The following is a 115,343-nucleotide window of genomic DNA, read 5'->3' as shown; positions in this document are numbered from 1 at the left end:
CTACACCGATGACGACCAGATCCGCCCGACCGAAACCGGCTACTACGTGATCGTGTCGAACTTCGGCGGAGACGACCGGGTTCAGCCGTATGCGTCGAGCCCGGCCGACATCCTCGAACGGTTCTACGTTCCCGAGCGTCCGACGCCCGGGTGGGACGTGCACGTGCGTACCCAGGCCCAGCCTGACGCGCTGGTCGGCGAAGAATTCGAGGACGTCGCCACCGTCACCGGTACGAACATTCCTGATGGCTCGTACCTGGTGTTCCGCGCGTACGGACCGTTCGAGACGCAGCCGGCGGACGGTGAGGAAGGAGACCCCTTCTTCACGTCGAAGCCGATCCCGGTGAACGGACCCGGCGAGTACCGCTCGGGTGCGACCAGCGTGGACGAGGCCGGACTGGTGTTCTGGGTCGAGACCCTGTATTCGGCCGAGGACGATGTTCTAGCTAGTGGCTACCTCGGCGCTCCCGGGGAGACGACCAGGATCACCGCGAAACCCGACCAGCCTGAAGAGCCCCTCGAGCCCACGACACCAGCGACACCGGAGACACCCGAGACACCCGAGGTCCCGTCACGCCCCGGAACGGATCAGCTGGCGTCCACCGGCATGGACGGCTGGGTCTGGACCGCAGGCATCATCGGTCTGGTGGGTGCTGCCACTGGTCTGACGCTGCTGTTCGGACGCGCCCTCGCTAAACGACGCGAAGAAGCCGGGTACGTGCGGGAGGAGGATCAGCTCCCGCCCGGCGAAGAACTGACCAACATGAGTGACTAACTGACCGATCCAACAGTCGTTGGGCGCAACTCAACGACGGGGCCAGGGTCCCGCCCGACAAGGCGGGGCCCAGGCTCATTGGCTGCAATCATCGGCCGGTCGCGAGACGGGATAGCAGTCGACTCCTGCTCCCAGCCATCAGCGGATTGCGACTGCGCATCCTCGTTCGGCGCGAGTGCCGCGACCCCCGGCGCGTGCGCCTGTGCACGGCACACCACCACACGCCCGCTCCCTAAACGGTCGCGGAGCGCACCTGGCGTGCTATCCGCCGCTCTCACGCAGACGGGCTCGGAGGAGCCACACCAGGCTCACCGGACCGAAAGCCAGGAACTTGACTGCATTCACTCCGCACAGCGCGAAGAGCAGGTAGAGGGCGGGACTCGCGCCGTTCTGCACCATCACGATGCAAACCACGGCGATGAATCCGTAGAGGACGCCGAGGCCCATCGCCGGTACGCCCCATTTCAGGCCCCGCCGGGTCCTCAGGACGGCGAACAGACGGTTGGTTGGCATCCACCGCTGCAGGAAGTTGTACGTGGACTCACTTCGCGCCCAGAGCCGCTGCATCAACATCTCGGACCTCACAATCAAGCACGACCTACTTGGACAGCGGCGTGGTCTCGTGCGAATGATGGTCCCCGATGGGGTCTGCTCTGCCGAACCCCTAACGAGGTTCGACTCGGCCAAAAATTGTCCTGCCGCACCTTCACGATACCCCCGACTCTCCGCACGGGGAAGAACTCTGGGGTGAAGGCTGGTCGGTTCTACGGTGAGCCCGGTCGGTCGGGTACGGTAGCGCTCCAGCTTCGGCCGCCGGAATTGTTCTCTAAATGGCGCGCCGTCTGCCGGCGGGCCAGTACGAATTCACCCGCCATGCTGGTCACAGGGTTCGCCCGGACTGCCGCCCGGTGCTCCGACGCTGCGTGGAGTCTTGTGCACCGTCATGGCTATCTGTGATGGCCGTCAGTGCTTGCTGTGCACGGGCGTACTGCAGACGCTGGACGTCGTTATCGGGCATCGGACCGAGCGCGTGAGTCGGCGTTGTTACATGGTTGAGGTCCCGGTATGCCGCGACGATCACGAGTGCGTGGCGGCGGCGGGCGGCGGCACGTATGTCATCGGCCGCTGCTGGCGCGAGGCGTCGTGCCCAAGGGTCCGTTCGCGCGTCGACAGACTCCGCTAGTGCGGCGGCACGCTCGACAATCAACCGTTCGCGTTCCTGCAGGGCCGCACGCATGGTCGGCTCCATCCTCCCTTGGGCACGCGGGAGAAGTCCCACGATCAGCTGCTGTCGACGTGGCGCCGGGGTGTAGCGCGCCGTGGCTCGGAGTAGTCGGGCACGAAGCAGCGAGCCGAGATCCTCAGTATCGGCGAGACCGCCCGCCTGGATGATGGCCGGGACGAGCGCGTCTATGTTGTGCCCATCGCCTTCGAGTCGTCGTAGCGTCGCCGCGAGCACTCCGTAGGAGTCGGCCGCCAGGAATTCATCGAGTCTGGGTTCGTCGAGCCCGCTGTCTCGGAGCAGGGTCACCCAGCGGTCGTGTTGGGCGGTTTGGGCGATCGTGTCGTATTCCGCGGCCAGCTGTCGGATCGATCCCCAATCCTCCTGCTCGACAATGATCGTCTCGTGCGCCGAGAGTTCCTCGCCGCTATGCTGAAGGACGCCGAACAGAATGGAGCGGGCGGTCATCTGCAAGTCTTCGCGGTGCTGGTGCTCCTCGAGATGGTCTTGGTCAGTGGCGACATAGACGGTGTTCGCTTCCCGGCCTCGAGTCATCGCGACGTACAGCGCTTCGCGGGTCGTTTCTGGAGACGCGACCACAGCGTGCGCGGTATCTACGGTGATGCCCTGGGCACGATGCGCGGTGATCGCATAGCCGAGTTCAACGTGCTCGGCAACGTAGGGCGCCGGCAGCGTGATCGCCGGCCGCAGACGAGAGTGTTCACGACGGACGGTCAATGAGCCGTCATCGGACGCGGCGGTGACGATCCACCTGTCGTTGTTCTTGACCCAGCCGCGGCCGACGGCGAGGCGACGGTTGTTGCGGCGGCTGATGACGACGTCGCCAACGGACGCTGCGGTGCCGTCGTGCAATCGCACACCGCCTTCGGCGACGTCGCCGGCGAGGATCCGATCTGCTCGAGCACGGTCGTTGAGCTCGATGACCGTCGCGGACGTCTCTGCGACGAGGATGCTTGTCTGTCCCGAGTCACGGTCAGCGCGCCACGCCCGGTATGCGGTTTCGAGCACGTCCTGGCGGGGTGCGCCGATCACCCGGTTGTGCTCGATATAGGTGTCCACTACCACCGGGTCACCGAGCCGCAACTGCAGGGACGCGTGCTTCTCCCAGTCGTGCCGGAATCGACGCACGTCCACGAGCTCTGGTGCGTCGTCTCGCTCACGGACAAGCATCCCGAACGCTCCACCGGCATCGACGGCTTGCAACTGTGCGTAGTCGCCGACGAGCAAGATCTTCGCACCGGCTTGCTCGGCGTGGGCGGCGAGTTCGTCGAGTGCGAAGGTACCCGCCAGGGAGGCCTCGTCGATGATCATCAACTGGCCATGGTGTAGCGCCAGGCCCCGGGTGCGGTGTTCGTGTAACCACTTCGCGGTGTTCTCGGTCGTCACACCGAGGTCGTCGCCGAGCACCGCTGCCGCTGCCGCGGAGGGTGCGAGGGCGACAACGGATCCGGCGCCGTGCTCGCGCTCCCATGCCTGACGGAGCGCACCCAGGGCGGTCGTCTTTCCGGCGCCGGCTGGGCCGACGAGCACGTCCAGGATGCGCCCGGACACGGCGACGCGAGCGATCGCGTCGCGCTGGTCAGCACCAAGTCGTCGAGCATCCCGTCTCGGGGTGGTGGCATGCTCAACGGTGTCGATCGAGACCGATGGGCCGTGTGTGCTGTTGCCGAGCGCAAGGAGACGGTCCTCCGCGGCGAGCACATCCTCGGAGCTGTAGACGATGGAAGCCTCGGGGCGGAATACGCTGCTTCCGTCGGCGCGCTGGAACAGTTGCGGGCTGCTTGCCAGTTCGGGTGGGGTGAGCTGCAACGATCCGTTTTCGGCGGCGTCCACGATCAGGCCGATCACCGCTTCCCGATCGTTCGTCGTCTGAAAGCGTGCGGGCATGGTCTGTCGGACTGCTTCTGCATGCAGGTTCCATCGCCGCCACGTGGAGCGGCGGTCCGCCACGTTGTGAACTACCTGTCGCGCGATCGCCTCGATCTCTTCCAGCGGCACATCATCGGCCCGCAGCAGAGCCTCGGCTGGCCGGTCCGAGTTCAGCAGCGCACGTACCCAGACCTCGGGCTGCTGCCCGAGGATTGTTCGCGCGCGTCGTCGCCATTGGGAGGTGAGATCCGCCAGCGAGAGGTGCTGTTTCGGTGGACGTGTCTCGAGGGTTGCCTGCTGACGGATCCGCCACAGTTGTGTGGGTGAAGGGGCGCGCCCGTGCGCGGCCACGTACTCGTTGACGAGCCGCTCCTTGGTGCGCTCGATATCGCGAGTGCGCGACGAGAACTCGTCCATGAGTCGTTGCGGTACTGCCGTGATCTCCCACGCTGTCATGCGACCCTCGCCGCGATCGCGAGCCTCCCATGCAACGTTCAACGCCCGTGCAAGGTGGTCGGACAAGAGGGCGTTGTAGTGCTCTGAAATCCCCGTAAGTGCGCCATGCAGCGCACGGGAATCGAGGGTGCGCCACTTCCCGTCGTGTGCCCCCTGGACACGATTCGCGAGGACAACATGCGTGTGCAGCTGCGGATCAGAGGCGCGCGAGTCGTAGTGATCGAACACCGTTCCGATCACCCCACGCACGGGGACCTGTGCGACGGCACCGCGCGGGCCCAGCGCTCCGACGCGCGTGCGCGCGACGTCACGTTCGATCAGATCGAGCACATCTTGCATTGCGGCGTGATGCGCCTGAACAATCAGTGCCTGCGTCCCCGCGTCGGAGACGCCCCACAAGGTAGATACGGACTTGGGTACCGAGAATGTCAGATCAAATCCGGCGACGGCACTGCCGGGGGGTCTTCTCCGCTCCTCGGTCTCGATGAGCGCCGACTGTAGGGCCCGATCCGCGTCGCTGAGGCCGTCGGGGAGATGTTCCATTCGCCGTGAGACTCGATCGCTGACGGTCGCGAATGTCCGGTACGGGCGGCCGAGTTGCTCACCGCTACCAGGATCCTGCCCCGCACCGATCAGCGCACGCAGCTGCGGTTCAGTGATCGGTGCTGACGGATCGACGTGGATACCAGTAATGCCGGTTCCTGCCCAGCGCCCCGGCGGGGTGCCCGCCTCCGCGTAGTAACGGGTCAGTGGGGTCGAGAATGCCCGGTCCCCGTCACCGGCCGCGACGCTGCGCAGCAGGTACTTGTAGCCCTGGCCTGCGCTCATCACTCGCATCGAAACTGTCACACCCCAGAGGTAGGGATAGTGAACACTCCGACACTCCGTAGTTTCGTACTTCCTGTCGCTCAGCGGTTAGTTCTATGGACCTTAGGTTTTTGTGGTACTCCAGTACCGCGAGGACGCGTTTGTTGCCGGAGTGCTCGCCGGGTTCGAGTTTGGTGAAGATGCTGCTTACGTTGCGCTCGACGGAGGGGGGCACTGAGGCGGGGTAGCCTGATGACCTGATCATTCCGACCTCCCTCGTCCAGGTGCGCGAGTACCTCTCGCCCTCGGTCGGTGAGAGTTGCGAGCGGGTCGTGGCTGGGACCGTTGTCCAGAAGCGCGGCGACTACCTCGGGTCGATGCTGACCCCGCCGTTACCTACGGTGTCGGCTGCGGTTAGGAAGCCGGCGAATCATCCGACGCGTTCTTTCAGGAGGTATCCGGTGCCTCCCGAGACATCACTCTGTCGGCACAGAGCCTGGCACCTTTGCACGGCGGCCCTACGCCTTTCGGGTCATGCTCTCCGACCTGGGTACCAACGGGGGTGATGACCGATGAGTTCGGACGCGCCTTGGACGATGGCGGCGTACCCGTCGAGGGGCTGTACGTCGTCGCATCCGCTACTGCAGGCGCTATGCGAGCCCGTGTGCACGTGCATAGCTCGACTGTCGGTCAGCGGTGTTGGGTCGAATCGTCACGGTCGATGTCGTCGCGGGCGGCGGGACCCTGCGCCGCAGGCCCTGTCGCGCGAGCATCCCGCTGGGCTTCCGCGCCGCGGGACGGGCCGACGATGTCCTCGCGCAGCTCCTCCAGCAAACCGCGAGGTGCGTGGCCGCGCGCGCGGCGCCGCGACTCCCAGAGATCGAGCCCGCCGAGGCCGATCAGCGCGACGCCGATGAGGCCCCCCTGGAACCAGAAGACGCGAAGCTCCCAGAAGAAGATCGCGAGGACGGCACCCGCTGCGATAGCCACGAGTCCGAGGATGGTCCTTGGCGACCAGGAGATGTTCTTCATGCGTTGACGCCTTTCGTATGTGTGGAGGCTAGGAAACGAGGTCGAGTCGTATCGCCGCGTCGGCAGCCACGAGCCCGCCGAGGACGATCAAGATGGTGGCGATGACGGCGTTGGACTGTCGTTCGAGCCACCGGCCAGCCGCAGCGAGTGGTTGTGCAGCCCGCTCTCCGATTCCGACACGAACTGCCAGAAGTGCGATCGCCGGCAGCATCATGATCGCGACATAGCCCGACACCGCCAGGGCGGACTCGATGGGCGAGAAGGTCGATCGCTCGATCATCCCCACCGCCGCAAGCAGTGGCAGCATGGTCGCTGCCTCCAGGACGCCGGCCGTCAGTGCGAGTCCGATGATGGCCCGGTTGCCATCGAGCCGCAGCGTCCGGCTTCGCCAGCGCCCCGCCCGAGAAGGCTGCGCCGTCGACGGCCCGGGCCTCCGATCGGTCCAGATCCCGAGACCCAGCACGATCACTCCGGCTGCGAGCTGGATCCATGACCACGAACGGTCCGGCTGCAAGGTGTGCGCGAACTCGGTCACCTGCGTGACGAACGCGAGTAGCGCGAGGCTCAGGACCCAGTAGAAGCCAGCGATGACGACGAGATAGAGCAAGATGCGGCCCACCTCGAGTCGCTCTCGCATCAGGAGCCAGATCGGAATGACGAGGGTGCCGATGCTGGTGCTGTCCGCCAGCGCCAAGCCCACGAGGACGCCCAGTTCCGAAGCAACCACCCGCCACCACCTTAAACAACACAACCGTACTGTAACAGATTGACGATACGGACGTGCTATAAAAGGCGGGTGCCGAAGATCGTGGACCACGAAGCGCGTCGCGCGGAGCTTGCGGCTGCCGTGTGGCGCGTCATCGGGCGTAGTGGGATGCAGGGCGCAACCGTCCGCGCCGTCGCGGCTGAGGCCGGTGTTTCCTCGGGAGCACTGCGCCACTACTTCGCGGATCAGGTCGGACTGATCCGCTTCGCAGCCGAGATGATGACCCAGCGCGTCGGCGAACGGCTGCAAGAGCACCTCGACATCGGGCGAACTGGTCGGGAGCTCAGCCGCAGTCTCCTCGAGGAGATGCTCCCGCTCGACGCGAACCGGCGGATCGAGGGCACGGTGTGGCTCGAAGCCCTGACGCATGCCCGCTGGGATCCTGCGCTCGCCGAGCTGAAGACGGCTGGATGGTTCGGCGAGCGGTACCTCTGCCGAGTCGCCGTTGCCAGCGCCAAGGGTTTACAGATCCCGCTGCAGATGCGCGACGAGCTCGACGATCCCAGCGACGAGGAGGCAGTGGGTCTCCTCCACACCTTCATCGACGGCCTCACCCTCCAAGCGATCACGTTCCCTGATCAACTGGACGCACGGCACGTCTCGACAGCTCTCGACCGGTTCCTTTCCACCTTGGCCCCTCGCGCATGACGTCGTGTCCTGCAGGGGAAGCTAGCCACTGCTGACGGGACCCTCATCGACCAGTGCGGCGCGTTCGGGTCGGTGCGTTGACCGGTTGAGACCGCCATCGTTTGCGGCGCTGTCCAGAACTAAGGCTTAGGAGGCCCGCCGCAAACTTTTGTCATAACCAGCGAACGGCAGGGGTTTCCGGCAGATGTCGCAGAGAGGTTCTCGGTTTGTCGATGGGGTTACTGCTCCACAACGATGTGCCCAGTGTTGCCATTGACGGTCAAACATCTCCTCGTATAGCCCCTCATTGAACTCGACGGCGACGACGCCGCGCTGACCAGCATGTTCGTCCGTGTCGATCTTCAGAGCTCGGAGTCGGTCGTGCCCCCCTTCGGGTGGCACCACGACCAGCTCGTGCGCTGTGACGACGGGCGGAGGCGATTCACCATCGCGCCCCATGCTGGAGACACTGCATCCGTCTGCCGGCGTCGCGCCTGTCTCGGATACGCCGACACCGTAGAGAGCCGAAATCGGGGACAGGGAAACGGTGGGGCCGGGAGCAGTTTCGGTGCTCCCGGCCCCACCGCACTGTCCGGTCTACTGCTCCGGCGTGAACACGCCGTCCACCAGAGGACCGGGCGAGACGATGCGCATCGCCACACTGGGATCCACGTCGAACTGGTGCGACGTGGGAGACCACTTGTACTGGGGCAGGTAGGCGTACGGGGAGTCGGCGTCAGCGGTCACGTCCAACGCCAGGTAGGAGGCGCTGATCGCTTCGGAGTCATCACCGTCGGCAGACTCCCAGGCCGCCTTGGCGAGCCAGGGGATGTCCCAGAACAGTGCGTACTGGTAGATGGTCTGGTCGATCTTCCCGCCGTCTGCGGTGAGCGCCGTCATCAGGTCGTCGAAGCCGACGGTGCGCGGCGACGTCGGATCCATCGGGAAGTACGTAAGGACCTTCACGTTGACCCAGTCGGCGGGCCCGCTCATCGAGGCCAGGTCGGTGGTGCCGTAGTCCGCGTGGCCGTACGTCGGGATATCCCAGCCGAGCTTCGTGCGGCTCTGCAGCGTGTAGCCGGCGACGGCCCCGTAGCCCTGCAGGATGAGAACGTCCGGGTTCTCGGCCTGCAGCGACTGCAGCTGCGCTGTCATGTCCACGTCGGTGGTCCCGAACTCCTGGTGCGCCACCTCGATGCCTTTGTCCTTGAATCCCTCTTCGTAGGCAGTGCCGACGGCTTGCCCGTTGGCATCGTTCGCGTTGAGGATCGCGACCTTCTTCGGATCGACGTCGGCAATCACCTGCTCGATCTGCGCGTCGACCTGCAGCGGGTTGGGGACAACCATGCCGAAGTGATATGGATACTTCTCACTGTCGGCGAGGGTGGCCTGCTGCCCGGTGGAGATGATCTTCTCGCGGGTCAGTGCGGCGATCATCGCGAGGCCCACGTTGCTGACCGATCCGGGGATCGCCAGATCGATCGGCCCCTTGTCCAACTGCTCCTGCAGCAGAGTGGTCGCCTTCGCAGGATCGAGGCCGTCGTCGGCCACGACGACCTCGATCTGGCGCCCGTCGATGCCGCCGGCGGCATTGACGGCATCCGCCCCCGCCTCCAGGCCGCGGACGTTCGCCGATGCGATGCCTGCGGCGGGACCGGAGACGCCCAAGCTGGCATAGATGATGAACGGATCTGCCGTCCCCGGCGACTCCCCATCCGCTCCAGGACCGGCACATCCCGCGAGAGCGAGAGCGAGAACCAGGACCCCGGCCCCGATTGTCTTGCGAGAAACCACGTTGTCTCCTCAGATGCTGTGCCCGCAACGCCGCGGGTCTGCGGAGGCCGCATCTCGCGGCCCATAAGCAGTCACACTACGAGGACTACCTTGCCGTGTCCAGCAAAGTATGCAACATTGTTATGTAAATAACGAGACAATTGGTCGAGCGGCAGTCTTTTGTGCGCGCTGTCCGACCGAGTTGGCAAGGGCGCTGGGAGGGGCTTGGATGACGATGGCCGATGTGAGTTGCCGGTTGCCGTTGCGAGCGACGCAGGTCTGACATGGCCGACAGGTACCCCAACGTATTCAGTCCGCTGCAGATCGCGGACGTCACCATCCCGAACCGGATCGTGCGCACAGCGCACGGCACAGGGCTGGCCGGGGAGGATCTGTTCGCCTATCACGAGGCACGCGCACGAGGTGGGGTGGCCCTGAGCATTCTTCAGATCGCGGGAGCCCACCCGAATTCGCCCACACCAACCGTGCCGATTCGCTCGGCGGAGATGCCGCGGATCTATGCGGAACTCATCTCCCGGACGCGCCCGTACGGGATGCGGCTGTTCCAGCAAATCTCACACGCGGGCAGCGAGGTGCCGTCCGCTCCAGGCCTTGCCCAGTGGTCCTCCAGCGCCGTACCGGGCATCCTGGTGGGCACTGTCCCAATCGCGATGACGCAGACGATGATCGACGATGCGGTCGCCGGCTACGCCGACGCTGCCCGCGTCGTCAAGGAGTCGGGCATCGACGGAGTGGAGATCCACGCCGCCCACGGGTACCTCGTGCACCAGTTCCTCTCACCCGCCCTCAACCACCGCGAGGACGACTACGGGGGGTCCGCCGAGAACCGGCTGCGCTTCCTGCGGCAGATCCTCGCCGCAGTGCGCAGCGCGGTCAGTTCCGACTTCCCCGTCGGGATCCGCCTCGCCGGGGACGACGGAATCCCGGACAGCCTGCTCCCGTCGGAGGTCTCCGCCATCGCGCACGCGGTGGAATCGGACGTCGACTTCATCGATCTGTCCCTGGGCAGCCATTGGCACTTCCACAAGATGCTCACCAGCATGGAAAGCCCGCTCGGATACGAGATCCCCGTGAACGAGCCCATCGCGCGTTCCCTACAGGTGCCCACGATCGTCACCGGCCGGATCATGACGCTCGACCATGCCGAGCACCTCCTGGAGACGGGTGTCGCCGACATGGTGTCGATGGTCCGCGCCACGATCGCCGACCCGCACCTCGTCAAGAAGGCGAGAGCCGGTCGCGACAGCGAAATCAGACCGTGCACAGGCACCAACCAGGGCTGCATCGGCCAGTTCATGACCGCTGGCCGGATCGCCTGCGCCGTGAATGCCTCCGCAGGGCGCGAGGCGATCATGCCCGAGCCCCTCGAACCGGCAACGGGGCGGCTGCTCGTGATCGGTGGGGGACTGGCCGGGATGGAAGTCGCCCGCCTGGGCGCCGAACGCGGGTACGACGTCGACCTGCACGAGATGCGCCGCGAACTGGGAGGACAATCCCGGGAGGCGTCGGGCGCGGCCGCCCGCGCTGACTTCGGTGTCATCGCCGACTGGCTCGAATCAGAACTCTTCCGACTCGGCGTGAGCGTCCATCGGGGCTCCGTGCTCGACCCGCAGGAGATCGTCGCGCTCGCGCCGGATGTGACCGTCGTGGCGACCGGCAGCGCGCCCGACCGTGAGATGGCGACGATGATGAACCCGCGCGGTCCCGTGCCCGGAGCGGATCGGGCGCACGTTCTGACCACGTGGGACGCCCTTCGGAGAAACCGCGGACCCCTCGGCCCCCGCATCATCGTGTATGACGACACCGGGGCCTTCGATGCTCTCACCGTCGCACTACGGCTGACCGAGGAGGGATGTGCCGTCACATTGGTCACGAGGAACGCCGGCATGGGGGCGGAGCTACCGGAGCCACGAGCAACGGTCGTTCCCGCCCTGGAAATCCTCGCCCGGACAGGTGTCGTCACGCATGCCTGGTACACGCTCGAGGAGGTGACCGCGGACGGGGCACGATTCCGAAGCGTGCTGGGCGCCACCAGCCTCGAGCTCGAAGCAGACCACGTGGTCCTCAGTACCTATCCCAGACCTGACCGGGATCTCCCCGAGGCCCTCGAGGATGCCGGTATCCCTTTCACGATGGTGGGGGATGTGACCGGCACCCACGACCTGTTGCGCACGTTCCTCGACGCGTCGTTGACGGTGCGCGGGTGGTGACTGCCTGTTCGTGGGCTTCGGAAACCGAGAAGGAACGTGCCCAGGCCCAGCAGCGTGACCAGAGCCCCGGCCGCGGGGATCAGCGCGAGTGAGCCGGCGGTCAGGGCCGCCGCTCCGAGCAGCGGCGCCACCGAGACGTCGAGGTAGAGGGCGGTGCTGTACCAGGAGATCGCGGTAGACGCTTGCCGTGGGTCGACGGCGATCAAGCGATGCTGCACGGGCACCCCGGAGCCGAACGCCGCGAAGCCCCAGAAAAGGAACGCGACCGTCAGACCGGCGAAGTTGCCGTGCACGAGTGCCACGCTTCCCAGGGCCGCGACCTGCAGGATCATGAACCCCACCCCCACGCGAAACGATCCGTACCGGTCCGTCAGCGGGCCGCTGATCACGTTGCCGACCACCGCGAGGACCCCGAAGGCGAGGAGCAGTCCAGCCAGCAGCGTGCCCTGGAAACCGGTGACGATGGCGCTGAAGATGTACACCACGTTGAGTCCGCACAGGATCAAAAGGTGCTCAACAGAGGAGCAATATGCGGGGATCGCGTAACACGGTGAGCCGCTGGGTGAGCCCGATCGGCGGGCTCACCGGAACGCGGCGCACGAGCAGGAGCAGCGAGATCAGCAACCCGAATCCCAGCCCGACCATGCCGAGCAGCGGGACGCGCCAGCTGGACGCGGCGGCAACCGCGGTGCCGAGAGGCGAGCCGACGGCAGTGGCGAGCGTGAACCCGCAACTCACGAACGCGATGGCCGCCCCACGACTTTCTGGTCCGACGATCGCGGCACCGGCTGCGGTCGCAGTCGGCACGAGCGCCGCTCCTCCGAGAACGGCGAGGACCCTCCCGACCGTGAAGGTCACAAGGTCGGGTGCGGGCGCCGCGACGATCATCCCGAGGAGGGCGACGACGAGCCCGGCGGCCATCAGCCCGGTGCGGGACCACGCAGGGACCACGATGGACACGACCGGCGAGGTCAGGGCGATGACAGGCGCATACAGAGTGATCGAGACGGCGACCTGACCGACCGATGCATGCAGATCCCGTGCGATCTCGGGCAAGACGCCGGACATGACGTTGCTGTTGGTGGCCATCAAGAACAGCGCAAAGGCGAGGATGGACCAGCGAAGCACCGCCCCACTGCCAGCTCGTGGTGTCTCGTCGGACAGGTGTCACTCTGCCGGAGGTGACGACGATCGTCTGCCGCGCACCGGGCAAGTATGTGCCAGCAGCGCGAGCACCAATGCGGCTCCGACCGCGCAGATCATGGTGACGCCCATGATGTCACCCCCGGATCCGGCCAGCAGTGCGACCAGCCCGGGGGTGGTTCCGCCGAGGAGGTACTGGGCACCTCCGAGGAGAGCGGCGGCGGTGCCGGCGCCGCGGCGAAACGGTTGCAGGGCGAGAGTCGTCGCCATCGGCAGGATCGCTCCGAGCTGCAGCGTGGTCACGAACAGTGTGAGCTGCAGCAGCCACAGCGGTCCGCCGGCGAGAATGGTGGCCAGTAGCGCCGCCGACCCTGCTGTGGCCAGGATCAGTCCGGTCAGCAGGATACGTGCCGGACCGATGCGGCGGGCGAGCAGACTCGCGGTCTGTCCGCCGAGGATGATGGCCACCGCGTTCGCGGCGAAGAGTGCGGCGAACGCGAGCGGATCCGCATCGTATTCGTTCTGGACCACAACGGAGATGAAGGTGAGGTAAGTGAACATCATCGCCGTTGCGCAGACGAACACGCCCGCATGCAGCAGGAACTGCCGATTCCTCAGTGGGTGGGCGGGGGAGGGGTGGCTGGAACCGCTTAACCCATGCACGGCCGATGGGGCGAGCGTCTCGGGGACGAAGAGGAACGCGAGCAGGAGGAGGGCGACGCCGATCGCGACCAAGGCGACGAAGGTGCCGCGCCAGTCGGTGAACTGGACGATCACTCCGCCCAGCAACGGGGCGATAATCGCCGCCGTGCCCGCGATCATCGTCAGGCGGGCGAACATGCGCGCCAGGGTCGCGCCGTCGAAGAGATCCCGGACGATGGCGCGACCGAGGACGATCCCGGCAGCGCCGCCCACCCCCTGGAACAGGCGAGCGACGAGGAGGACGTCGATGCTGCTCGCGAACGTCGCGATGCACGATGCCAGGGTGAACAGGATCAGCCCCGCCAACAGCGGTCGGCGCCGTCCGACGCGATCGCTCCACGGTCCCCAGATCAGCTGCCCCGCCCCCAGGCCGATCAGGCACATCGTGAGCGTCGCCTGACCGGCGGCGTCGACGGTGCCGAGGTCGTCGATCAACGCGGGCATCGCCGGAAGGTAGAGATCAGCTGCGAGGGGCCCGAACGCGGTGAGGCAGCTGACCACGATCAGCAGGAGCGCTCGGCGGGGAGGTCTCCCGATGCCGGCGGTCACGGTCGGCCCTTACGGTCTGACGGGCGCAGGATCTTCTGCCGCAGGGGTGGGCGTTGTCTCACGCGGTTTGCGTGGGAACGGTGCCCGTCGTCAACGCTTTCGCGGCCAGATACCCGTAGAGGAGTCCGCGTTGGTTGCCGATGCCGCTGTTGTAGCCAACGCCGATGTCCAGCTGGGCGGTGCAGTTGCCGGCCGCGTATAGCCCCGGGATGCTTTCCCCCGCCTCTGTGCGCACGTCGCCATCGGGGCCGATCACAATCCCCGCGGCGGGACAGTTCACGCCTACCCGGGTCAGCGGGAAGGCGTGAAAGGGCGGCTTCCGCAGCGCACCGAGGTTCGGGTTGGGCAGGCGCGGGTCGCCGTGCAGTGTGAGCGTGTAGGGGAGGGTGCCGCGGTGGAAGTCCGAGTCGTTTCCGCTCTGGCTGAACTGGTTGAACCGGTCGATCTCGTCACGCAGCCCCGAGGGGTCGATGCCGGCTCGCTGCGCGACCTCTGCGATCGTCGCGCCGGTTGCTGCCATTCCGTCAGGCAGAGGTCCGCCCGGAGGGACTGCGCCCATGGCGTAGGAGTCGAGGTAGGTCTGATCCACGACCACCCAGGCCGGCCAGTTGTGCCCGGTACCGTCGCGCCCGCCGACGACTCCTTCCACGAGCGACATGTGGAAGGAGTCGTCGGCAAACCGGCGTCCTGCGGCATTGACGACGATGCTGTGCGGCAACCCTGGGGTAAAGTATCGGAAGACCGGTTCTCCCTCACGGTCCTCGCCCGGCGTGTGAGTGCCGAACACCGCACCGCTCGTGTACGGCTGCCGGACGACTGCGACTGCTGCGCCGAGCGGGCCGGTGAGCTCGAAATGATCCCCGCGTGTGGTGGAAGGTGCCATGCTCCGAAGGTCGGCGATCTTGTCAAGATCCCGCTGACGCTCCGGGTTCCAGTCGTAGCCTCCCGTGGCGACGATCACGCCGGACCGGGCGTGGATCTCCCGCTCCCCCCTACTGTCGCGGACCACGGCACCGGTGACTCTGCTGCCGTCCGAGAGAAGACGGACGGCGCGGGTGGACGGCGCGAAATGGGCACCCTGATCAGCCGCCGACCGCGCCAGGGCAGCGGCCAGCCCGGGGCCTCCGCAGCGTTGGCCCGCCTCGAAGCGCTGCCTCTTTCGTGCCTCGAGCTCCGGAGTGGGCGCCTGACCGCCGGCGTCGACCCGATCCTGGGTGCTGAGCCAACCGGCACCGTAGGGTGAGGTCGCGACGATGTCCGACAGGTCGTTGAGTTGCCGTTCGTTCCACGGCTCGATCTCGTGGATGCGTCCTTCCGGCTTCGATCCCGGTGCGATCGGATAGTAGTAGTCGGGGGAGCGCCGGATGACCGTCAGCGGTACACCGAGGTCGCGGAGGAACCGGATGGCCTCCGGGCCGCGGGAGATGTACACGTCGCGCAGCGCCGGGTCCGCACCGCTCTCGGACAGCCATTCCAGGTATGCCGCGACATCTGCCCGGGAGTCGTTGATGCCCGCCTCGCGTGCGGGATCGGTGAGCCCCGCCCACACCTGCCCGCCGGAGTAGGCCGCCGCGCCGCCGACTTTGTCGGCGGCCTCCACCACGATCACCTCGGCGCCGTTGTGCCCGGCGGCGATCGCTGCGGACAGCCCGCCAGCTCCGGATCCAATCACCAGAACGTCACACGTGTCAACGTGCGCCATGACTACTCCTCTATATGCGGGTATGTGAACGCGATACGGATGCGTGAATGGATGTGCGGACGACGGTCACCGTGCGGTGAGTCCGCCGTCGACGACGATGGTCTGTCCGGTGATGAAGGACGCGTCCTCGGACGCGAGGAAGGCGACGACACGGCCGATCTCCTCCGCCCGACCCCACCGCCCCATCGGCACGCGCAGCTTTTCGCGGATGAGAACGTCGCTCTCCTGCGGTGTGGGTCGATAGCGACCGGTCATCGGTGTCTCGACATATCCGGGACAGACCGCGTTCACGCGGATACCGTCCTGCGCGTACTTCAGTGCAGCGTCCTTCGTGACCCCGACCACCCCGTGCTTCGCGGGGCCGTACCCACTGGGTCCGAGCGAGCCGGTGATACCGGCGATGGACGCGATGTTGATTACCACGCCACCTCCCGTGGTCTGCAGGTGCGGAATCCCCGTCTTCATCCCCCGCCAGGTGCCGAGCAGGAACATATCGATATTGCGCTCGAAGTCGTCGTCCCGGTCGATGCTGGTGCGGCCGGCAGAGTTGACCACCACGTCCAGTCGACCGAACCGCGAGACCGCGTCGGCGACACTAGCACGCACGGACTCGTCGCTGAGCACATCGGCGTGGCTGAAGATCGCTTCCCCGCCAGCTGCCACGATCTCGTCGACCACCGCGTTACCGGATGCCTCGCTGACGTCGGCGACGACGATGCAAGCTCCGCTGCCCGCCAGGGCGAGCGCGGAAGCACGGCCGATTCCGCTACCCCCGCCGGAGACCCAGCAAACCTTGCCCTCAAGGCCTGCGAACACGGTGGCGGTCATCCGATCACCTCGTATCCGAGCGTGCCGGCGTCGTTCTTCACGAGTCGGCCCCACGGCATTCCGGGGAAGTGCGCCGCCGCGAACGGCAGCCTGTTGTCGTAGAGATAGCCGCGGAACCTCTCGAGCGCGTCGAGCGCCTGGGGCAGGTCGCGGTTGAAGTAGAACTCCCACCCATCGACGAGTTCTCCGTGCGAGTGGGCGAGGTCACCGATCAGCAGCCCCCGCTCGCCGCGCGAGCTCAGTTCCAGCACACTGTGGCCGGGAGTGTGCCCGCTGGCCTCCATCGCGTTGATGCCCGGCAGGACCTCCTGATCGCCTTCGAACAGCTCGATGCGGTCCAGCACGGGCTTGAAGCGGTTTTCGACCTTGTCCTCGTCGGAGCGCAGGAGGTTCGGCTCCCAGGCCTCGAGCTCAGAGTCGGGGTTCGTGTAGTGCTCCCATTCGCGTCGGTCGATGTGGATGGTCGCGTTCGGGAAGTAGGGCTTGCCGTTGAGGGTGGTCCATCCGATGTGATCGGTATGCAGGTGGGAGAAGATGATGTCCGTGACATCCAGGGGGCTGACGCCGTGCGCCCACATCGACGAGCGCAGTGCTCCGCAGGCGAAGATGTCCCCGCCCGGCTGGGGGCCCATGCCCGTGTCCTGGAGGACGACGCGGTCGCCGTAGCGGAGGAGGAAGCTGCCGACGGTGTTGATCATCTGGCCTGTGCACGGGTCGAGGAACCGTTTGTACGGCTCCCAGTCTTCGTCGGTGGGCGGGTGCTCACCGACGAAGATCCCACCGTGCGGATCGAGGGCTGCCTCGCCGTCGATGAGACTGTCGATCCGGATGTCACCGATCTGCATTCTCCACACTCCTTCGTGTCGTTCGGTTCGATTCGATCATGACTGACCGATGCTCGCAGTCTCGTGGGGGTGTCGTGCCTGGGCGTTCTTCGGCGGACGTCGGAATCCAGCCGGGATGCTGCCATCAAGGTCGGCCTTGATTAGGAGCGCGAGCAGCTTGGAGCCGGGGCGGATCTGGTTGATGCCGCCGCCGTTGATCCACAGTCCGGGCTGCCCGGACTGCCCCCACATCGTGGACCATTCGCCTTCGGAGTCGAGCCGGGCGATCTCGCCGACACGGTCGGCGATCTCCTCGCCGAACTGATCGGCCACTTCGACCTTGCGGTTGAGGTACCCGGTGGCGAGGATGACGATGTCCGCTTCCAGCACGCTGCCGTCGTCGAGTTTCGCGCCGTCGCCGACGAACTCGACGATGCGGTCGTAGGGAAGCACCTTGATGCCGCCCGCCACGATCACCTCCGACGCCCCCTTGTTCAGGTAGTACCCGCCGCCGGTCCGCAGAAACAAGTCCAGCCACCCCTGCCCGTTCACCCCGTCACCGAGGCGGAGACCTGCGGCCTCGAGTCCCTTCAGGAGGTCTGCGTCGAGGTCTTTCGCGAACGCGTGGTACTGCTGCGACGCGGATTCTCGCAGGGGGTTGATCAGCCCGATCCCGTAGCGGATGTCCACCAGTTCGGTGGGGATCGTCGGGTCGATGTATCCCGCGTAGGCAAGGTTGGCGGTCGCGACATGGTTCACGACGACAGGGTTTCGCTGCACCATGGTGACTTCGGTGCCGTTCTCGTACAGGTCCAGGGCGATGTCATGCGCGCTGGTGGCCGTGCCGACGATGATCGCCTTTCTGGCGGCGTAATCCGACGCCTTCGTGTAGGACGCGGAGTGCAGCACCGGCCCGGAGAAGGCGGTCAGCCCGGGAAGGGCGGGGATCGATGGCTTTCCACCGATCCCGCCGGTGGCGAGAACGATGTGCCGGGGGTGCAGGACACGTTCGGAGCCATCCGCTGTGCGAAGAGTGACCGTCCAGGAGCCGGACGATTCGTCGCGTTCGGCTCCGACGAAGTCGGTGGAGGTCCAGACGTTCAGATCCAGGTAGCGGGCGTAGGTCTCAAGCCACCCGCCGATCACGTCCTTCGGCAGATACTCGGGGTAGTGAGGAGGGAAGTCGAGGAACGGGAAGCCGTTCATCTCCACCGGGTTGTGCAGGGAGAGCGAGTCGTACCGCTTGCGCCAGTTGTCTCCGACCCGCTCATTCTTGTCGACGATCAATGCGCTCACCCCGAGTTGGGCCAGATGTGCGGCTGCGACCAGCCCGGCCTGCCCGGCGCCCACGATCAGCACGTCGGGGTCGCCGTCGACCCACTCGCGGCGACGACGGACGTGCTCGGCGTAGGTCTGTCCGGCGTGGGCCGGGGTGAAGCCGCTGCCCCGCGGATGCCGTTCGGGTTCGCTGACGCTGTTCAGCGTCTCCAGCCGCGTGTACATGGCGTGCACTTCGAGTCCGTACGGCGAGGAGTCGTCCGGAGTGCCGTTGATCAGCGCGACGGCCGTTCCGGCGACCGTGTCGAAGTCGAAGAAGGCTTCGATCGTGGCGCCCTCCCCGTCACCGAGCAGGTGCGGCTGCGGCCACGAGTCGGACACCCGAAAGCCCGTCGGCCGGATCTCGTCGACCACGTCGAGCAGCGTCGAGACCACGGCGTCTCGGCCGTGGAACTGGCGGAAGTCCCACGTGAGCGCGCCGTTGTCGCGCAGATAGGAACGCTCTGCGAACAGGCTGCGCAGCCCGTCTGCATCGCGGGATGACAGTGCCCTTTCAAACTCGTCACACCACGCGCGCACGCCAGTAGAGATGTCGGTGGTACTCATCGGGGTTGTCCCTTCGATCGCGGAATGCGAACGGGCGCCCGGTCGCACAGGACGACCCGGCCCTCAGCGCGTGGGCAGTGAACGGTCCCGAGGAGGGCGCGGCGGGAACCTCGCCGGAGATCATTTCCAGAAACCACGTTGTCTCCTTCAGGGCGATTCGCGCAGCCTTGCGGATCGCTGTGCACGGGAGTGCACGTGCTGCCACCGTAGACATCCGCGTACGACATGTCAAGCACAGTGTGCGACTGCTCGATGCAAATAACGAGACCTCACAAGGATTGAGTTGATATCTCCCTGGACAGGGCCGTCGCGGCCGCGTACGCGAAGGCGATCGAGGGGCCGATGGTGGCGCCTGGGCCGGCATAGCTGTGCCCCATCACGCTCGCCGTGACGTTGCCAGCGGCGAACAGGCGTCGGATCGCCCCGCCGGAGGTGTGCAGGACCCTGCCGTCGGTGTCGGTGAGCAGGCCCCCGTTCGTTCCGAGGTCACCCGGCACGATTCGGAACGCGTAGAACGGTGCGCGCCGCACTTCTGCGAGGTTCGGGTTGGTCAGGCGGGTGTCGCCGTAGTAGTTGTCGTAGGCGCTCGCCCCGCGGCGGAAGTCGTCGTCGACTCCTCGGCGGGCCATCTTGTTGAATCGATCTGCCGTGCGTTGGAGCTCGGCAGGATCGACACCGATCTCCCGGGCGAGTCCGGCCAAGCTGTCCGCCGTGCGAACGGCGCCGCCCTCTCGCCACGTCCGAGGCAGCCTCTTGCCCGTCGGTACCGGCGCGAACGGGATCTTCGGCAGCGGCAGGTGACCGGCGACCACATAGTTGCGCCATGCGGTGGTGTCCATGATCAGCCAGGACGGGATGTGCGGGGCACCGGACTGCTGGCCGCGGATCATGGCCCGTCCGAACTCGGTGTACGGGGCCGACTCGTTGACGTAGCGCCGGCCGGCACCGTTGACGATGAACTGGCCCGGGATCATCCGCTCATTGAGCAGAAACTGTCGTCTGCCGTCGGGCCAGTCGATGACCGGGAACCACCAGGCGCTGTCCATCAGGTCCGTCGCGGCACCCAGCCGCTGTGCGATCGTCAGCGCGTCGCCTGTGAGGTGCGGGCTTCCGAGGCTCCAGTCGTCGGTGAGCTCCGGCTGGAACCGGCGTCGAAGCTCGCGATTGTGATCGAAGCCCCCGCTGGTGAGTAGGACGCCGCGCGCAGAGACGGTGACCTCCCGGCCGTGTCGTCGCACGCGCGCACCTGCAACCGTTCCGTCGTCCGTGCTGATCAGGTCGGTGAGTGGCGCATCCAGCCACAGCGGGATACCGGCGTCCCGGGCGGCCAGGAAGAGTCTCGCGGCGAGAGCGGCGCCGAGGGTGTTGATGCGCTCTCCGGTGAACCGTGCCCGCAGCATCCGCCACAGCACTTTCCCGAACATCGCCTTTCCCGCCCATGACTGGCGGAGGGTGTAGAGCGTGCGCAACTCGCGGGAGGTCAGCCAGAATCCTCGGATGCCCGGCCCCTGCAAGAGAAGAGGCTCGTCCACGCCGAGCTCGCGCAGGTCGATCGGAGCGGCGTTGATGGATCGGCCCTGCGCGGAGCCTCCGGGTAGTTCGGGGAAGTAGTCGGGGTAGTCGGGCTTCCAGGCGAACTGCAGGCGCGAGCCGAGAGACTCTAAGAAATCGATTGCCGCGGGGGCGTGCTGCATGTAGGCGATCAGACGCTCCCGCGACACCTCACCGGCGGTGATCTCCTCGAGGTAGGTGAGTGCTTCCTGCTCCGTGCCGGAGTACCCGTCTCGGAGCAGGGCGTCCGCACCAGGCACCCAGATGCCACCACCTGACAGGGCGGTCGAGCCGCCGAACTGCGGGGCCTTCTCAACGATCAGCACGCGGAGCCCTCGATCCGAGGCCGCAAGCGCTCCAGTGAAACCGCCGGCGCCGGCCCCCACGACGAGCAGGTCGACGTCGAGATGCCCGTCTGGCTTGGGTGGTGTGTGTGCCATCGTTCCTCTATTCCATCCCTGCTGTCCGAGCCGGTCGACTCAGGCGTGATTCGCGGTCGCCTCGTCTACCCGCGGGTCGGCGTAGCTACGACGGGCTGGCGCGCTTCTTCGCGCGGGCGTCGTTTCGGTCCACCGTAGGAATCAGGACTGCTCGCGTCAATTGGATTTGCAATATGTGCTACATCCGTGTGCACAATATGACGAGAGAGGAGCGACGGTGCTCATATTCGATAGTTTCCGGTGTGGTCCGGTGGGGTGGTCGCGGCGATGATCACCACCATTTGGGCGGGGCTGACGGTGGGGGCGATCTACGCGATCGTCGCCGTCGGATACAACATTGTGTTCATCGCGTCGCGAGTGTTCAACTTCGCACAGGCGCAGTTCGTGATGATCGGTGCGTTCACCGCGTTCGTGTTCGCGACGGGCTTGGGGTTGCCGTTGTGGATGGCGATCGTGGCGTCGGCAGTGATCGGGGCGATCATCGGTGCGCTCGAGGAGGTTCTCGCGATCCGGTGGCTGCGCGGCCGAGGGTCTCACAACGAGCTGGTCACGACGTTGGGTGTGTCGACACTACTCTCGGGTGTGGCGATCGCGATCTGGGGTTCCGAGCCGCGCCAACTGAGCTACTTCGCCGATAGTCGTGCACTTGACCTATTGGGTGGACGGGTTCTCGTGACGGAACTGTTCATCATCGCTGCCGCGATCGTGCTGGCGGTGGGGGTGGGTCTGATCACCAAACGCACGATGCTGGGTCTGGCCAGTCTGGCGACCTCCGAGGACCGTCAGGCGGGCGCCCTGCGCGGAATCAACGCCGGGGTGATGGCAGTGGGCGCGTTCGTGATCGCGGGTGCGCTGGTCGCGGCAATGGGACCGTTGATCGCATCGAAGACCTTCGTGGTCTACAACGTGGGCGACCTGCTCGCGGTGAAGTCGTTCGTGGCGTTGGCGGTGGGTGGATTCGGCAGTTACCGGGGCGCTCTGATTGGTGGTTTCGGGGTAGGACTGATCGAGATCTTCGCGGCCCGCTACCTCGGCACGGCATGGGAGAACATCACCGTGTTCATCCTGTTGCTGTTGATCTTGCTGTTCATCCCGAATGGGATCTTCGCTCGTCGAGTCGGGAGGACGGTCTGATCATGCGCATGTCGTTGAGCACGTATCGACGTTTCCCGTTCTGGGTGTTCCCGCTGGCGATCGGCGTCCTGGTGATGCTGATGCCGTTCCTGGGCGTGGCACGCGGCACGCTGCGCCTGACGATCTCGATCGCACTGCTGTCGTTGCTGGTGGTGGGCCTGAACATCGCGTTCGGGTTCGCGGGCGAACTGGCCCTGGGTCAGTCCGCGATCTATGCCGTCGGTGCGTACTTCGCCGGCTACTTCGCCGTGCAGGGTCTGGACCTGCCGGTCACCCTGGTCATCGCGATCGTGGCCGCGGCCGCGGTCGGGCTGATCACCGGCGGTCCCGGGCTCCGACTGGGATCGTGGTCGCTGGGAATGGTGACCTTTTTCATGGTGCTGCTGGTGCCAGACGTGGTCGAACTGTTCAGCGGCGTCACCGGCGGCACGATGGGTTTGTCCGGGATCCCGTTGCCGTCCGTGTTCGGGCACGAGCTGGACACCGAGAGCTTCTTCGTGCTGGTGATCGTGATCACGATCGTGTTCTTCGCGTTGATGCGCAACTACACAGTGTCCCGCCACGGGACCGCACTGAAAGTGATGCGGGAGAGCCCCGTGCTGGCTCGCTCGCTGGGCTACTCGGTGCCGCGCCTGAAACTGACCGCGTATGTGATCAGCGCGCTACCCGCGGGCGCCGCAGGCTGCCTGTTCGCCTATGACCAGACGGTCGTCACGGCGGAGTCGTTCGGTTTCTCGATGGCGGTCGCGATCCTCGCCGCGTCGATCATCGGAGGGTCGGCCAGCATCTACGGGGCCGCATTCGGTGCCGCGATCATGGTGATCGGCCCGCTCCGCGCGGGCGGACTGCAGCAGTTCGCCCTGGTGTTCTTCGGGCTGCTGTTGATCGTGGGCGGACTGTTCTTCACCGGGGGCGTCGCGGACATCCTCCGCAAGGGCTTCCACCGGTTCTTCATCAGGACCGATCTGATGCCGGACGTGCAACGTGCGCTGAACGAGCCGCCGGGGCTACCGACCCTCACCGGCGGCACCCTCGAGGTGACCGCGGTCACCAAACGTTTCGGGGGGAACAAGGCCCTCGACACTGTCGACTTCACCGCCCGCCCAGGACAGATCACCGCCCTGATCGGACCGAACGGGTCGGGCAAGACCACGCTGCTGAACGTGATCAGCGGGTTCATCCGACCCGATTCCGGGCAGGTGCTGTTGGGAGACCAGAAGATCACCGGCCTGGGGGCGCATCGCATCGCCAAGAGCGGCGTGGCACGCACGTTCCAGACCCCGATGGTCCCGAAAGACCTGACAGCAGCGGAGGTCGTCGCCAGCGCCCGCTACCGCACCGACCCCACCTCGGTGCTCGGCGGCATGCTCACTCTCCCCGGCACACGTCGTGCCATCCGCCGGGACCGTGAGGTCGCAATCGAGTTGCTGTCGGTGATGGGGATCGTCGAGCACGCCGACCGTCCCGCGGACGCGCTGCCGCTGGGAACCCGACGGATCCTGGAAGTCGCCCGCGCCCTGGCCACAGAACCCGAGCTGCTGCTCCTGGACGAGCCGGCGTCCGGGCTGGACGAGTCCGAGGTGGAGGCGTTGGCAGAGGTGATCCGCCGGCTGCGGGACGCGGGAGCGACGATCGTGATCGTCGAGCACAACTTCGAGATGGTCACCAGCATCGCTGACCGCATCGACGTGCTCCACCTGGGTCGGATGATCGCCGGCGGCACCCCCGACGAGGTCCGCAGCAACCCCGACGTCATCGAGAGCTATCTCGGCAAAGCCGCCCGAGAACGGGCCGAACAGGCAGGGGAAGGATCATGACCGACGCCGCGCTGGTCATCGACGACCTCACCACCGGATACGGGCAGCTCAAGATCGTCCGAGGACTGTCGTTGAGCTGTCACGCCGGGCAGCTCACCGTGCTGCTCGGACGCAACGGCGCCGGCAAGACCACCACGCTGTCTGCGGTCGCGGGACTGCTGCCCACCATGGGGGGCACCGTCTCCCTGCACGGCGTTCCGCAGACCGGTTCCACGGTGGCGCGGGTCAGAAGCGGTCTCGGGCTGGTGCAGGAAGGCAAACGGGTCTTCCGTGCCCGCACCGTCGAAGACAACCTCCGGTTGGGGGGGTTCAGTGTCCGCCGTCAGCGTGGCGCGATCGCGGAGGGCATCGACAGAGCCTACGAACGGTTCCCGATCCTCAAAGACAAGCGCCGCCAGTTGGCCGCCTCTCTCAGCGGTGGCCAGCAGCAGATGCTCGCGATCGCGCAGGCCCTGATGCCCCAACCCACCGTCCTCATGCTCGATGAGCCTTCCGCGGGCCTGGCCCCGTCGGTCGTGGAACAGGTCTTCGGCGAGATCGCCTCGTTGACCAAGGACGGCCTCTGCGTCCTCCTCGTCGAGCAGCTCATCGACCACTCCCTCGCCGTCGCTGACCGAGTCGCAGTCCTTGACCGTGGGCGGATCACCATCGATACCGACGTGGCCAGCCTCGACAATTGGGACGCGCTGCGCGAAAGCTACCTCGGCGCAACTATCAAGGAATAGAGCAGATGGCACACACCTGGGAACACCGCACCCTCACCCTCAACGGGCTGGAGACCAGCTTCCTCGAGGCCGGCTCCGGCGAACCGCTCGTCCTTCTGCACGGTGGCGAGTTCGGCGGCAGCGCGGAACTCGCGTGGGAACACGTCATCGATGCGCTCGCCCAGAGCCGCCGGGTGATTGCTCCAGACATCCTCGGGTTCGGGCAATCCGCCAAGGTCGTCGACTTCGTCGATGGGCGCGGGTGGCGGTTGAAGCACATCGCCGCGCTGTGCGCGGCGCTCGGGGTTCACAGCGCGGACTTCGTCGGCAACTCGATGGGCGGGGCAATGCTGCTGGCGGACGCGGCATCCGCCACGCCCGTGCTTCCCCTGCGCAGGCTGGTCTCGATCTGCGGCGGAGGAGAGATTCTGAGTAACGAGCACATGGCTGCGTTGATGGACTACGACGCCACGCTGGGCGGGATGCGCAGGATCGTCGCCGCGCTCTTCCACGACGAGCGCTACCCTGACGATGACGCATACGTTCAGCGACGATACGACTCCAGCGTCCGTCCTGGCGCCTGGGAGGCCGTCGCATCCGCGAGATTCCGAAGGCCCGGCCACCAGTCCGCGGGCGCAGGCGATCTGGACTATGCGGCCGTCACGGTGCCGGTGCTGGTCATCGAGGGAGACAAGGACAAGCTCAAACCCCCGGGTTGGGCGGGACGACTCGCTGCACGGCTGCCGGACGCGGAGTCGGTGATCGTCACCGACTCCGGACACTGCCCCCAGCTGGAGCAAACAGAACAGTTCCTTCAGATCCTCACCGCATACCTCGACGAAAGGCCCGCACGATGACCGGGAACGGATTTGACGCCGAGGTCGACGTCCTGATCATCGGGGCCGGCGCTGGGGGATTCACTGCGGCGCTCACAGCGCAGAGCAAAGGTCTGCGCACCCTCGTCGTGGAGAAGGCGCCGTGGTACGGAGGCTCGACATCGCTGTCGGGTGGAGGGATCTGGGTGCCGGGCGCCCCGGCGCAGGTCCGGAAAGGGCAGCGCCCCCAGCCGGAGGCGACCTTCCGCTACCTCAAGGCAGTGACGGACGGGATCGTGTCCGACGCGCGACTGCGGGCATACGTTAGGGAGGCGCCGCGGATGCTCGAGTTCCTCGAGAACCTCGACCCCGATCTGCAGTTCGTCTGGAAGGCGGGCTACCCCGACTACTACCCCAACCATCCCGACGGATCGGACCTGGGCAGCACCATCAACGTCCCGCCGGTGGACCTTCGGTCGCTGGGTGAGGACGCCAAGCGCCTCCACCCGCCGTTGGGGGTGACGCCGCGGGGAATGTGGATCGGACCCGACGAGCTGCCCGACTTCTACCGGCTCCGGCAGACCTGGGCGGGGAAGCGGCTGTTCGTGAAACTGATCTGGCGTATGGTCCGCGCTCGCCTCACGGGTGAGCGCATCACGACCATCGGCCAGGCGCTCATGGCACGCCTGATGCTCGCCGTCAAGAAGCGCGACATCGATCTGTGGTTGTCCTCTCCGATGACGTCCCTCCTCGTGGAGGACGGCCAGGTCGTCGGCGCGGAGGTCGAACGCGACGGTGTCCCCGTGCACGTCCGGGCCCGCGGAGGCGTGGTCATCGCGGCAGGCGGGTTCGATCACAACGCGCAGATGCGAAAGACCTGGCAGCCCTCCGCGCGTGCAGAGGTGAGCCTGGGTGCGAAATCGAACACCGGAGACGGCATCGCGGCCGCCGTCGAGGTCGGGGCTGCCACCGACACGATGGACAGCGCCTGGTGGTTTCCCGCGGTCGAGTGGGGGCCGGGGCGCATCCAGTTCAGCCTGAACGAGCGAATGCTCCCCGCACAGATCATCGTCAACGGCGCCGGCGAACGATGGATCAACGAAGCCGCACCGTACGAGGACTTCGGCTTCGAGATGATCGCCAAGCACGAGGCCGGCGTCCAGCACATCCCGTCCTGGTACATCACCGACGACTGGTCCTGGCGCCGGTACGTGATCTTCGGACACCTCCCATTGCCGAAGATCCCCTTCGCGCCAGCCCCGACCGGGCACCGGCCGCCCAAGGCCTGGCGACAGTCAGACTCGTTCCGCTCGGCGTCGACCATCGCGGAGCTGGCCCGGGAGATCGGCGTCCCCGCGGAGGCTCTGGAACGCACCGTGCAGGGATACAACAAGGACGCCGTGATGGGAACCGACAGGCTTTTCCATCGCGGCGAGAGCGCCTACGACCGCTACTACGGTGATGTCACGCTCCCGAACCCGAGCCTCGCACCGTTGCACGGTGGCCCCTACTATGCGTTCAGGATCATGCTGTCCGACCTGGGAACCAACGGCGGTGTGGTCACCGACGAGCTCGGCAGAGCCCTGCGGGAGGATGGCACCAACGTGGATGGCCTGTACGTCACCGGCAACGCCGCCTCATCGGTGATGGGGCGAAGCTACGCCGGCGCCGGCGCCACGATCGGACCATCGATGGCCTTCGGATACATCGCCGCCAACCACATCGCGCAACACTTGCCCGCCGCGACGGCCCCCCGACGAGCAGGGGAGCATGGCTGACGCGGATCCCGGGCACGCCGCGGATCTCGATGCCCGGGCGCAGCTCGATGCCATCTCCCGATACTGCCGGGCGATGACCGCATCGACGATGCCCTCGCACGGTCGGTGTGGCACCGCGATGGCACTGTAGCCTACGGGCCCGACATCGTCGCCGGCTCAGCGCACGATTTCGTGGCGTGGACGAACCGTCTGCATCTTCAGTTCCGTTTCACCTCTCAGCAGGCGATGAACGTCGTGGTCCGGATCGACACCGACGCGGCGGTCAGCGAGCCGCAGGATCATATCTTGCTCGTCGAGCCACTGATTGGCGAGGCGTCCACGATCCGCCACGCCTACGGCCGGTATCTCGACCGTTGGTCGCGCCGGGACGGTGTCTGGGCGATCGATCACCGACAGTACCGCCCGCGACTTCGGCTTCACCGAGCGGCGCGTGGTCACCACCAGTGATGCGCTCCGGGACCGCTCAGACTTCTCGTACGTCCTGCTCCCCGAGGGGTAAACCGTGTCAGGCAGTGGACGCGAGCAGGGCGGCGCCCATCTTGTCCGCAGCCTTGCGTACCTCCGGGCCAACCGACTCGGCGATGTCGGGACGGTGTGTGATGACGTTCAGACAGGCTCTGGGTAGGGGGGCTGCCAGCGGGATCCATGCCGCGACGCCGTACTCGCCGATCTCGACTTCTCCGTGACTGCGGGCATAGCCGTTCTCCCGGGCGATCCGAACCGCGTCGGGCTCACCGTCGACCGGGGGGCTGCCGGCCAGGATTGCGTAGGCCGCGGAGCCCCTGTCCATCGGTGTCCACATCCCGGACTGGAATGCGATGTGGTGGCGCGACGTCGTGGGCTCCACCATCGCCACCGCGAGGGCGTCGGTGCCCTGCTCGACGAACAGCGCCACCGTGGACTGCAGTTGATCGGCGAGTCGGCGCATGAACGGAATCGCGATCTCGCGCAGGGATGGGAGGTAACTGTCTGCGAGCGTAGCCAGCCGCGCACCTGGCAGATACACGCCTTTGCGGCCGCGGGACACCAGCCCGAAGTCGCTCAAGGTCTGCAGCAGCCGGTAGGCGATGGAGCGATGCACACCAAGCATCTCCTCCACCTGCGGGACCGTCATCCCGTTATCAGCGTCCGCGATGGCGAGGAAGACGCGCAGACCACGCGCGAGGGTTTGGTTTCCGTCCCGCGTCGCCGACTCCGGGTGTCTCGATAATTGCACGATTCCAGCATAGCCCCCGAGTCGGGACTGGCGCGACTTGACACCTCCCATCGTCACTCGTATTCTCAAGTATCAAATAACGAGAATCGTTGTTTCACTTATTGATCGATCTTGAAGGACAAAGATGTCGCTTCCTCCCGAATCCGCCGATCCCCGCTTCGATGCGGAGGTGATCGTGGTCGGTGCCGGCCCTGCCGGGCTGATGGCGGCGAACCTGCTCGGCGGATACGGCGTGCGGGTCGTGGTCATCGAATCCGGCGATGAGCTGATCGACTATCCCCGCGGCGTCGGGATGGACGACGAGACGCTCCGGACCTTTCAGAGCGTTGGGCTCGCCGACGCAGTGCTCCCGCACACGGTACCCAACCAGCTGTTGGTGTTCGTGGACAGCAAGGGGAAGGATCTGGCCCGCATCGCCCCGCCGATGGCGGACTTCGGCTGGCCGCGCCGCAACGGGTTCGTACAGCCGCTCGCGGACAGGGTGCTGCTGGAGGGGCTGCAGCGTTTCAACGATGTCCGGGTGCTGTGGTCGAGCACCGTCACCGGCATGATGCAGGACGGCTCCGGGGTGACGCTCACGGTCGAGGGACCCGATGGCGTCCGCGAGTTGCGTGCGCAGTACGTCGTCGGCGCCGACGGCGGGCGCAGTGCGACCAGAAAGGCGATGGGGATCGGCTTTCCAGGGACTACCGCCTCCACGGACTGGCTCGTGGTGGACATTCGTGACGACCCCCTCGGCCACCCCGGCGCGTATGTGGGGGCGGATCCCCGCCGGCCATATGCGTCGATCAGCATCCCGCACGGCATCCGCCGGTTCGAGTTCATGATCAAGAAGGGTGAGACGGCGGCAGATGCGGAGCGGGACGAGTTCATCGAGGAATTGCTCGCGCCTTTCATCCCCCGAGGCTCGCGAGTGGACATCATCCGCCGTCGCGTCTATGCGCACCAGTCACGAATCGCCGAGCGCTTTCGCGAGGGGCGGGTCTTCCTGGTCGGAGACGCGGCGCATCTGATGCCGGTCTGGCAGGGCCAGGGATACAACAGTGGTCTGCGGGACAGCTTCAACCTCGCTTGGAAACTCGCCATGGTCGTGCGGGGACAGGCGGACCAGCGACTTCTCGACACGTACGACCTCGAGCGCCGCGATCATGTGAAGGCGATGATCCAACTGTCCACCTGGGTGGGCCGGGTTATCTCGGTCACAAACCGCTTCACTGCGGCCGCGCGCAACGTGTTCCTCCGCACGGTGTCACTTGTGCCTCGTCTGAAGACCTATATCGTCCAGATGCGGTTCAAGCCCATGCCGACGATCCGTGAGGGCGCGATCAGCAAGCTCGGCGCCGCCACCGAGAACTCGCCTGTCGGCCGCCTGTTCCCACAGCCGATGGTGACCACCAGGGACGGCGGGCCGGTACGAATGGACGATGCCATCGGGAATTGGTTCGCGCTGATCGCGTGGAACAACAACCCCGCCGTGATCCTCGACGAAGGCACGCTGCGCGAAGCGCGTGCGGCGGGGATCCGGCTGATCGCCGCCCGCCCCGCCGTCCAGTTGGCCTGGGACGAGCCCGGCTCCCGTGCCGAGAGCGACGTGAAGGTCGTCGGGGATGCCGACGGAACCCTGAAGAAATGGTTCGACGTGCACCCAGAATCCGTGGTGCTGGTACGGCCGGATCGGATTGTCGGTGGTGCCGCACCGGTGCATGGGGCATCGCAGATGGTCAGCGACTTCCTGCGCCACGCCTCCGCCCCCGCCGAAGCAGCCGCGAGTACGAGAGCGAGCCGCCCATGACCGGCGCCGCCCTGAGCGTGCATGGTGCCACCGTCCGATTCGGCTCCCTGGTCGCGCTCAACGGCGTCGACCTCGAGGTCGCGCCGGGCAGTATCCACGCGGTCATCGGGCCCAACGGTGCGGGGAAGTCGACGCTGTTCAATGTCATCTCCGGTGTCTACCGGGCCGCTGAGGGCAGTGTGTCGCTCGACGGTCGGCGCCTGACCGGGATGCGGCCGCATCGCATCGCCGCTCTCGGAATTGGCCGATCGTTCCAGAACGTGGGGGCAGCGGGCCGGGAATCGGTGCGAGAGGCGCTCATGGTCGGCCGCCACCATCTCATGCGCACCGGCATCGGTGCCACGATGCTGCAGTTCCCCGCGGCGCGCAAGAATGAAGACCGCCAGCTCGACCGAGTGGTGGAGATCGCTGCCTATGTCGGCATATCCGACGATCTGGATCGCCCCGTTCGCACTCTCCCGTACGGACGCCAGAAACTCGTCGACGTCGCCCGGGCAGTCTGCATGGAACCGCGGCTTCTCATGCTCGACGAGCCGGCGGCGGGCCTGGACCCCGCAGAGACTGCGGAGATGACGGCGCTGATCCGTGACTTGCGTGACGCGCTCGATCTGACCGTGCTGCTGATCGAGCACGACATGGGGCTGGTGATGTCGATCTCCGACCACGTCACCGTGCTCGACTTCGGTCGCCGCATCAGCGATGGCTCTCCGGATCGGGTGCGGGCCGATCCCGCGGTCGCGCACGCCTACTTGGGAGTTGGCGATGAGGAGGATGTCGCATGAAGCTCGCATCGCTGCTGATCGCCGGGGTCTCGCTGGGCGCGATGTACGCGCTGGTCGCGATGGGCTTCGTGATCATCTACAAGGCGAGCACCGTGCTCAACTTCGCGCACGGCTCGCTCGTGCTCGTCGCGGCGTACACGATCGCGGCGACTCAGGGCGCATGGGGGTTCTGGCCCGCGACGCTACTCGCGATCCTGCTGACTGCCGCGCTGGCGATGCTGATTGAACGCTTCCTGATCCGGCCACTGGGTACCGCCGCGGTGCCGGCGACGATCGTCACCATCGGGGTGGATATCCTGCTGCTGACCCTGCTCACCTCGCTGCTGGGTGCAGACATCTGGGAACTCGGTCAGCCGTGGGGTGGGGCGGTCGTGCAGATCGCCGGCATCGGCGTGACCGTGAACCGTCTCGTCGGCCTCGTCGTCGCGGTCATCGTGATCACCGTGCTGTTGCTGGCCCTGCGGTACACCTCCTGGGGTGTGCAGATGCGTGCGGTGGCCGAGGATCGTGAAGCCGCCGCGGTGGTCGGGATCCGGCTCGGCCGGGTCACCGCGACCTCGTGGGCCGTCGCCGGTATTCTCGCGGCGATCGCCGCGGTGTTCCTCACCGGGTCGCCGACGCCTGGCCTGACGCCTGCCGTGGCCGGGCTGGCGCTGGTCGCTTTCCCTGCGGCCGTGATCGGTGGTCTCACCTCCACCACCGGGGCGCTCGTCGGGGGGCTGCTGGTGGGTGTGGCCGAGACGGTCGCGACGGGATACCAGGACCAGCTCGGCATCCTCGGGCGAGGGTTCGCGGCGGTCGTGCCCTTTCTGCTTCTTTTCGTGGTGCTGCTGATTCGCCCGCAGGGTCTGTTCGGCGAACGGGGGGTGACGCGTGTCTGATCGTCGTGGCGTGCTCACCCGAGTTCTCTTCGCTGTCGCGATCGTCGGGGCCGCGGTTCTCCTGCTGATCGCACCGCTCTATTTGGACACGTTCGCGTTGCGGGTCGGGTTCGCGATCTGTGGAACCGCGATCGGCGCGATCGGCCTGAATATCCTCACGGGTGCGGCGGGGCAGCTCAGCCTCGCGCATGCCTTCTTCATCGCTATCGGCGCGGTCACCTACTGCTACCTCGCTGGCGATCCCTCCCCGGCCTCCGGTCCCGCAGGACTCGGGGTATCGCCCGAGATCGCGCTGGTCGCCGCCGTGGTGGTCACAAGTCTCGTCGGGCTCGCCGTCAGTCCGATGGCGAGCCGTCTGAGCGGCCTCAACCTCGGCGTGGCGAGCCTCGCACTGGTGTTCATCGGGCAATGGCTGCTGGCCACCCTCGTGGCCATTACCGGTGGATTCCAAGGACGCTCCACACCCGACTTCTCGCTGTTCGGCTTCCCCTTCAGCAACTCCGGCGATGTGATCGTTCTCGGCGTTCCTTTCGAGCGCTTCGAGCGTCTCTGGTATCTGGGCGTGGTGCTGCTGATCGCGTGTGCCTGGGCGGCGCGCAACCTCCTGCGCGGCCGCCCCGGCAGGGCGTTGCGGATGGTTCGCGATCAGGAGCTGGCCGCCGCGGTGACCGGCATCGACGTGCGGGCGTGGAAGCGCCATGCCTTCGTCCTCTCCTCGGGCTTCGCGGGCCTGGCGGGTGTGCTGTTCGCCCTGTTCGTCGGCAGCATCGCGCCGGTCTCGTTCACTATGGAACTATCGGTGCAGTACCTGGTGATGATTGTCATCGGCGGGCTCGGAAGCATCGGCGGATCCATCGCCGGTGCTGCTTTCGTCACCGGTGTGCCGCTGCTGTTGCAGCGGTACTCGGAGGTCGTTGAGGTCGTGACGCCGGCGTTGACCCCGGCGTCGCTCTCCCGCTACATCTATGGGCTCGTGCTGATCCTCGTCCTGCTGCTCCAGCCCGCCGGTATCGCCGCACTGTGGTCTCGCCGCCGAGGACTTCCCCGATTCGTGCCGGTCCTGCGCCGCGCCCCTCACACGCCCGAGCCCGGCCGGATGCCGGGCTCCATCGATCCATCCCACGACAAGGAGGTCACCTTATGAATCGATCGATCCCCGCGCTGGCCGTAGCTACGATCACGGCCGCTGTGCTGTTCACCTCGTGCAGTCCGAAGGTCGACGCGCCAGCCCCCGCAGACACCGGCGACGTCGTCACCGGCGCCGGCGTCTCGGGCGGCGAGATCACTCTCGGGATGCTCGTGGACCTCTCGGGGCCGTTCGCCGCGATCGGCAAGGAACTCTCCCAGGCCGCGCAGGTCTACTGGGATCAGCGAAACGCGGACGGGGGAGTGTGCGGGCAGTTCACCGTCTCCCTCGACGTGAAGGACAACGCGTACAACGTGCAGAACACGGTGTCGCTGTACACCGAGATGTCCCCGGATGTGCTTGCGTTCCAGAACATCCTCGGCTCGGCACCCACGACCGCGCTCGCGGACTCCCTGGCCGCGGACGACATGCTGGTCGTGACGCACGGACAGGGGCAGGAGCTGCTCGGCGACGAGCACATCCTGATCACCGGCGCCACGTTCGATCTGGAGGCGCTGAACGGTCTCGGCTACCTGCAAGAGCAGGGATTGATCAGCGACGGTGGAACGATCGGACATATCTACCTGGAGGGCGCCTACGGTGAAGGTGTCCTCGAGGGTGTGAACGAGTACGCGGACGCTCACGACACCACCGTCGTGCCGATCCAGATCACCCCGGCGATCACCGACCTGACCGGAGCCGTCGCCGACCTGCAGAGCCGTGACGTGCAAGCGATTGTCATCTCCGGGTCGCCGCCGCAGCTGGCTTCGGCCGCTGCTGCCGCAGAGGCCGCGGGACTGGACGTGCCGCTGCTCGGGTCGACTCCGACCTGGACGGCGGGGCTCTTGGACACGCCCGCCGGAGATGCGCTGCGTGAGCACCTGTACGTGGCGTTCCCCGCCGCACCGTTCGAGAACGAGGACGCCGCCGCGTTCCGCGACGCCTACCTAGCCGCGTACCCGGACGAAAATCCCAGCCTGCAGATCGTGCTTGAGTACTCGGAGGCCCTCGCCCTCGACGCCGTGTTGGAGAAGGCATGCGAGAACGGTGATCTGACCCGCGCCGGGGTGCTGGGCGCCCGTTCGGAGATCTCCACCCTGCAGACCGGCGTCACCCCCGAGCTGGATCTCTCCGATCCCGCGAAGGCCGCCACTGCGGAGGAGTACCTCACCCGCGCCGCCGACGAGCCCGGTGGGCTGGTCATCGTCGACGGACCGTACGCGTCCTCGGACGCGCAGGAAGCCTACGCAGCGCGATGAACCCGACGGTCGAGTCGCCCGCACCCGTGGATGGTCTCGTGCTCACCGATGTGCGCCTGCGCTATGGCGCTGTTGTGGCGCTGCGCGGTGTGGATATTCGGGTGCGGCGCGGCTCGATCGCGGCGCTGCTCGGCGCCAATGGTGCGGGCAAGACCTCGCTCCTGCGCGCGATCAGCGGCAACACCACCCCTCACGGGGCGCGGGTCACGGGCAGCATCCGTTGGGCGGGGAAGGAGCTCGCGGGTCGAGCGCCGGCCGACACCGTACGCGCGGGCGTCGCCCAAGTACCCGAAGGACGTCGCATCTTCGCCCGGATGACCGTGCACGAGAATCTGCTGACCGGTCGGCAACGCGCCCACCACGGAGATGCCGCGGACATCGAGACGATCTACACACTGTTCCCCGTGCTCGCCGAGCGCCGCATTCGGCCTGCCGGCTTCCTCAGCGGCGGGGAGCAGCAGATGCTCGCGATCGGCCGCGCACTCATGACCGGCCCCGACCTGCTGATGCTCGACGAGCCCTCCCTGGGCCTCGCGCCGAAGATGGTCGGCCGGATCATGGACGTCATCCGGGACATCAACAGTCGGGGCACGACCGTGCTCCTTATTGAGCAGAACGCCACGATGGCACTCGAGCTCGCCAGCCACGCCACCGTCCTCGAGCTCGGCACGGTCGCGCTCTCGGGTGCCGCGACCGACGACGGCCTGATGGACAGCATCCGTGCGCTCTACCTCACCGGAACCGACACCAGCGGCGCGCTCGCGCCGACCACCGTACGCCCGCCACTGCCAGTGTGGCGCACCGACGACGAACAGGACAGACGATGACACTCTGGACCGACCTGGAAGGCCTTGACTACAGCATCCGGCATATCCCCGTGGGGCCCTGGTCTACACGCGTGCTGGAACACGGTGACGGCGAGCCGCTTATCATCATGCACGGCACTGGCGGTCACCTGGAGGCGTTCACCAAGAACCTCCGAGCCCTCGGAGAGCGCTACCGGGTGATCCTCTTCGACTATCCCGGTCACGGATGGACGACTCTCGCGACGGTGGACCTGGAGATCGAGGACTACATCGAGCATCTCCTCGCGCTGATGGATGTGCTCGGCATCGACCGCGCCCACATGAGCGGCGAGTCCCTCGGCGGGTGGGTAGCGATCAAGTTCGCCGCCGCACACCCTGAGCGGGTGAACCGGCTGGTGCTGAACACCCCCGGAGGGACGATGGCGACACCGGAGGTCATGGAGCGGATCCGGTCCCTTTCCCAGGCTGCTGCCGACGATCCGAGCACGGACCGCATCCGCGCTCGACTGGAGTGGCTGATGGCCGACCCGTCCTCCGTCACGGACGAGCTGGTCCGCATCCGACAGGGCGTGTACTCCCGTCCGGGATTCCGACAATCGATGCAGCACATTCTGTGCATGCAGGATCCCGAGGTGCGCCGTCGCAACATGGTCACCGACGCTGAACTCGCAGCGGTGCTAGCACCCACGTTGGTGATCTGGACCAGCAACGACCCGTCGGGGCCGGCGAAAGCGGGGCTTGAGATGGCGGAGAAAATCCCGCGCGGCGAGTTCCAGCTGATCGAGAACGCCGGCCACTGGCCGCAGTGGGAGCAACAGGAACGCTTCGATGAGGTCGCCCTCGAGTTCCTGGGCAGGCAACGATGACCGCGGTCGAGGCCGGGCAGGTCACCGCCGCCGCCAACGCTCTGGAACGAGCCTTCATCACCCGCGAGCCGTGTGACCCGGTGGCCGAGTTCCTCGGCGCGGTGGATATCGACGCGGCCTACCGGACGCAGCAGGTGCTGACCGAGCGGCGGATCGCGCAGGGCGCGAGGGTCGTTGGCCGGAAGATCGGGTTGACCTCGGAGGCCGTGCAGAAGCAGATCGGGGTGGACCGTCCGGACTTCGGGGTGCTGTTTGATGACATGCGGTACGACAGCGACGAGTTGATCCCGATCTCTCGCCTGCTGCAGCCGAAGGCCGAGGCTGAGGTGGCCTTCCTCCTGAAGAACGACATTCTCGACGGGTCCGACCCAGTCACAGTTCGCAACGCTGTGGCGTACGCATTTCCGGCACTGGAGATCGTGGACAGCCGCATCGCGGACTGGAGGATCGGGATCACGGACACAGTCGCCGATAACGCGTCCTCCGGTGTCTTCGTGATTGGCGGTACCGGGACACCGCTTGACCGTGTCGAGCCCGCCGAGGTGATGATGTCGATGCGACGCGGGGGGTATGTCGTCTCGGAAGGCACCGGCCGCGCCTGCTTGGGCGACCCGCTGAACGCGTTGGCGTGGCTCGCGGCCACGGCGATCGAGTTCGGCTCACCTCTGCGCGCCGGCGACCTGGTGCTGTCCGGCGCGCTCGGCCCGATGGTGCCCGTTCGACCTGGTGACGTCTTCGTCGCGGACATCACGCCGCTGGGATCCGTGACCGCTCGTTTCACGCAGAGAGAAGAACAGAAATGACCGACAAGACAGGCGTTGCCATCGTCGGGTCCGGCAACATCGGCACAGACCTGATGTTCAAGATCCTCCGTGGCTCTAAGAACCTCGAAGTGAGAGCCATGGTGGGCATTGACCCCGCCTCCGACGGCCTGGCTCGCGCCGGACGGCTGGGCATCGCCACCACTGCCGAGGGAGTGGCCGGGTTGGTCAGGATGCCCGAGTTCGAAGACGTCCAGATCGTGCTAGATGCCACCAGCGCGGGTGCGCACATCGCCAACGCGAGACTTCTCGCCGCGCATGGCCGCCGCCTCATCGACCTCACCCCGGCTGCGATTGGTCCGTTCGTGATTCCGCCAGTGAATCTGGAGGAGCACCTGGATGCCCCGAACGTGAACATGGTCACCTGCGGCGGGCAGGCCACCATCCCGATCGTCGCCGCGATTTCCCGCGTCACCGACGTCCCGTATGCGGAGATCGTCGCGTCGGTGTCGTCGAAGTCAGCCGGCCCCGGAACCCGAGCGAACATCGACGAGTTCACCGAGACCACCGCGCACGCCATCGAGCATGTGGGTCGCGCCGGTCGGGGGAAAGCGATTATCATCCTCAACCCCGCCGACCCGCCGCTGATCATGCGCGACACGGTTTACGCGCTGATCCGGCGCGCGGACCGCGACCAGGTGACCGCCTCCATCCTGGACATGGTCGCCGAGGTCGCGACCTACGTGCCCGGATACCGGCTCGTGCAGGAGGTCCAGTTCACCCCCGTCGACCCCACAGAGGTGCAGATCCTCCTCCCCGACGATGCGCAGCCGGTGGATACGAAGGTGACCGTGTTCTTGGAGGTGGAGGGCGCCGCCCACTACCTACCCGCCTACGCCGGGAACCTCGACATTATGACCTCTGCCGCGATGCGTGTGGCCGAGAAGATCGCTCAACGAACGAAAGCGGCCGCCCGATGAACACCAGTACCCCCGGCAAGATCTACGTCCAAGATGTCACCCTGCGCGACGGCATGCACGCTCTCCGGCACCGCATCACGCCGGACAAAGTGGGGCAGATCGTAAAATCCCTCGATCAGGCCGGTGTCGCCGCGATCGAAGTCACCCACGGCGACGGGCTGGCCGGGTCCAGCCTGAACTACGGGCCCGGTTCGAACACCGACTGGGAATGGATCGCCGCCGCCGTCGAGAACGCAGACAACGCGATCATCACCACCCTTCTGCTGCCCGGCGTCGGCACCGTCGAGGAACTCCGTAAGGCCTACGACCTCGGCGTCCGCTCCGTGCGGGTCGCCACACACTGCACCGAGGCGGACGTCTCCGCGCAGCACATCGCCGCAGCGCGCGATCTCGGGATGGACGTGTCCGGGTTCCTGATGATGGCGCACATGCTCACCCCAGGCGAGATCGCTCAGCAGGCGAAGCTGATGGAGTCGTACGGGGCGCACTGCGTGTACGTCACCGACTCCGCCGGCCGGCTCACCACCGACGACGTCCGTGACCGGATCCGCGCTTACCGGGACGTCCTGAAGGCGAGCACGCAGGTCGGCATCCACGCCCATGAGAACCTGTCGCTGGCCGTGGCGAACTCGATTGCCGCGGTCGAGGAAGGCGCCTACCGGGTCGACGCGTCCCTCGCCGGTCAGGGCGCCGCGGCAGGGAACACCCCGCTCGAGGCGTTCGTCGCGGTCAGCGATTTGCGCGGTTGGGAGACCGGCTGCGACCTGTTCGCCCTGCAGGACGCCGCCGACGACCTCGTCCGCCCCCTGCAGGACCGGCCGGTACGCGTAGATCGGGAGACCCTCACCATCGGGTTCGCCGGTGTCTACGGCAGCTTCCTTCGCCACGCCGAGCTCGCCGCCGCCAACTACGGCGTCGACGCCCGGGAGATCCTCATCGAAGCCGGCCGACGCAAACTCGTCGGCGGACAGGAGGACATGCTCACCGACATCGCCCTCACCCTCCAAGCACAGCAGACCTGAACCAGGAAGACACACGATCATGACACGCAACACCTACGACCCCGGCCCGCAGATCGCGCAGGCCGGCGCCATCAACCTCGGCGTCACCGACCTGACCAAGTCGTTGTGGTTCTTCAGCGATCTGCTCGGGATGGAGATCGTCCATCAGGATGTCGGCGTCGCCTACCTCCGCGGCTACCAGGAGCTCATCCACCACTCGCTCGTGCTCACCCAGCAAGACCACGCCCGTGTCAACGCGTACAGCTTCCGGGTGGCTCGCAAGCAGGACGTGGAGCTGTTCCACGACCAGTTGGTCGACAGCGACATCGAGGTCCTCCAGCTGTCCTCTGGGCATCAACGCGGCCGAGGCGAGGCGATCCGGTTCCTGGTGCCGTGGAGCGAGCACCCGTTTGAGCTGTACTACGACATCGACAAGCCCCGGGCGGCCGAGTCCATCCGTTCCAAGCTGCCCTCCAGCAGCTCCAGCCGCCGCGGGCTCGGTGTGCGCCGCATCGACCACTTCAACGTGCAGACCAGCCCGGGCACCATCAACCAGGCCGAGGCCTGGCTGCGGGAGAACCTCGGCTTCAAGCGGCGCGAGTTCATCATGATGCCCGACCACCCCACCACGGTAATGGCGTCCTGGATGTCGGTCACCTCGCAGATGCACGACCTCGCCATCGGCGCGAACCGGCTCGAGGAAAACGCTCGTCTGCACCACGTCGCGTTCAACCTGGAGAACTACCACGACGTCCTCACCGCCGCCGACCGGATCCGCGACCTCGACATCGAGTACGGCGTCGGCCCCGGCAAGCACGGCGTGGGCCAGGCCATGTACCTGTACATCCACGACCCCGGCTCCGACCACCGCGTCGAACTGTACTCCGGCGGTTACCAGATCTTCGACCCGGATTGGGACCCGATCGAATGGCAACCCGCTGACATCCCCAACGGGATGACCTGGTACGGCGACCCCATCGACCTCAGTGTTGGCAGCCGAGGACGATACACAACACCCTCGGCTGGGTTGCACGGCTGAACGTTTTTCAACTGATCTGACGACGGCTTGGCGTCGATTGGCACGATTACGGAAGGTGCGCGCGTGAGACCATATTGAGTTGTTAACGTACCGACGAGGTAGCTGGTGGGAGTGGCAATGTGCGGCCGCCCGTAGGCGTCGACTTCGGGGGAGTCGATTCGCCACTGTCGATGGGAACGGGCCGGCGGTGCACCCCGAGTTGTTTGCATCGCGAGTCCGAAAACGGCTGGCAGGATCCTCGGTGAGCCCGCATTTGGCAGACCGTGCCGGTCCCCAGACGACAAGAAGCCCGTGACCCCACGGTGCGCCATCGTGACGGCACCGTGGGATAGCGCGGGCAATGCCGACGCCTTTCCGGTATGCTCATTTTTGAGGGCGTCGGATGCCATGCGCTCGCGGGGCCGCTTCGGCGAAGATTGGCGCGTACAGCGGGACGTCTGCGCCCGCGGTCGCGCCGCCGCCGAAGAGGGACCCGCGCACGAGGCAACATCCCCAGCTGCAACGGCACCCGATGGTTTCGCCGCGAACTAGGTGCACGTTAGGTTCTCGCGGTGGAATCAGTCGACGGTGGTACCCGCGCCGTTCCCATCAAGGGTCATCCGAGGAGCCTTCGTGCGCCCACAATGCGTCACGTTGCCGGGCGGTTCGCCATCACCCCCCGCCGAACAAGGGCGGGCGTCGACGAGTAATCGGACGGCGCGAGTGAGTGAACCGTCGAGCTCATGAGGTTGGACTGGTCGGGCGGCAGTCGCGAGTGCACGGATGGTCTGCCCTAGAACCTGCCCGGTACGGGCGCCGCCTATGGGGTGCGAAAGTTGCGACTCTATTCGTAGGCGAGTCGACTATGGAACAAGCGCACGCATGTGTCTACCACGACGCGCGATCCTAGTCATGCCGCGGCATCAACTCCGCCGCTTGTTCCTCTATGGAGCAGAAGGGTTCCATGCACTCGATCGGTGACACGAGCACCGATCCACGTGCTCTGCGCTGGAACGGTCCCCGTGACAGCGGGGGAGAACCGACGTCACTTGGCCGGCGGGAGCGTGGTCTCGAGACCTCGATGTCCCGGGAGTCCTCGGCCTCAGTTGTGACCCACGAACGGCCCGGATCGAGGGAGAACGAGGTTGGCAAGCTGCGGAATCCGACTGGTCGGATTCCGCGGCATTCCGGGGAAGATCGAGAGAATAGGAACGAGGTCGGTCGAGGAGGAGCTGTATCGACGGGGTTCCGTTTCTATGTCCTCATCGGTGTCACGACGGTCGGAGAACGAGAGACCCTCGGTTTCGTCGTCTTCCGCCGTGTCCCCAACCATGTGACGACGATCGACGTCTGCCTGGACGCGCACGACGACCAGCTTCGTCCGTTGGTCTGGACCGCGTCAGCCGCATCTATGCGGGAACGGCAACGTCGCACCCAATCGGTAACCAAGAGCGGGACACGCCGCCGGAGACAATTCGCCCGCCGTAATTGACAGGTTGTGTAGCTAGCGCCTTCGGCAGGGTTCGAGTTTGCGAAGCTGGGCGGAGGCCGCGCGTCTTTGCGTGGCGTGTGCCCTGCCCCGACGAAGTGGAGAAGTGAATGCTCAATATTGACATGGGAGATGTGGCTGCGGTCGTCCAGCTCCTCGCTCCCTATCTCATCGCTGTGGGGGTCGTGCTTGTGCTCGGTCTCGCTGCGCTCTTGCTAGCCCGACGCCGCCCGCGCCCACAACGCACCCTCATCAGGGGCGGTTCGACGATCGCAATGGTTCTCGGGGTGGTCGTCGTCGCGAACATGGTCGCCTTTGGGCCGATGTCCACGTTGATTCAACTTGCTACCGGCGACGGGAAGGTATCAAAGGAGACCACCGCTGACGCAGCCGTCGTGGCGGAGGATCTCGCCGCGGAAGGGATCGTCCTTCTTCAGAACGATGCCTTGCTTCCGCTCAACGACACGAAAAAGGTGAATCTCTTCGGCTGGTCTTCCACCGAGCCGGTGTACGGCGGCGGAGGATCAGGAAGCATCAATGATCTGTATCCGGCGGTAAGCATCGTCGATGGCCTGGAAAACAACGGCATCGAGACGAACCACAAGCTTCAAGACTTCTACACCGAGTACATGGCCGAGCGTCCGGAGATGACGATTCAAAAGCAGACGTGGGCATTCCCGGAGCCTCCCGCTGACACCTACCCCGATTCGCTGCTCTCGGATGCCAAAGACTTCTCAGACGTCGCTGTCATCGTCCTCGCACGTGTCGCCAGCGAGGGTGACACCGACATGCCGACCGACATGACGAAGACTGATTTCCAGCAGAATTCATCCTCGTATAACGATTTCGAGCCGGGCGAGCACTCGCTACAGATCTCTCAGACCGAGCAGGACATGATCGACTTGGTCACGTCCAACTTCGACGACGTCGTGCTCGTATATAACGGTGCAAACCCCATGGAGCTCGGGTTTGTGGACCAGTATCCGCAGATCAAGTCTGTTCTGTGGTCTCCCCCTCCTGGGCACGTCGGTTTCGACGCGTTGGGGAAGATCATTGCCGGCGAGATCAACCCGTCCGGGCGCACTGCTGATATCTTCCCGCGCGACCTCAAGCAGGCTCCGTGGTGGAACAACCAGGTCGCCCGCGAGTATGACAACCTGACAGCCCTCGGTGTCGTGGACTTCGATGGCCGGAAGATGGTCCCGGCCTTCATGAACTATTCCGACGGTATCTACGTGGGTTACCGGTACTACGAGACCGCGGCCGCTGAAGGCGCCATCGACTACGCCGCTGCCGTGCAGTACCCCTTCGGGCACGGGCTCAGCTACACGACGTTCACTCAGCAGATGTCTGCATTGACGGTCGCGGACGGCAAGCTCACTTTCACGGTGACGGTGACCAACACCGGCGCGGTCCCGGGCAAGGACGTCGTCGAGGTGTACTCGAACCCGCCGTACACGAACGGGGGAATCGAGAAGTCGTCTGCGAACCTCATCGCCTTCGATAAGACGGACGAACTCGCACCAGGTGCTTCAGTCGAGCTTGACTTCACCATCGCGGCCGAAGATCTGGCCTCGTATGACGAAAGCGGGGATGGGGCATACGTCCTCGAAGCCGGCGAATACAAGATCTCGATCAACAGCGATTCGCACACCGTCATCGACACGCAGACCTATGTTGCAACCGACACTGTCCGGTATGACGGGGATGCTGGCCGTGCGAGTGACGATCTTACGGCGAGCAACCAGTTCCAGAATGTGGAGGGCGATGTGACCTTCCTGTCTCGAGCAGATCAGTTCGCGAACTACTCCGTGGCGACAGCTGCCCCGCAGGGATCGACGCTTCAAGAACCGTGGGCGTCGGAGTATGTCAACAACAAGAACTACGACTACAAGAGTGATCTGAACCCGGACGCCGAGGCGCCTGTCACGGGAGCCAACAACGGTGTGGAAGTGTCAGATCTCCGCGGCGCAGACTTTGACGACCCGCGGTGGGAGCCGTTGCTTGATCAGTTGACGGTTGCGGAGATGGTGGCCGTGACGAGCGTAGCGGGCTACCAGACCGCTGCCATCGACTCGGTCGGCCTCAATTCCACGATCGACTCCGATGGTCCCGCGGCCGTGAACAACCCATTCACGAACGAAGGCTCCCTCGGGTTCCCCGTGGAAGTGATGATCGCGTCGACGTGGAATCAGGACCTCGCCCACCGGTATGGCGAGATCATGGGCGACCTGTCTCGCGAACTGAATAGCGCGGGGTGGTACGCGCCCGGAATGAACACGCATCGGGTCCCGTTCGGTGCCCGCAACTTCGAGTACTTCTCGGAAGACGGCGTCTTGGCAGGGAAGATTGCTGCCAGTGCCGTGCAGGGGGCGGCATCAAAGGGTGTCTTCGCGTATATCAAGCACTTCGCTCTCTACGACACGAAGAACTTCTTCGTGTCAATCTGGTCGGACGAGCAGGCAACACGCGAGATCTACCTGAAGCCGTTCGAGATCGCCGTCAAGGAAGGTGATGCGACTGCGGTCATGAGCAGCTGGAACTACATCGGCCCGAGGTGGGCCGGTGCGTCGAAGAGCCTGCTCCAGACCGTCCTGAGGGAAGAGTGGGGATTCCGAGGGTTCGTGCTCACTGACTACACGGACGCCAGCGGAAACGGGTTCCAGAACCTCGATCAGGCGCTCGTGAACGGCGGCGACGCGATGTTGGCCACGGTAGGAGGAGTTCCGAACGGAGTGCACGATGACTCGGCGCCGACGACGGTGACAGAGCTCCGTAGGGCGACGAAGAACATCATGTACACCGTGGTCAATAGCTGGGTCCATGATGGGTCCGTCGAACGTCAGGGCCTGCCGCCCTGGCAGGTGGTAGCCATCGTCATCAATGGCGTCGTCGTGGTCGCGCTCGCTCTGGGCAGCATCTGGACTGTCCGTCGCTCTCGCAAGCTCCGAGGTGCAGCGCAACATCAGGACCTCGCGACCCCATAGCGGAGGGGCCGACTCATCGGGGCGGGCAGGCGGGCGAACTGCTTGCCCACCCCGATGAGCAAACCTGTCGAGGTGCACCCGTCCCAATCCAATGCTGCCAAAACGGCGGGATTCCGATGACTGACGTCGTTCGTCCATACAAAGAAAGTTCCACTGTGATCGACACCATCACGCTCGTGGCCGAGTTGAGCCTCCTGGAGAAGGCGGCGCTACTTAGCGGAGCGAACACCTGGCAGACGCGGGCGATTGAGCGGGTTGGCCTACCGGCTGTCTGGCTGGCGGACGGCCCGCATGGCGTGCGCAAGCAGGTGGGCTCAGCCGACCACCTCGGCATCAACGGCTCAGAACCGGCGACGTGCTTCCCTACCGCCGCCACCGTCGCGTGCAGCTGGGACGACGAACTGGCCGAGGAGATCGGCACCGCTCTCGGGCGCGAGGCATCGTCGCAGGGTGTCGGCGTCGTGCTGGGGCCGGGCCTCAACATCAAGCGCAGCCCGCTCGGCGGCCGCAACTTCGAGTACTTCTCCGAGGACCCGGAACTATCGGGCCGCCTCGCAGCGGCCAACGTACGCGGTATTCAGTCGGCTGGCGTCGCCGCGACGCCCAAGCACTTCGCGGTCAACAGCCAGGAGCTGCGCCGCATGGTCAGCGACTCCGTTCTTGACGAGCGCACACTGCGTGAGATCTACCTGACGGCCTTCGAGATCGTTGTGCGCGAGGCGGCACCGTGGGGGATCATGTCCTCCTATAACCTCGTCAACGGCGTGTACGCCCACGAGAACCCGCATCTGCTACTCGACATCCTCCGTGCCGAGTGGGACTTCGACGGGGCCGTCGTGTCGGACTGGGGTGGTGGCAACGACGCTGTCGACGCGGTCGCGGCCGGAGGCACTCTCGAGATGCCGTCGCCCGGCTTCGACTCGGCGAGGCAGATCGTCGCGGCCGTGGAGTCGGGCCGGCTTGCCGTCGCCGACCTCGACGCCAGAGTCGCGGAGTTGGTTGGCCTCATCAATCGCGTGACCGCGCAGCCTACTGCGACCGTGGACCTCGACGCCCACCACGCGCTCGCGCGTCGCGCTGCCGCGGAGTCTGCGGTGCTGCTGCGCAACGAGGACGGGCTGCTGCCGCTGGCCGCGGGAGCAGGCGTCGCCCTCATCGGACCCTTCGCGACCGTGCCCCGCTTTCAGGGGGCGGGATCGTCGCTCGTCAATGCGACGCGCGTGACAACGCTCGCCACGGCGCTCGAGGCGTCACCCGTATCTGTCGTCGGCGTCGCGGAGGGGTTCCGCCGGGACGGCAGGCCCGACAAAACACTCCGTGATGAGGCGATCGCGCTCGCGCGCCGTGCGGAGGTCGTCGTGCTCGCGCTCGGGTTGCCGGAGATCGCGGAGTCGGAGGGGCTCGACCGTTCGAACCTCGCTCTCCCCGAAGACCAGGTCATTCTGCTGCGCGAGATCCGGCGCGTAAACCCGAAAACGGTTGTCGTGCTCAGTGCGGGGGGTGTGGTCGAGACGCCCTGGATCGGCGAGACCGCTGCCCTTCTGCACGCCTACCTCGGCGGCCAGGCCGGAGCGGAGGGGATCGCGGACGTGCTGACGGGAGCCGTCGACCCGAGCGGACGCCTCGCAGAGACGATGCCGTTGGCCCTTTCAGACACGCCGACGGCGGAGCACTTCCCGGGCCGCGGACGCACTGTCGAATATCGCGAGGGTCCCTTCGTCGGGTACCGCTTCTACGAAACGGCCGAGATCCCGGTGGCCTTCCCCTTCGGCTTCGGCCTTTCTTACACGACCTTCGCATACCGCGACCTCGTGGTCGACTCCGACGGGGCACGCGTCACCGTCGCGAACACGGGGAACCGTGCCGGATCCGAAGTCGTTCAGCTGTACATCGGTCGCATCGGGGGGAGCGGTGTGCTGCGGCCCGTCCGCGAGCTCAAAGGTTATGTGAAGGTGCGACTGGAGCCGGGGGAGTCCCGGCGCGTGTCACTCCCGTTCGGCGAGCGCACGTTCCGGTTCTTCGATGCGCCGAGCGATAGTTGGCGGGTCGAGGCGGGACGCTACGAGGTCGCCGTGGGCTCCCATGTGCGTGCCCTGGCGCTCCGCACGACGATCGAGCGCGACGGGGTCACTCTGCCGCCGCTCCCCGCCGTCGTCGCGCTCGCAAGTCTCCCGCACGTTGGCGGCATGGACGATACGGCGTTCACCGAACTCCTCGGCCGCCCGATCCCGGATGCGAGGTCGGCAGACGGGCCGCTGAGCCAGAACGATCCGATGGAGCGTCTTGCGGATGCGCGCAGCCCGCTCGGACGCTTCTTCTTCCGCATCCTCGACGGTCGCCGCCGCAAGGCGGAGACCGCTGGCATGCCCGATCTGAACATCCTGTTCTTGCTGAATGGGCCGTTCCGGGTGATTTCCAAGATGAGCGGAGGGCTGGCCACCCGCCGCCTCACCCTCGCCATCCTCACGCTCGTGAACGGCCAAACCTTTCGGGGCTTGTGTCGTGTCGTCGCCGCCTTCTTCGGCGGTTGGCGTGACGAGAGGGTGACGAGAAAGGCGTTCTACGCCGCGGCCACGAAAAGGAGTCAGTGATGTTCACCAACGTCAAGAAGTGGTGGGTCGGCTTCCAAGCCGGGCGGCCCGAGATGTCGAAGTTCATCATGTTCTTCCTGCTGTCCAACGGTGTCACTGTCTTGCAGCTCGCGCTCATGCCGATCTTTCGCTGGGGCTTCGACACATTCTCCGACTTCGTGAACGTCGGCTTCCAGGTGCTTCCCGTCGGGTCGAACATCGACGGCAGCCAGTACTACATGTTCGACTACGCGGCTGGCCCCCTACCGGAGGGCGGCGGCGGACTCGCGTACTTCCTCGCCGTACAGATCACGCTGCTCATTGCGCAGGTCATCAACTTCTTCCTCCAGCGCAACATCACGTTCAAATCGAATACCTCCGTCTGGATCGCGGCGATGTGGTACACCATTGCGTACATCGTGATCACTTTCGTCGCTGCCACAGCGCAGGGCTTCTACAAGGCGCCGATCTACGAGTTCTTTATGGAGACGATCACCTGGGGAGCGTCCGGCTCGGTCGTCGCCGACGTCCTCACGATGATCATCAACTCCGCGATCTCGTTCTGGGTCTTCTACCCGATATTCAAGGTCATCTTCCGCCAGGTGCCCGTCACTGTCGAGATCGCGGGAGAGACGGCTGAGAGCGCATCGAAGTGACCCATCCATCCGGTACAGTGCGTGCCGTGCCGCTTCTGTCCATCGTCGTACCCGCGTACAACGCGCAGGCTTACCTCGATCGCGCACTCGCGGGACTCGAGACGGTTAGCGAGGTCGAGATCGTCGTCATCGACGACGGCTCGACTGACGACACCGGGGAGATCGCCGATCGCTGGGCTCAGAAGCACCCTGACAGTGTGCGTGTCGTGCACCAGCCCAACCGTGGACACGGCGGCGCGATCACCGCGGGACTCGCCGCCGCTCGAGGCGTGTTCTTCAAAGTGCTCGACGCCGACGACTGGCTCGACATCTCCTCCCTGCGCACCCTTATTGGACAGCTGACGATGCTCGAGTCAAAGGACGCGGTCGACGCCGTCTTCACCGACTTCGTCCACGAGCGAGTCGGCAAAGCGCCTCGGCTCGCCCGGTTCGACGCCGTGTTCCCGTCCGACCGCGTCTTCACGTGGAGCGACACAGAACGCTTTGGACGCCGCCACGTATTGATGATGCACGCCATCACCTATCGCACGCATCTCCTGCGAACGAGCGGGCTGCATCTGCCCGAGCACACTTTCTACGTCGACAACCTCTTCGTTGTGAAGCCGCTCGCGCACGTGCGCCGCATGCGCTACCTGCCGATCCCGCTCTACCGCTACTTCATCGGTCGTGATGGGCAGTCGGTCGCCCCCGACGTCATGGTGCGCCGCGTCGACCAACAGCTCCTCGTCAATAGGCTCGCACTGGCAGCCTTGCCGCAGCCTGAGGAGGTGGCGCGCGGCGTCATCCCGCGCCAGCTGCACCGGGCGCTTTTGCATCATGTCGAGGGGGTGTGCGCTGTGACGAGCGCAACGCTGGCACGGGCCGGGACTTCCGAGCACCTCCTCCAGCGTGACTCGTTCTGGCGTGAGGTGCGTGCCGAGAACCCGTGGCTCTACACGCGTATGCGTCGCACCCTGATCGGCACGACAAGCAATCTGCCCGGCCTCGCCGGACGGCGGGCCACGACGTTCGCGTACCATGTTGCACGCAGAGTCGTCGGGTTCAGCTGACGTCGGGAGGTGATGGGATGATCCGCGTCGGAATCGTGGAAGACGACTCCACAGCGATCGAACGTCTCCTGTCGCACCTGGACCGCTTCCAGCGGGCCCAGGACGAGAAGTTCCACATCGGTGCCTTCCGAGACGGCGCCGACGTGCTGGCGGACTACCGTCCGGACTGGGACGTGCTGTTGTTCGACGTGCAGATGCCGCGGGTCGACGGCATGACGGCGGCGCAACGCATCCGCGAAGTCGACTCCGAAGTCGTCATCGTCTTCATCACGAGCTCACCGCACTATGCCGTGAGCGGCTACGAGGTCGGGGCGCTGAGCTACCTGCTCAAGCCCGTGTCCTACTCCTCGTTCGAGCAAGCGATGACACGCATTCTGGGACGCTTGCGGAGCCGCCCCCGTCGCGAGTTGCTCTTCACCGCGACCGATGGGGGACACCACCGCATCGCCGTCGACGACATCCGCTACATCGAATCGGCCCGTCACCGCGTCGACGTCTACACCCTCGACGAGACCTTCAGCATTGCCACGACGCTCAAGGCGATGGAGGCTCAACTTGTCCAGAGTGACTTCCTTCGGTGTCATAACGGTCTGCTCGTGAACCTCCGCCACGTCACAGGAATCGACGGCAGCGAGTGCCGCATCCGGGGAGGCGGCCGATTGCCTATCAGCCGGCCGCGAAAGAAGGCGTTCCTCGCGGCGCTCGCCGAGCACATTGGGGCGCGCGGGATGTCGGCGTGAACGACGTCACCGGTCCGGTCCTCGCCGAGATCCCCCGGCTCCTCACCGCGATTGCGGAGTGGGGTGCGTGCGTTGTGTACATCGCAATCGCCCGGCGGCGTTTCGGGCTGTCGGCGACGGCGGGCGTCTGCGTCGCGGGACTGGTCGCGCTCCTCGGCGTGCAACTGTGGGCAGGGTCGCTGCCGATCGCGTGGTGGATCCCGGGGATGCTGATCGCTGCCGCGACGATGTATGCGTTCGTCTACGTTACGGTCGACACGTCGACGCGCGGCGCGGGATTTGTCGCGGCGCGCACCTTCGTGCTCGCCGAGCTGGCGGCATCCGCCTACTGGCAAGTCGATCGCTTCTATGCGGGCCAGTTCGACGCGTATGCGCAGACGATCGGCGCCGTCGTCGTGTACGGGGCGACCTTCGCAGGCGTCGCCTTCGCCGAGCGTCGCCTGTTCGTGTGGGAGACGCGCTTCGACGTGTCGGCGTCGCAGCTTATCGGTGCAGTCGCAATCGCCGTCGCGACGTTCGGAATCTCGAACCTGAGTTTCGTGAGCTCCGACACCCCATTCAGCGGACGATTCGGCACCGAAATCCTCTACATTCGCACTCTCGTCGACCTCTGCGGGTACATCGCGCTGCACGTGCAGCTGCGCGTGCACCAGGAGGCCGTCGCGAGACGAGATGCCGAGGCGATGGCCCAACTACTGCGAAGCCAACACGACCAATACGAGATCACTCGGCGGTCGATCGACGACGTCAACCGTAAGCACCACGATATGAAGCATCACCTTGACGCGATCCGCTCCGAAGAGGATGCCTCGACCCGCTCCCGCATGCTCGATGACCTCCAGGACTCCATCAGCCGCTACGGCGCCGTCGTGCGCACTGGCAACCACGTGCTCGACGCGATTGTCACTGCGAAGCTGGCCCGCGCGGGGGAGCGGCATATCGAGGTGTCCGTCGTCGCCGACGGTCGACTTCTCGCGTTCATGCGGCCAATGGACCTCACCTCGCTCGTCGGCAACGCCCTCGACAACGCCATCGAGGGCGCATCGACCCTGCCGGTCGACGAACTGCGGATGATCGAGCTCGCCGTCTTCTCGCAGGAGGATTTCACGATGGTGCGGGTGCAGAACACCTTTGACGGTGTCGTGCTGCGCAGCGGTGACCGCATCGTGACGCGCCAGCGCGGCCAGGGGCACGGCTACGGCCTGCGCAACATTGAGACGGCGGCGCACGCCTACGGCGGCGCCCTTTCGGTGACGGCAGACAATCGGTGGTTCTCGCTGAGCGTGCTCTTCCCTGCGACCCCCGCGCGGGACTGAGACCCGGCGAGTCGACAGTTCGGCGCCTGTAACCGACCAGTTGTGCGCTCAGCATCCGTCCCGGTCGACGTGCGTGCTTACGTGGGAGGATGTCCCGCATCTCCGAGCGTTGGGCGACCTTCGAGCACGCTCACCCCACTTCCGCGCAACTCATCACATTCGCCGGTCTGAACATCGGCATCACCGTGCTGCAACTCATCATGATGCCGGTATTCAAGTGGATCCTCGGTACGACCGAGCTCATCGACACGGGGTTCCGTGCCTTCCCCGTCGGCTCGGGCTACCATATTTTCGACTACGTTGCGGGCGCGCTCCCTGAGGGTGGAGGTGGCGGCCTCGCCTACTTCCTTGCGGTGCAAGCGACGCTCGCGATCGCCCAGGTGATCAACTTCTTCGCACAGCGCAACATCACGTTCAAATCGAATACCAACCCCTGGTGGGCTGCCCTCTGGTACACGCTCGCATACGTCATCATCACCTTCGGTGCTGCAGCCCTGCAAAACTTCTACAAGGTCCCCGTGTATGAGCTCCTCATCACGACCTGGGGGATGGGAGCGGCGGGTGAGGCTATAGCCGATGTCGCCACGATGCTCATTAACGCCCTCCTCTCGTGCGCCGTGTTCTTCCCAATCTTCAAGCTCATTTTCCGGCGCACTGACACGGACGCAAAGGAGGCGGAATCGATCGAACAGACGGCGTGAGCCGGTGTGGGAGACGTGGCCCGGCTGTCCACCCCAGGCGCCAGGAGCGGATGGTCGCGTTCACGAAGCCCTCGGAGATTGTCTGGAGACGTGTGGGGGCGCTCACCCGAGTTCGAGCCGTCGGTGTCATCGCCGCTGTCGAACCTGCGCGTCAGCGGTCCCCTACTCCGTAAGGGATGCCCGGTCGTCATTTGGCCCACCGATGCATGCAGATTGTGCATGGAGAGGTTCGAGGGCGGTATTGGACGGAAAGGCCAGACGCGCGCTGGACTAGGTCTTTCTAGACATCGTGCGAAGGAGCTCGAATGACAAGTGTCAGCGAAACCATCCCTGTTTTCGGTCAGTACATTGGCGGAACATGGGAGGTGGGGGATTCGACGCATCTCATCGATGTGTTGAATCCCGCGACGGAAGAGGTCGTGGCTCGCGTGCCCCGCGGCACTGCCTCGGATGCTGCACGGGCTATTGCGGCTGCTCGTAATGCGTTCGACCACGGACCGTGGGCGTCATACACCGTTGAAGAGCGGAGGGACGCCCTTCGTCGCATGCTCGAGATCTTCGAACGACGCAGAGACGAACTGGTGGAACTCAACATTGCCACGGGTGGCGCTGCGCGGCCGATCGCCGAATTCTTGCAGGTGGATACAGCTATCGCACACCTTCGTGACATGGTGATGCGAGTCATGCCGACTTTCGAATGGGAACGGCCGGGACCGGCCCATGTGGGGCAAGGTGTCGGCCAGGGCATCGTGGTTCGTGAACCGTTCGGGGTGGCGTCTCTCATCTCGGCATACAATTTCCCCCTGCTGCTGAACATCGTCAAGGTGGCACCTGCGCTCGCGGCGGGGTGCACGGCGGTGTTGAAGCCGGCCGCGACGACTCCGATCGAGGCCCTGATCATTGCCGAGATCGCCGAGGAGGCGGGTCTGCCCGCCGGTGTGTTGAACGTCGTTACCGGCGATCGGGACGTTGCGTACGAGATGTCCACAAATCCTGATGTCGACATCGTCAGTTTTACAGGTTCGGACACCGTGGGGAAATTAATTTACCAGCAGGCGGCCGCGTCGCTGAAGAAAGTGGTGCTTGAGCTCGGCGGGAAGTCCGCGTCGATCATCACGGAGGATGCGAACCTGGAGAAGGCGGCTGGCGAGATCGTCATGCACACAACCATGCACGCCGGTCAGGGGTGTGCACTGCTGACGCGGGCACTTGTGCATCGCTCACGTGTCGATGAGTTCGTCGAGATCCTCAAGCAGGGCTTCGCGCAGGTGCGCGTCGGAGATCCAGCTGACCCTACGTCGTCGATGGGGCCGCTGATCTCTGCTGACCAGCGTCAGAAGGTGGAGAATCTCATCGCACGTGGAATCGAAGAAGGCGCGAAGATTGCTGTGGGCGGCGGTCGCCCTGAGCGGGATCGCGGGTTCTTCGTGAACCCCACGATCTTCGTCGACGTCGATAACTCCATGGACATCGCCCAGACTGAGTTTTTTGGCCCGGTCGGTGTCGTGATCCCCTTTGACGACGACGACGATGCGGTGCGGATCGCGAACGACAGCGATTTTGGACTGTGGGGTGCAGTGCGCGCCAAGGACCCGGCCCGAGCTCTGGCGATCGCCCGGCGCTTGCGGACAGGAACCGTTGTCATCAACGGTGGTGGCGGGATCTTTGGCCATGGCCTGATGCCCTACGGAGGCTATAAGAACAGCGGCATCGGGCGAGAGTATGGGGAGGCCGGTCTTGACGAATATCTAGAGACGAAGGCGATCACCTGGGGCGTCGCTGAGGGGTAACGACGGCGGACCATCCGGCCGCCGCATTCGCTATTCGCGTAGATTCAACGAAGGACGTCACCATGGCATACGACTACATCATTATCGGAACAGGCGCCGCAGGAGCTGTCCTCGCAGAGCGACTCTCAGCCTCGGGCAAGAACACCGTTCTGGTCCTGGAGTCCGGCGGGAGTGATCGGGACCCGACGCACCGCGTTCCCAAGGGGTGGGTCTTCACGATGCAGAATAAGAAGTATGTAAAGAAGTACAGGCCAGAACCGTTCGGTGATGGGACCGTCGAGGTGTGGCCGCGCGGAATGATCGAGGGCGGATCGACAACCGTTAACGGGCTCGGGTGGAACACGGGCGAAGCTGCCGGGTACGACTGGGACGCCCTGGGGAACGAAGGCTGGAGCTGGCAGGCCTTTCGCGACGCGCTGGATCGCATCGAGAATCGTCGACGAGGCCGCGCCGGACGTAATCCGAGGAACGGGCGGATGAACGTCGAGGTGGTGTCGACGAAGGGGAAATTTGGCGACACCGCGTTGCGCGCATTCGAGCGGTCCGGCGCGCCGACTGTCGAAAGTGCGAACCTGTCATCTGGACCCCGTTCGTCATACGCGGAGACGAACTCGCGCGCCGGGATGCGTTGGAGTGCGGCCTCGGCCTTCCTGAAACCTGCGGTGCGACGCAAGAACGTGACGTTTATCAAGCACGCGCACGTGTCACGGATCCTCTTCTCCGGGACAACCGCCATCGGCGTCGAAGCTGACATCAAAGGTACGCTGCATTCATTCGCCGCGGGTCGCGAAGTTCTCGTGTGTGCGGGTTCACTCGAAAGCCCCATGCTGCTCGAGCGCTCTGGCATCGGTGCACCCGAGGTCCTCGAAGCCGCGGGCGTGGGCGTCATCGCCGCTAGTCCGAAAGTCGGCGAGAACCTTTCCGAACACAGGGGCTTCACGATCCTCTACCACCTCGCAAACGGCCTGGGTTTCAACCACGCCATCAACACGCCCCTGCGGCAGTTGTTCTCCGGCATCAAGTTCCTCCTGACGCGTAGAGGCGTTATATCGTCCGGCTCCTTCGACGCCTTCGCCTTTTTTGACCTCGACGAGGGGACCCCCGGCGCGGAAACTATGGTGGCTGTCGCTGGGATTTCCTACGGTGAGGGGATGAAGCCCGAGCGGCAGGCCGGGGGGCTCATCGCTGGGTACCCGTTGTACCCCACCAGCCGCGGATCGATCCATATTACGGGTCCCCGGGTGGCCGACGAACCGCGAATTGTCGTGCCGTATTTTCGGACGGACTACGACAAGCGGACGATGGTGCAAGCCGTTCGCCACATGCGGTCTGTTCTCGACACCCCGGAGATGCAGTCAATGGGGGCGACCGAATACTATCCGGGGCCGGGCGTTGCAACAGATGATGAGATCGTCGCTCAAGCCTTGAACTTCGGCCCGTACGGGTACCACACGTTGGGTACCTGCGCGATCGGACCAGACGACGATGATGTCGTCGATAGCCGGCTCCGTGTTCGAGGGGTTCGGGGTGTGCGCGTCATCGACGCTTCGGTGTTCCCCCACCAACCGTCAGGAAACAACAGTGCCCCCACGAGCGCTGCGGCGTGGATCGCGGCCGACATGATCCTTGAGGATGCCCGGGTGTACGAGCGAGAAGAGATCCAGATCAACGCCGTGGGGTGACCACGTGCACGTAGGAGGACCCCGTGAAACGTGTCACGGGGTCCTCCTACGTGCACGAAGCAACGACCCTTTTGCTCACGGGACCCGAAAAATCACGTCGAGGAGTCATATCGGAGTATTTCGCCGAAGGCGTCGGCGAGATCTCTTCCGGTGAAGATGTCGACCAGTGACCGCGCCGGGCTCGACAGCGGTCGCCCGGAGACGCTGACGACCCCCACTGTTAGCGAACGACCGACCGGATGGTCGACGCGTGACAACTGGAAATTTGGACGGCGGGCGGCGAGGCCGGGCGCCGCGAGAAGAAGAGCATCCGTCGTTGAGGCGAGGCGGAGCAGGAGATCGTAGTCGTCCAGCTCCAAAAGAGGAGCCGGCAGTCCCACGAGGTCGGACTCGTCGAGCATGAGGCGAGCGAAGCTGCCTCCGATCAGAGGGAAATCTGACAGTCGGGCGTCCGGGTCGTAGACGAGTGGGTGGTCGGCGCGGGTGTAGAGGGCCGGCTGGCTCGTTGCGAGCTCTACAAAATCCAGATGATGGCTTTGAGTGAAGTCGTGGGAAGGCATTCCGCCGACGAAGAACTCAATCTCTCCGTGAAGGAGCATCCGTCGCAGATCGGTGTTCGATCCGATGCGCACGGCCGCGGCGACCCGCGACTCTTGGATCATCATCGCCAGCACGTCATCGAGGAGCATCGCCCCTGTCATTGGGCCGATCCCGAATGCTACGCGTCGCAGCCCGCCTCTGGTGGAGCTGACGACGTCGTCTTCGAGAGACTCGGCGTGTGAGAGGAGCGCCTCGGCACGGGTCAGGAACTCTTGCCCTTCGGGCGTGAGAGTCACCCCCGTCCGGTGGCGCACAACTAGCGTCACGCTCAGTGACTTCTCGAGACTCTGGATGCTGCGAGTGAGGGCAGGTTGTGAAATGTAGAGGGAACTCGCGGCTCCCACGAAGGATCCGTGACGAGCGAGGGCTCGCAGGTGAGCGAGTTTTGCAAGATCGAGCATGGCTGCAGCTCACCGATCAGTCGATACGCACTTCTCCGAACGCGGCACCAGGGAGATAGGCTCCGCCGAACAAGTCTATGACCTCGGCCCGTATGGTGGCACGGACGGGAACCGTGCTGTCGTGATCATCAGTCGCCAGGGCGAGCATCGGAGTCCTGAGCCCATCGACTTCTACGCTTACGACGACGCCCTCGTTGTCTTCGATCCACGGATCGCTCAGCCGAATGTCCATCAATCCACCGTGCCCGATGATGGTGAGGGCACCGGCGAACTGGCGCGGCGCGATCGCGGCGTCTCGAGCGGGAAACATGGCAGCACCTGGCTCCCGCTGCGCGGGAGCCGTGGCGACTATCTCTCCGTCTGGGAGCCCCAGAACGTACCGTTCGAGCGATGCGGGCAGTCTCCATTGCAGGTGCTGTCGGGCCATCTCCGAGGTCACCTTAGGAATCGGCGCTCGAGTTCGAGGTAGTAGTCCACGCGTACGAGGTCGAGAACGGGGCGGCCTGCGCGAAGGCGATCCGGTTGATTCTCGAAGTAGCGTGCACTCGAGAGATCTTCACGATAGACCTCCAGCACGGACCGGTAAGCGTTCACCGCTGCTTCGAGTGTCATCGCTGAGGGGGAGACGATCTTGACGCCGAGTTCTCCGATGTCGCGTGCGGTGTAGCCGGAGGGTGCGTCGCCGACGTACATGACGGGGCCCTCGATGAGAGCGACAGCCTCCGCGAGGATCTCCATCTGCCGGTCGGAACTCATACCCCAGAGGGACATCCCGTTGTGCTCGATCATCATCGGGAGTACGACATCTGCGCCTGCAGCAAGGTACGCGTTGGCGCGTTCGATCTGGTCGTCGAAGGAGACACTGTCGCCGTCCGTGCGTGCAATCACGACGAAATCTGGATCGCGTCTGGCTTCGGTTGCGACGGAAATTCGGTCTGTCGCCTCCTCGAGCGAGACGAGATTTCTACCCGGTAGTACAGGGCATTTCTTGGGCAGCGCTTGATCCTCGATGTGGATGCCGGCAAGCCCTGCTTTCTCGGCGGCTCGGACGGTTCGATGGATATTTTGCACTCCGCCAAATCCTGTGTCGACATCGCTGATGACAGGGATGTCGACGGCGTCCACGATGCGGTCGGCCTGCTGGACGAGTTCGGACATTGTCATGAGACCGATGTCCGGTCCGCCGAGGTGTGCGGCTTCGAGCGCGAACCCACTGATCGCTGCGCACTCGAACCCGGAGAGTTCGATCATACGCGCAGAAAGGGCATCGTAGCAGCCCGGCATGTGTACAACACCGGGATTCGCAATCAGCCGCCGCAACGCGGCCGTGGGACGGGGTGCCTCCGCTGAGAACGTCATGTCCGTCACACCCCACTCTCAGGGAAGAATCCCGCTGCTACGGCCTGTGCACGCGCATCCAGGAAATCAGTGGTGAACTGATGAGTTGTGCAGTAAGGGGCGTTCACGGCCAGTGCGCGAAGAAGCATGGGCCCGACTTTCTCGGGTGCGAGCGGGACGTGGAAGGGCTCCGGCGCCCGCTTATCCAAGTGCGGATACTCGACAACGTGACGTTCGTCCGAACGGTTCTCGGTCGGTCGGGTGAGCTCGCTCGTCTGAGCGATCGTCGTGGTGATGAACCCCGGGTAGAGCACGGTAACGCCGATGTCGTCGTCGTGATCGCGGAACTCTTCCCGCAGAGTGTCGGAGAGCGCATCGACGGCGGCCTTGGCAGCTCCGTACATCGCATGACCGGTGTTCCGGGAGATCGTTGCGGCGGACGATGTGTTGACGATGTGTCGACGGTTCGATTGTTCGCGCATGCGGGGGACGAAGGCGAGTACGCCATGTACGACGCCCAGATAGTTCACGTCGAGCATCCATCGGTAGTCGTCGATCGACGCTTCCCAGATCGCACGGAACGGGCGCATTGTTACCCCGGCGTTGTTCACCAGCACATCGACGGATCCGAAGTCACCGAAGGTTCGATCGGCCAGCTCCCGAACCTGGTCAGCATCGCTGACGTCGACGGCCTCGCCACGGGTTCGCACTCCGAACGCGGCGAGTTCCTGGGCGGTCTGCTCGGCTGCATCCCTGCTGATATCCGCAACGACGATGTTCGCGCCGCTTCGGGCAAGTTCCGTCGCGATCGAGCGCCCGATGCCGCGCGCACCCCCCGTCACGACAGCCGTTGCGCCTTCCAATGTGAGTCTGTTCACGAAGTCTCTCCTTTGAGTCCAGATCATCCTCCCCGCTCTCGCATCCGCCCGTCCAATGCAACGAAAGCCCCAAGCTATAACTACAACGCATACCGCGTCTATGCACTCCGTGCATTGAACCTGGCGTTGTGGGTATTGGACCGTGCGCGCCACGCGGACTTTGATGGATCCGACCGCAGGGGTGCAGTAGCCCTCTCCTCAACGACGAGATCGGAGCTCGAACATGGATACCCGAGAAATCGACAGCAAGCTGACGAGCGCAGAGTTCTTCGCGGACCCGAGCTTTCACGAGACGTTCGCCTATCTCAGATCCAATGACCCGGTGCATTGGACCGACGGCGACTACGCGCGGGGATTCTGGTCAGTGACCCGGCATGAAGACTGCAAGGCGATCCTCGGGGACCCGGAAACGTTCAGTTCCCAGCGAGGTACCCACCTACCCGTGGAGGGCACTGACCTCTCGGAGGAAGAGAAGCGAACGCTCGGGTTCGACGCGATGTTGCCCTTCAACGATGCTCCACGGCATCCCACACTGCGCCGCCCCGTCAATAAGCACTTCACCGTTCCCTCCGTAGCACGCATGCGGACGGACATCGAGAAGATTGTCGATGACATCCTGGACGGCATCGCAGAGGCGGGGGAGTGCGACCTGATGATCGACGTGGTGGCAGAAATGCCGGCGCGACTCTTCCTCGGGATGTTCAATGTCCCGAACGAACACTGGCGCCAGGTTCGCACGTGGACGATGTCGATGATGCATCCGAACGACCCGGCTTACCAGTTGCCTGGCAAGACCCCGGAGGAGACCTGGCGAACCAGCATGCTCGATTTGCACAAGTTCCTTGTGGGGCTGGCGGAAGAGCGGCGCGCGAATCCCCTCGACAACGACTTCGCCAGCGTCATCGCACATATGGAAGTCGACGGCGAACTGCTCGATCTGCGTCAAGTCGGGTGGTATTACTTCCAGATCATTGGTGGCGGACTGGAGACGACACGCAATGCCGGCGTGATCGGGTTGCGTGAGTTGATGTACCGCCCTGAACAAGCCCAGTTCCTCAGAGACAACCCTGACCGGATCCCGGCCGCTGTCGAAGAGATTGTGCGATGGGTCACCCCGTCGAAGAACCGGCTCCGCGTTGCCACCCAGGACACGGAGATCGGAGGCAAGCAGATTCGTAAAGGCGACTGGGTCGTCGCGTGGATCGTATCGGGAAACCGAGATGACAGCGTATTCGGGAACGGAGATGTGTTCGACACGCAACGGGAACACAACCCGCATCTGGGCTTCGGCGACGGTGTCCACATGTGTTTGGGACGCAACGTCGCACGTCTGGAGCTGAGGATCCTTCTGGACAAATTCCTGAACCGCTTCCCCGACTACTCCGAAAACGGGCCCGTCAGTTGGGTCGCCGACAACAACACCACAGCACTCAAGAGCCTTCCAGTGAAATTCACACCGGAGTCGGCCGCCGTGCGGATTGCAGCCAATGCCTGATATCGAGTTTTCCTTCCCGGATGGAACAGTTCAGCGCGTCGAGGCGGCCGCCGGGCAGACCGTGATGAAAGTTGCCGTCAACAACGACATTCCCGGTATCGACGGCGAGTGCGGAGGAGAGATGTCCTGCGCAACATGCCACGTCCTCGACATCGACCCCACGCAGAACGGCTTCGACCCCGCGTCGGAAGACGAGCTCGACGTGCTGTCGTCGCTCGACAACTGTTCCACCAACAGCCGCCTCGGGTGCCAGCTGCCGGTAGCGAACGGAGACTGCATCCGTCTGTTGGTGCCCGACCTATGAACGGACAAGAAACAGTGAAGCTCTTCGACGTCGTCATCGTCGGCGGCGGTCACGCCGCCGCGGAGCTCGCCGCAAACTATCGCCGACTGGGTAGCTCAGCGTCGATCGCGATCGTGAGCGAAGAAACCGTCCTCCCGTATGAGCGTCCGCCCCTGTCCAAAGCGTTTCTTGGGGGCACGGTGGAATATGACGACATTCTCCTTCGGGAAGCCTCGTATTGGGAACGAAGCGACGTCACGGTACTGACGGGTGAGCGCGTTGTCGCCGTGGACGTCCGCGAACGCAGCGTCCGATGCGAAAGCGGGGCGGAGTTCGGTTACGGTGACCTTGTCTGGGCAGCAGGCGGACGGGCACGGCCACTGCCGGTTCCCGGGGCCGATGCCGCAGGCGTGCACTACATCCGCACGCTCGAAGGCGTCACGAGATTCCGGGATGAGGCCCGTCGCGCGAAGAACGTGGTCGTAGTCGGGGCAGGATACATCGGCATGGAAACCGCGGCCGTGCTCCGTTCCGTACTTGAAGTTCCGCACGTCACGGTAGTTGAAACCTTCGAACGGGTGCTCTCCCGTGTCACCTCCGAACCCGTGTCAGAATTCCTTCAGAATGCTCACGAAGTCCGGGGAGTGCGGATCCTGCGGAACGCGACAGTGCGCTCGATAGAGGTGGAGTCAGGCTCGGTGACCGGTGTCCGAGTCGACGATGAAGTCGTCCCCGCCGATCTCGTCGTCGTCGGAATTGGCATCATTCCCAACATCGATCCGTTGCAGGAAGCCGGAGTCGCTTGCTCGAACGGCGTGGACACCGACGCGCTCGGGCGCACCGACAAAGCCCGCGTGTGGGCGGTGGGTGACTGCGCTAACACCGTGATCTCCGATGGTCGCCGTCAACGGTTGGAGTCGGCGCCGGGCGTGGCGGCGCGGTGCAAGATCGTGGCCGCATCCATGCTCGGCCATCCGCTGCCGTCGCTCGAGCCCGCATGGTTCTGGTCGGATCAATACGACATTCGTGTGAAAACAGTCGGAGTCTTCACCGGTCACGATCGATGGGAGGTGGTGGGAGACCCGAATTCCGGAAAGTTCGCCGTCAGATACTTCCAGAGCGACCATCTCATCGCTGTCGACACGATCAACGACCCGAAAGAGTTCAACAGCGCGAAAAAGCTCCTCAAACTTCCCCTGCCCAAACGGCACATCTCTCAGCTACACGACTCTCGCATCGAGGTCGTGGGCTGAGAGTACCCCGCCCACACGCGACCCGCGCCGCCAGTGGCACGACGACTGACTCGAACGTCTCAACCAGTTATCTCCGGATTTCAATGATGAAAGAGGGATCACATGCAGAACGTCATTTCCGCGACCGAGGCCGTAACAGATCCACGCGGCGAAATCCGCTCGGGGTGGAAGCCTCTCATCGGAGGGATCGCCCTGTACGGCGGTAGCCCCATCATCCTCCTTCAAACGGGAGGACTCTTCATCGAACCGGTCGCCCAGGAAACCGGGCTGCCCGTCAGCGTGGTCGCAATCGCCCCGATCGTGACTCTGCTCCTCGCGCTAGGGCAACCCGTCGTGGGTGCCATCATCCAACGGACCGGTACCCGGCTCGTCGCAATAGCCTCCTTGCTGACGATGATCACCGGCCTCGTTCTGCTCGCCGTCCTTCCCTCAGCGCAGGCCACGTTCCTGCTCGTCGCCGTGCTCATCGGCGTGGGCGGGTCATTGGGGTTCACCTCGACGGTGGCGAAGTACCTCTCACTTTGGTTCCGGAAGAACTTCGGGTTCGCATTCGGGATTGTTGGAGGCGCAGCCTCCGTCATACCACTCATCGCGATCCCCCTCATCAGCGCCGCCATCTACGACAGTGGGTGGCGCGCCGGCTACTGGGTGCTCGCCGGAAGCGTAGCGGTCATCTGCCTGCCGATGGTGCTCGTCCTCCTCCGAGAACCGCAACGCGAGTCGCTGCCCGCCGACACGGGTCCCGCCGCAGAATCAACTCAGACGTCACCGCAGCGATACGCCACCTACCGCGGCGTGCTCGCCGACGCGCGCTACTGGCTCATCGTGTCGTCCGTGTTGTTCGTCTGTCTTTCCCTCGGCGGATTCATCGTCCACCTCCAGCCGATACTGTTGAGCAACGGTGTCCCCGTCGAAGTCGCCACAGCGATGACGATGGCGATCCTCGTCGGAGTACTCACAGGCAGAGTGCTCGGAGGGATCATGCTCGACCGCATCTGGCCGTACTGGGTGCCCGTCTTCGTGCTCCTGGCCGCCGCACTCAGCGCCTATGCCGTCACTACCGCTGCCGGCACGCTGCTCGTCCCGGTGCTCTTCCTCGTCGTGTTCGCACTCGGGCTTGCGCAAGGAGCCGAAGCCGACTTCCCCGCATTCTTCCTCCTCCGCGAATTCGGCCCCGCCAAATTCGCCGTCGTCTCGGGCTTCGCCTTCCTCGTCGCCGGCGTCGGAGCAGCCATCGGCGGAATCGGCTTCTCCGTTCTTCGCGACGTGACAGGCAACTACACACTCGCAGGATCACTCGGCGCGGCTTTCTATACGACCGGACTCCTGCTAATGGCGATGGCCGGGATCGCCAGCAAACGTGCGATACGCCACGGGCACCCCGTTTTCGCGGGACACACCGCATAGGCTGCCGTATTGACCACACCGTATCGTCCCAGCCGCCGTGATTATCTGGTCGTCGCGGCTCTCGTAGTGTCGTGCCTGAGCGCCACGCTCGTGCAGACAATGGTGATCGCGATCCAACCCGACATGCCTAGAGCCCTGCAAACTTCCCCGGCCGCGGCGTCTTGGATAGTAACAGTCACGATCGGTGCTGCCTGCGCAACGGTGCCCATCGCCGGAAGGCTTGGCGACACGCTCGGACTCCGCCGCGTTGGACTGGGCCTCGTGGTTGCGCTCGTCATCGGGTCCCTCATCGCTCTTGGCGCTCCGACCATCGGATGGCTGTTGGTCGGCCGCGCCTTTCAAGGTCTAGCGATTAGCCTCATTCCCATATCTGTCTCGATTCTGAAGGTCTCGGTATCCGAAAAGCGATTGCCGTCCAGCTTGGGATTCGTGTCCGGCAGTATGGGTGTGGGCGCCGCACTGGGCATTCCCATCGGTGCCGCGCTCAGCGAAACCGTCGGGTGGCGCTCGGTATTCGGCTTCAGCGCGGTCACAGGCGTCCTCGCACTCCTACTCGTCGCCTGCTTCGTCCCCCCGGACGGCAGTCGAACGCCGGCGCCGTTCGACTGGATCGGTGCCGTTACCACCGCATCCGCCGCCGTGCTCATCGTTGGGGGACTCGGCGACGGCTTGGGACTCGATCCGATCGGCAGGCTTACAGCACTGGCGGCGGGCCTAGCCCTCATCAGCGCGTCAATCGTGCGCATGTCCCGCATGGAGAACCCATTGATCGACGTGCGAGGTGCGCTGAAATGTCCCGTCGCGGCGGCAAACGCCGCGTCCCTGTTCCTCAACTTCGGGATGATGTCCACACTCCTCATCTACCCCCGCATCTTGGCGAGCGATGAAGGTGTCGGGACCTTACTCATCGGGCTGATCATGATGGCGGGCGGACTTAGTCAGGCCATTGCCGCTCCCTCCCTCGCACAGGCGACTCGTCGCCTGCGACCCGCCACCGTCGCGCTCATCGGATGTATCGCAGCCACGCTCGGCGCTGGTGCGTCATTGCTCGGAATCGAGGTTCTATGGGCCGTCCTGATCTCCAACATCATTCTTGGTGCCGGGTTCGGCCTCGCGTTCGCGGCGATACCCCGCATCATCATGGGCGCTGTCGAGGACCATAAACTCGCCGCCGCGAACGCCCTCAACGCCCAAATCCGCATGTTTGGAACCGCAGGCGCCTCAGCGATCGTCGGAGCGATCATCTCGATCGACGCCGGGACAAGAACAGCGCTCGAAGGTGCTTCGTGGCTCGCGGTCGCCGTATGCGCCATCGCAACCCTCCTCACGCTCGTATCAAGGTTGGCTCGCACGCGATGACGGCGCGTCACCCCCTGGCGAGTGCCCCACGTCGCCAAGACACGCACGGTGAGCAGCGTGAACGTTGATACGAGTTGGCGGACACACCGCTGATAGCCTGACCGACAGCTGTCGTATGTTTGTACGTGATGCGTTAACTAGCTTTCTGCGCGGCGCGCTTTCGACATTCAGGACACCGATCTGAACTACGTTGCGAAGGTGCTATTCCGTCTGGCCCATTGTCTGGTCCCCAACGGTACGGAGCATGCGTTCTCCCTCAAAGCCTCCTCCTACAGGGTCTTGATGAAGTCGAGTCCGTTGCCTGGAGCAAGCTCCTGTTCGACGAGAACCCCGAAACGAGACGAAGGTTTCGAGAGAAGCAAAGTTCGCCCTCGGTGCCGCACCTCCCTGGAAGATATACGAACCCCTGCCCAGGATGCGCTCATCGCATTGCACGACGGTCCCGACCGCTGAAGCGGCACCGGCCAACAAGTGCGGGATGACGAGCATCGCGCTCTGACGAGCATTCGGCACGTTGTACCACCACAGGACCGTCGTGCGTGGACTGAACGTCAGCTGTCGGAGCAGCTCTCCTCATGTACTAAGACTGTGATGCCGAGCGGATGGATGTGTACGGGCTTGGTCCAGCCGTCGACCACAGCCTGGTAGTCCTCCGGCGCGACCACGTCGCGCTCAGCCATCGGATCGATGGCTTCGGTTGGGATAATAATGCCCTTGACCATTGGGTCCTCCTTGGAGAGTTGCGTCCGGCGAGCAGTGGTCGCCTGCCGTCTTGGTTGTTCGGCGTGAGAGGAGTGCAACGCCGCCTTGGACACGACGATCGAGAAGCCAACGAAACCCGTTGTCCGGCGGCTGCTCGAACTCCGAGACTCGCCTGACGAACTCATCATGTCCGCTGACGACTGCGCCGGCTTTGCGAGCTCGACCAGCTTGACCGTCCGCCAGGGCCGCGCGATCGAATCAGCTCGGTCTTGTAGAGCCCGTTCACGGCCTCGGCGAGGGCGTTATCGAACGAGTCGCCGGCGGTCCCAGTCGAAGGTTTCGCGGCGAACTCCTCATTCCGATCCGTGTACACCACGGCGAGGTAGTTCGACCCGTGATCGGCGTGATGGATCAGCCCATCGAGGCGAGCAGTGGCAGCCCACGCTGCCATCTCGAGCGCCCGCAGCGGCAGGATGTCGGAGCGAAGGGTGGCCGCCTGGCAGAAGCTAACGTGGTCACCTTTGACGATTCCGCCCGACTTCACCTCGTGCTCGGCGAACTCCCCGCCCGCTCGTCGCGTTCAGGGCCGCCGGGTGGTCAATCGCGCGGGACGCGCGGGCGGTGATGCGCTCGAGCGGACCCCGGCCACGGAAGAGAGTCCAGGCCGTGCATCCCGCGAGCAGTGTGCCGAGGCAGGCTAACCAGAATGCGATGCTGCTGGGGGTGCTGTCGAACCCGACGAGTTCCGGCGCGAGTGCGACTGGAGAGATGAGTATGGCGAAGGAGATCACATGCAGGGAGTACGCGGTCAGGGGCATCGAGCCGACGGCCGCTAGGGGGAGCAGCACCCAGCGAAGAGGTCGGGCCATGAGGACACAGACGCCGACGACGGCGAGGGCGAATCCGCCTGAGCCGAGTATCTCGAAGGTACCACCGGAATGAGGGGAAACTCCCCATGCGCTGGCGAACGTGGTGCCGATATCGGAGGTGCCGAGCCGGTCGAGGTAGGTGCCACCCACGTCTTGGTCCCCGAGTGAGCCGCTCATGCTGCCGGCGCCGCCGCCCGCGTCGGAGAAGCAGCTGATCAGGCCTTTGGTCCTGGATGTGCACGACATGTCTTCGCGGTCCGTCTGATTCCCGGGCGTCAGTTCGGCGGAAGAAGATGACGCCTTTGACATCGCGGCCTCGGAGGTCCAGCTGTCGGCGCTGCCGTTCACGACGTTCCCGACGCCGTAGCCGCTGACTGCGAGCAGCACACCGATACCGGTCAGGATCGCTGCATTCTTGGTCTCTTGGAGGGAGGTGCGACCGACGGCCATCCCTGCGAGAATCAATGGCAGCCAGACGGTGAGCGGGTACGAGCCGGTGATCAGGAAGTCGACGCCGGCGCCGCTTCCGCCGAGCGCGAGCGTCCGCAGGAGAGCGATCAGTGTGGGGCCGGCGAGTGCGAGCCCCGTCGCGGTGAGGAGCAGGGTGCGGCGCCGCAGCCCCAGGAACGGGATCAGGATCAGAAAGAGGAGCCCGTAGATGGGGAGGATGACGGCGATACTGCTGCCGAGGAGCTCGAGAGCCAGCCCGATCGCGAGTACCGCGAGCGCTCGACCGGCCATACGCAGGCGGGCGCTGCGCAGCGCTTCTCCCTGGGGTCTGGTCCCGATCCCGGTGGCAAAGGCGACCGAGATGCCGGCGACCACAGCGAACAGGATCGACGAGCGCCCTTCGACGAGGGCTGTCCAGGTGAGCGGGTTCATCGCATCGAACGTCGCCGCGACGCCCACGTGCACGCCGATCATCCCGAACACGGCCAGGCCTCGGGCGACGTCGACACCCATGAGCCGTGGCGCGCGACCGAATTCCCGGAAGGAGGTCCGGAGGGAGTGCCACGGCGCCCGAGAGGTGTCGTCAGCGCGGGTTGATCCCGGCGCCGTCGTGGGAGGTCTGACGTTCGTCATGGTGAGGCCTTGCTTGGGGAGAATGAGGCGGGGGTCGCGTGCTGTACACGAGGATGGAACGGGTGATGGCGCCACCGCGCGACGCGGGTCAGAGCTTCGATGATGATGCCGAGCGACATCTTCGACTGGCCGTGCTCACGTTCTGCGAAGGAGATCGGCACCTCCTCGACGATCAGTCCGCACTCGTGTGCTCGATGGAGCGTCTCTATCTGGAAGCTGTATCCGTTCGAGGTTGTGGAAGCGGCGTCGATAGTCGCCAGGGTTTGCGAGCGGAAGGCGCGGAAGCCGCTTGTCGCATCTCTCACCGTCGTTCCGAGCATCCATCGCACGTAGATGCTTGCCATCCGGGACAGGAGGTGGCGGTGCAGGGACCAGCCTTTCGTGGTGCCTGCGCTCACCCACCGGCTTCCGATCGCAAGATCCGAGACGTGGAGAGCATCGACCAGGGCGGGGAGGCGCTGCGCGGGATGCGATCCGTCGGCATCCATCTCCACGATGGCGTCGTACCCTAGCTCCAGTGCCTGAGCGAACCCGGCTCTATATGCACTTCCGAGCCCGTTCTTCGCTGTTCGCGAGAGCAGGGCGACGCGCGGGTCGGTCGCCGCTCGGGCTGCGACCAGCGATCCGGTGCCGTCAGGGGAGTCGTCGTCGACGACGAGCACGTTGGCTGCGGGGAGATAGATTCCGATCTCGTCCAGGGTGTGCAGGATGTTCGCCGCTTCGTTGTAGGTCGGGACGATGACGAGGGTTCTCATGAGGTGCCTTTCGTGTAGAGGAGGATGACGTCGCGGGCGAGCCAATGCGTGTCGGCGAGCCGGTATCCGGCATCTTTGAGGGTGCGTTCGTCATCACTGGTGCCCTGTTGGGATCTGGCGATGACCCAGACGCGGTCCCGTCCTTGGAGGGCCTGGGGGAGGTCTCTCAACGGTTTCACCGTGTCCCAGAGACCGTCGGTGGTCTCATACGACTGCACGAGACCGAGATCAGTGGTGTGACGGAATCCGTCCGGATACAGGCGAAGTGCGAGTCGCGGCTTCCGTGAGGGGCGGACGCCTTCGTCGAACACCACCCCGTCGCCGGGCCGACTGTGCTCGCCCACATAGGCGGACACCTGTGCCCAGTCGCTGCCGAACTTCGCATTCTCGGTTCGCTGCAACACCGCCAGCGGTAGCGCGAGCACCAGGATCAGCGCTCCGGCGGCGATGGTGATCGCGCGTGGCCGCAGGAGTGTGATGGCCGCGGCGATCAGGATGCCGGCGGCTGGAGCGCTGAAGGACAGGTATCGCCCGGTGTAAAGGGGCCCCGCCACGGCGTTCGCCAGCAGAAGCAGCAGCATGGGAACGCACAGCCACGCGACCGAGACCCAGATCAGCGTCCGTGCTCCGGCATCCGTTGGCGTGGGGGAAGATCGCCGCAAGGATAGAAGCGCCCAGACGGTGGCGACGATGATGGCAATCCAGGCCGCGGCCGCCATCGGCAAGGACCCGAACCATTGGTTGACGAGGATCGCCTCCGGGCTCGTGACGTTTCGGCGGGCGAGGAAAGCGATCTGCCCGGTCTGGCCAGAGGTGACGATCACGAAAGGGAGGCATGCCGCGCCTGCCAGTGTGACGGAGGCTACCCAGCGCCACCAGGTCCTGCGAGGAGCCCGCAGCACCCACAGCCCCAGCAGGTGCACTATAGCGATCAGTGCCGTGTAGAGGAACAGGTGGACGCTCACAACGAGTACGCCTCCGTACAAGACCCACCAGCGCGCGCGCAGCTCCCTGGTCCGGACCAGGTGCACCACCAGCACGGTAAGCCATGCCACCAGTGCTGTCGACAGTGCGGCGGAGCGGGCCTCTGCCGCCATGTAGCCGACGCGAGGAATCAGCACGCACACAATGCTCGCGACGAGGGCCATGCGAGCGCCCGCCAGGGAACGGCACAGCATGTAGACGCCCGCAGCCGTTGCACCGATTGCGAGGGCGCTGGGAAGTCGAACCGAAAAGGCGGAGGCACCGAACACGTCGATCCAGACGTGCAGGAACGCGTAGTACACGACGTGCACCGCGTCGATGTTCGCAGCCATCGTCCACAGCGAGTCCCACGAGCGTTGGGCGGACATCACGCTTGCGGCCTCGTCGCCCCACATCGAAGGCACACCGATTGCGATGCTGGAGACGACGGCGGCGCTGAGGCCCACCGCGGTGGGTGCGAGTGCCGGATGCCGCGCTCTGGTCGGCGCCGGGGGCTCGTTCGCCGCCGTTCGGGGAAGGTCGATCGTCGTCACGGAAGTGACGCTAGGAGCCGAACGTAAGCGCGACCTAAGCAGACTGCTTATGCCGCGCTTACAGTTGCTCCGTACCGTGAGCGCGTGCGCACAGACCGGCGAAGAATGACGATTAGGGCACTGCTCTTGATCGCGGCAGTCACCTATGCGGGTGTTCCGTGGGAGGCCGTCGTCGGCTTTCCGTTGGATCCCTCTTCTTCCTATCTTTCGGAACTGGCGGCGGCGGACCAACCGTACGGGCTGCTGTTTCGCGCACTCGATGCCTCCACGGGGGCACTTGTCTTCGGCGCTCTCGCCCTTCGAAGCAGAACGGGAAGCTCCTCCTCCCGCTTCGCTCGCGGGGCCGTGGTCGCGCTGGCGGTATTCTCGGGACTCACCATTCTCGACGCCTCGTCGCCCATGGCCTGTGCGACCTCGACGAGCGACCGCTGCGCCGCCGCCGATGCCGCGAACACCTTGGGGCTGGCCCACCAGATCCACAGCGTGAGCAGTGCGGGCGCGCTGGTCGCGGTCGTCGCCTCGGGCGTCCTCCTCGCGTTTGCAGTCGCGAGCGATCGCACGCGATTCCGGCCGATCGGCCGCGAGATGGTGTTCGCCATCGTGGGAGCGTTGATCGCGGCGACAGTGCTCGTCACGGTGCTCGCGATGCTGAGCGCGGGCGAAGGAAAGCTCCTCGACGGCGGAGGCTTTGCGCAACGAGCGCAGGTGCTGCTCATCAGCGCATATCTCGTCGTGTTCGGCGTCATCGCCACTCAGCATTGGGTCGGCAGCGACCGCGAATCGGGTACGACCATTGGGGGTCTTCGATGAGCGCCGCGATCGTGCGCCGGCCGCACTCGACTGCACGCTTGGTCGGGCTGGATCTGTTCCGCGCCGTCGCTGTTTTCGGCATGCTCGTCGCCCACGTCGGGCCAGCCGCCTGGACCCCTGGCGACGGATTCGGGACGGTGCACGCGGAGTGGGAAATCTTCCACTCCCGCATGCCGGCGATGTTCGCGTTCGCCGCCGGTTTGTCTCTGAACCTCGGCCGGCGGCGCGGAACAGACGTGGTCCAGCCAGCGGTCCTGTCTACCGTGATCCGTGCCGCGCTGCTCGCGGTCTGCGGTGTCGCGCTGACTCTCTTGGGCACCCCGGTCGTGGTGATCCTGGGGTACTTCGCGGTGTGGTTCATCCTAATCCTGCCTTTTCGGCGACTCGGAGTGCGCGCGCTGATCGTGGTCGCGGGAATGTGGGCGGTGGTCGGGCCGCTGGTGTCGTTCGCTGCGAGACGCACTGTCGATCTTCCGGGCAACCCGCTCTGGAGTTCGCTAGTTGCGGGCGACTACCCGGCGCTGACCTGGATGCCGTTCGTGCTGGCGGGGCTGGCGGTCGGGCGTTTGAATCTCTCCTCGACACGTGTGCGTGTGGGGCTCGCCGTCGCGGGAGCCGTCCTCGTGGGGGTCGGTTACGGTTTGTCGGCGATGGTGCTCACGCGGGTGGTCACTGCGCGCATCGTGGAGACGCTGACCCCTACCGCGGAGATGACTGCGGTGCAGGAATTCGCTCGTCTCTTCTTCAAGGAGCGGGGCGTCACAGACACGGGTACCTGGTTGTGGCTGCTCGTTCCCGCTCCCCACTCCGGCAGCTGGGCTGATGTGATCGGCTGTCTCGGGGTCTGCGCGCTCATTCTCGCCGTGCTGCTTCCGATCGGCGATGCAGCGCTCTGGGCGGACGGCGCCCGGACCCGGACCAAGAAAGGTGTGGGGGTGGTGCTCGCGTCGATCGCGACGCTCGGAGCCATGGTGCTGTCGGGCTATGCCGCGCATATCGTGCTGATGGCGATCATCACGGCGACGACCGGGCACTCGTTCCGCGGGGCGCAGAGCGTGTTGATGCTCGCAGCGTTCACCGCAGGTCTGCTGCTGTTCTCCTCGCTGTGGATGCGTCGTTTCCCCCAGGGGCCGCTCGAATGGCTGCTGAGTCGGGCGAGCTCGCTCATCGAACGAACGGGAAGGCGAGTGTCTGCCGGATCGTGGCGCCGGTAGCGGCCATGACGATCCGGTCAACGCCGAGACCTAGTCCGCCGGTCGGGGGCATGCCGAACTCCAGAGCCGCCAGGAAGTCCTCATCGAGTTGCATCGCTTCCGGGTCCCCGCCTGCCGCTTTCATCGACTGGATGGTCAATCGGCGTCGCTGCTCGATCGGGTCCACCAATTCTGAGTACGCGGTGCCCAGCTCCATGCCGAACGCCACGAGATCCCACCGCTCGGAGAGTCCGTCGGCGTGGCGGTGGGGACGGGCGAGGGGTGATGTGTCGGACGGGAAGTCGGTGTAGAACGTCGGGAGTGTCGTTTCGGGTTCGATCAGCTCCTCATATAGACGCTCGATCAGCATCCCTGCCGTGTCGATCACAGCCGCGCGGATGCCGAGTGCGAGACAGAGCTCTCGGAGTACATCCGCTCCCATCGCCACGGAGATGGTCACCCCGATGCGCTGGGTGAGAGCGTCGCAGACCGAGATGACTCGCCAGGGACCGGAGACGTCGATGCGCGCGCCGTCGGGAGCGACGAGGGTGGGCAGGCCCGAAACGACGCTGATCATGTCCTTCACCAGCCGTTCGGCCAGTACTCGCATGTCGGTGTAGTCGGCGTAGGCGCGGTAAGCCTCCATCGCCGTGAATTCGGGGTTGTGGGTGCTGTCGACTCCTTCGTTTCGGAAGTTGCGCCCGATCTCGAACACCTGGGGGAGCCCGGAGACGATCAGCTTCTTCAAGGCCAGCTCCGGCGCGATCCGCAACGACAGGTCACGGTGGTAGGCGTTGATGTGGGTGCGGAACGGCCGTGCGTTGGCGCCGCCATGCGTGCGCTGGAGGATGGGGGTCTCCACCTCGAGGTAGCCCTCGTGAAGGAGACGGTCGCGGAGGGCTCGAACCGCGTGAGAACGCGTGCGCAGAAGGTTCATCGCCTCGATGGAGGTCGCGAGGTGCACGTGCCGCTGGCGGACCTGCATCTCGGGATCGATGACACCGGTGCGGCGTTTGGGTGGCTGCTGCAGCGACTTCGCGGCGTAGGTCCATGACTCAGCGAACAGGCTCGGTTCGCCCGTCGCGCTGCGCCCAAGGTCCCCGGTGACGGAGATGAAGTCGCCGATCGACGCGCGGGTGAGGGAGCGGTAATCCTCGGTCGTGTCGTTCGTCGCGATGATCTGGTAGCTCTCGTGATCCTCAATGATGTCGAGGAACGCGATGCCTCCGTGTCGGCGTCTGCCCTGTACTCGTCCGGTGATCGACACCCGCCCGGACGTCACGTCACGCAGCGCAGAGATCGAGTGGGTTCGCGGCACGGTGGGTGGGTATGGATCTTTCCCCTGCTCTCGCATCGCCAGAACGGTGGCGACCCGTGGAGAGACCGGCGCAGCCGGTGCCTCAGGGGTGCGGAACTGTTCCTGCTCTGCTTCAAGCGCCTCCAGGAATGCGGCGCTCCTCGGCACCTCGGACGCGGCTGAGGTGTGTCGCGTGGGCCCGGCGAAGCCTTCCGCCCGTGCGGCTGCGATCATCACCGAGCCGAAAGAGGCCTGGCGGGACCACATCAGGAAGCGAGAGCGCCAGGCGGGGCTGTACTTCTCGTTAACTTGCCGCAGCGACTCCAATTGCCAGTGCTTCGAAAGGATCAGCAGCACCTGGCGCTTCGCCCGCAGCACGGGTCCTGCCCCGACGCGCGCGCCCCGCACGAGCACATCTCGGAACACAGCGAAATTCAATGAGATTCGGTGCAGCCCGAGACGCTCCGCGTCGGCGATCAGCTCGGCAACCATCAGCTCTGTCGTGCCGTTGACGGCGTGGACGCTACGCCGCATCACGTCGAGGGAGAGACCGTCCCGGTTCCATGGCACGAAAACCAGCAGCCCCTGGAGCTCGCCGGACTTGTCGCGGGCAGTGACGATCACGGATTCGCCATCGCCGGGATCGCCGACGCGTGAAAGCGCCATGGAGAACCCGCGCTCACTTTCGGAGCCCCTCCATGTGGCGGCCAGCTCCGCCATCCGCGCCAGATCCTCGGGGGACACCTCATGCTGGCGATGTATCTGCACCGTGTAGCCCGCGCGGCGGGCACGACGTCGCGCGGCCGCGACCTGAGGCGAGCGGAGAACGGCGTCCCGCTTCGTGCCGTCGATGAGAAGGAGCGCCTCATCGCCAAATGCCACTCCACGCATACCGTGGCGGACGTAATGGTCGGCACCGCGCTCCGTAGCGGCGAGCACGGCCGGCCGCCATCCGTAGCGTTGCGCGACCTTCAACCATTCGACGGTCGCTGGACCCCACTCGCGCTCCGGTCCGAGCGGGTCACCGCTGGCCAAAGCCACGCCGTTCACGACACGGTAGGAGACGGCCGCACGGCGGTCGGGGGAGAAGACGACCGACTTGTCCCGCCGTGTTGCGAAATACGCGAGAGAGTCCTCTGTGCGTCCGGTGCGCAGAACTCGACGCAGGCCCAACTCCTCCGCTTCGGTGAGGAAGCGGCGTCGTCTGGCCCTGCGGAGAAGTATCCCCAGGGACACGACGAGCGCGCCGGCCGAGAGCGAGGTGACGACCAGTTCCACACCTGTGCTCAGCCCCTCAGTCGATCCGTCGAGCAGCCACTCCGCGGGATATATGCCTGTGGCCGCGTGCAGGGACCACAGCCAGCTGGCCGCTTTCGACGACGGGCCGTCCGGGAGGAACTGGGAGAGCAACCCCCCGACGAGCACTGCAGCGCCGACTCCGATGATGAACGCTGCGAGGGCGTGCAGATAGGAAGCCGGTTCGGTTTGCGCGGAGAATTCGTTCCGTGCCGCGATGAGAACGCCGATGAATGTCGCCGCGATCGCGGCGGCGATCAAGTCCACCGTCCCCCCATCGGCGAGGAATGCAGACCCTTCTTGTCCGAGACTGATCAGGTTCACGAGGGGCATCAGCACCGTCGGCAACTCGAAGAGCACCAGGAACAGTATCGCGCCGCGAAGTCTTCGCTTCGCTGCACTCCCGACGACGAAGAGGAGCACCGCGTTGAAGACGAAAGGTTCAGGACTCAGCCCCAACACGGCGACGTACGATGCCGCCCAGTAGACGCCTTCTGGGAGCACGACGTTGGAGAAGGCGATGACGAGCATCGTCACGGAAAACACTTGCAGGATGCGCCCCGTCCACACGGGCACACCCGACATCATCGTCATTCCTCGCCGGTTCGGGTGTCGGAGCTCGCGGGCCACGTCTCGCTCGGACGCCCCGTCTGCTCGTGCTGGTGGGTGCTCGGCGGTGATCGTGCCCGGGGTTGTCGTCATCTCGGAGCCTCCTCATGATGGCCTTCGGCCGTCGCGATGCCATGATCCGACCGCTGCATAAGAGCCGGATATGACTTCGCGCGATGCCGTCTCCTGCGCATGCGCGCTCTCATACGCTCGAAGCGCGGGCCGCGACGCGGCCCGCTCCCCAGTGCCGACCCGGAAGGAGATCGTGATGGACCCGGACGCCCCCATCGATGTACCGCCCTCGCTGCTGCAGGATCCAGGGACCGATCTCCTGTCTACGTACTGGCCTTCTGCAATCGCTCTTGTTGTGGCGGCGGGTGCCGTCGGGCTCGCGGTGCACTCGGCCCGCCGCAGAGGAGCTCGCAGTCGACGGCGCCGCGTCCTCGGCGCCACCGGATGGTCGACGGCGGGTGCCTTCGTACTCGCCGTCTCTCTCGCGCTAGGTGTCAACACCTGGGTCGGGTACTTCCCATCCGTCGCGACGCTCACGCGTTGGGTGGATGACAAGGTACGCGAACCGGTCACGAGCTTCCCTAAGTCCGCCGTGGCGGCACCTTCCGAGACGCCCCGGGTCGGCGAGACCACGGAGCGGGTCACAACCGACGACCGCGGGTACGCTTTTCTGGCCGCAGTCCCATCCTCAGCTACCAAGGTTCCGAACACCGGTGCCTGGGTCTATCTGCCGCCCGGGTACGACAAACCCGACAACACGAGCCGGTACCCGGTGCTGTACGTGCTGCATGGGGCTCCGGGGAGTGCGGCGGATTGGTTCGCGGGCGGCCGTATCGACTATCTTCTCGATACCCTCATCGGCGCGGGGAGCATTCCGCCGATGATCGTCGTGTCGCCCGACTTGAACGCCGGCGCCGAACGTGTGGATGACGAGCCGCTCGACGTCCCCGGGGGACCGCAACTCGAGACGTTCGTGACGAACGATGTGGTGACGTGGGCGGACGCGAATCTCCGCACGCAGGCCGACGCCGAGCATCGTCTGATCGGAGGGATGTCGTCGGGAGGGCTCGGCTCCCTGCTCTACGGATTGCACCGTCCAGATCTTTTCGGCGGCGTGGTGTCGATCATGCCGTACACGAAGCCGTACACGGCAGCCGTCGTGGCGGATGCCGAGGCCCGGAAGCGCAACACGCCCCTGGACGTGATTGCCGCTCGTGGTACGGCGACGTCGCAGAAGATCTTCCTCGGCCAGGGAGATGGGGAGCCGACTGCCGAGGCGACGCAGATCCGGGACGCCCTGCGGGCTCAGGGACAGACGACAACTCTCCGTGTGCTTCCCGGACTGGCTCACAACTGGACCACGGCGCGAACGATCATGCCGTACGGGCTGGTCTGGGCCGCGACCCAACTCGGATGGGAGAAATGACGAATGCGTGGGCTGCTTCGTCAGATCGCGGCATTTGGGGTCGTTGGTGTCGTGGGGCTGGTGGTCGACGTCGGGCTCTTCAACTTCCTGCGTTCGAGCGTCTTGGGGCCGGATTCTTTCACGGGGGCCGTGTTCATCGCCAAGGTCATCTCGTCTATGGTGGCGATTGCCGTGAACTGGGCTGGCAACCGCTATTGGTCGTTCGCCGCGGAGCGGACGGCCGCCCCTGGGCGTGAGATGCTCGGGTTCTTCGCGGTGAGCGTCAGTGCGATGGCGGTGCCGCTGGGGTGCCTGTTCGTCTCGCACGTCATTCTGGGGCTGACCTCTGCCCTTGCCGACAACGTCGCGAGCAACGTGATCGGTCTCGTTCTTGGTGCGGTCGTGCGCTTCGTGCTCTATCGTCGCTGGGTGTTCACCGGGCTGAGGAAGCGTCACCTTCCGGTCGTTCAGCGCCGGCCGATCGTCGTGGAATCGTGACGGAGAACCGCGTCCCGTGCTCATCGGAGAATACTCCGATCTCATACTCGGATGCCGTCGCCAGGGCCTTAACGATCGCGAGCCCGAGACCGACTGTTGATTTGCGGGTGGTCGTGTGGTCTCCAGCCTGGGTGAATCGGTCGAACAGGGTAGGGATCGCTGCGGCGGGGATCCCTGGTCCGTCGTCCTCGACGAGCAGCAGGGTCTCGTCCTCCCTCTGCTGAAGCGAGATGCGCACGCGTGTGCCCGGCGGCGTGTGATGGCCAGCGTTCCCCACGAGGTTCAACAGCATCTGACGGATCGCATCCTCATCTCCGTCGACAGTCACCGCATCGTCGGGCACCGCGATCTGCCACGAATGCTCGGGGTGGGCGAAGCGTGCATCCGACACCGTCTCCAGCACCACCTGCGAGAGATCAACTCGCTCCGACTTCATCTGCGGGTCGGCGTCGAGACGGGCAAGGAGGAGGAGGTCGTCCACGAGCGTGCTCATCCTCTTCGCCTCCGCGCCCACCCTCCCCAGTGCACTCGCGATCTCCTCCGGGTCTGCCGGGAACTGTGAGTAGAAGTCGGCGTACCCCCGAATTGACGCCAAAGGATTACGCAGCTCATGGCTGGCTTCTGCGACGAAGCGGCGCATGGATTCTTCCGCCCGGTGCCGTGCGTTGAGCGACGATTCAACGTGTTCGAGGAGTCGGTTGAGGGCCATCGCGACCCGATCCGCCTCCGACCCCCGCAATCTCGGATCCCGTGGCGCCCTGCCCTGCGGTTCGACCTCGCCGGCGGACAGCGGGGTGTCGGTCACTCGCTGAGCGACTTGTGCGACGTGTTCCAGGGGATCCAGCTCGCGTGAGACCAGGCGATACCCGAGGGCAGCGGAGAGTGCCGCCAGGGCGAGACCCACCGCTGATATCCAGATGACATACGACGTGACGACGGAGTCCGTATCGCTCAGTCCGACGCCAGTGATGACGGTGTATCGGGCGCCGGGAGATTCTCCGACGACACTTGCCGTGACGAGGTATGTCCCGTGGGCGCTCAGTTGCATCGTGACGGTCTCGTCAGTGACGAACGGCTGATCTCGGATTTCTCGGATCTCGGCAACGGAGAGAGAGCGGTAGTCGAAGTCACGGGTGAAGAAAGCGGACAGAGCCGGATCGCGGCCGTCGAGCACGAGGAGAAACCCGTCCGGGGGGACGACGATAGGGAAGTCGTCGAACTCGGGTAACGAGCCGGTCTGCTCAAGGTTGTTGACCACCTGTGCTTGCGCACTGTCGTGGGCGATGTAGAGCGTCGAATCTGTTTGGGAGACGAGACTCTCGCGCAGGATCACGATTGAGGTGATCGCGAGCGCTACGAGTGCTGTGAGGAGGAGACCCGACACGACGATGACGAGGCGTCCGCGAGTGGTGCGCACCCTTCGTTCCGTGCGCATCACTGCTCCGCCGGCGCGGGGGGCGCTTCGCGCAGGATGTATCCCACTCTGCGGAGCGTGTGGATCATCGGTGCGCGTCCATGATCGATCTTCTTGCGCAGGTAGGAGATGTAGATCTCGACGATGTTCGACTCTCGCCCGAAATCATACTCCCACACCCGATCCAGGATCTGTTCCTTGCTGAGCACCCGATCGGCGTTGAGCATCATGAAACGCAGAAGAGAGAACTCGGTGGCCGTCAACCTGATATCGTCCCCTGCCCGGGATACCTGATGACTGTCCTCGTTCAGCGTCAGATCGCCGATCTCCAGGATCGGGGTCGGAGCACCAGCTGCAAGCATCGGACTGCGTCGGAGGAGTCCGCGCAGACGCACTACGACCTCTTCCACGCTGAACGGCTTGGTGACATAGTCGTCGCCGCCGGCCGCGATGCCCCCGATACGGTTGGCGACGGTCCCGTTCGCCGTGAGGAAGAGCACCATGGTGTCGGGCAGCTCCCCGCGGATGGTGCGCAGCACCTGGACGCCATCGATGTCCGGCAATGTGATATCGAGCACGATCAGATGGGGTCGGATCCGGAAGGCCGAGTCAATGGCCGCGCGCCCGGTACCCGCGACCTCGACCGTCCAGCCCTGTCTGCTGAGAACGGAGGAAAGGAGGTGGCGGAGGTTGGGTTCATCATCGACGACCAGCACACGGACGGACGGCGTGATGATCACAGGCGTTTGTTCCACAGACACCATCATCCCCGTGCAGATGTGCGTCAGATAAGTGCGTGCTGAGCCTGCGGTGCCGATCGGTCTTATCTGACGCTTATCGAGCCCGAATACGGTTCAGGAGTCGTTCGCGCGGTATCGACCTCGCACCCGCTCTGATCCCGATGGATGTCTCCCATGACCTCGCTTCCGCCCACCGAGACCCGCTGGCCCAACATGCGCACCCTGTGGCCCTTCGTCAAGCCGCATCGCGCCCGCCTGGCAGTCGGGTTCCTGCTCGGCCTGGGCACGACTGCCGCCGCACTGGCCACGCCGCTTGTCACCAAGCAGATCCTGGATTCCGTCGGCGGAACCGGCGATATGGTGACGCCGATCACTGTGCTGCTCGGTCTCGTGATCCTCGGTGCCGGGTTCGGTTTCGCTCAGGCGGTTCTGCTGGGCAACCTCGCCGAGGACATCGTCTTCTCGGTGCGGAGTCTGCTCGTCGGTATGTTCTTCCGTGGCCAGATCGCCGGCCTCCACGCCCGTCCGACCGGAGAGGTCGTGACACGGGTGACTTCAGACACGGTGCTGCTTCGTGAAGCCACGTCGTCGGCGCTGGTCAACCTGGTCAATGAGGTCATTGCCCTCGTCGGCGCTCTCGTGCTCATGGCGATGCTCGATCTGACCTTGTTCCTTGTCGCGCTGCTGTGCATAGCGGTCGTCGGCGTGCTCGCTGGACGCCTGATGCCCCGGATTGGTGTCGCCCAGAGGCTCGCCCAAGAGGCCGTCGGTCGGCTCGGGGCGATCCTCGAAGGCGGTGCACGCGCCATGCGCACGATGAAAGCATCCCGTGCCGAGACGACGGAAGAGGCCCGTGTCCTGGACGAGGCCCGCGAATCCATGCGCTATGGCAAGCGCGCGAACCGCACCGAGGCGTTCGCGTGGACTATCGCCTCGACGGGAATCCAGTTCGGCATCCTCGTCATCCTGTCGGTCGGAGCCTGGCGGATCGGCGCGGGATGGCTGGAGGTTTCGACGCTCGTCGCCTTCCTGCTATACGCGTTTCAGCTCGTGGAGCCGGTCAGCTCCATCACTATGTACGTGGCGGAGCTGCAAGCAGGCTCCGCCGCCGCCGCACGAATCCGCGAGACCGAGAACATCACGCCCGAAGACACCCAGAGCGGGGAACCCGCCCCACGACCTCGCGTGGGCGCTGCGGCACTGTCGTTTGAACACGTCTCCTTCGTATACCCCGGTGCGGCGGCGCCCGCGGTGAAGGATCTCTCGCTCACGCTGCCGTCGCGAGGCAGGGTGGCGGTGGTCGGGCGTTCCGGCGCAGGCAAGACGAGCCTGTTCTTGCTTCTCCTCGGCTTCTACCGCCCCGAGGCAGGCTCGATCCGTATGAACGGCAGCGACTACGCGACGCTCTCCCTGCAGTCCATCCGCGAACGGATCGCCTACGTGGAGCAGGAAACACCTCTCCTTCACGGCACGATCCGTTACAACCTCGCATATAGGTTCCCCGAGGCGAGCGACGAGGAACTATGGAACGCGCTCGACGCCGTCGACCTGCGCGAGCTCGTCGCGGGTCTCCCGCTCCAGTTGGATGAGCCGGTCAGCACGACGAGCCTGTCCGGGGGGCAACGTCAGAGGATCGCCGTCGCACGCGCGATCGTTCGGCGACCTGATGTTCTCCTCCTGGACGAGGCAACCGCGCAACTCGATGGGCTGACGGAGGCTGCCATCCACGACGTCATCGATCGGATCTCCTCCGATAGCCTCGTCGTCACGATCGCTCACCGTCTCTCCACGGTTGTGGACGCTGACAGGATCATTGTGATGGACCGTGGACGGATCAGTGCATCGGGCACACATCATGAACTCCTCGACTCGAGCCCGCTCTACGCCCGGCTGGTAAAGGCACTACAGATCCAACCCGCCAGCGGGAACGATGACAGCGGTCACTCATCGACTTGTTTCAGGCATAACTGATCCGCCATCCGTGAACCACTTAACTGCCGGACCGGGAAGCGGTGGGCGTCGTCGGGAGTAGTTGGTTTCGAGTTTCAGGTCACGTCGTTCGCACCCAAACTGTGCACGACCTCCGGTTCCGGACGAGGCGCTCTCGATCGCTGTCATTGAACTGCGGAAACGCCCTGGGTTCTGTTCCGCTCGTTACGTGAGTCCCGCAGCGGAAAGCGCAGAGAGACTGATCGCTTGTCGGACGACCCTCAGGTCGAGGTTCGAGCCGATGCGGACGGCCACGGCGAAGCGGCTCACCCCGGAGGCTGATATTCACCACTTCCCCCTTATCTGCGGAAGTCATGGTGCGTAACGGTGAGATTCAGTTCTATGTCGGCGGACTGCAAGAGCGTGAGGGGATGGTTCTGTCGGACGAAGAGACCGATGTCTCCGATGGACCCTCGGCCGCTTCTCGAAGTTGACGACTACGACCTGCTGCTCCGTCTCGCGACCACATCGGACTCTCTTCTCGTAGCCTCGCGCCGTTTCCTTGCGTTGTGCGATGACTACAAACTCGTCGAGATCAGGGCAAGCATCGGGGAGCCCCTCAAAGCGGGAATCGTCACTGTTGATCAGCGCCCCATCTCACGCTCCGCTCGCACACTGATCGACTACTTCGCCGCCGACCACGCACGCAGCATCCTCGTGGATGGCGTCCCCCCAGAAGAGGTGTAGCGCTCACGCAGACAGGAGAGAAGCGCCTCGCTCCGCGGTCTGTGACCTCTGCGGACGCGCAAGGATCGGCAACGAAGCTGAAGGAATGCCTGCATCGCACGCCGAGTGGATCCGTGTGCAGCGCGGCGCCGAGCTCAACAGCATCCAGCGTGCACGCCTGCAGGCCATCACCGGCTGGTCGGACTAGAGATCTGGTTGGGTGCGCGAGAGGCCGACCGGTGCCGGTGCGCTCGATTCGCGGATGATGACAGTGGCGGGAGCTTCCGCCGGGCAGGGTTCACGTTTCAGGTCGTCTGCGGCCACTCCGAGCTCAGTCAACAGAGTCTCCAGCACCTGACGGCCCTGTGTGCGGAAGTCGAGTCTGACAGTCGTCAGGGGCGGCGTGAAGTACGGCGACTCCGGTGTGTCATCCACTCCGGTGACGCTGACATCTGTCGGTACCTCGAGGCCTAGATCGCGCAGTGCGTGGATCGCGCCGAGGGCCATCTGGTCGTTGGCGGCGAGGATCGCCGTAGGTAGATCGTCGACATCCATCTGCTGGACAAGGTCGCTTCCGGAACGCGCTGACCAGTCACCGTGAACGATGCCTAACGGTTCCAGACCACGGTCCCGAACTGCGGTCTCGAACGCCTGGAGACGGTTGCGCGCTGCGGACCAATCGGCGGGACCGGCGATGTGCAGCATCCGGCGGTGGCCGAGCTCATACAGGTGTTCCACCAGGTCATGTATTCCCTGGCTCGCCGTATGCACGTGAGGGACGGCCGCGGGTTCGTCATCCTCGGCGGCGATGACCACCGGGACACCGAAGTCGGTGCCCTCGAACACGGCGCGAGTGCTGTCCGTGGAGGAGAACGCGAGGATGCCAGCGAGGTCGTACTGCATGAGCAGGGCCAGGGCGCGGTTGATGTCGGCGCGGTCGCCCATGTCCAAGGACACGACGTCCAGGAGGTAGCCGGCGTCTCGAGCAGCGGCCGTCGCGCCCTGGATGATCATGCTCGGGCCGACCTGATGTGTCTCGTGGGTGAGAGCGCCGATGCGAAGCGACCGACCAGTAATCAGCGCACGCGCAGACAGATTCGGCTTGTATTCGAGCGTTTCGAGCGCTTTCTCGATCTTCGCCTTCGTGCCAGGCCGCATACCCATCCCGCGCATATACCGGCTTACCGACTGGTGAGACACGTCTGCCGCTCGTGCAACGTCATAGATCGTCGTGCTGCGTCGTCCGCTGCCTGGGCTGGTCGCGTCATCGTTGACTGTCATGGCCACCTCATGTGCATCTGAGAAACACTAGTTGCAATCCGTACTTTTATCGATAACAATAGCCGAACGAGGAACTGTTCTCGATAACAGTTTAGAGCGTCGAACAATGGAGTACGAACCGGATGTCTGCTGTGCCGCCCCTTCCGCCCGAGGTTCTTTTCGGGGTCGCTTACTATCCCGAGTACCACCAGAGCGAGCGCGTGACCGAGGACCTGGACCTCATGGCTGCTGCGGGCATCAACGTGATCCGTGTCGGCGAATCGGTGTGGTCCACATGGGAGCCGCGCAACGGCGAGTTCGACCTTGAGTGGCTCGCGCCGGTGCTCGATGCGGCACACGCACGGGGCATCTCGGTCATTCTCGGCACGCCCACGTATGCGGTGCCGCCGTGGCTCCAGATCACTTACCCGGACATCGCGGGAGAGCGCCGGACAGGCGAGAAGATCGCGTGGGGTGCACGCCAGGAGGTCGACTACTCCCATGCCGCTTTCCGCTTCCACGCCGAGCGGGTGATCCGCAAGATCATCGCGCGTTACGCCGAGCACCCGGCGGTCATCGGGTACCAGGTCGACAACGAGCCGGGCCTTGAGCTGCTGCACAACCATGGTGTGTTCACCGGTTTCGTGCAGAGCCTGAAGGACCGCTTCGGGGACGTGGAGACCATCAACCGGGAGTGGGGACTGACGTACTGGTCTCACCGCCTCAGCGACTGGGGCGAACTCTGGCGCCCGGACGGCAACACGTTCCCGCAGTACGACTTGGCGTGGCGGCGGTACCAGGCTGAGGTCACCAGCGACTTCATCGAGTGGCAGGCGGACATCGTGCGCGAGTATTCGCGCGAGGACCAGTTCGTCACGACCTGTCTGCAATACCCTCGACGTGGTCTCGACGACCGCGACCTGTTCGAGCGTCTCGACTACACCTCCGGGAATCCGTATTACGGCTTCCAGCGGCACCTGGATGCCGGCGAAGACCATGACGCGCTCAACTACTGGACGACGTCCGGCGTCCCGGGCTTGTTCCGTCAGGCTGACCGGCTCTACTCCTCGAAGCAGGACCGGTTCCTGGTGACCGAGACCAATGCGCAGGCCATTGACGCGAGCGAGAACAATCACCCCCCGTACCCCGGCCAGCTCCGCCAGGCTGCGTTCGCCCTGATTTCCCGTGGTGCCGCGATGATCGAATACTGGCACTGGCATACGCTGCCCTACGGCACCGAGACCTACTGGGGTGGCGTCCTGCCTCACAGCCTTGTCCCCGGACGCGTGTACGGGGAGGTCAGCGACATCGGGGCACAGCTCCGGTCCATCGGCGCCGACCTGCAGGGCTACGTGCCTGATGCGGATGCAGCAATTCTCTGGTCGAATCCCAGCCGGTATGCGATGCAGTTCATGCCCCCGTTCGCCCGTGGCGGTGTCGCCGATGACCAGGGCTATGAACGGCTGTTCGATGCGTTCTACGGCAGCCTTGCCGCGGTAGGCGCTCAGGCCCGTATCCTGCATGTCGAGCAGGCGCTCGCTCTCGGGGCAGAGGAGCTGGTGGAGCGGTTCCCTGTGCTCATCGCAGCCGGCGTCTATGTGACGACCGATGAAGACATCGCGCTGTTCCGCGCGTATGTCGCGGCCGGCGGGCACCTCGTCCTCGGGCCGCGCACCGCATACGCTGACGAGGAAGCCCGTGCACGGGTTGCGACGGCACCCGCCGGACTTTCCGACATCGCCGGTGTTTGGTACGAGGAGTACACGAACCTCGATGCACCAGTCACCGTGACCGCAGAAGAGGGTGACCTAGGCGCGGGCCGGTTGTGGGCGGATGGGCTGATCCCGACCGGTGCCGACGTTGTCGCAGGGTATGACGACCGTGGGCTGGAGCGATTCGCCGCGATCACTTCGCATCCGGCGGGCGCCGGGCATGTGACCGTCGTGGGCACCGTCCCGAACCGGGCCCTCGCGAGGCGCCTGGGCGAGACCGTCATCGGAACACCGCGCTCCATCCTGCGCACCGTCCCCGACGAGGTCACCGTAGCGTCCGGATCCACCGCCGAGCACCGTTTCTGGTTCATCTTCAACTGGGGATGGGAACCACAGCGGATCGAGCTCACGGCCGACGTTGTGGACGCGGTGACGCGTGAGGCGCTACCCGCCGGTCACGTCCTGACGCTCGCAGCGTGGGATGTCTGGGTGCTTCGGGCCCCGAAGAAGACGGAGGAGTGATGTCGAACGTCGTCGCAAAACCCCGCGTGAAGAAGCGCGACTGGCGCGGATGGCAGTTCACCGGGCCGTTCGCCGTGGTGTTCGCGCTCGTCTTCATCGCACCGCTCGCCTACGCCCTGTATCTGAGCCTCTTCCAGAACCGCCTCATTGGCGGGGATACGTTCGTTGGGCTCGACAACTACGTCGCGGTGCTGTCGGATCCGAAGTTCTGGGACGGCTTCACCCGGGTGTTGCTGTTCCTGCTCATCCAGGTGCCCATCATGCTGCTCCTCGCGCTGATTGCGGCACTTGCCATCGACAGTGCCCGCCTCTACGCCCGTGGGCTGTTCCGCATGGTCGTCTTCCTCCCATATGCAGTGCCCGCTGTGGTGGCCGTGCTCATCTGGGGATTCATGTACGGCAACAACTTCGGCCTCACCGCGAACATCAACGACTTCCTCGGCGCGGACATTCTCCGACCGTTCGCTCCCGAGTGGGTCCTCGCGTCCATCGGCAACATCGTTACCTGGCAGTTCATCGGGTACAACATGCTGATCTTCTATTCGGCGCTGAAGACCATCCCCTCGGACCTCTACGAGGCGGCGGAGATTGACGGCGCCAGGGGGTGGCAGGTGATCAAGGCCATCAAGCTGCCTGCGGCGCGCGGTGCCATCGTGATCGCGACGATCTTTTCCATCATCGGTAGCTTCCAGCTGTTCAACGAGCCGAACATCCTCCGGCCGCTCGCCAACAACGTCATCACCACGTACTTCACCCCGAACATGTACGCCTTCAACCTGTCCTTCGCCGGTCAGCAGTACAACTACGCCGCGACCGTCGCCATCGTCATGGGTGTGATCACCGCAACCATCGCTTATGTCGTCCAGCTTCGCGGGACCAGGAGGGGAGAGCGATGACCACTGCGCTCCGCACAGTCAATCCCCGTGCGCGGAAGAGTTTCTCCGTCGCGCGCCCCCGCAAGTCCATCGCGCTGACCGTCGTCATGCTCGTCTTCCTGGCGTACGCTCTCGTGCCCCTGGCATGGCTCCTGATAAACGCGAGCAAGACACAGGGAGACCTGTTCAGCACCTTCGGCCTCGCGTTCGGCGATTCGTTCGCACTCTGGGACAACATCGTCGCGACCCTCGCGTACAAGGACGGGATCTTCCTGCGCTGGTTCGGCAACACACTTCTGTACGTTGTCGTCGGCGCCGGCGGAGCGACCCTGCTCGCAACCCTTGCCGGATACGGATTGGCGAAATACAGCTTCCCCGGGCGCAAGGCATACTTCGCCGTGGTCATCGGCGCCGTCGCGGTGCCGGGCACCGCGCTGGCCGTACCGACATTTCTGCTGTTCAGTCAGGTGGGGTTGACCAACACCCCGTGGGCGATCATCATCCCGTCGCTGATCAGTCCGTTCGGTCTGTACTTGATTTGGACGTACACCATCGACTCCGTGCCGACCGAACTGCTCGAAGCCGCGCGTTTGGATGGAGCAGGAGAGCTTCGCACCTTCTTCACCATCTCCATCCGGCTGCTCGCGCCGGGGATCGTCACCGTCGCGTTGTTCGCGATTGTCGCAACCTGGAACAACTATTTCCTGCCGCTGATCATGCTCAGCGACCCGGCCTGGTATCCGCTGACAGTCGGTCTGAATCAGTGGAGTGCGCAGGCGTCGGGTGTGGCAGCAGAACCGATCTACAACCTCGTCATCACCGGGTCGCTGCTCACCATCGTCCCCATCGTCGCGATCTTCCTCTTCCTGCAGCGCTTCTGGCAGTCCGGGCTGAGCGCGGGAAGCGTCAAGCAATAACTTCACCTGTACCCGACCCTGCACCACACAATGAAGTGAAAGGAACCACCATGTCCCAGTCCACCCCGAGCCGCCCGAGGCGCCTCGTTACAGCGCTGGCATTCGCCAGCATCGCCGCCGTCGCCCTCGCCGGCTGTTCATCGGCCGGTGCCACCGGAGGTGGTGGAAGCGGTGACGACCTCGACGCTGCACTCGAAAAGGGCGGTGAGCTCACCTACTGGACGTGGACTCCGTCCGGTGAAGAGCAGGCCGCTGCATTCATGAAGGAATACCCCAACGTCGAAGTGACCGTCGTCAACGCGGGCACCGCCACCGACGAATACACGAAGCTCCAGAACGCGATCAGCGCGGGCTCCGGCGCACCGGATGTCGCGCAGGTCGAGTACTACGCGATGCAGCAGTTCGCGCTCTCCGACAGCCTGCTGGATCTCACCCCATATGGGTTCGGAGATCTCGAGGTTGACTACACCGCCTCTACGTGGGGTGCCGTCAACCTCAACGGCGGCATCTACGGGCTGCCGCAGGATTCCGGCCCCATGATTCTCATGTACAACCAGACCGTCTTCGACGAGTTCGGCCTGGAGGTTCCCACTACGTGGGACGAGTACATCGCCGCGGCGCAGAAGCTCCACGCCGCAGACCCCACAAAGTACATCACCAACGACAACGGTGATCCCGGCTACGCACAGCCCCTGATCTGGCAGGCCGGTGGGCGGCCGTTCGAAACTGACGGCACGAACGTCACCATCAACCTCGAGGATGAGGGCACGAAGCTGTGGGCCGACACCTGGAATCAGCTGCTTGAGCCGGAACTTCTCGCCCCGATCGGCACCTGGACTGACGACTGGTGGAAGGGACTCGGCAACGGCAGCATCGCGACGCTCGTCACCGGTGCCTGGATGCCGGGCATCCTCGAAGGGTCCGTCCCCGAAGGCGCTGGACAGTGGCGCGTCGCCCCGCTGCCGAGCTATGACGGCTCGGCGGTCACGGCGGAGAACGGCGGTAGCGCGCAGTCGGTCATCAAGCAGACCAAGAATCCGGCCCTCGCGGCGGCATTCCTGAAGTGGTTGAACAACTCCGACACCAGCATCGACGTGTTCCTCGGTGAGGGCGGATTCCCCTCGACGACAGCGCAGCTCAACGATGAGGAGTTCCTGAACGCGACGCCGGAGTACTTCGGTGGTCAAGAGATCAACAAGGTCCTCCTCGACGCGTCCGAGAACGTCGCCGAAGGCTGGCAATATCTGCCCTTCCAGGTCTACGCGAACAGCGTTTTCGCGGACACCGTCGGCCAGTCCTATGTCTCCAAGAGCGACATCATCCCAGGACTGGACGCCTGGCAGCAGAACCTCGTCGAGTACGGCAACTCACAGGGGTTCACCGTCAACAAGTAACACCCCGTGGGGGCGGAACAGTGTTCCGCCCCCACCCTTGTCTTCGTCACTTGTACTACCCACATTCCCCAAAGGAGGGGCTCGATGTTGTCTTCAACGAAGAAGAAGCTGGCGCGGATGCTCGGTGTCGCCGCGGCCACGACAGTGATGGTCGCCGGATCGGTCGTGAGCGCACAAGCCTACGATCCGTCGCCGGATGTGCTGTACGAGCTCGGCTCGCAAACGTGCTTGAAAGGGACCGGCAACTGTGTGATCTACCCGAAGTCCACGCAGCTGCCCAGCGGCCGGCTGCTGGTCTCGTTTGAGAAGTCCACGATTGGTGCGTCGGGCAGCGCTGACGGGCAGACCGTACCGGTCATGAAGAGCGACGACTACGGCGTGACATGGCAGCCGCTCGCGGATGTCGCGGCCCCCGCCTACCTCAGTGACGATCCTGCTGTCGCGCCGTACATCAGCAACTGGACGAACCCGTACCTGTACGTTCTGCCCGAAGACATCGGGCACCTCAAAGCGGGAACGGTCCTGCTCGCGACCGTCGTATCCGGCGAAGACGAGTACTTCGTAGAGAAGAAAGCTGCGGACCCGAACTGGATCCCCACCAACGATGGTGATCGCCGAGACCTCGCCCTGGCGCTGTACTCCAGCACCGATGAGGGTGCGACATGGAGCTTCGAGAACATCATCGCGAAGGGCGGATGGCAAGGTGGCAGCGCCGGCAACATCGGCAAAGCCATCTCCTCCGCGAACACCCACGCGCAGGTCGACCCGCTGTGGGAGCCGCACCTGGATGTGCACGACGGTGAGCTGGTCGCGTACTACTCCGACGAGAACGACTACATCGGATTCGACCAGACAACCGGCATCCCCGTCCTTGACCCGGACAACGACACCGCCAAGGATTCCCACAACCAGATTCTCGTGCACCGCACTTGGGATGGTGGGGCCAGCGGGTGGAGTGAGACAGTCGTCGACGTCGCCGGTCTAAATAGCGACATGGGCGGCGGGAAGACCATCATCGGTGGCGGTCGCCCCGGTATGACCACCGTCGCGAAGACCACCGACGACAAGTGGTTGCTGACCTTCGAGTACTTCGGTGGCGGATCCAACGTCCGTTACAAGATCAGCGACGACCCTCTCAACTTCTACTCCGACGGTGACGTCGACGGGCTTGAGATCACGCAGCTCCCCGCGGCCACCGGATCCCGTGCACTTGCACGCGGCGGAAGCCCGGTCGTTGTCACGCTGCCCGATGGGCGTATCGCCTATAACGCGGCCGGAAGCGCGAACGTCTGGATCAACCAGAGCGGCCGCAGCGATGGCGCCTGGACGGAGCTGCAGTCCACTGTCGGCACCGGGTACAGCCGCACGATGCAGTACGTCGAGGGCACCGGCCGTATTGTCCTCTTCCAAGGAGCGTGGGGCGGGTCCACCTCAGGATCCGTCGTCCGCCACGCGGAGGTGGACTTCGGGCAGAGCGACGGCGCGTACTACCAGCTGGAGAACAAGGCCACCGGTCAGGTGCTGGGCACGAACGGGCGGCAGAACGACGCCAACATCGGCAACAGCGACCGCCCCGATGTCCGTGCCGAAGCCGCCAATGCAGGAGAGGCAACCCAGCAGTGGCATGTCGTGATGAAGCCAGACGGAAACGTGACGCTGCTCAACCGCTCGGGTGGCCGGGCCGCCGCGATCTGGACCGGCAACGCGACCGTCGGGCAGAGGATCGGTCAGTGGGTGGACGAGGGATCCACCGGGGTGTGGAAGGTTCTCGAGCAGTCCGATGGCAGCGTGCGGTTCCAGTCGGTAAAGAACCCTGCCGTGTACCTCACCGCCGCTGCCGACGGCACCGTATCCCTGCAGAACGCACGCACCGACGGGTCCCAGGACTGGCAGCGCAACATCGACGCGCCCACCAGTGCCTCTCTCACCCCTGACCTTCGGAGCACCGCGCTCATCAGCATGGACACCGTCGATGCGGGTGGGACCCTCGCGTTGGATGCCGCCTCTCCCACCCCAAATGGCGGACAGCGCAATGCGGGAACGACAGGAACGGTGTTCGCCCTCGTCGGTGACGGAAGCCCACAGTCTCTCGGAAAGGTGAGCTTCGACGACGCGGCCACGGGCTCCGTCACCCTTCCCGCATCGCTCGCAGCCAACTCTCGCGTGAATGTTGCTGTGCTCTTCGATGGTGCGCCCACCCTGTGGGATGAGGTCACCGTCACGGCACCCGTCGTGGACACAACCAAGCCGCAGACGACGCTCGTCTCGCCCAACACGTCGGGGCCGTTCCCGGCGATCAACGTGTCGGTGTCCGCAACGGATGACGGCGGGCTTCAGCGCATCGTGGCGAACATCTACCGCGACGGGAAGCTGATCAAGAGCACGCAGACGGCAGCGGGCGGTGCTACGAGCGTCACCCACGCCGCTACCGTCGCATTGCCTGACGGTGACTACGTCGTGAAGTACAACGCGCAGGACCTCGCCGGGAGCATCTCCCAGACGCGCACGGTCGCCGTGACCATCGACGCGACGAAGCCCACCGTTACGGTCAAGGACGGTGCGTCGTTCACCGTCGGTGGCCCGACGACGTACGACAAGGTCAGCTTCAAGCTCCATGATGCGGGCAAGATCGACAAGGCCGTCATCAACGGAGTGGTGAAAGATCTGACGAGCAACACCTGGTCGGACCTTAACGACATCACCCCGGGCATCTTCGGTGCGGTCCGCGGAGATAACACGCTCGTTGTGTTCGACGTAGCCGGGAACAGCACGACACAGCTGTTCATCCTGCGGTGACGGGTTGCGGGTGGGAGCCGTGCGCTCCCACCCGCACCTGCTGGTTGACTATTGCCAGTTCGTCGCGAGGCTCAATGCTCCTCCAGCACTGGGCCTCGCTGTCGTTACAGAGTCACGACGTCAACAGCGGTCGACAAAAGATCCCCGCCGATGAGTCGCGATGCCCACAAAGATCATCACGATTCTATTAATGGGACTACTGACAGTTCGGTTGACTCCAACGCAGTGAGGATTTCGGTTCCCGCGGAAGGATGGTCAACGTGCCCAAAGCACCCCCAAAGAGTTCCGGAACGACGTCATCGCGGTCGTGCGTCGGGGCGAAGCCCGATCAGTCGGATACCGAAGACTTCGATGTCTTCGAGTCGCGCCTGCAACGGTGGCTCAAGATCACGGACGTCGAAGACGGCATCAAGCCCGGCTTGACCCAGGCGGACGCGGCGGAGTTGTGGGAGGCGCGCAAACGCAAGCAGGAGAGCGAGATCCTCCCGCCGGGCTGCCGCGTATCTGTCGCAGGCATCGCTCCCCAAATGATGTTCCCGCTGGTCCTTGGCCTTGCCCCGGATCGGATTCCGATCACGGTGACCTACCGGGTGCTGGGCTTCCGCAAGCTAGCGGTCTTCCGATGGCGTGCGAACCCCGTCCCGCAATGCGACTGGGACAACGCACCTTCGTCATTGCCCTCACCGCGGGCACCGCCCTGTAGGGGTGTGGGCACTGCTGCCGGCCATCGCGGGCGCTGTGATCATGGGCGTCATAGCCCTGTTCGTCTTCATCCAACCCCGCTGTCGGCGGCTATCCACCGACACGCGGATCCAGGGATAACGCAGGCACCTTCCTGCCGCCCACACGATGCAGCACCGCCGCGTCCAGGAGCCTCGTTTCGGTCGATATGGCGAGCTGAAAGCATCCCTGCCGGGGGTGGCAAGCAACCTCCTAGCCGAACGGCTGCGGACGATGGAAGAGACCGGCGTCGTGGAGCGAGCACTGGGAGACGCAGGCGTCCTCTATGGACTGACGCCATGGGGCGTGGAACTCAAAGTACCGATGGAGGCCCTGGGGCAGTGGGGTGTTCCTCTGCTGGCCGCGGGACGGGGTGACGACGAGTTCCGGCCGCGATGGCTGACTCTTGCCCTGCCTGCCATCCTCCACGGGAGAACGGCGGCTCCGCCCGCCGAAAGTCGGCTTCGAGGTTGAGGGTCTGCTCATCGTTCTTCTCATCGACGAGGATGGCCCGAGCACTCGCGTCGGTGACGGGGATCGACCAAACACCGTCCTGGCGGCCGAGGCTGATACCGTTGTCGGCCTCGTCGCTGGCGCTCTCACCGTCGACCAAGCGCTCGATGCAGGTGAACTCCACCGAGACGCCGCCGCCCTTCGGCAAGTGTTCGCCCTAAGACGCCACCTCCCCGGCAATGGATGCCATCGATGAGACTCACCGACAAAGATCGTTGTCGGTGTATTTCCGCTCGGGCAGAGAACTGGCTGACAGGGGCATGCGCTGGCGGAGATTTTGGCTCGGGATAGGGGCGCCGAGTCGCGAGGGTTATGAGGGTGTCGTGGAGGCGCGGGCGGTAGATGTACGTGCGACCACGCTCACGGCTTGCGCTGTGTCGTTGCTCGTTGCACTGGCTTGATCGTGTCCGGTGATGTCGGCGATTTGTGCGGCGATCTGATTTGCTTCTGAGGGCAGGTTGAATTGAACGCTGCTGAGGGCGGGGCGTGCCAGAGCTGCGATGGGGCTGTTATCACCGCCGATGACGCCGAGGCGCTGCGGGATTGGGATGTTGTGCGCAGCTGCGGCGCTGGTGATGCCGAGGGCTGCGAGGTCGTTCCACGCGGCGATTCCGAGAGGTTCAGCTGAATGCGTGGTCCACTCGTTTACGGTAGCCGAGATCGCTTCGAGGTCGCTCGGTACGAGGGCTGAGTGGGCATCGGTGATGCCGCGTTCTTCGCAGATGCGGTGAAACGCGGTCATGCGCGCCTCAGTAAAGGACTGTCCGCGTGGCTCTTCGGTGGCGAGGTAAGCGAGGCGGGTGTATCCCTGTGCGAGCAGGTGATCAATCTGGGCGGCGACGATCGTGTCCTGCCCGATTGCGGTCGTATGGGGCATGCCGGGGTAGTCGAGTAGTCGGGCGGATACCTCGGCGATTCCCGCTGATTGCAGCGCCTGAGCATCGACCGGCTGCAGAGGGTCGAAGGTCACCACACAGGCACAGGAGATGCGCGACAACAGTTTGTGGAGTGAGCCGCGCCAGTGTTCCCCCTCGTACCGCAGGCAAACCAGACCGTGATCCGCAACGAGGCGTCCGATCTCTTCGAGCAACAGTTCGAGTTGCCCGGAGACTTCCCAATCCGGGACGAGGAGGAGGACGACGTCACCACGGCCACTACGCAACGCGCGGGCAGCAGGAGAGCCGACATAGCCCAAGCGGCGGGCAGTTTCCATCACCCGCTTGCGAGTCGGTTCGCTGACCCGGACATCACGCCGATCGTTGAGGACATAGCTGACCGTGGCACGTGACACCCCTGCTTCACGGGCCACGTCGCTCACGGTGAGGGGTGCTGTACTCATTGTCAGCCTTTCTGCTTGACACGATTAAACCTATCGCATACCGTAATTGTCGACGTAGCGGTTGACACGATTAATCAAGGAGGATTACATGGACGTTCCCCGTACGACCGGGTCGGACACGACGACGATCGGCTCAGCGCCCCGGGAGGGTGTGTACAAGCACCCGTGGCGGGTCGCGATCATCGCAGGACTCGCGTCCTTCGTCGACGGCGCCGCTTTGACGGTGAACGGCATCGCACTGGTCATCTACCAGCAGACTGTCGGCCTGACGGCGAACGAAGTGGGGCTGCTGCTCGCCGTGGTCACGGCGACCTTGGCGATCGGCGCGCTGGTCGGTGGCCGGCTCGGCGACATCTACGGGCGCCGCAAGGTGTTCATCGTGACGATGGCGATGATCGCTATCGGCGCGCTCGCACCGACATTCTTCACTAGTTTCTGGATCCTGTTCGTGGGACTCGCGTTGCTGGGCCTGGGCGTGGGTGCTGACCTGCCGGTCTCGCTGGCCACGATCGCGGAGGCGGCGAAAGACAGCAACCGCGGCAAGATGCTTGTCTTCACCCAAGTGATGTGGATCGCCGCGTCGCTGACGACCGTCATCGTCACCACTGCCACCGGCGGCCTCGGGCAGCTCAGCGGGCAGATCCTCTACGGCATGATCGTCGTGGTCGCCATCATCGGGCTCCTCCTGCGCCTGACGGTCCCGGAGTCACCGCTGTGGCTGCAGTCCCGCGAAGAACATCGCCGTGGCATCCACACCGTCCGCGCCGATAAGGTCCGCGTCCGCGACCTTCTGCAGGTGCCCTACCGCCGTGCATTCATCGTCCTCGCGGTGTTCTACGCCCTCACCCTCTCCGCGAGCACCATCTTGGGGGGGTTCACTACCTACGTCGCGGTCAACGTCGCCGGGCTTGAGATCACGGAAGTCGTCCCGTACACGATCGTGCTGTTCCCGCTGGCATTCATCGCGCTGTTCGTGTTCATGAAGTACGTCGACACCCGCGCCCGGATGCCGCTGTTCATCGCCGGCGGCGTGGTGTTCGTCGTCGGACTGCTGATCCCGGTGTTCTTCGGCTTCACCCTCGTCACCCTCCTCGGTGCACTGCTGATCGGATCGCTCGGACAGACCACCGCCGGCGAGCCCATCGCTCGGGTATGGGGCAACGAAGCGTTTCCCACAATGCTGCGCTCGACAGCCCAGGGGTTCGTGTTCACCTTCGGACGCCTCGTCGCCGCCGGCGCCACCGCGGTCATCCCCGCTGTGATCGCCTTCTCCCCGCCACTGATCTACATCCTCTCTGCCGTTGCTGCGGTCCTCTCCGTCCTGGTCGGATGGATCGGGTTCCGCAAGGGTCGGATCGCGAACGAGTTCACCCGCGAGCAGCAGGCCGACCCCGCCCTGGCCAGCGAACTGGCCTGACCGCATCAAGCACTCCCCACCAGCCCGTCTCTAGGAAAGCGACACTGACATGCCCGTTATCCCCGCCCTCCGGCAGCTCCTGGACAGCATTCCCTCCGGTGCACCAATCGACCTGATCAATGTGCCGGCCGCCCGCCGCGGCGCCCTGGAAGGCTCCAACGCCCTCGCCGCGCTCGTTGCGCCCGAACCCCTCGAGGTGGGATCCGTGCACACCGCGCAGGTACCCGTCGACGGCGGGGAGATCTTCGTCCGCATCTACCAGCCGGCCACGCCCGGGCCGCACCCGCTGCACGTGTTCTACCACGGCGGCGGATGGATCGCCGGGACGATCGAGGAGACGTTCGTCGACATCGCGTGCCGGGAACGCACCGCGCTGGCCGGGTATGTCACTGCCGCCGTGGAGTACCGCCTCGCACCGGAGTACAAGTTCCCCATCCCGCTGGAGGACTCATACACAGCCCTGCTGTGGATCGTGGAGCACGCTGCGGATTACGACGCCGACCCCGAGCGCCTCACCATCGGCGGAGGGTCCGCAGGCGGAAACCTCGCCGCGGCGATCACGCTGAAGGCCCGCGACGAGCAAGGCCCCGCCATCACCTTCCAGGTGCTTGAGGTCCCCGCCGTGGACCTGACCATGGGCAGCCCCAGCGTCGGGAAATACAGCGGCGGCGAGTACCCGCTCGCCAAGGCGGAGCTCGACTTGTGTCTCGAGGCGTACCTTCGTTCTCCCGTGGATGCCACCGACCCGTACGCTTCACCACTGCTCGCCGAAGATCACACCGGTCTCCCTCCTGCGTTGATCATCAGCTCAGAGTTCGACCCGCTGTGTGACGACGGATCCCGGTACGCGCAGCGCCTCGAAGAGGCCGGTGTGCCCGTCACATTCGTTCTGGGGGAAGGGCAGGTGCACGGGTCGTCGCAGTTCACCAAGCTGCTTCCCGAGTCAGCGGCCTGGCGGGATCAGGTCATCGACGCGCTCCGGGCGCACGCCAACCAGCAGAACCAGTGACATGCCCACGACACCCTCAGGCATGTTCTGGGACACTCGAGGGCCCGCCGACGCGCCAGCGATCCTGCTCCTGGAGGGCCACACCGCGCAGCTAATCGGGTGGCGGGACGAATTCTGCGACCGGTTCGTTGCGCGAGGGTTCCGTGTCCTCCGGATGGACAACCGCGACGCCGGCCTCTCCCGCCACGAGAAAGCTCCATACGGCATAGCGGACATGGCCGACGACGTGATCGACGTCCTCGACGACGCTGGGCTCGACCAAGCCACGGTGGTGGGTCAGTCGATGGGCGGGATGATCGCGCAGCATGTCGCTCTCAACCACCCGTCCCGTGTCGCCGGGCTCGTGCTGTTCTACACCACCCCCGACATCTGCGACATTGACCCCGCCATCCTCGCCACTCAGGTGACGCTTGCCACCACCCGTGAAGAGGCGATCGCCGCGTTCCTAGACGGGGACCGGAGCACCGCGTCCCCGGCATGGGGGTATGACGAGGCGTTCAAACGCGAGCTCGCCGGCCGGATGTTCGACCGCGACCCAGACCGCAGCGGTTTCCGATACCAGCGCGCCGCCGTCGCGAGCATGCCCGACCTCACCCCCCGGCTGGGGGAGTTGCACATGCCGGTTGCAGTCATCCACGGCCGCGACGATGCGCAGATCGGCCCGCGTGGTTCTGAACGTATCGCTGCGCACGTCCCGCACGCGGAGCTGCATCTATATCCCGGAATGGGACACGAGATCGCTCCCGCTCTGTGGGATGACTTCGCACGCATCATCACCCGTACCGCCACACACACCCGCATTCCCCAGGACGTGTCATGACCTCCACTCCAACGATCCACGGCGACGTCGCATCCGGCTTCGAACGCGTCGCCGACGCCTTTGCGCGGAATTTCACCGACCGCGACGACCGCGGCGCCGCCTGCACCATCGTCATCGAAGGGGTGCCGGTCGTGGACCTCTACGCCGGCGACGCCGACACCGGCACACCCTGGAACACGAACACTCGCAGCGCCGTGTTCTCCGTCAGCAAAGCAGTCACCGCTATCAGTCTCATCATGGCTACCGACCAGGGGCTCCTCGACCTCGACCAGCCCGTCGCCGCCTATTGGCCCGAATTCGGCGTGCACGGCAAAGACCGCATCACCGTCCGCCACGCTCTCGCTCATCGCGCCGGCGTCCCCGCGTTCACCCAACCGTGGGATGCCACCGCGCTGGGCGAGTGGTTCCCGATCACCGATGACCTGGCATCGCAGCATCCACTGTGGGAGCCCGGAACCGCGTTCCTGTATCACGCGATCTCGGTCGGCTTCATCGGCGGGGAAGTCCTGCGACGAACTACCGGGAAACGACCCGCGCAGTGGCTCGCCGACCACATCACCGGCCCGCTCGGACTGCAGATGACCTACGGCGTGGACGTCAACGATCCTAATCTGGCACCCACCCTCCGACCGCAGGATGCCGTGGGCAACGGGGTGCCGCTCTCCGCGGACGACACGGCGCTGGTGCAGCGGGCGATGCTCGCCGACGGTGCGTACGGACCCGACCTGTTCACCGCTGCGAACACTGCGGCGTTCCTCAGCCCGGAGAGCCCTGCCGCGAATATCGTCACCCGTGCGAAGGACCTCGCGCACCTGTTCGCGGCGACCGTTCATTCCATGAACGGTGCGCGTCTGCTAAGCGACGACGCGATCGTCGAGGCCACCCGACCGCTGTCCTACGGCAGACCGTTCATCGGCCCCGACAAGGGCGACGTGTGGGGGACCGGGTTCATGCTCCACTCCGGCCGCCGTGGCATGGCTGGTCCGGGAAGCTTCGGGCACGACGGCGCGGGCGGTCAACTTGCGTTCGCGCATCCGGGCCTTCGGCTCGGATTCGGCTATCAAACTGTGCAGCCTGGCGGCGACGCCGACATCCGCGCCGAAGCCCTCTGCGCGGCCCTCCGCGAATCCCTCTAACCCGCGTAGACGAAGGAGTTCTCCCATGCCGGTCGACCCGATCCTCACCGCATTTATCCCCATCCCGCCGCTGCCGGCCGACATTGACTTCGCCGCCTTCCGGGAACAGGACAATGCCAACACCGCAGCCCTCGTCGCTCAGGTCGCCGAACCCGGCCCCGACGTCGCCGATAAGCGAATCGTGGAGATCCCCGTCACCGACGGCGTCATCTCCCTTGCCATCTACCGGCCCACCCTCGACGACGGCGCGCTCCCCGTGCACCTCTACTTCCACGGCGGCGGCTGGGTCGCCGGGACCGGACTCAGCCCCTTCACCGACATCATCGGCCGCGAACGCGCCATCGGGGGCCACTGCGTCGCCATCACCGTGGACTACCGTAAAGCCCCCGAGTTCCAGCACCCCACCCCTCTAAACGACTGCCAGACGGCACTGAAATGGGTGGTCGATCACGCCGACGAGATCGGAGTGGACCCCGACTTCATCACCGTCGGCGGGGCCTCGGCCGGCGCGAATCTCGCCGCGGCACTGTGCATCAAGAACCGCGACGAGAACGGCCCTGCAATCGCGTTCCAGCTGCTGGAAGCGCCCGCCGTCGACCTCACCCTCAGCTTGCCCTCCCACGCAGACCCAGACCTCGGATCCCAGTACGCCCTCCACCACCCCGACGTGGAGACGCTGGTCGTCACGTACCTCGGCGAGGACGGCGACCCCACCGACCCGTACGCCTCACCGCTGCACGCCAAGTCCCACGTAGGACTGCCACCGGCGTATATCATGCCGTCCGAGTTTGACCTCCTCCGCGACGACGGAGCGGCATACGCGGAGAAACTGAACGATGCCGGAGTCCCCGCCATCTCTTCACTCCAACAGGGACACATCCACCCCTCCAGCGGCTTCACCAAGGTCCTGCCCATCGCCCGCGCGTGGCGCGAGGAAGCCCTCACGGTTCTCCGACAGGTCAATGCGGGCCACCTCGACCAGGTGGTGCCGGTCGGCGCCACGTCTTAGGAGATCCCATGCTCACTTCCGGAAATCCTCGACAGCTGAAGCGGGCACCCGTCACCGACGCGCTCATGCTGGCCCTTCGCAAAATGATGGGGTTCAAGAACTCTGCGGCCTCGACCGCTTCCACAGGCGCCACCGTTCTTCGCAACGGTGCGCTGCGCATCAACGACGTTCAGTACGGGGTCGAGTACCCGAACAGCTTCCTCGACATCTACATCGCCGATAACGACCCCACGACCCGTCGGCCCACCTTCGTATACGTCCATGGAGGCGGATTCGTCGTCGGCGACAAGGTCAGCGGCGACCCCGCCGCGAAAGGCATCGACGGGTTCTCCATCATCAGCGATCCGATCCTCGCTGCAGGGTTCAATCTGGTTTCCATCGACTACGCCCTCGCCCCCGAATTCAAGTACCCCGTGCCCCTCATCCAACTGTCCCAGGCCGTTGCTTTCCTGCAAGAGCATGGCGCCGAGCACGGCATCGATATGAGCGAGCTCATCGTGGGAGGAGGGTCGGCTGGCGGGCACATCGCCGCACAGTTTGGCCTCGTTGAGAGCGATCCCGTGTACGCCGCCCGGGTAGGTATCTCGCCCGTCACCCACGGCGCCCTGAAGGCCTTGGCGCTCGACAGCGCCCCCTTCGATATCAACCGAGTGGGCAAGACACAGTCGCCGAAGCTCGTCCCCAGTGTGCTGTTCAGCCTTGCACTGCGTACCTACCTGGGGCGTTCGCGGGACATTATCGCGGAAGCCAACATCCTCCCGAACGTGACCGACCAGTACCCTCCAACGTTCTCCTCTGACGGCAACACGGGCACCTTTCCCGACCAGCTTCGCGACTTCCACGCCAAGCTCGACCGCCTCGGTGTAACGAATAAAGCAGATCTCTATCCGACAAGCGCCGCCGAGCTAGCCCACGGGTTCATGGCGTCACCGTCACGCTGGACGGACGCCTACAACCAGCAGAAGATGGCCTTCCTGACAGCCGCGATTGGCTGAAATCCCGGCTACGCCCCACGTCGCCCAAATGCACGAAGAAAGCACGCACGGCTTGCTAGAAGTGATGAGATTTCCGCGAGCAACTACACCGAGGTAGGAGAGCTGATGAACTCTGACGCGATATCCCAAGGAACAAGCACCGGACGGCTGCAGGCGGCCCGGGATCGACTGTTGGAGCAACGCAGCGACTACAACGCAGCCGTCACGTCCTTCATCTGGCCCGAGATGGGTGCGAATTTCAACTGGGCCGTCGACTGGTTCGACGAGGTCGCCCGCGACAATCACACCCGAGCCTTGATCGTCGTAAACGACGACGACACCCGGACCGAGCGGACATTCGCGGAGCTGGCGCAACGATCTGACCAGCTGGCGCACTGGCTGGCTGCCGCCGGCGTGAAGCGCGGAGAGTCCGTGCTGCTCATGCTGGGCAACCAGGTGGAGCTCTGGGAGTCGATGCTGGCAATCATGAAGCTCGGCGCGGTAGCCGTTCCCACCACCACTGCAGTCGGAACGAAGGACCTCACCGACCGGGTCGCGCGCGCAGCTGTGCGACACGTCATCGCTGCGGCAGCGGACACGACGAAGTTCGACGACGTGGCCGGCTCCTACACCCGAATCGCTGTGGGCGCCGCGACCGAGGGGTGGCGCGACTACTCCGGGGCGTTCGCCGAGCCTGCCCGGCGGGTCGCGCATCCCGGCACAGCGCCGGAGGACCGGCTGCTTCTGTACTTCACGTCTGGGACGACCTCGCGCCCCAAGCTTGTCGAACACACTCAGGTGTCCTACCCGGTCGGCCATCTCAGCACCATGTACTGGCTGGGACTGCAACCGGGCGATGTACACCTTGCGATCAGCTCTCCGGGATGGGCCAAACACGCGTGGAGCTGTCTGTTCGCACCCTGGCTCGCCGAAGCAACCGTCTTGATCTACAACTACACACGCTTCGACGCCGAAGCGATGCTGCACAAGCTTCAAACAGAAGCGGTTACAACGTTCTGTGCCCCACCCACTGTGTGGCGCATGCTAATCCAGGCCGACATGGGTGAGCGGCCCTCCGCGCTCCGGGAAGTCGTCTCCGCTGGCGAACCCATCAACCCCGAAGTCATCGAACAGGTCCAACATCGGTGGGGTCTCACTATCCGCGACGGCTACGGACAGACGGAGATGACCGCTGTCGTCGCGAACCCGCCCGGTATCCATCTGAAGCCCGGTTCTATGGGACGGCCGTTGCCGGGATGTCCGATCGTGCTGCTCGACCCGGTTACCGGGGCGCCCGGCGAGGAAGGCGAGATCTGCATCGACCTCTCCGAAGGTCCGATCAACATCATGACCGGCTACGTCGGAGACGCTCACCGCACCGAGGAATCCGCGTACGAGAGCTTCTACCGGACCGGTGACGTCGCCCGACGAGATCACGACGGATACATCACGTACATCGGCCGCGCCGACGACGTCTTCAAGGCATCGGACTACAAGATCAGCCCGTTCGAACTCGAGAGCGTCCTCATCGAGCATCCCGCGGTCGCCGAAGCCGCCGTTGTGCCGGCTCCTGACGCGACCCGGCTCGCCGTGCCCAAGGCGTACGTGGCCCTCGCGCCGGGATATCAGGAGACCGAGGCTACAGCGCTGGACATCCTGAAATATGCGCGCGAGCACCTGGCACCGTTCCAACGGGTCCGGCGCCTTGAGTTCTTTGACCTTCCGAAGACCATCTCCGGAAAGATCCGCCGAGTCGAGCTTCGTCAAAGGGAAGAGCGTGCGGCCGACGGCACAGAGCAAATCAACGACTGGCGTGACGACACCATCCGCACCGAGCAATAGGGAACGTCCGGGAATATCGGCAATAGGCATCTTCAACGAGCCGTGACTCAGCAGCTCTGCGCGCAGAAGTATGTTGAGCAAATCCATGGCTTTGGCGCGGCCACCGAAAACGATCGTTTCCGGCGCGAGACAGCTGATCGCGTTCTAGCTCCTGCCGATATGGTTCGCTACAACTTGCTTTCGGCGGACGGTTTCGGCATCGATGAAGTCTGGACCGCCGAGATTCCAGCGGGGGCTCGGTCATAGGTCGCCCGAGAGATTTCGTTGACGGGCGACCTATGGTGAGCGCTGCTGACAGCCTTCACTATGAGGTGGTTCGGTGCAATCGGACCAGTGTCACTCTTCGTGCGTCGAAGGCGCTTGAGACTAGGCCCAGGGCCTTCACCTCGTGGGTACGGGGCTCCTTACGCCTTTGTCACAAGCGATCGCTCTTCGGCTCGGCGTGCCGAGAAGAAGTAGCCGGCGAGGAGGAGCGATGCAGCCAGGAACGAATATACGGAAGCCCTCTCCCACACGGGGGCGTAAACCCAACCAGAGATCGCGGTCACGACAAGCAAAGCCAACGAGACGAGTCCGACGATGCCTGATGCGACGCAGGTACGCCGCGACCACACCGGTAGATCGTTCCGCAAGGTGGTGCGGCCGACGAGGATCATCAATGCGTTAGCGCTCACGATGGCAAGAGCTGCTCCAGCGAAGTGGAACACGGTCAGCCCAGCGTCCTGGTTTGCCTGGCTTCCGTGGACCATACCCACCAGCGAGATGCCGATACCGTGCAGGATGCCGAGCGTGATGACGGCGCCGCGGCGTCTTTCTCGTCCGAGGCCCCAGAAGATCACGATCGCGCCGATCGCGAAGAGGGCGCCTTCGCCGACAAAGCCCGTGTTCATGACGTTAGCGAGTAGGGAGTTGAGTTCGCGGCCCTGGAAGACGCTTCTTTCCGGGACGCCGAGATCGCTGACCCAGTTGGTCGCGTAGCTATAGCCGGGGAAGCCGATGGCGGCCACAGCTTCACAGAGGAGATACCAGAGCGCTGCTGCGCCCCAAAGTGATGATCCAAGCCGGATCAGGAGTGCACGCGAAGAAGTCATGCGACCATAATAGCCCATTTCGACCATATTGGTCGCTAGCGGTACGATTGATCCGTGATGACAGTGCGATTGAGGGGCGAAGCGTTAGAGGCGGCGACGCTGGATGCGGCGGCAATGGTTTTTGCGGCTCGTGGGTTCAGCGCAACGTCGGTTCAGGCGATCGCTGACGTGACCGGGTACTCCAAAACTGGGCTGCTGTCTCGGTATGGATCGAAGGACCTCCTGTTCTCGACGGTCACAGCTCGTTCCAAAGACCTGACTGCCGAGGTGCTTCAGCAGGTCGAGGACTCCAGCTGGGGCGACGCTCGCGATGATTTAGCGGTGACGGTGTTCACCGATATGGCTCTCGCTAACCCAGGAAGCATGGCTCTGCTTCTCGCAGCCTTGACCTCTACCGATGACGAGCTCCGCTCCGCCATCTCGCCGATCGTATCTATGATCTGGCAAATCTTCGATCCGCCGACAGTCGACGTGAACACAGTGGAAATGGCTGCGCTGCATCCAGACGTGTTCGCACGACGGCTTCGCATCACGGCTGCAATCGGTGTGATTGCGACGATCGTCACGGCGACACGCGCAGCCAATTTCATTCCGCAATTACAGCCGCTCATCGTCTCGGCTGCACGCAACGCCCTCGAATCGTCTCATACTCACGAGCGGATTGCGCCTGTTTGACGGGGGCCTAGTGCGTGTCTCCCTTTTCCGAGGTCCCACGCGGGACGATTCTTGAGTGACTCGGGATGCGGTGCTGACGGATACCCAGTGGGAGCGGATCAGCCCGTTGTTCCTTTCGTCGGCCGGACGGCGGGGCCGCGCATTCCGAGACGATCGCCGGGTGGCCGAGGGGACACGGCGGATCTGTCGAACTATAGGAATCTGCGCGAGGAGCCGACTGATCACGCCATAGGTCGATCGCGGGGCGGGTTGCGCACGAAGATCCATCAGCCCTGGACAAGCGGGTGAGTCGCCGAAGTTCCCCGTCCTGATGAACCATAGACGAGTCGCGCGCCGGGGCCCGGGGCGGCCGCGCTCCCGCCCCGACCGGGTGCGTGGCGACAGGGCGTACTTGTCTCGCGCGATTCGGCATCACCTGTGCTCCCGGGGGATCGTCGCGGTCCTCCCCGAGCTCGCCGACCAGCAGGGGCACTGCAGACGTCGAGGTGCCCGTGGCGGCAGACCCGTCGGGTACGACCGCGACGATTGCAAGGGGGCGAAACGTTGTCGAACGCAGCTTCAACGAGACGAAGCAGTGGCGCGGATTGGCGACTCGATACGACAAGCTCGCCATCACATACCGTGGTGGTGTCATCCTTCGTGCAATCACCCTCTGACTCAAGGCCGGTGCTAGGCGGATCCCACACGTTCTTGAACTTGTGAGGTAACTCTGCTTAGCGTCCGCCTGAGGACAACAAGCAAATCTCTCACGCCTTGGTGATCACCGGAACGGCAAGCTGTCGATGTGCTCACCGTCGCCGTCGTACGAGACGAAGCCGACGTAGGAGACAAGCTCACGCGGACGCGACGGAACCGCACGTCTACTCGCCTCGAACTGCTCGGTCCACCTCCCGTCGTCGAGGGAGCCCCCGGATGCAAGCGAAAGGTGAAACACCCAGCCGTCGAGCGGAAGCTCTTCAACGCGGCGGAAGTCGGTCGCATCCAGCACCTCGGTCAAGCTTGAGTAGGCGTCGATCAACGAGCTCGCTCGCTAGAGTCGCGTGATCAGCTCTTGGAACGGCGGCGGGAACTCGTCAACCGCATCTACGCGCAACTCGACTGACGATTGCGCTCCCGCCCAGGAGGCGATCAACTCTCGGAACGAGCGCACGCGCCCCGGCTCGAAGAAGCTGCGGAACGCAAAGTGTTCGGGTGGAGTGTCCCCTCTGGCAGCCGCGCCACGATCTCGGGCTGCTCGCTCTCGTAGAAAGGCGGCAAAAGACTCGCTTGGTCGAAGGACCACATATTGCTGTCCTTGAAGTGACTCCAACAGCGCTGGTTCCGTCATATAGGGGGTGGTCATCTGGCTCACTTCAGTCTTGGAAAGTGAGTCGACGCTACCCGCCGCAACCACCTCGCGTGTTCGCTACTACAAGGAGACCTCGCTGGAGCGTCGCCGGTTCCTTTTGAGAGACACGCCCTAGTCAGTTCCATTCTTCGGGCAAACCTGTCGTTCGCGACACCCTCCGACAACGGCTTGGCTTCAACGGCATCGTCGTCACCGTTTGGAACTTCCTCGATGCGAGCACTTCCTCGGCCTCGAGTTCGGCCCGAACGACTGGGGAAATGGAACACCGCACCCCGCTTGAGTGCGCCCGGACTGCTATCGACATGGGTGTCCCCCAGTTACTTGGAGGGGTTTGAGGTCTTGGACGGTCTGGACATCACGACCGATCCCGCGGAGGCTAACACCATTTTCGTGCGGGTCGAAGCGCCCCGTTCGAGATCCGACGTGGCTCGGCCATCACCGACTACGTCCCTGGCGGCACGCTTGCGCTCCCGCATGACACGATCAGCCAGCCGATCTCGCTTGCCTCGTACGCGCCGCTTTACGTCTCTGTAATCCTCGAGTGACCGGCCATCCTCGGGCCTATCGTCGACCGCGTGCAACCGTAATGGGCGAGTCCGCGGCAAGTGATCGGGTCATCCTCGACGCCTTCACTGGCAAACATCCCATCACTGGAAAATTGCCATTCGACATCCCCTCTCTACGGAAGCCGTCGAGAACTCCGGAGAAGACGCCCCGTTCGACACCACTTAGCCTCTTTCTTCGTGCGGTATGAGGCCTGACGCAGTCGCAAATATCCGAAGTGAACGCTGCATAGCTGACTGCCGACGAGTATGGGTCGTCTTCATCGCGCGGCCCACCTTCGGTGGGCGAAGGTGGGACGTTAGAGGCGATCAGGTGGCGTGGCTGGGATCACACGCCGCCGAGAGTCTGCCACGCCTGATAGGCGATCCACACAGCGGCGAGATCCGCAGAACGAGACACGTTGAGGTTCGTTTCCTCTTCGATACGCCGCAACCGATACCCGAGGGTCTGTCGATGGACCGACAGCTCCTCGGCGGTCGACTGCCAGTTGCGGTCGTTGCGCAGGTACGCGAACAAGGTGCTGCGGAGAGTGGTGGCACGCTCGTCCTCAAGTGCCAAGGGGCCAAGAACGTCGGCAACGATCTGAGACGCCTCTCGCCGGGAGCGCGTCAGGACAGACATCGTCGAGCCCGCATACTCGCTCCATCCCGGTGCGTCTGCCGAGTCTGGGAGGACGTTCCGCGCTTCAGTCGCGGCTGCGCGGACATCAGCGAGGTCAAGGAACACGGAAGAGATTCCCGCTGTAGGTGCGATGGGCTCAACCTTTTCGCGGAAGTCCTTCATAGCGGCGACTGGAACGAGGGCGAGATAGTCCCTGCCTCCCGATCCCACGACGGCAGGCAGCAAGGCGGTCGCCGCGGCGCGGGCGACGAGAGGTCCACTAGCGCCGTCGAAGGCGAGGATGCGGAATCCATCCACTGTTGGGTGCGGGTCAAGGAAGGCCGGGAGGTCGCTGGTCCCTACGCCGTTGATCAACGCCGTCATATGCGCGGCGGACAGCTGCGCACGCCGATCCGCGGTGTCCAGCAGCCGGTCCACGGCCACCTCGATGATCTTGATGAGATGTACCAGGAGGAAACTATCCAGCGGTTCGTCCTTGAACTCCGCCAGCTGCAGATGGGCGCGGTGATGCCCATGAAGCTCGTACGTCCGTGTCACCCGCGAGGCGTCAGTGGAGGTTTCGACCGTGCCGGAATCGAGAAGCCTGGCCCCGGTATGAGTGTCAAAGACCTCGATCCCGATGGACAGCAGTGCTCCGAGGCTGTGTAGAAGGTCCTTGGTGTTGCTCCCGGCGTAGGCCGCGAGGTGGTAGAGCTTGCTGAGCTTGAGGACCTGCAGAGTCTGGCCGGTCGTATTGGCAGCCGCGACGTGGCGCGCGATGACGGCGTAGGACGTACGCTGCCCCGCGAAAAGGATGGGAAATCCGCGGCGGTTGGCTTCGTCGAACATGCTCTCGGACAACCGCGGGGCAAGGTCGTGATCTCCGATGACCATGCCTGCCAGACCCGCATCGTCGAGCCGGGCGATGAATGCTGCTTGGTCTGCTGCCTTCTTCGGCACGCATAAGCCGACGGTCATGAGCAGTTCGTGCGGACCCAGCCACTCAGCGGGATCGACCATCTCACAGCTGTGCGCCCACAGCACCTCTCGCGTCTCCCCGTCAGCTCCCGCGAGCAACTTCGTGTCAAGGCTCAAGGTCCCCACAATGTCGGCCACCGTCAAAACGCCCGCACTCATGCCTCGACTATACGACAGGACATTCTCGCTGGATATGCTATCCAACTGTCTAGTGCCCATAGGTGTGACCCGGACGTACTTTGGTCGAGTGGCAACCCGCCACATCAACGGAGATGTCGATCAGGGGCAATACATGAACCGCGTAGCAGTTCTCGGCGCCGGGCTTGCTGGCCTTGCTGCGGCTACCGACTTGGTGAAGTCGGGAGCCGATGTCACAGTTTTTGAAGCACGGAACCGCCCCGGCGGACGCGTGTGGTCAGAGACTCTAAGCCAGGGGGGCCACCGCAGCGTCATCGAGCGGGGTGCAGAATTCGTCCTCGACGGATACACCTCGATGAGGCGGATGCTTGATGAGTACGGACTTGAGCTCGTCGACACTGGGATGAGCTACTACGTCCGGGAGCCCGGCGACCTACCCGGCGTGACCACGGCGGACATCGTCGCCGCGGGCCGCAATGCGGTACGTATCGCATCCGAACTTCAGGGCGCTATCTCCGCCGAAGAGGTCCTCGGACATTTGAGCGAGGACCAGGATGTCGTCGAGGCCTTGCGAGCCCGCATTGAGATCTCGACCGCGGTCAGCGCGTCGGAGGTCACCGCCGAGGCGCTGGAACACATCGCATCCTTCGAACCGAAGCCGAGTTGGCGGGTAGCCGGCGGCAATCAGGGACTGCCAAACGCTCTCGCCGCCAGCCTGGGTAATGTCGTGCAGTTCTCGACTGCGGTAAAGGCAGTGGAATCGCTTCCGCGAGGGGGAGCGCTCGTTACCCTCGCGGATGGCGAAGTCATCGCGTTCGACGCCGTCGTCGTGGCCCTCCCCCTTGCCATCGTTCGCGACCCTCTTACGGTCGCACTGCCTACCGCGCCTGCCCGCGAAGCGGCATTCAGAGGGATCCGACAGGGGCACGCCGCGAAGATGCACGTCGGCCTACCGACGATCCCGCCCGCCAGAGCCATTATGTCCGTGCGAAACCGCTACTGGACGTGGACAGCTGTGGACGCTTCTGGTTCCGTCGCCCCGGTCCTGAACGCTTTCATGGGATCCGAAGCCGCTCTCGACCGGGCCGCACTGGCCACCAACCCGCAGGAGTGGCGCACCGAGGTTAGCCAGCTTCGAGCCGACCTTCAGATCCCAGAGGACGCAACGATCCTTACCACCGTCTGGTCGGAGGATCCTCTCGCACGCGGCGCTTACTCCGCCCACGCACCGTTCGACGGTGACGCGCGCCCTCCCGTGCTCACCCTCGAAGATGGCGTCGGCGACGTATTCTTTGCCGGCGAGTACACCGACCCGGACTTCACCGGACTCATGGAGGGCGCCATCCGAAGCGGTGAGCGCGCCGCACAGCGCGTACGTCATCGACTGTCCAGCCCCGCCACCGCCGACGCGTTGCAGGAAACGATATGACCCCCATCACCAGCGACGTCGAGCTGGACTGGCCCACGTTCGAAGATGTCGACGCGACACGCGTGCTCTACGGCTCGCCCGGGGTCAGTACGATCCGGCTACACCACCGCGACACGGTCGAGTTCGGTTTGTGGCGAGTCACTCCCGGAGCTTTCAAGACCGAGCGCAACGGCCAGGACGAATTCATCTACATCCTGAGTGGAGAAGGTGATCTTGTCGGGGTCGACGGCACCACCTTCTCGCTTTTCCCGGGAGCGACGGTTGTCCTTCCCGACGGCTGGCGTGGCTACTGGGCTATCCGCACCATGCTCACCAAGGTCTACACCCTCATGTCCCGGCTCCCCGCAGGCGCCGCCTGACCGCGTTACCACCTGTCACTCCCGTTAGCAACGACGCAACCTAAGGAACATCATGACTTCCACCGTTCTCACGAACCACGCAGGGCCTTCTGAGGCCACCGCCGCGGTCATCGCCGCGGTCAACGACAGCATCTACGCCTCCACCGGACTCGTCCCCGCGGAGGGTGACCGCCGCGTGGAGGTCCTTGACCCGGCCACCCTGCAGCCGATCGGTTCTTTCACTGACCCGACCGCGGAACAGGTGGAGGAAGTTATCCGTTCCGCGAACATCGCCCAGAAGCTCTGGGCAGAGCGCACACCCCTGGTTCGGGCCGAGCTGCTGCATGAGATCGCCAGCGAGATGCGTCACCAGGCGCGACGGATCGGTGAGATCATGACGCTCGAGACCGGGAAGCCCTTCAAGGAGAGCGTCGACGAGATCGGCTGGGCGGCCTCCGCGATCGATTACTACGCCGAGATCGGCCGGCACTCCATCGGCACCATCCACGGCGCGGCCACCGCAGGGCAGATGCAGTACACCCTCAAAGAGCCGATGGGGACCGTCGTCATCGTCCTGCCGGCCAATTTCCCCATCCTTCTCCTGATGTGGTCCGCGGCCGCCGCTTTGGCCGCCGGGAACTCCGTCATCGTGAAGCCGTCGGAGAACGCCACCCTGACCTCGCTCGCGCTGATGCCGATCTTGGAGGGACTGGGCGCCGGCGTCATCCAGTGCGTCCCCGGCGGCGCTGACGCGGCCAAGCAGCTCGTCGGACACCCCGACACTCACATGGTCGCCTTCACCGGAAGCGTGCCCACCGGTCGTGCAGTGGCTCGCGTCTGCGCCGACACGTTCAAGCCGTTCCTGATTGAAGCATCGGGCAGTGACTCGTTCATCGTCATGCCGTCCGCGAACATCGACGTCGCCGCTCAGGCCGCCACCTTCGCTGCGTTCCTCAACTGTGGCCAGGTCTGTACCTCGGCCGAGAAGATCATGGTTCACGCGGATGTATACGACGAGTTCATGACCGCCTTCGTTCGGAATGTGGAGGCGCTGCGCATCGGCCACGGCCTCAATAAGGTCGACATCGGAGCGATGGAGAACGGCAACGAGCTGCGGCGCGTGGAGGGACTCCTCGCCACAGCCGTGGAGCAGGGCGCACGTATCGTCACCGGTGGTGGTCGTCCCGAAGTCGGCGACGACCTCCCCGGCTACTTCTTCACCCCAACCGTCATTGAGAACCTGCACGACGGGATGGACATCTACACGCAGGAGGTATTCGGGCCCATCGCCCCTGTCTATAAGGTGTCCAGTTTCGACGAAGCCATCAACCTCACGAACGCATCGCCGTTCGGACTCGGCGCTACCCTCTACTCGACCGACATCGTTGAGATCGATCGCGCGCAGCGTGAGCTCGTCACCGGAATGGTATGGGTCAACGCCCCGCTGCTCGACAACGATGCTGGCCCGTTCGGTGGACGCAAGCTTTCCGGCATCGGCCGCCAGCTCGGCACCGAGGGATTGGACACCTTCCGTCACACCAAGCTCGTGATGGTCGACCCCACCTCGTCCGTTCAGGACTTCTGGTGGTTCCCCTACCCGAACGAGGAAGCTTTCTAACCGACACCCCCGTGCATCGCTCGGAAACCAACAAAGGAGAACTGGCAATGGAGTCAGTGGATGTCATCGTCATTGGGGCCGGCTTCGCCGGCGCCACCGCAGCGAGAGATTCCGCGCTCGCGGGAAACTCTGTGCTCGTCCTCGAAGGCCGTGACCGGCCAGGCGGACGAACGTGGTACCGACAGTTCGACGGTCGCGATCAGAAACTGGAGTTCGGGGGCACTTGGATCGCGCCGACCCGCCAACCATTCGTTCGCGCGGAGATCGAGCGCTATGGGCTTGACCTCTTTCAGAGCCCGAATTACAGCCAGTTTGGATGGGGTATTGGTGGCGCGGTCAGCCACGAGCGCTTCCCGTTTCCTCCCGAGGAGTGGGCTGCTCTCGAACGTGTCATCGCGAAGATCGACACGGACTCCGATCGTGTTCAACTATTCGACGTACCTTTGGGCCAGCCCGAACTCGCAGACCTGGACATCCCGTTCACCGACTACGTTCATGCCCTGAATCTTCCCGCCCGGGTAAGCGACTTCATCTTGGCGTGGCCCACGTTCTACTTCGGGGCGTACCCGGATAAGCTCTCAACCCTCCACGTCCTGTCATGGAACAAAGGCTTCGGCAGCGCCGTCGGATGGTACCTGCTGCTGGTAGACAAGTTCCTTGGAGGAACGGGCGTCCTCGTTGAGAAAATCCTCTCAGAGGCCCCGTTGGATATCCGATACGGCGTCGATGTGCGCAGCATCGACGACGATGGTCAACGGGTTGTTGTCACCGACGCGGACGGCACGCAGTTCTCAGCACGGAACGTCATCGTAACGGCGCCGATCAACACTTGGGAGCGCATCTCCTTCACCCCGGGGCTTCCCAGCTCACATCAGGCGATGAGTGTGGAGAAGCAAGCCGGGGAATCGGTCAAGGTGTGGGCGCTGGTTCCCAAGCAAGATGACTTCTTCTTCGGCGCCGGTATGCACACGACGTTCAAGTGGCTCGCATCGGAGTACACGACCGCGGACGGTACCTACCTCGTGGGTTTCGCATCTGCGGAGGCAGACCTTGACGGCAACGACATCGAAGCCGTCACTCGAGCTGTCCAGGAGTACCTCCCGGGCGTTCCGGTGCTCGCTGTCGACTTCCACGACTGGAACAACGATCAGTTCTCCAACGGAACATGGATGGCATATAAGCCCGGTCAGGTGATTGCGCACTCGGCCGCGCTTCAGGTCCCCCACGGTCGCGTATATTTTGGCAACTCCGACCTCGCATCGGGATGGGCAGGGTGGATCGACGGAGCCATCGAATCCGGTGCCCGAGTGGCAGCGCAGTCAAACGCCGCTCTCGCCGAGTCTTCCGTCGTCGCAGCAGGATGAAGGAGTCTGACATGTCTAATACAGAATCCGCCGCGGCCGCGCCCGTCACCGTCTCCCACCTCACGCACGACGCGTACACACAAGAGATGAACGTGAGGCTGGCCGAATGGCGCGGCGCAACACTCGAGCCGGCCCTTCACGGTTCCGACTTCCTGCCCTTCATCCTCCTCACCGTCGCACTGCCGGTGCTCGCCCTGTTCGGAGCGTGGTTCCTATGACGAAATCGATGGACGGTATCTCCGTGAGCGGAACCGAAGGCTCGCTGCCCCTCGCCTCGAATGAGCGAGAATGGCAGCCGAGGACACTGTTCTTCAGTTCGGCACAAGCCGCCGTGGCAACCTGGTGCTTCATCATCGGCAGTTACGTGGCCTACTACCTCGATGCAGCTCAAGGAAGCATCGTCATGCCAGCGGCGATGCTGGGCGGAATGTTCCTTGTCTGGCTGGCGACCGTTCCAATGGCCACTCGCTACGGTTTGGAGGCTGTTCGCTCCACCCGCGCCGTCTTCGGAACACGTGGGTCGCGCTTCAGCGTCGCACTGATCTTCCTCTTCACCATCGGGTGGGGAACTACGCTGATGATTCTGAGTGGGAAGTCAGCGGCTTACCTCCTGGTCGCGCTCAGCATCGTCCCAGAGGAACAGGCGTGGCTGGTGCAGATGGTTACCAGTGTCATCTCACTGGTCATCGTCTGGCTCTTCATCAGCAGGGGACCGGCGATTCTTCGACGGGTGGGAGCAGTCGTCGCTATTTCCGTGATCGCGCTGGGGCTGATGGTCATCATCGCCATCGTCGTGTCTATCGGCGTCGACAAGCTGTTTGCGGCGGTTCCGGCCTTCGCGAGCGGTAACAACCTGCTGGACTACACCACCGGTATCGAACTCATGCTCGCTACTGCACTGTCCTGGTGGCCGTACGTGGGCGGCATGAGTCGGTTCAATAAGAGCACCAAGAAATCGATCCTGCCGGTGAACCTGGGGCTTGGTCTAGCAGTGGCCATTATCTGCCTCATCGGCCTCTACACAGAGTTGCTCTTCCCCGGCTCCGGGGGCAACCCCATCCAGGGACTGTTCGAGGTGGGAGGATTGGCGCTCGCGCTTCCAGCGTTCGCCTTCATCATCATCTCCAACATCGGAACGACGATGGTCGGTACCTACACTGCTGCGCTGGCTCTGAAGCAGCAGCCCGCGATCGATGCGAAATTCAGTTGGCGCATGGCAACGGGCGCGGCCGTGCTCACTGCCATCATTGTCATCGTGTTCGCTGCGGAACCGTTCTACGAGAACTTCGGAACGTTCCTCACACTTTCCGCCGTCGTATTTGGCCCCCTGTGCGGGCTACAGATTGCCGACTACTTCCTCCTACGTAAACAGATTTTGGACATTGACGGGCTGTACAGCACGGACCGCGGTGGAAGCTATTGGTACACCGGTGGATTCAACATCGCCGGGTTCGCGAGCCTTGCAGTCGGGATGGTGGTCTTCTTCCTGATCCTCGACCCGATTACCTTTGTCTCGTCGGGGATCTTCCCATTCACCACGGCAACCCTGCCCGCAACAGCAACGACGATGCTCGTCTATGTCGTGCTGATGCGCTCCGGCTACCTACGTCGACGCGCGAAGAAGTAGCAGTCCCGTTGGTGAGCTCGCCGTCCCTCGTGAGGCGAGCTCACCAACATGCCCACTCAATGTCTCGGAGCACCTCATGACGATTTTCGAAGAGTCGGTCCTTACAGATATCCCGACCAAGCTCTATATCGGGGGCGCGTGGGTCGACGGCGAGAAGGGCACCATCGATGTGCATAACCCGGCGACCGGAGAGGTACTCGCGACGGTGGCGAACGCCTCCCCTCGCGATGGTATCCGTGCGCTGGATGCGGCTATCGTCGCGCAGCAGGGGTGGGAGCGCACATCTGCTCGCACGCGAAGTGACATCCTAAGACGCGCTTTTGATCTGCTTCAAGAGCGGGCGACCGAGTTTGCAACCGTGATGACTCTGGAGATGGGGAAGCCGTACGCGGAGGCACTCGGCGAGATCGCATACGGCAGCGAGTTCCTCCGCTGGTTTAGCGAGGAGGCCGTCCGTGTCAGCGGCCGATTCGGCGCCAACCCCGAAGGCACCGGCAATGCCATCGTTTCTCATCACCCCGTCGGACCCTGCTTCCTCATAACCCCGTGGAACTTTCCTCTAGCGATGGCCACTCGCAAAATCGCCCCTGCCCTCGCCGCAGGATGCACCGTTGTGATCAAGCCCGCAGAACTCACACCTCTCACGACGCTTCTCTTCGTCCAGCTACTTGAAGACGCGGGAGTGCCGGCGGGGGTCGTCAACGTACTGACGACATCCACCGCCGCAGCAGTCTCCGCGCCGATAATCGCAGATCCCCGACTGCGTAAGCTGAGCTTCACCGGCTCCACAGCCGTGGGCCAACGCCTCATTGAGCAGTCCGCACACCAGGTGCTTCGGACGTCCATGGAACTCGGCGGTAATGCACCTTTCATCGTCTTCGACGACGCCGAACTCGACAAGGCGGTCGACGCGGCGATGCTGGCTAAATTCAGGAATGTTGGCCAAGCTTGCACAGCGGCCAACCGGTTCCTCGTGCATCGGTCCCTCGCAACGGAGTTCAGCGATCGCATCGCTGAACGCGTCAGAGCCCTGAAGGTCGGTCCCGGCATCGAAGCAGGCGTTGACATCGGTGCACTCATTAACGATGCTGCTGTGGCTAAGGCGGACTCCCTTGTCAGGGAGGCGCTTCAGCGAGGCGCGCGCCTCCGAGTTGGCGGTGCACCCATCTCGGGACCCGGATCCTTCTACGAGCCGACCCTCCTGGACCACGTGCACGCCGACAGCAAGCTGTTGCGCGAAGAGGTCTTCGGGCCCGTTCTGGCGATCGTTAGCTTCGACGACGAGGATGAGGCTGTCCGCATCGCCAACGCCACCGAGTACGGGCTTGTCTCGTATGTCTTCACGGAGAGCCTGGATCGCACTATGCGGATGATTAGTGCGCTGCAGACCGGGATGATGGGCGTGAATGCGGGAGTGGTCTCCAACGCGTCCGCCCCATTCGGTGGAGTGAAGCAGTCCGGACTTGGTCGAGAAGGCGGCATTGAAGGAATCCACGAATACCTGTTTACGAAGTACACGCTCATCCCTCGATGAGCCTCGTATCCGTCGCTCCTTCCGGGTAGTCGGTTCCCCAAAGCCGGACAGGTTCTTCGCGGCTGTCGACAGCCGCGAAGAGATCGGGTGCGTCCCCGCCGCCGGAGGAACGTCACGACAGGTGATGGTCCCCGGTAGGCGGTCCTCTCGTCGCAGCATCCAGCGATCTCGACCGCACAGGCGTCGCGATCGTCCCGACCGCCAGCTGCATGAGGCCAAGAAGTTGTTGACGCGGCGCCGGGTCGTGGATGCGGGTGGTTTGCCGTCGTGCTCGCCGTAGGGCCGGTGATTGTTGTAATGCGAGTTCCACGTCTGAAGCGCTTTCTCGCGCTGCCGCTCTGAGATCCAGGTTCTCGCATAGAGGAACTCCTCAGCCCGGATGCGGCTATGTACGCGCGATTTCCGCAGATGTTCACCAGACACCGGCGGCGATTCTGCCCTTGACTCGTGCCGATGTGTACAAGTCCAGTGGTAATCGGGTCTCCAAGTACACCGTTTCATTCTCCCACGTCGAGCCCCGACTGTCGGTGGGACCATCAGGCGGCAGCCCTCTCGTACCGCGATCACCCGCGATGGACAGATAGCGACAGGAAGGCCCCAGGCATGTCCCGCCTTCGCGCGCTGACGGACGATCAGTGATCGTTGATCGTGGGAATGCTGCCGGGCCCGACAGGTCGACCACGCCGAGAGTTCTCTGATCCGAGAACGATGATCGAGGGAATCATCTACCGCTACCTCACAGGGATCGCGTGGCGTGATCTGCCAGAAGCGTTTGGCCCATGGCAGACGGTCTGGACCTGGCACCGCCGCATGGCCGCTGGCGGTACTTGGGATGCAGTACTCGCCAAGCTCACTTCTACTGCCGAGGCCTCCGGGTCTTGAATTGGTCATTGTCGGCGGACTTCATGATCGCACGCGCGCACCAGCACGGGACGAACACGATGTCGGCGATGGTTGAAAACGAGGCCATAGTGACGGGCGAAAGCGAGGCCACCCA

Annotated in this window: 90 protein-coding genes and 4 pseudogenes (1 of these 94 running past the window's edge); 63 read left to right on the top strand and 31 right to left on the bottom strand. The window is 64.6% G+C overall.

Annotation, left to right across the window (positions count from 1 at the left end; all coding sequences use genetic code 11):
* Positions 1-775 carry the end of a hypothetical protein gene (locus ACTJI8_RS10080; RefSeq protein WP_440733299.1) on the top strand. 1,880 nt of this gene lie to the left of the window's left edge, so only the last 775 of its 2,655 coding nucleotides appear in the window; the start codon falls outside the window, past its left edge; its stop codon occupies positions 773-775.
* A gap of 261 nt (positions 776-1,036) precedes the next feature.
* Here the strand turns inward: ACTJI8_RS10080 and ACTJI8_RS10075 are convergent, their stop codons facing one another.
* From ACTJI8_RS10075 to ACTJI8_RS10060, 4 genes are all read right to left on the bottom strand, one after another.
* Positions 1,037-1,288, bottom strand: a complete 252-nt coding sequence (locus tag ACTJI8_RS10075) for a sulfate permease (protein WP_440733298.1) — start codon at positions 1,286-1,288, stop codon at positions 1,037-1,039.
* 367 nt (positions 1,289-1,655) lie between these two features.
* Positions 1,656-5,171, bottom strand: a complete 3,516-nt coding sequence (gene mobF / locus ACTJI8_RS10070; RefSeq protein WP_440733297.1) for a MobF family relaxase — start codon at positions 5,169-5,171, stop codon at positions 1,656-1,658.
* 669 nt (positions 5,172-5,840) lie between these two features.
* On the bottom strand, positions 5,841-6,182 hold the full coding sequence (locus ACTJI8_RS10065; protein ID WP_440733296.1) for a hypothetical protein: 342 nt from the start codon (positions 6,180-6,182) through the stop codon (positions 5,841-5,843).
* Between the two features lie 28 nt (positions 6,183-6,210).
* Positions 6,211-6,909: a GAP family protein gene (locus ACTJI8_RS10060; protein ID WP_440733295.1), complete on the bottom strand. Its 699-nt coding sequence runs from the start codon at positions 6,907-6,909 to the stop codon at positions 6,211-6,213.
* 69 nt (positions 6,910-6,978) lie between these two features.
* Between ACTJI8_RS10060 and ACTJI8_RS10055 the strand changes: the two genes are divergently transcribed.
* Complete coding sequence (locus ACTJI8_RS10055; protein WP_440733294.1) at positions 6,979-7,596, top strand: TetR/AcrR family transcriptional regulator; 618 nt, start codon at positions 6,979-6,981, stop codon at positions 7,594-7,596.
* A 576-nt stretch (positions 7,597-8,172) separates the two neighbouring features.
* Here ACTJI8_RS10055 and ACTJI8_RS10050 read toward each other — a convergent pair.
* On the bottom strand, positions 8,173-9,243 hold the full coding sequence (locus ACTJI8_RS10050; protein ID WP_440733293.1) for an ABC transporter substrate-binding protein: 1,071 nt from the start codon (positions 9,241-9,243) through the stop codon (positions 8,173-8,175).
* A 389-nt stretch (positions 9,244-9,632) separates the two neighbouring features.
* Here ACTJI8_RS10050 and ACTJI8_RS10045 point away from each other — a divergent pair.
* Positions 9,633-11,438 (top strand): annotated as a pseudogene (locus tag ACTJI8_RS10045) (oxidoreductase); the annotation flags it as partial.
* 2 nt (positions 11,439-11,440) lie between these two features.
* Here ACTJI8_RS10045 and ACTJI8_RS10040 read toward each other — a convergent pair.
* From ACTJI8_RS10040 to ACTJI8_RS10005, 8 genes are all read right to left on the bottom strand, one after another.
* The gene (locus tag ACTJI8_RS10040; protein ID WP_440733292.1) at positions 11,441-12,064 is read right to left on the bottom strand and encodes an MFS transporter; all 624 of its coding nucleotides are present in this window, start codon (positions 12,062-12,064) and stop codon (positions 11,441-11,443) included.
* 28 nt (positions 12,065-12,092) lie between these two features.
* On the bottom strand, positions 12,093-12,707 hold the full coding sequence (locus tag ACTJI8_RS10035; RefSeq protein WP_440733291.1) for an MFS transporter: 615 nt from the start codon (positions 12,705-12,707) through the stop codon (positions 12,093-12,095).
* A 39-nt stretch (positions 12,708-12,746) separates the two neighbouring features.
* A complete protein-coding gene (locus ACTJI8_RS10030; RefSeq protein WP_440733644.1) occupies positions 12,747-13,925 on the bottom strand; it encodes a multidrug effflux MFS transporter in 1,179 nt (392 codons plus the stop codon).
* 106 nt (positions 13,926-14,031) lie between these two features.
* Positions 14,032-15,675, bottom strand: coding sequence for an FAD-dependent oxidoreductase (locus ACTJI8_RS10025; RefSeq protein ID WP_440733290.1), 1,644 nt, complete (start codon positions 15,673-15,675; stop codon positions 14,032-14,034).
* Positions 15,676-15,741: 66 nt separating this feature from the next.
* Positions 15,742-16,503: an SDR family NAD(P)-dependent oxidoreductase gene (locus tag ACTJI8_RS10020; RefSeq protein ID WP_440733289.1), complete on the bottom strand. Its 762-nt coding sequence runs from the start codon at positions 16,501-16,503 to the stop codon at positions 15,742-15,744.
* Positions 16,500-17,348: an MBL fold metallo-hydrolase gene (locus ACTJI8_RS10015; protein WP_440733288.1), complete on the bottom strand. Its 849-nt coding sequence runs from the start codon at positions 17,346-17,348 to the stop codon at positions 16,500-16,502. The genes ACTJI8_RS10020 and ACTJI8_RS10015 overlap by 4 nt, the downstream gene beginning before the upstream one ends.
* Positions 17,349-17,384: 36 nt before the next feature.
* Positions 17,385-19,211, bottom strand: a complete 1,827-nt coding sequence (locus tag ACTJI8_RS10010; protein ID WP_440733287.1) for an NAD(P)-binding domain-containing protein — start codon at positions 19,209-19,211, stop codon at positions 17,385-17,387.
* A gap of 269 nt (positions 19,212-19,480) precedes the next feature.
* The gene (locus ACTJI8_RS10005) at positions 19,481-21,202 is read right to left on the bottom strand and encodes an FAD-binding protein (RefSeq protein WP_440733286.1); all 1,722 of its coding nucleotides are present in this window, start codon (positions 21,200-21,202) and stop codon (positions 19,481-19,483) included.
* A gap of 267 nt (positions 21,203-21,469) precedes the next feature.
* Between ACTJI8_RS10005 and ACTJI8_RS10000 the strand changes: the two genes are divergently transcribed.
* The 6 genes from ACTJI8_RS10000 (at position 21,470) to ACTJI8_RS09975 (ending at position 27,897) form a co-directional block, all read left to right on the top strand.
* A complete protein-coding gene (locus ACTJI8_RS10000) occupies positions 21,470-22,336 on the top strand; it encodes a branched-chain amino acid ABC transporter permease (RefSeq protein WP_440733285.1) in 867 nt (288 codons plus the stop codon).
* A gap of 8 nt (positions 22,337-22,344) precedes the next feature.
* Positions 22,345-24,153 (top strand): branched-chain amino acid ABC transporter ATP-binding protein/permease, encoded by a 1,809-nt coding sequence (locus ACTJI8_RS09995; RefSeq protein WP_440733284.1) that lies wholly within the window; start codon positions 22,345-22,347, stop codon positions 24,151-24,153.
* A complete protein-coding gene (locus tag ACTJI8_RS09990; RefSeq protein WP_440733283.1) occupies positions 24,150-24,878 on the top strand; it encodes an ABC transporter ATP-binding protein in 729 nt (242 codons plus the stop codon). Before ACTJI8_RS09995 ends, ACTJI8_RS09990 begins: the two co-directional genes overlap by 4 nt.
* 5 nt (positions 24,879-24,883) lie before the next feature.
* Positions 24,884-25,714, top strand: a complete 831-nt coding sequence (locus ACTJI8_RS09985; RefSeq protein ID WP_440733282.1) for an alpha/beta fold hydrolase — start codon at positions 24,884-24,886, stop codon at positions 25,712-25,714.
* Complete coding sequence (locus ACTJI8_RS09980; protein ID WP_440733281.1) at positions 25,711-27,450, top strand: FAD-dependent oxidoreductase; 1,740 nt, start codon at positions 25,711-25,713, stop codon at positions 27,448-27,450. Before ACTJI8_RS09985 ends, ACTJI8_RS09980 begins: the two co-directional genes overlap by 4 nt.
* Before the next feature lie 105 nt (positions 27,451-27,555).
* Complete coding sequence (locus ACTJI8_RS09975) at positions 27,556-27,897, top strand: nuclear transport factor 2 family protein (protein ID WP_440733280.1); 342 nt, start codon at positions 27,556-27,558, stop codon at positions 27,895-27,897.
* A gap of 58 nt (positions 27,898-27,955) precedes the next feature.
* On the opposite strand, the gene ACTJI8_RS09970 is transcribed toward ACTJI8_RS09975, so the two are convergent.
* Positions 27,956-28,717 carry an IclR family transcriptional regulator gene (locus ACTJI8_RS09970; RefSeq protein WP_440733279.1) on the bottom strand — a complete coding sequence of 254 codons (762 nt, stop codon included), beginning with the start codon at positions 28,715-28,717 and terminating at the stop codon, positions 27,956-27,958.
* 73 nt (positions 28,718-28,790) lie between these two features.
* Between ACTJI8_RS09970 and ACTJI8_RS09965 the strand changes: the two genes are divergently transcribed.
* From ACTJI8_RS09965 to ACTJI8_RS09870, 20 genes are all read left to right on the top strand, one after another.
* Positions 28,791-30,458, top strand: coding sequence for a bifunctional 3-(3-hydroxy-phenyl)propionate/3-hydroxycinnamic acid hydroxylase (locus ACTJI8_RS09965; RefSeq protein ID WP_440733278.1), 1,668 nt, complete (start codon positions 28,791-28,793; stop codon positions 30,456-30,458).
* Positions 30,455-31,240 carry an ABC transporter ATP-binding protein gene (locus tag ACTJI8_RS09960; protein ID WP_440733277.1) on the top strand — a complete coding sequence of 262 codons (786 nt, stop codon included), beginning with the start codon at positions 30,455-30,457 and terminating at the stop codon, positions 31,238-31,240. The genes ACTJI8_RS09965 and ACTJI8_RS09960 overlap by 4 nt, the downstream gene beginning before the upstream one ends.
* Complete coding sequence (locus ACTJI8_RS09955; protein WP_440733276.1) at positions 31,237-32,121, top strand: branched-chain amino acid ABC transporter permease; 885 nt, start codon at positions 31,237-31,239, stop codon at positions 32,119-32,121. The genes ACTJI8_RS09960 and ACTJI8_RS09955 overlap by 4 nt, the downstream gene beginning before the upstream one ends.
* Positions 32,114-33,265, top strand: coding sequence for a branched-chain amino acid ABC transporter permease (locus ACTJI8_RS09950; protein ID WP_440733275.1), 1,152 nt, complete (start codon positions 32,114-32,116; stop codon positions 33,263-33,265). The genes ACTJI8_RS09955 and ACTJI8_RS09950 overlap by 8 nt, the downstream gene beginning before the upstream one ends.
* On the top strand, positions 33,262-34,506 hold the full coding sequence (locus tag ACTJI8_RS09945) for an ABC transporter substrate-binding protein (protein WP_440733274.1): 1,245 nt from the start codon (positions 33,262-33,264) through the stop codon (positions 34,504-34,506). The genes ACTJI8_RS09950 and ACTJI8_RS09945 overlap by 4 nt, the downstream gene beginning before the upstream one ends.
* On the top strand, positions 34,503-35,333 hold the full coding sequence (locus tag ACTJI8_RS09940) for an ABC transporter ATP-binding protein (protein ID WP_440733273.1): 831 nt from the start codon (positions 34,503-34,505) through the stop codon (positions 35,331-35,333). Before ACTJI8_RS09945 ends, ACTJI8_RS09940 begins: the two co-directional genes overlap by 4 nt.
* The gene (locus tag ACTJI8_RS09935) at positions 35,300-36,178 is read left to right on the top strand and encodes an alpha/beta fold hydrolase (protein ID WP_440733272.1); all 879 of its coding nucleotides are present in this window, start codon (positions 35,300-35,302) and stop codon (positions 36,176-36,178) included. Before ACTJI8_RS09940 ends, ACTJI8_RS09935 begins: the two co-directional genes overlap by 34 nt.
* A complete protein-coding gene (locus ACTJI8_RS09930; protein ID WP_440733271.1) occupies positions 36,175-36,981 on the top strand; it encodes a 2-keto-4-pentenoate hydratase in 807 nt (268 codons plus the stop codon). The genes ACTJI8_RS09935 and ACTJI8_RS09930 overlap by 4 nt, the downstream gene beginning before the upstream one ends.
* Positions 36,978-37,919, top strand: a complete 942-nt coding sequence (locus ACTJI8_RS09925; RefSeq protein ID WP_440733270.1) for an acetaldehyde dehydrogenase (acetylating) — start codon at positions 36,978-36,980, stop codon at positions 37,917-37,919. Before ACTJI8_RS09930 ends, ACTJI8_RS09925 begins: the two co-directional genes overlap by 4 nt.
* Positions 37,916-38,941: a 4-hydroxy-2-oxovalerate aldolase gene (gene dmpG / locus ACTJI8_RS09920; RefSeq protein ID WP_440733269.1), complete on the top strand. Its 1,026-nt coding sequence runs from the start codon at positions 37,916-37,918 to the stop codon at positions 38,939-38,941. The genes ACTJI8_RS09925 and dmpG overlap by 4 nt, the downstream gene beginning before the upstream one ends.
* A 19-nt stretch (positions 38,942-38,960) precedes the next feature.
* A complete protein-coding gene (locus ACTJI8_RS09915) occupies positions 38,961-39,959 on the top strand; it encodes a VOC family protein (RefSeq protein WP_440733268.1) in 999 nt (332 codons plus the stop codon).
* 1,578 nt (positions 39,960-41,537) lie between these two features.
* Positions 41,538-44,414 carry a glycoside hydrolase family 3 C-terminal domain-containing protein gene (locus ACTJI8_RS09910; RefSeq protein WP_440733267.1) on the top strand — a complete coding sequence of 959 codons (2,877 nt, stop codon included), beginning with the start codon at positions 41,538-41,540 and terminating at the stop codon, positions 44,412-44,414.
* Between the two features lie 155 nt (positions 44,415-44,569).
* Positions 44,570-47,005, top strand: a complete 2,436-nt coding sequence (locus ACTJI8_RS09905; protein WP_440733266.1) for a beta-glucosidase family protein — start codon at positions 44,570-44,572, stop codon at positions 47,003-47,005.
* Positions 47,005-47,640, top strand: coding sequence for a hypothetical protein (locus tag ACTJI8_RS09900; protein WP_440733265.1), 636 nt, complete (start codon positions 47,005-47,007; stop codon positions 47,638-47,640). The genes ACTJI8_RS09905 and ACTJI8_RS09900 overlap by 1 nt, the downstream gene beginning before the upstream one ends.
* 26 nt (positions 47,641-47,666) lie before the next feature.
* A complete protein-coding gene (locus ACTJI8_RS09895; RefSeq protein ID WP_440733264.1) occupies positions 47,667-48,689 on the top strand; it encodes a glycosyltransferase family 2 protein in 1,023 nt (340 codons plus the stop codon).
* A gap of 17 nt (positions 48,690-48,706) precedes the next feature.
* Positions 48,707-49,429, top strand: coding sequence for a LytR/AlgR family response regulator transcription factor (locus ACTJI8_RS09890; RefSeq protein WP_440733263.1), 723 nt, complete (start codon positions 48,707-48,709; stop codon positions 49,427-49,429).
* Entirely contained in the window at positions 49,426-50,745 is a 1,320-nt protein-coding gene (locus tag ACTJI8_RS09885) for a GHKL domain-containing protein (protein ID WP_440733262.1), read from the top strand. Before ACTJI8_RS09890 ends, ACTJI8_RS09885 begins: the two co-directional genes overlap by 4 nt.
* A gap of 89 nt (positions 50,746-50,834) precedes the next feature.
* Positions 50,835-51,446 carry a hypothetical protein gene (locus ACTJI8_RS09880; RefSeq protein ID WP_440733261.1) on the top strand — a complete coding sequence of 204 codons (612 nt, stop codon included), beginning with the start codon at positions 50,835-50,837 and terminating at the stop codon, positions 51,444-51,446.
* Between the two features lie 305 nt (positions 51,447-51,751).
* Positions 51,752-53,236 (top strand): aldehyde dehydrogenase family protein, encoded by a 1,485-nt coding sequence (locus ACTJI8_RS09875; protein ID WP_440733260.1) that lies wholly within the window; start codon positions 51,752-51,754, stop codon positions 53,234-53,236.
* 62 nt (positions 53,237-53,298) lie between these two features.
* A complete protein-coding gene (locus ACTJI8_RS09870) occupies positions 53,299-54,918 on the top strand; it encodes a GMC family oxidoreductase (protein WP_440733259.1) in 1,620 nt (539 codons plus the stop codon).
* Positions 54,919-55,010: 92 nt separating this feature from the next.
* Here ACTJI8_RS09870 and ACTJI8_RS09865 read toward each other — a convergent pair whose 3' ends face one another.
* The 4 genes from ACTJI8_RS09865 to ACTJI8_RS09850 all read right to left on the bottom strand — a co-directional run bounded on the left by ACTJI8_RS09865 (position 55,011) and on the right by ACTJI8_RS09850 (position 58,135).
* A complete protein-coding gene (locus tag ACTJI8_RS09865; RefSeq protein WP_440733258.1) occupies positions 55,011-55,919 on the bottom strand; it encodes a LysR family transcriptional regulator in 909 nt (302 codons plus the stop codon).
* A gap of 16 nt (positions 55,920-55,935) precedes the next feature.
* Positions 55,936-56,229, bottom strand: a complete 294-nt coding sequence (locus ACTJI8_RS09860) for a hypothetical protein (protein WP_440733257.1) — start codon at positions 56,227-56,229, stop codon at positions 55,936-55,938.
* Between the two features lie 125 nt (positions 56,230-56,354).
* On the bottom strand, positions 56,355-57,278 hold the full coding sequence (locus tag ACTJI8_RS09855) for an isocitrate lyase/PEP mutase family protein (RefSeq protein WP_440733643.1): 924 nt from the start codon (positions 57,276-57,278) through the stop codon (positions 56,355-56,357).
* 5 nt (positions 57,279-57,283) lie between these two features.
* Positions 57,284-58,135: an SDR family NAD(P)-dependent oxidoreductase gene (locus ACTJI8_RS09850; protein WP_440733256.1), complete on the bottom strand. Its 852-nt coding sequence runs from the start codon at positions 58,133-58,135 to the stop codon at positions 57,284-57,286.
* A 223-nt stretch (positions 58,136-58,358) separates the two neighbouring features.
* Here ACTJI8_RS09850 and ACTJI8_RS09845 point away from each other — a divergent pair, with 223 nt between their 5' ends.
* The 5 genes from ACTJI8_RS09845 (at position 58,359) to ACTJI8_RS09825 (ending at position 63,932) form a co-directional block, all read left to right on the top strand.
* A complete protein-coding gene (locus ACTJI8_RS09845; protein WP_440733255.1) occupies positions 58,359-59,630 on the top strand; it encodes a cytochrome P450 in 1,272 nt (423 codons plus the stop codon).
* Positions 59,623-59,934, top strand: a complete 312-nt coding sequence (locus ACTJI8_RS09840) for a 2Fe-2S iron-sulfur cluster-binding protein (protein WP_440733254.1) — start codon at positions 59,623-59,625, stop codon at positions 59,932-59,934. Before ACTJI8_RS09845 ends, ACTJI8_RS09840 begins: the two co-directional genes overlap by 8 nt.
* Before the next feature lie 14 nt (positions 59,935-59,948).
* Positions 59,949-61,166, top strand: coding sequence for an NAD(P)/FAD-dependent oxidoreductase (locus ACTJI8_RS09835; protein ID WP_440733253.1), 1,218 nt, complete (start codon positions 59,949-59,951; stop codon positions 61,164-61,166).
* Between the two features lie 102 nt (positions 61,167-61,268).
* On the top strand, positions 61,269-62,573 hold the full coding sequence (locus tag ACTJI8_RS09830; RefSeq protein ID WP_440733252.1) for an MFS transporter: 1,305 nt from the start codon (positions 61,269-61,271) through the stop codon (positions 62,571-62,573).
* A 9-nt stretch (positions 62,574-62,582) separates the two neighbouring features.
* A complete protein-coding gene (locus ACTJI8_RS09825) occupies positions 62,583-63,932 on the top strand; it encodes an MFS transporter (RefSeq protein ID WP_440733251.1) in 1,350 nt (449 codons plus the stop codon).
* A gap of 551 nt (positions 63,933-64,483) precedes the next feature.
* On the opposite strand, the gene ACTJI8_RS09820 is transcribed toward ACTJI8_RS09825, so the two are convergent.
* The 5 genes and pseudogenes from ACTJI8_RS09820 to ACTJI8_RS09800 all read right to left on the bottom strand — a co-directional run bounded on the left by ACTJI8_RS09820 (position 64,484) and on the right by ACTJI8_RS09800 (position 68,858).
* Positions 64,484-64,654, bottom strand: coding sequence for a hypothetical protein (locus ACTJI8_RS09820; RefSeq protein WP_440733655.1), 171 nt, complete (start codon positions 64,652-64,654; stop codon positions 64,484-64,486).
* Positions 64,655-64,846: 192 nt separating this feature from the next.
* Positions 64,847-65,052 (bottom strand): annotated as a pseudogene (locus ACTJI8_RS09815) (IS3 family transposase); the annotation flags it as partial.
* Between the two features lie 97 nt (positions 65,053-65,149).
* Positions 65,150-66,466 (bottom strand): heparan-alpha-glucosaminide N-acetyltransferase domain-containing protein, encoded by a 1,317-nt coding sequence (locus ACTJI8_RS09810; protein WP_440733250.1) that lies wholly within the window; start codon positions 66,464-66,466, stop codon positions 65,150-65,152.
* Positions 66,467-66,582: 116 nt separating this feature from the next.
* Entirely contained in the window at positions 66,583-67,341 is a 759-nt protein-coding gene (locus tag ACTJI8_RS09805) for a polyprenol monophosphomannose synthase (protein WP_440733249.1), read from the bottom strand.
* Positions 67,338-68,858: a glycosyltransferase family 39 protein gene (locus ACTJI8_RS09800; RefSeq protein WP_440733248.1), complete on the bottom strand. Its 1,521-nt coding sequence runs from the start codon at positions 68,856-68,858 to the stop codon at positions 67,338-67,340. Before ACTJI8_RS09800 ends, ACTJI8_RS09805 begins: the two co-directional genes overlap by 4 nt.
* Before the next feature lie 84 nt (positions 68,859-68,942).
* On the opposite strand from ACTJI8_RS09800, the gene ACTJI8_RS09795 reads away from it, so the two are divergent.
* Together ACTJI8_RS09795 and ACTJI8_RS09790 are read left to right on the top strand one after the other, a co-directional pair.
* A complete protein-coding gene (locus tag ACTJI8_RS09795; RefSeq protein WP_440733247.1) occupies positions 68,943-69,668 on the top strand; it encodes a DUF998 domain-containing protein in 726 nt (241 codons plus the stop codon).
* Positions 69,665-70,882: a DUF418 domain-containing protein gene (locus tag ACTJI8_RS09790; RefSeq protein ID WP_440733246.1), complete on the top strand. Its 1,218-nt coding sequence runs from the start codon at positions 69,665-69,667 to the stop codon at positions 70,880-70,882. The genes ACTJI8_RS09795 and ACTJI8_RS09790 overlap by 4 nt, the downstream gene beginning before the upstream one ends.
* Here ACTJI8_RS09790 and lysX read toward each other — a convergent pair.
* Positions 70,833-74,042, bottom strand: a complete 3,210-nt coding sequence (gene lysX / locus ACTJI8_RS09785; RefSeq protein ID WP_440733245.1) for a bifunctional lysylphosphatidylglycerol synthetase/lysine--tRNA ligase LysX — start codon at positions 74,040-74,042, stop codon at positions 70,833-70,835. The genes ACTJI8_RS09790 and lysX overlap by 50 nt on opposite strands.
* A gap of 289 nt (positions 74,043-74,331) precedes the next feature.
* Between lysX and ACTJI8_RS09780 the strand changes: the two genes are divergently transcribed.
* Positions 74,332-75,501, top strand: coding sequence for an alpha/beta hydrolase (locus ACTJI8_RS09780; protein ID WP_440733244.1), 1,170 nt, complete (start codon positions 74,332-74,334; stop codon positions 75,499-75,501).
* A 3-nt stretch (positions 75,502-75,504) separates the two neighbouring features.
* On the top strand, positions 75,505-75,978 hold the full coding sequence (locus ACTJI8_RS09775) for a GtrA family protein (protein WP_440733243.1): 474 nt from the start codon (positions 75,505-75,507) through the stop codon (positions 75,976-75,978).
* On the opposite strand, the gene ACTJI8_RS09770 is transcribed toward ACTJI8_RS09775, so the two are convergent.
* Positions 75,914-77,395, bottom strand: a complete 1,482-nt coding sequence (locus tag ACTJI8_RS09770) for a sensor histidine kinase (protein ID WP_440733242.1) — start codon at positions 77,393-77,395, stop codon at positions 75,914-75,916. The two genes, ACTJI8_RS09775 and ACTJI8_RS09770, sit on opposite strands and share 65 nt — an antisense overlap.
* A gap of 17 nt (positions 77,396-77,412) precedes the next feature.
* Positions 77,413-78,132: a response regulator transcription factor gene (locus tag ACTJI8_RS09765; protein WP_440733241.1), complete on the bottom strand. Its 720-nt coding sequence runs from the start codon at positions 78,130-78,132 to the stop codon at positions 77,413-77,415.
* A 174-nt stretch (positions 78,133-78,306) separates the two neighbouring features.
* Between ACTJI8_RS09765 and ACTJI8_RS09760 the strand changes: the two genes are divergently transcribed.
* On the top strand, positions 78,307-80,103 hold the full coding sequence (locus tag ACTJI8_RS09760; protein WP_440733240.1) for an ABC transporter ATP-binding protein: 1,797 nt from the start codon (positions 78,307-78,309) through the stop codon (positions 80,101-80,103).
* 888 nt (positions 80,104-80,991) lie between these two features.
* On the opposite strand, the gene ACTJI8_RS09755 is transcribed toward ACTJI8_RS09760, so the two are convergent.
* A complete protein-coding gene (locus ACTJI8_RS09755; RefSeq protein ID WP_440733239.1) occupies positions 80,992-82,068 on the bottom strand; it encodes a LacI family DNA-binding transcriptional regulator in 1,077 nt (358 codons plus the stop codon).
* A 122-nt stretch (positions 82,069-82,190) separates the two neighbouring features.
* Between ACTJI8_RS09755 and ACTJI8_RS09750 the strand changes: the two genes are divergently transcribed.
* The 6 genes from ACTJI8_RS09750 to ACTJI8_RS09725 all read left to right on the top strand — a co-directional run bounded on the left by ACTJI8_RS09750 (position 82,191) and on the right by ACTJI8_RS09725 (position 91,457).
* Positions 82,191-84,281, top strand: a complete 2,091-nt coding sequence (locus ACTJI8_RS09750; protein ID WP_440733238.1) for a beta-galactosidase — start codon at positions 82,191-82,193, stop codon at positions 84,279-84,281.
* Positions 84,281-85,177: a carbohydrate ABC transporter permease gene (locus ACTJI8_RS09745; protein ID WP_440733237.1), complete on the top strand. Its 897-nt coding sequence runs from the start codon at positions 84,281-84,283 to the stop codon at positions 85,175-85,177. Before ACTJI8_RS09750 ends, ACTJI8_RS09745 begins: the two co-directional genes overlap by 1 nt.
* The gene (locus ACTJI8_RS09740) at positions 85,174-86,073 is read left to right on the top strand and encodes a carbohydrate ABC transporter permease (RefSeq protein ID WP_440733236.1); all 900 of its coding nucleotides are present in this window, start codon (positions 85,174-85,176) and stop codon (positions 86,071-86,073) included. Before ACTJI8_RS09745 ends, ACTJI8_RS09740 begins: the two co-directional genes overlap by 4 nt.
* Before the next feature lie 50 nt (positions 86,074-86,123).
* Complete coding sequence (locus tag ACTJI8_RS09735; RefSeq protein ID WP_440733235.1) at positions 86,124-87,467, top strand: ABC transporter substrate-binding protein; 1,344 nt, start codon at positions 86,124-86,126, stop codon at positions 87,465-87,467.
* Between the two features lie 84 nt (positions 87,468-87,551).
* A complete protein-coding gene (locus tag ACTJI8_RS09730) occupies positions 87,552-90,263 on the top strand; it encodes an RICIN domain-containing protein (protein WP_440733234.1) in 2,712 nt (903 codons plus the stop codon).
* A gap of 849 nt (positions 90,264-91,112) precedes the next feature.
* Positions 91,113-91,457, top strand: coding sequence for a winged helix-turn-helix transcriptional regulator (locus ACTJI8_RS09725; protein ID WP_440733233.1), 345 nt, complete (start codon positions 91,113-91,115; stop codon positions 91,455-91,457).
* A gap of 349 nt (positions 91,458-91,806) precedes the next feature.
* Here the strand turns inward: ACTJI8_RS09725 and ACTJI8_RS09720 are convergent, their stop codons facing one another.
* The gene (locus ACTJI8_RS09720) at positions 91,807-92,835 is read right to left on the bottom strand and encodes a LacI family DNA-binding transcriptional regulator (protein ID WP_440733232.1); all 1,029 of its coding nucleotides are present in this window, start codon (positions 92,833-92,835) and stop codon (positions 91,807-91,809) included.
* A gap of 88 nt (positions 92,836-92,923) precedes the next feature.
* Between ACTJI8_RS09720 and ACTJI8_RS09715 the strand changes: the two genes are divergently transcribed.
* The 8 genes from ACTJI8_RS09715 (at position 92,924) to ACTJI8_RS09680 (ending at position 101,288) form a co-directional block, all read left to right on the top strand.
* Entirely contained in the window at positions 92,924-94,252 is a 1,329-nt protein-coding gene (locus tag ACTJI8_RS09715) for an MFS transporter (protein ID WP_440733231.1), read from the top strand.
* 49 nt (positions 94,253-94,301) lie between these two features.
* The gene (locus tag ACTJI8_RS09710) at positions 94,302-95,261 is read left to right on the top strand and encodes an alpha/beta hydrolase (RefSeq protein WP_440733230.1); all 960 of its coding nucleotides are present in this window, start codon (positions 94,302-94,304) and stop codon (positions 95,259-95,261) included.
* A gap of 1 nt (position 95,262) precedes the next feature.
* On the top strand, positions 95,263-96,081 hold the full coding sequence (locus tag ACTJI8_RS09705; RefSeq protein ID WP_440733229.1) for an alpha/beta fold hydrolase: 819 nt from the start codon (positions 95,263-95,265) through the stop codon (positions 96,079-96,081).
* The gene (locus tag ACTJI8_RS09700) at positions 96,078-97,217 is read left to right on the top strand and encodes a serine hydrolase domain-containing protein (protein ID WP_440733228.1); all 1,140 of its coding nucleotides are present in this window, start codon (positions 96,078-96,080) and stop codon (positions 97,215-97,217) included. Before ACTJI8_RS09705 ends, ACTJI8_RS09700 begins: the two co-directional genes overlap by 4 nt.
* A gap of 25 nt (positions 97,218-97,242) precedes the next feature.
* Entirely contained in the window at positions 97,243-98,226 is a 984-nt protein-coding gene (locus ACTJI8_RS09695; RefSeq protein WP_440733227.1) for an alpha/beta hydrolase, read from the top strand.
* An 8-nt stretch (positions 98,227-98,234) separates the two neighbouring features.
* On the top strand, positions 98,235-99,221 hold the full coding sequence (locus ACTJI8_RS09690; protein WP_440733226.1) for an alpha/beta hydrolase: 987 nt from the start codon (positions 98,235-98,237) through the stop codon (positions 99,219-99,221).
* A 105-nt stretch (positions 99,222-99,326) separates the two neighbouring features.
* Positions 99,327-101,042, top strand: coding sequence for an AMP-binding protein (locus tag ACTJI8_RS09685; RefSeq protein WP_440733225.1), 1,716 nt, complete (start codon positions 99,327-99,329; stop codon positions 101,040-101,042).
* A gap of 42 nt (positions 101,043-101,084) precedes the next feature.
* Positions 101,085-101,288, top strand: coding sequence for a hypothetical protein (locus tag ACTJI8_RS09680; protein ID WP_440733224.1), 204 nt, complete (start codon positions 101,085-101,087; stop codon positions 101,286-101,288).
* Between the two features lie 158 nt (positions 101,289-101,446).
* Here ACTJI8_RS09680 and ACTJI8_RS09675 read toward each other — a convergent pair whose 3' ends face one another.
* On the bottom strand, positions 101,447-102,133 hold the full coding sequence (locus ACTJI8_RS09675; protein ID WP_440733223.1) for a DUF998 domain-containing protein: 687 nt from the start codon (positions 102,131-102,133) through the stop codon (positions 101,447-101,449).
* Positions 102,134-102,190: 57 nt separating this feature from the next.
* Between ACTJI8_RS09675 and ACTJI8_RS09670 the strand changes: the two genes are divergently transcribed.
* Positions 102,191-102,808, top strand: a complete 618-nt coding sequence (locus ACTJI8_RS09670) for a TetR/AcrR family transcriptional regulator (RefSeq protein ID WP_440733642.1) — start codon at positions 102,191-102,193, stop codon at positions 102,806-102,808.
* 186 nt (positions 102,809-102,994) lie between these two features.
* Positions 102,995-103,464: pseudogene (locus tag ACTJI8_RS09665) on the top strand (transposase); the annotation flags it as partial.
* 104 nt (positions 103,465-103,568) lie between these two features.
* Here ACTJI8_RS09665 and ACTJI8_RS09660 read toward each other — a convergent pair.
* Together ACTJI8_RS09660 and ACTJI8_RS09655 are read right to left on the bottom strand one after the other, a co-directional pair.
* Entirely contained in the window at positions 103,569-103,826 is a 258-nt protein-coding gene (locus ACTJI8_RS09660; RefSeq protein WP_440733222.1) for a hypothetical protein, read from the bottom strand.
* A 1,221-nt stretch (positions 103,827-105,047) separates the two neighbouring features.
* The gene (locus tag ACTJI8_RS09655; RefSeq protein WP_440733221.1) at positions 105,048-106,457 is read right to left on the bottom strand and encodes a PucR family transcriptional regulator; all 1,410 of its coding nucleotides are present in this window, start codon (positions 106,455-106,457) and stop codon (positions 105,048-105,050) included.
* A gap of 88 nt (positions 106,458-106,545) precedes the next feature.
* Between ACTJI8_RS09655 and ACTJI8_RS09650 the strand changes: the two genes are divergently transcribed.
* The 8 genes and pseudogenes from ACTJI8_RS09650 to ACTJI8_RS09615 all read left to right on the top strand — a co-directional run.
* The gene (locus tag ACTJI8_RS09650) at positions 106,546-107,865 is read left to right on the top strand and encodes a flavin monoamine oxidase family protein (RefSeq protein WP_440733220.1); all 1,320 of its coding nucleotides are present in this window, start codon (positions 106,546-106,548) and stop codon (positions 107,863-107,865) included.
* Positions 107,862-108,224 (top strand): cupin domain-containing protein, encoded by a 363-nt coding sequence (locus tag ACTJI8_RS09645; RefSeq protein ID WP_440733219.1) that lies wholly within the window; start codon positions 107,862-107,864, stop codon positions 108,222-108,224. The genes ACTJI8_RS09650 and ACTJI8_RS09645 overlap by 4 nt, the downstream gene beginning before the upstream one ends.
* Before the next feature lie 52 nt (positions 108,225-108,276).
* A complete protein-coding gene (locus ACTJI8_RS09640; RefSeq protein WP_440733218.1) occupies positions 108,277-109,821 on the top strand; it encodes an aldehyde dehydrogenase family protein in 1,545 nt (514 codons plus the stop codon).
* A gap of 47 nt (positions 109,822-109,868) precedes the next feature.
* Positions 109,869-111,185 carry a flavin monoamine oxidase family protein gene (locus ACTJI8_RS09635; protein ID WP_440733217.1) on the top strand — a complete coding sequence of 439 codons (1,317 nt, stop codon included), beginning with the start codon at positions 109,869-109,871 and terminating at the stop codon, positions 111,183-111,185.
* A gap of 11 nt (positions 111,186-111,196) precedes the next feature.
* On the top strand, positions 111,197-111,403 hold the full coding sequence (locus ACTJI8_RS09630; protein WP_440733216.1) for a hypothetical protein: 207 nt from the start codon (positions 111,197-111,199) through the stop codon (positions 111,401-111,403).
* Positions 111,400-112,812, top strand: coding sequence for a purine-cytosine permease family protein (locus ACTJI8_RS09625; RefSeq protein ID WP_440733215.1), 1,413 nt, complete (start codon positions 111,400-111,402; stop codon positions 112,810-112,812). The genes ACTJI8_RS09630 and ACTJI8_RS09625 overlap by 4 nt, the downstream gene beginning before the upstream one ends.
* 76 nt (positions 112,813-112,888) lie before the next feature.
* Entirely contained in the window at positions 112,889-114,346 is a 1,458-nt protein-coding gene (locus tag ACTJI8_RS09620; RefSeq protein WP_440733214.1) for an NAD-dependent succinate-semialdehyde dehydrogenase, read from the top strand.
* Between the two features lie 654 nt (positions 114,347-115,000).
* Positions 115,001-115,343 (top strand): annotated as a pseudogene (locus ACTJI8_RS09615) (transposase); the annotation flags it as partial.

The organism is Microbacterium sp. 22303 (genome assembly GCF_052045265.1).
Taxonomy (GTDB): Bacteria; Actinomycetota; Actinomycetes; order Actinomycetales; family Microbacteriaceae; genus Microbacterium.
Note: the sequence above shows the minus strand (reverse complement) of the source record. Positions and strands in the feature narration are given on the sequence as shown.

What these genes read in the sequence shown, in the direction of transcription:
- ACTJI8_RS10075 (WP_440733298.1), bottom strand. Translation starts at nt 1,288, where the DNA reads ATGCCAACCAACCGTCTGTTCGCCGTCCTGAGGACCCGGCGGGGCCTG.
- mobF (WP_440733297.1), bottom strand. Translation starts at nt 5,171, where the DNA reads ATGAGCGCAGGCCAGGGCTACAAGTACCTGCTGCGCAGCGTCGCGGCC.
- ACTJI8_RS10065 (WP_440733296.1), bottom strand. Translation starts at nt 6,182, where the DNA reads ATGAAGAACATCTCCTGGTCGCCAAGGACCATCCTCGGACTCGTGGCT.
- ACTJI8_RS10025 (WP_440733290.1), bottom strand. Translation starts at nt 15,675, where the DNA reads ATGGCGCACGTTGACACGTGTGACGTTCTGGTGATTGGATCCGGAGCT.
- ACTJI8_RS10020 (WP_440733289.1), bottom strand. Translation starts at nt 16,503, where the DNA reads ATGACCGCCACCGTGTTCGCAGGCCTTGAGGGCAAGGTTTGCTGGGTC.
- ACTJI8_RS10015 (WP_440733288.1), bottom strand. Translation starts at nt 17,348, where the DNA reads ATGCAGATCGGTGACATCCGGATCGACAGTCTCATCGACGGCGAGGCA.
- ACTJI8_RS10010 (WP_440733287.1), bottom strand. Translation starts at nt 19,211, where the DNA reads ATGAGTACCACCGACATCTCTACTGGCGTGCGCGCGTGGTGTGACGAG.
- ACTJI8_RS10005 (WP_440733286.1), bottom strand. Translation starts at nt 21,202, where the DNA reads ATGGCACACACACCACCCAAGCCAGACGGGCATCTCGACGTCGACCTG.
- ACTJI8_RS10000 (WP_440733285.1), top strand. Translation starts at nt 21,470, where the DNA reads ATGATCACCACCATTTGGGCGGGGCTGACGGTGGGGGCGATCTACGCG.
- ACTJI8_RS09995 (WP_440733284.1), top strand. Translation starts at nt 22,345, where the DNA reads ATGTCGTTGAGCACGTATCGACGTTTCCCGTTCTGGGTGTTCCCGCTG.
- ACTJI8_RS09990 (WP_440733283.1), top strand. Translation starts at nt 24,150, where the DNA reads ATGACCGACGCCGCGCTGGTCATCGACGACCTCACCACCGGATACGGG.
- ACTJI8_RS09985 (WP_440733282.1), top strand. Translation starts at nt 24,884, where the DNA reads ATGGCACACACCTGGGAACACCGCACCCTCACCCTCAACGGGCTGGAG.
- ACTJI8_RS09980 (WP_440733281.1), top strand. Translation starts at nt 25,711, where the DNA reads ATGACCGGGAACGGATTTGACGCCGAGGTCGACGTCCTGATCATCGGG.
- ACTJI8_RS09970 (WP_440733279.1), bottom strand. Translation starts at nt 28,717, where the DNA reads ATGGGAGGTGTCAAGTCGCGCCAGTCCCGACTCGGGGGCTATGCTGGA.
- ACTJI8_RS09965 (WP_440733278.1), top strand. Translation starts at nt 28,791, where the DNA reads ATGTCGCTTCCTCCCGAATCCGCCGATCCCCGCTTCGATGCGGAGGTG.
- ACTJI8_RS09960 (WP_440733277.1), top strand. Translation starts at nt 30,455, where the DNA reads ATGACCGGCGCCGCCCTGAGCGTGCATGGTGCCACCGTCCGATTCGGC.
- ACTJI8_RS09955 (WP_440733276.1), top strand. Translation starts at nt 31,237, where the DNA reads ATGAAGCTCGCATCGCTGCTGATCGCCGGGGTCTCGCTGGGCGCGATG.
- ACTJI8_RS09945 (WP_440733274.1), top strand. Translation starts at nt 33,262, where the DNA reads ATGAATCGATCGATCCCCGCGCTGGCCGTAGCTACGATCACGGCCGCT.
- ACTJI8_RS09940 (WP_440733273.1), top strand. Translation starts at nt 34,503, where the DNA reads ATGAACCCGACGGTCGAGTCGCCCGCACCCGTGGATGGTCTCGTGCTC.
- ACTJI8_RS09930 (WP_440733271.1), top strand. Translation starts at nt 36,175, where the DNA reads ATGACCGCGGTCGAGGCCGGGCAGGTCACCGCCGCCGCCAACGCTCTG.
- ACTJI8_RS09925 (WP_440733270.1), top strand. Translation starts at nt 36,978, where the DNA reads ATGACCGACAAGACAGGCGTTGCCATCGTCGGGTCCGGCAACATCGGC.
- dmpG (WP_440733269.1), top strand. Translation starts at nt 37,916, where the DNA reads ATGAACACCAGTACCCCCGGCAAGATCTACGTCCAAGATGTCACCCTG.
- ACTJI8_RS09915 (WP_440733268.1), top strand. Translation starts at nt 38,961, where the DNA reads ATGACACGCAACACCTACGACCCCGGCCCGCAGATCGCGCAGGCCGGC.
- ACTJI8_RS09910 (WP_440733267.1), top strand. Translation starts at nt 41,538, where the DNA reads ATGCTCAATATTGACATGGGAGATGTGGCTGCGGTCGTCCAGCTCCTC.
- ACTJI8_RS09900 (WP_440733265.1), top strand. Translation starts at nt 47,005, where the DNA reads ATGTTCACCAACGTCAAGAAGTGGTGGGTCGGCTTCCAAGCCGGGCGG.
- ACTJI8_RS09890 (WP_440733263.1), top strand. Translation starts at nt 48,707, where the DNA reads ATGATCCGCGTCGGAATCGTGGAAGACGACTCCACAGCGATCGAACGT.
- ACTJI8_RS09880 (WP_440733261.1), top strand. Translation starts at nt 50,835, where the DNA reads ATGTCCCGCATCTCCGAGCGTTGGGCGACCTTCGAGCACGCTCACCCC.
- ACTJI8_RS09875 (WP_440733260.1), top strand. Translation starts at nt 51,752, where the DNA reads ATGACAAGTGTCAGCGAAACCATCCCTGTTTTCGGTCAGTACATTGGC.
- ACTJI8_RS09870 (WP_440733259.1), top strand. Translation starts at nt 53,299, where the DNA reads ATGGCATACGACTACATCATTATCGGAACAGGCGCCGCAGGAGCTGTC.
- ACTJI8_RS09865 (WP_440733258.1), bottom strand. Translation starts at nt 55,919, where the DNA reads ATGCTCGATCTTGCAAAACTCGCTCACCTGCGAGCCCTCGCTCGTCAC.
- ACTJI8_RS09860 (WP_440733257.1), bottom strand. Translation starts at nt 56,229, where the DNA reads ATGTTTCCCGCTCGAGACGCCGCGATCGCGCCGCGCCAGTTCGCCGGT.
- ACTJI8_RS09855 (WP_440733643.1), bottom strand. Translation starts at nt 57,278, where the DNA reads ATGACGTTCTCAGCGGAGGCACCCCGTCCCACGGCCGCGTTGCGGCGG.
- ACTJI8_RS09845 (WP_440733255.1), top strand. Translation starts at nt 58,359, where the DNA reads ATGGATACCCGAGAAATCGACAGCAAGCTGACGAGCGCAGAGTTCTTC.
- ACTJI8_RS09840 (WP_440733254.1), top strand. Translation starts at nt 59,623, where the DNA reads ATGCCTGATATCGAGTTTTCCTTCCCGGATGGAACAGTTCAGCGCGTC.
- ACTJI8_RS09830 (WP_440733252.1), top strand. Translation starts at nt 61,269, where the DNA reads ATGCAGAACGTCATTTCCGCGACCGAGGCCGTAACAGATCCACGCGGC.
- ACTJI8_RS09820 (WP_440733655.1), bottom strand. Translation starts at nt 64,654, where the DNA reads ATGGTCAAGGGCATTATTATCCCAACCGAAGCCATCGATCCGATGGCT.
- ACTJI8_RS09810 (WP_440733250.1), bottom strand. Translation starts at nt 66,466, where the DNA reads ATGGGTGTCGACGTCGCCCGAGGCCTGGCCGTGTTCGGGATGATCGGC.
- ACTJI8_RS09805 (WP_440733249.1), bottom strand. Translation starts at nt 67,341, where the DNA reads ATGAGAACCCTCGTCATCGTCCCGACCTACAACGAAGCGGCGAACATC.
- ACTJI8_RS09790 (WP_440733246.1), top strand. Translation starts at nt 69,665, where the DNA reads ATGAGCGCCGCGATCGTGCGCCGGCCGCACTCGACTGCACGCTTGGTC.
- lysX (WP_440733245.1), bottom strand. Translation starts at nt 74,042, where the DNA reads ATGATGTCGGGTGTGCCCGTGTGGACGGGGCGCATCCTGCAAGTGTTT.
- ACTJI8_RS09780 (WP_440733244.1), top strand. Translation starts at nt 74,332, where the DNA reads ATGGACCCGGACGCCCCCATCGATGTACCGCCCTCGCTGCTGCAGGAT.
- ACTJI8_RS09775 (WP_440733243.1), top strand. Translation starts at nt 75,505, where the DNA reads ATGCGTGGGCTGCTTCGTCAGATCGCGGCATTTGGGGTCGTTGGTGTC.
- ACTJI8_RS09760 (WP_440733240.1), top strand. Translation starts at nt 78,307, where the DNA reads ATGACCTCGCTTCCGCCCACCGAGACCCGCTGGCCCAACATGCGCACC.
- ACTJI8_RS09755 (WP_440733239.1), bottom strand. Translation starts at nt 82,068, where the DNA reads ATGACAGTCAACGATGACGCGACCAGCCCAGGCAGCGGACGACGCAGC.
- ACTJI8_RS09750 (WP_440733238.1), top strand. Translation starts at nt 82,191, where the DNA reads ATGTCTGCTGTGCCGCCCCTTCCGCCCGAGGTTCTTTTCGGGGTCGCT.
- ACTJI8_RS09745 (WP_440733237.1), top strand. Translation starts at nt 84,281, where the DNA reads ATGTCGAACGTCGTCGCAAAACCCCGCGTGAAGAAGCGCGACTGGCGC.
- ACTJI8_RS09740 (WP_440733236.1), top strand. Translation starts at nt 85,174, where the DNA reads ATGACCACTGCGCTCCGCACAGTCAATCCCCGTGCGCGGAAGAGTTTC.
- ACTJI8_RS09735 (WP_440733235.1), top strand. Translation starts at nt 86,124, where the DNA reads ATGTCCCAGTCCACCCCGAGCCGCCCGAGGCGCCTCGTTACAGCGCTG.
- ACTJI8_RS09730 (WP_440733234.1), top strand. Translation starts at nt 87,552, where the DNA reads ATGTTGTCTTCAACGAAGAAGAAGCTGGCGCGGATGCTCGGTGTCGCC.
- ACTJI8_RS09725 (WP_440733233.1), top strand. Translation starts at nt 91,113, where the DNA reads ATGCAGCACCGCCGCGTCCAGGAGCCTCGTTTCGGTCGATATGGCGAG.
- ACTJI8_RS09720 (WP_440733232.1), bottom strand. Translation starts at nt 92,835, where the DNA reads ATGAGTACAGCACCCCTCACCGTGAGCGACGTGGCCCGTGAAGCAGGG.
- ACTJI8_RS09715 (WP_440733231.1), top strand. Translation starts at nt 92,924, where the DNA reads ATGGACGTTCCCCGTACGACCGGGTCGGACACGACGACGATCGGCTCA.
- ACTJI8_RS09710 (WP_440733230.1), top strand. Translation starts at nt 94,302, where the DNA reads ATGCCCGTTATCCCCGCCCTCCGGCAGCTCCTGGACAGCATTCCCTCC.
- ACTJI8_RS09705 (WP_440733229.1), top strand. Translation starts at nt 95,263, where the DNA reads ATGCCCACGACACCCTCAGGCATGTTCTGGGACACTCGAGGGCCCGCC.
- ACTJI8_RS09700 (WP_440733228.1), top strand. Translation starts at nt 96,078, where the DNA reads ATGACCTCCACTCCAACGATCCACGGCGACGTCGCATCCGGCTTCGAA.
- ACTJI8_RS09695 (WP_440733227.1), top strand. Translation starts at nt 97,243, where the DNA reads ATGCCGGTCGACCCGATCCTCACCGCATTTATCCCCATCCCGCCGCTG.
- ACTJI8_RS09690 (WP_440733226.1), top strand. Translation starts at nt 98,235, where the DNA reads ATGCTCACTTCCGGAAATCCTCGACAGCTGAAGCGGGCACCCGTCACC.
- ACTJI8_RS09685 (WP_440733225.1), top strand. Translation starts at nt 99,327, where the DNA reads ATGAACTCTGACGCGATATCCCAAGGAACAAGCACCGGACGGCTGCAG.
- ACTJI8_RS09675 (WP_440733223.1), bottom strand. Translation starts at nt 102,133, where the DNA reads ATGACTTCTTCGCGTGCACTCCTGATCCGGCTTGGATCATCACTTTGG.
- ACTJI8_RS09670 (WP_440733642.1), top strand. Translation starts at nt 102,191, where the DNA reads ATGACAGTGCGATTGAGGGGCGAAGCGTTAGAGGCGGCGACGCTGGAT.
- ACTJI8_RS09655 (WP_440733221.1), bottom strand. Translation starts at nt 106,457, where the DNA reads ATGAGTGCGGGCGTTTTGACGGTGGCCGACATTGTGGGGACCTTGAGC.
- ACTJI8_RS09645 (WP_440733219.1), top strand. Translation starts at nt 107,862, where the DNA reads ATGACCCCCATCACCAGCGACGTCGAGCTGGACTGGCCCACGTTCGAA.
- ACTJI8_RS09640 (WP_440733218.1), top strand. Translation starts at nt 108,277, where the DNA reads ATGACTTCCACCGTTCTCACGAACCACGCAGGGCCTTCTGAGGCCACC.
- ACTJI8_RS09635 (WP_440733217.1), top strand. Translation starts at nt 109,869, where the DNA reads ATGGAGTCAGTGGATGTCATCGTCATTGGGGCCGGCTTCGCCGGCGCC.
- ACTJI8_RS09630 (WP_440733216.1), top strand. Translation starts at nt 111,197, where the DNA reads ATGTCTAATACAGAATCCGCCGCGGCCGCGCCCGTCACCGTCTCCCAC.
- ACTJI8_RS09625 (WP_440733215.1), top strand. Translation starts at nt 111,400, where the DNA reads ATGACGAAATCGATGGACGGTATCTCCGTGAGCGGAACCGAAGGCTCG.
- ACTJI8_RS09620 (WP_440733214.1), top strand. Translation starts at nt 112,889, where the DNA reads ATGACGATTTTCGAAGAGTCGGTCCTTACAGATATCCCGACCAAGCTC.